This window comes from Syntrophomonas wolfei subsp. methylbutyratica (assembly GCF_001570625.1).
Lineage (GTDB): Bacteria > Bacillota > Syntrophomonadia > Syntrophomonadales > Syntrophomonadaceae > Syntrophomonas > Syntrophomonas methylbutyratica.
Genome location: NZ_BBQT01000002.1, coordinates 115,344 through 230,686, shown reverse-complemented (window position 1 = coordinate 230,686; position 115,343 = coordinate 115,344). Strand labels below are relative to the sequence as shown.

Annotated in this window: 121 protein-coding genes and 1 pseudogene (2 of these 122 cut by a window edge); 36 read left to right on the top strand and 86 right to left on the bottom strand. The window is 46.4% G+C overall.

Translation table 11 applies throughout. The annotated features are described in order from the left end of the window. The 6 genes from gltX to AWB54_RS02775 form a co-directional block, all read right to left on the bottom strand. A protein-coding gene (gene gltX / locus AWB54_RS02800; protein ID WP_082735980.1) for a glutamate--tRNA ligase crosses the window boundary here: on the bottom strand, positions 1-555 show its start. Its footprint begins 918 nt before the window's first position; 555 of the gene's 1,473 nt are visible here — the first part of the coding sequence; its start codon is at positions 553-555; its stop codon lies off the left edge, out of view. 46 nt (positions 556-601) lie between these two features. After that, on the bottom strand, positions 602-1,513 hold the full coding sequence (locus tag AWB54_RS02795) for a DUF1002 domain-containing protein (RefSeq protein WP_061213109.1): 912 nt from the start codon (positions 1,511-1,513) through the stop codon (positions 602-604). A gap of 385 nt (positions 1,514-1,898) precedes the next feature. After that, entirely contained in the window at positions 1,899-2,372 is a 474-nt protein-coding gene (ispF, locus tag AWB54_RS02790) for a 2-C-methyl-D-erythritol 2,4-cyclodiphosphate synthase (protein WP_061213108.1), read from the bottom strand. Positions 2,373-2,376: 4 nt separating this feature from the next. Beyond that, positions 2,377-3,078, bottom strand: coding sequence for a 2-C-methyl-D-erythritol 4-phosphate cytidylyltransferase (gene ispD / locus AWB54_RS02785; protein ID WP_061213107.1), 702 nt, complete (start codon positions 3,076-3,078; stop codon positions 2,377-2,379). Beyond that, positions 3,071-4,171, bottom strand: coding sequence for a PIN/TRAM domain-containing protein (locus AWB54_RS02780; protein ID WP_061213106.1), 1,101 nt, complete (start codon positions 4,169-4,171; stop codon positions 3,071-3,073). The genes ispD and AWB54_RS02780 overlap by 8 nt, the downstream gene beginning before the upstream one ends. 157 nt (positions 4,172-4,328) lie before the next feature. Further along, on the bottom strand, positions 4,329-5,855 hold the full coding sequence (locus AWB54_RS02775) for an oxygen-binding di-iron domain-containing protein (RefSeq protein ID WP_061213105.1): 1,527 nt from the start codon (positions 5,853-5,855) through the stop codon (positions 4,329-4,331). 567 nt (positions 5,856-6,422) lie between these two features. Between AWB54_RS02775 and AWB54_RS02770 the strand changes: the two genes are divergently transcribed. After that, positions 6,423-6,821, top strand: a complete 399-nt coding sequence (locus AWB54_RS02770) for a nucleoside triphosphate pyrophosphohydrolase family protein (protein WP_061213104.1) — start codon at positions 6,423-6,425, stop codon at positions 6,819-6,821. A 348-nt stretch (positions 6,822-7,169) separates the two neighbouring features. Here AWB54_RS02770 and disA read toward each other — a convergent pair whose 3' ends face one another. From disA to AWB54_RS02585, 38 genes and pseudogenes are all read right to left on the bottom strand, one after another. Continuing rightward, on the bottom strand, positions 7,170-8,240 hold the full coding sequence (gene disA / locus AWB54_RS02765; protein WP_082735979.1) for a DNA integrity scanning diadenylate cyclase DisA: 1,071 nt from the start codon (positions 8,238-8,240) through the stop codon (positions 7,170-7,172). Between the two features lie 5 nt (positions 8,241-8,245). Further along, the gene (radA, locus tag AWB54_RS02760; RefSeq protein WP_061213103.1) at positions 8,246-9,601 is read right to left on the bottom strand and encodes a DNA repair protein RadA; all 1,356 of its coding nucleotides are present in this window, start codon (positions 9,599-9,601) and stop codon (positions 8,246-8,248) included. A 235-nt stretch (positions 9,602-9,836) separates the two neighbouring features. After that, positions 9,837-12,323: an ATP-dependent Clp protease ATP-binding subunit gene (locus AWB54_RS02755; RefSeq protein ID WP_061213102.1), complete on the bottom strand. Its 2,487-nt coding sequence runs from the start codon at positions 12,321-12,323 to the stop codon at positions 9,837-9,839. 14 nt (positions 12,324-12,337) lie between these two features. After that, on the bottom strand, positions 12,338-13,417 hold the full coding sequence (locus AWB54_RS02750) for a protein arginine kinase (RefSeq protein ID WP_061213172.1): 1,080 nt from the start codon (positions 13,415-13,417) through the stop codon (positions 12,338-12,340). 13 nt (positions 13,418-13,430) lie between these two features. After that, complete coding sequence (locus AWB54_RS02745; RefSeq protein WP_061213101.1) at positions 13,431-13,940, bottom strand: UvrB/UvrC motif-containing protein; 510 nt, start codon at positions 13,938-13,940, stop codon at positions 13,431-13,433. A gap of 16 nt (positions 13,941-13,956) precedes the next feature. Continuing rightward, complete coding sequence (locus tag AWB54_RS02740) at positions 13,957-14,385, bottom strand: CtsR family transcriptional regulator (protein ID WP_061213100.1); 429 nt, start codon at positions 14,383-14,385, stop codon at positions 13,957-13,959. Between the two features lie 344 nt (positions 14,386-14,729). Beyond that, the gene (locus tag AWB54_RS02735; RefSeq protein WP_061213099.1) at positions 14,730-16,862 is read right to left on the bottom strand and encodes a cell division protein FtsA; all 2,133 of its coding nucleotides are present in this window, start codon (positions 16,860-16,862) and stop codon (positions 14,730-14,732) included. A 254-nt stretch (positions 16,863-17,116) separates the two neighbouring features. Continuing rightward, on the bottom strand, positions 17,117-17,863 hold the full coding sequence (locus AWB54_RS02730) for a WecB/TagA/CpsF family glycosyltransferase (protein WP_061213098.1): 747 nt from the start codon (positions 17,861-17,863) through the stop codon (positions 17,117-17,119). Between the two features lie 108 nt (positions 17,864-17,971). Further along, positions 17,972-18,745, bottom strand: a complete 774-nt coding sequence (flgF, locus tag AWB54_RS02725) for a flagellar basal-body rod protein FlgF (RefSeq protein ID WP_061213097.1) — start codon at positions 18,743-18,745, stop codon at positions 17,972-17,974. Positions 18,746-18,932: 187 nt separating this feature from the next. Further along, complete coding sequence (gene mreB / locus AWB54_RS02720; RefSeq protein WP_061213096.1) at positions 18,933-19,961, bottom strand: rod shape-determining protein; 1,029 nt, start codon at positions 19,959-19,961, stop codon at positions 18,933-18,935. Between the two features lie 219 nt (positions 19,962-20,180). Continuing rightward, the gene (spoIIID, locus tag AWB54_RS02715) at positions 20,181-20,432 is read right to left on the bottom strand and encodes a sporulation transcriptional regulator SpoIIID (protein ID WP_061213095.1); all 252 of its coding nucleotides are present in this window, start codon (positions 20,430-20,432) and stop codon (positions 20,181-20,183) included. Positions 20,433-20,503: 71 nt separating this feature from the next. Continuing rightward, on the bottom strand, positions 20,504-21,361 hold the full coding sequence (gene spoIID / locus AWB54_RS02710) for a stage II sporulation protein D (protein ID WP_235811073.1): 858 nt from the start codon (positions 21,359-21,361) through the stop codon (positions 20,504-20,506). Between the two features lie 253 nt (positions 21,362-21,614). Then, positions 21,615-22,859 (bottom strand): UDP-N-acetylglucosamine 1-carboxyvinyltransferase, encoded by a 1,245-nt coding sequence (murA, locus tag AWB54_RS02705; protein ID WP_061213093.1) that lies wholly within the window; start codon positions 22,857-22,859, stop codon positions 21,615-21,617. 120 nt (positions 22,860-22,979) lie between these two features. Next, positions 22,980-23,720: a YwmB family TATA-box binding protein gene (locus AWB54_RS02700; RefSeq protein WP_041427597.1), complete on the bottom strand. Its 741-nt coding sequence runs from the start codon at positions 23,718-23,720 to the stop codon at positions 22,980-22,982. A gap of 118 nt (positions 23,721-23,838) precedes the next feature. Continuing rightward, complete coding sequence (locus tag AWB54_RS02695) at positions 23,839-24,147, bottom strand: hypothetical protein (protein WP_011641752.1); 309 nt, start codon at positions 24,145-24,147, stop codon at positions 23,839-23,841. A gap of 37 nt (positions 24,148-24,184) precedes the next feature. Then, positions 24,185-24,460 (bottom strand): hypothetical protein, encoded by a 276-nt coding sequence (locus AWB54_RS02690; RefSeq protein WP_011641753.1) that lies wholly within the window; start codon positions 24,458-24,460, stop codon positions 24,185-24,187. Between the two features lie 139 nt (positions 24,461-24,599). Further along, a complete protein-coding gene (locus AWB54_RS02685) occupies positions 24,600-25,013 on the bottom strand; it encodes a F0F1 ATP synthase subunit epsilon (protein ID WP_011641754.1) in 414 nt (137 codons plus the stop codon). Between the two features lie 3 nt (positions 25,014-25,016). Then, entirely contained in the window at positions 25,017-26,447 is a 1,431-nt protein-coding gene (atpD, locus tag AWB54_RS02680) for a F0F1 ATP synthase subunit beta (RefSeq protein ID WP_011641755.1), read from the bottom strand. 3 nt (positions 26,448-26,450) lie between these two features. Further along, positions 26,451-27,347 carry an ATP synthase F1 subunit gamma gene (gene atpG / locus AWB54_RS02675; RefSeq protein ID WP_061213092.1) on the bottom strand — a complete coding sequence of 299 codons (897 nt, stop codon included), beginning with the start codon at positions 27,345-27,347 and terminating at the stop codon, positions 26,451-26,453. Between the two features lie 12 nt (positions 27,348-27,359). Further along, a complete protein-coding gene (atpA, locus tag AWB54_RS02670; protein WP_061213091.1) occupies positions 27,360-28,874 on the bottom strand; it encodes a F0F1 ATP synthase subunit alpha in 1,515 nt (504 codons plus the stop codon). A gap of 22 nt (positions 28,875-28,896) precedes the next feature. Beyond that, positions 28,897-29,445, bottom strand: a complete 549-nt coding sequence (locus AWB54_RS02665; protein WP_061213090.1) for a F0F1 ATP synthase subunit delta — start codon at positions 29,443-29,445, stop codon at positions 28,897-28,899. After that, complete coding sequence (gene atpF / locus AWB54_RS02660; protein ID WP_235811066.1) at positions 29,439-30,059, bottom strand: F0F1 ATP synthase subunit B; 621 nt, start codon at positions 30,057-30,059, stop codon at positions 29,439-29,441. Before atpF ends, AWB54_RS02665 begins: the two co-directional genes overlap by 7 nt. Positions 30,060-30,175: 116 nt before the next feature. Then, positions 30,176-30,394: an ATP synthase F0 subunit C gene (gene atpE / locus AWB54_RS02655; RefSeq protein ID WP_082735978.1), complete on the bottom strand. Its 219-nt coding sequence runs from the start codon at positions 30,392-30,394 to the stop codon at positions 30,176-30,178. Between the two features lie 57 nt (positions 30,395-30,451). Then, a complete protein-coding gene (gene atpB / locus AWB54_RS02650) occupies positions 30,452-31,135 on the bottom strand; it encodes a F0F1 ATP synthase subunit A (RefSeq protein ID WP_061213088.1) in 684 nt (227 codons plus the stop codon). A gap of 166 nt (positions 31,136-31,301) precedes the next feature. Further along, a complete protein-coding gene (locus AWB54_RS02645) occupies positions 31,302-31,565 on the bottom strand; it encodes an AtpZ/AtpI family protein (protein WP_061213087.1) in 264 nt (87 codons plus the stop codon). Positions 31,566-31,902: 337 nt separating this feature from the next. Then, on the bottom strand, positions 31,903-32,214 hold the full coding sequence (locus tag AWB54_RS02640; RefSeq protein WP_011641763.1) for a MazG-like family protein: 312 nt from the start codon (positions 32,212-32,214) through the stop codon (positions 31,903-31,905). A gap of 171 nt (positions 32,215-32,385) precedes the next feature. Further along, a complete protein-coding gene (locus AWB54_RS02635) occupies positions 32,386-32,865 on the bottom strand; it encodes a deoxycytidylate deaminase (RefSeq protein ID WP_061213086.1) in 480 nt (159 codons plus the stop codon). A 66-nt stretch (positions 32,866-32,931) separates the two neighbouring features. Further along, entirely contained in the window at positions 32,932-34,179 is a 1,248-nt protein-coding gene (locus tag AWB54_RS02630; protein WP_061213170.1) for a serine hydroxymethyltransferase, read from the bottom strand. 36 nt (positions 34,180-34,215) lie between these two features. Further along, positions 34,216-34,638, bottom strand: a pseudogene (gene rpiB / locus AWB54_RS16205) (ribose 5-phosphate isomerase B); the annotation flags it as partial. Beyond that, a complete protein-coding gene (locus AWB54_RS02625) occupies positions 34,638-35,114 on the bottom strand; it encodes a low molecular weight protein arginine phosphatase (protein WP_061213085.1) in 477 nt (158 codons plus the stop codon). The pseudogene rpiB and the gene AWB54_RS02625, both read right to left, overlap by 1 nt. Positions 35,115-35,130: 16 nt before the next feature. Further along, positions 35,131-35,718: a manganese efflux pump MntP gene (locus AWB54_RS02620; RefSeq protein WP_061213084.1), complete on the bottom strand. Its 588-nt coding sequence runs from the start codon at positions 35,716-35,718 to the stop codon at positions 35,131-35,133. A gap of 533 nt (positions 35,719-36,251) precedes the next feature. Then, on the bottom strand, positions 36,252-37,262 hold the full coding sequence (locus AWB54_RS02615; protein ID WP_268873630.1) for an L-threonylcarbamoyladenylate synthase: 1,011 nt from the start codon (positions 37,260-37,262) through the stop codon (positions 36,252-36,254). A 5-nt stretch (positions 37,263-37,267) separates the two neighbouring features. Next, a complete protein-coding gene (gene prmC / locus AWB54_RS02610) occupies positions 37,268-38,116 on the bottom strand; it encodes a peptide chain release factor N(5)-glutamine methyltransferase (protein WP_061213082.1) in 849 nt (282 codons plus the stop codon). Next, positions 38,117-39,184: a peptide chain release factor 1 gene (gene prfA / locus AWB54_RS02605; RefSeq protein ID WP_061213081.1), complete on the bottom strand. Its 1,068-nt coding sequence runs from the start codon at positions 39,182-39,184 to the stop codon at positions 38,117-38,119. A 33-nt stretch (positions 39,185-39,217) separates the two neighbouring features. Continuing rightward, entirely contained in the window at positions 39,218-40,126 is a 909-nt protein-coding gene (locus tag AWB54_RS02600) for a DUF1385 domain-containing protein (protein WP_061213080.1), read from the bottom strand. A 188-nt stretch (positions 40,127-40,314) separates the two neighbouring features. Beyond that, positions 40,315-40,518, bottom strand: a complete 204-nt coding sequence (rpmE, locus tag AWB54_RS02595; protein ID WP_011641772.1) for a 50S ribosomal protein L31 — start codon at positions 40,516-40,518, stop codon at positions 40,315-40,317. 127 nt (positions 40,519-40,645) lie between these two features. Beyond that, positions 40,646-41,356 carry a LytR/AlgR family response regulator transcription factor gene (locus AWB54_RS02590; RefSeq protein ID WP_061213079.1) on the bottom strand — a complete coding sequence of 237 codons (711 nt, stop codon included), beginning with the start codon at positions 41,354-41,356 and terminating at the stop codon, positions 40,646-40,648. 7 nt (positions 41,357-41,363) lie between these two features. Then, positions 41,364-42,734, bottom strand: a complete 1,371-nt coding sequence (locus tag AWB54_RS02585; RefSeq protein ID WP_061213078.1) for an ATP-binding protein — start codon at positions 42,732-42,734, stop codon at positions 41,364-41,366. A gap of 328 nt (positions 42,735-43,062) precedes the next feature. Here AWB54_RS02585 and AWB54_RS15590 point away from each other — a divergent pair, with 328 nt between their 5' ends. Genes AWB54_RS15590 through AWB54_RS02570 form a run of 3 tightly spaced genes read left to right on the top strand, consistent with a single transcriptional unit; the run spans position 43,063 to position 44,172 of the window. Then, on the top strand, positions 43,063-43,341 hold the full coding sequence (locus AWB54_RS15590; RefSeq protein WP_061213077.1) for an SPFH domain-containing protein: 279 nt from the start codon (positions 43,063-43,065) through the stop codon (positions 43,339-43,341). Continuing rightward, entirely contained in the window at positions 43,281-43,694 is a 414-nt protein-coding gene (locus tag AWB54_RS15175; protein WP_160328894.1) for an SPFH domain-containing protein, read from the top strand. Before AWB54_RS15590 ends, AWB54_RS15175 begins: the two co-directional genes overlap by 61 nt. Positions 43,695-43,722: 28 nt before the next feature. Further along, positions 43,723-44,172: an MOSC domain-containing protein gene (locus AWB54_RS02570; RefSeq protein ID WP_061213075.1), complete on the top strand. Its 450-nt coding sequence runs from the start codon at positions 43,723-43,725 to the stop codon at positions 44,170-44,172. 40 nt (positions 44,173-44,212) lie between these two features. On the opposite strand, the gene AWB54_RS02565 is transcribed toward AWB54_RS02570, so the two are convergent. The 16 genes from AWB54_RS02565 to argS form a co-directional block, all read right to left on the bottom strand. After that, a complete protein-coding gene (locus AWB54_RS02565; RefSeq protein WP_061213074.1) occupies positions 44,213-45,178 on the bottom strand; it encodes a 3'-5' exoribonuclease YhaM family protein in 966 nt (321 codons plus the stop codon). Between the two features lie 45 nt (positions 45,179-45,223). Further along, positions 45,224-46,537, bottom strand: a complete 1,314-nt coding sequence (locus AWB54_RS02560; protein ID WP_235811065.1) for a radical SAM protein — start codon at positions 46,535-46,537, stop codon at positions 45,224-45,226. A gap of 202 nt (positions 46,538-46,739) precedes the next feature. Then, positions 46,740-47,591, bottom strand: a complete 852-nt coding sequence (locus tag AWB54_RS02555) for a peptidoglycan DD-metalloendopeptidase family protein (RefSeq protein WP_061213072.1) — start codon at positions 47,589-47,591, stop codon at positions 46,740-46,742. 90 nt (positions 47,592-47,681) lie between these two features. Beyond that, positions 47,682-48,959 carry a transcription termination factor Rho gene (gene rho / locus AWB54_RS02550; RefSeq protein WP_061213071.1) on the bottom strand — a complete coding sequence of 426 codons (1,278 nt, stop codon included), beginning with the start codon at positions 48,957-48,959 and terminating at the stop codon, positions 47,682-47,684. Between the two features lie 368 nt (positions 48,960-49,327). Further along, positions 49,328-50,314, bottom strand: coding sequence for a class II fructose-bisphosphatase (gene glpX, locus AWB54_RS02545; protein WP_061213070.1), 987 nt, complete (start codon positions 50,312-50,314; stop codon positions 49,328-49,330). A 109-nt stretch (positions 50,315-50,423) separates the two neighbouring features. Beyond that, positions 50,424-51,065 (bottom strand): fructose-6-phosphate aldolase, encoded by a 642-nt coding sequence (gene fsa / locus AWB54_RS02540; protein WP_061213069.1) that lies wholly within the window; start codon positions 51,063-51,065, stop codon positions 50,424-50,426. Positions 51,066-51,144: 79 nt separating this feature from the next. Continuing rightward, on the bottom strand, positions 51,145-51,999 hold the full coding sequence (locus AWB54_RS02535) for a class II fructose-1,6-bisphosphate aldolase (protein ID WP_061213169.1): 855 nt from the start codon (positions 51,997-51,999) through the stop codon (positions 51,145-51,147). A 28-nt stretch (positions 52,000-52,027) separates the two neighbouring features. Beyond that, on the bottom strand, positions 52,028-52,399 hold the full coding sequence (locus AWB54_RS02530) for a response regulator (RefSeq protein ID WP_061213168.1): 372 nt from the start codon (positions 52,397-52,399) through the stop codon (positions 52,028-52,030). A 205-nt stretch (positions 52,400-52,604) separates the two neighbouring features. Then, complete coding sequence (locus tag AWB54_RS02525) at positions 52,605-53,189, bottom strand: Yip1 family protein (RefSeq protein ID WP_061213068.1); 585 nt, start codon at positions 53,187-53,189, stop codon at positions 52,605-52,607. Positions 53,190-53,226: 37 nt separating this feature from the next. Then, positions 53,227-54,120: a signal peptide peptidase SppA gene (gene sppA, locus AWB54_RS02520; RefSeq protein WP_061213067.1), complete on the bottom strand. Its 894-nt coding sequence runs from the start codon at positions 54,118-54,120 to the stop codon at positions 53,227-53,229. A 1-nt stretch (position 54,121) separates the two neighbouring features. Further along, positions 54,122-55,321, bottom strand: a complete 1,200-nt coding sequence (gene alr / locus AWB54_RS02515) for an alanine racemase (RefSeq protein ID WP_061213066.1) — start codon at positions 55,319-55,321, stop codon at positions 54,122-54,124. Continuing rightward, positions 55,308-56,408, bottom strand: coding sequence for a lipid II:glycine glycyltransferase FemX (locus AWB54_RS02510; RefSeq protein WP_082735973.1), 1,101 nt, complete (start codon positions 56,406-56,408; stop codon positions 55,308-55,310). Before AWB54_RS02510 ends, alr begins: the two co-directional genes overlap by 14 nt. A 61-nt stretch (positions 56,409-56,469) precedes the next feature. Next, positions 56,470-58,107 carry a CTP synthase gene (locus AWB54_RS02505; RefSeq protein WP_061213064.1) on the bottom strand — a complete coding sequence of 546 codons (1,638 nt, stop codon included), beginning with the start codon at positions 58,105-58,107 and terminating at the stop codon, positions 56,470-56,472. 57 nt (positions 58,108-58,164) lie between these two features. Further along, entirely contained in the window at positions 58,165-58,794 is a 630-nt protein-coding gene (locus AWB54_RS02500; protein WP_061213063.1) for an MBL fold metallo-hydrolase, read from the bottom strand. Between the two features lie 29 nt (positions 58,795-58,823). Next, positions 58,824-59,057 (bottom strand): DNA-directed RNA polymerase subunit delta, encoded by a 234-nt coding sequence (rpoE, locus tag AWB54_RS02495; RefSeq protein ID WP_061213062.1) that lies wholly within the window; start codon positions 59,055-59,057, stop codon positions 58,824-58,826. A gap of 13 nt (positions 59,058-59,070) precedes the next feature. Next, the gene (gene argS / locus AWB54_RS02490) at positions 59,071-60,750 is read right to left on the bottom strand and encodes an arginine--tRNA ligase (protein ID WP_061213061.1); all 1,680 of its coding nucleotides are present in this window, start codon (positions 60,748-60,750) and stop codon (positions 59,071-59,073) included. A 103-nt stretch (positions 60,751-60,853) separates the two neighbouring features. Between argS and AWB54_RS02485 the strand changes: the two genes are divergently transcribed. Then, positions 60,854-61,219 carry a hypothetical protein gene (locus AWB54_RS02485; RefSeq protein WP_061213060.1) on the top strand — a complete coding sequence of 122 codons (366 nt, stop codon included), beginning with the start codon at positions 60,854-60,856 and terminating at the stop codon, positions 61,217-61,219. 123 nt (positions 61,220-61,342) lie between these two features. Here the strand turns inward: AWB54_RS02485 and AWB54_RS02480 are convergent, their stop codons facing one another. Further along, a complete protein-coding gene (locus AWB54_RS02480; RefSeq protein ID WP_061213059.1) occupies positions 61,343-62,827 on the bottom strand; it encodes a M1 family metallopeptidase in 1,485 nt (494 codons plus the stop codon). Between the two features lie 59 nt (positions 62,828-62,886). After that, positions 62,887-64,089 carry an HD domain-containing phosphohydrolase gene (locus tag AWB54_RS02475; RefSeq protein ID WP_061213058.1) on the bottom strand — a complete coding sequence of 401 codons (1,203 nt, stop codon included), beginning with the start codon at positions 64,087-64,089 and terminating at the stop codon, positions 62,887-62,889. 429 nt (positions 64,090-64,518) lie between these two features. On the opposite strand from AWB54_RS02475, the gene AWB54_RS02470 reads away from it, so the two are divergent. The 4 genes from AWB54_RS02470 to AWB54_RS02455 all read left to right on the top strand — a co-directional run bounded on the left by AWB54_RS02470 (position 64,519) and on the right by AWB54_RS02455 (position 68,366). Continuing rightward, positions 64,519-64,998 carry a DsrE/DsrF/DrsH-like family protein gene (locus tag AWB54_RS02470; RefSeq protein ID WP_061213057.1) on the top strand — a complete coding sequence of 160 codons (480 nt, stop codon included), beginning with the start codon at positions 64,519-64,521 and terminating at the stop codon, positions 64,996-64,998. Between the two features lie 535 nt (positions 64,999-65,533). Continuing rightward, a complete protein-coding gene (locus AWB54_RS02465) occupies positions 65,534-66,655 on the top strand; it encodes an ABC transporter substrate-binding protein (protein WP_061213056.1) in 1,122 nt (373 codons plus the stop codon). 114 nt (positions 66,656-66,769) lie between these two features. Beyond that, a complete protein-coding gene (locus AWB54_RS02460; RefSeq protein ID WP_061213055.1) occupies positions 66,770-67,606 on the top strand; it encodes an ABC transporter permease in 837 nt (278 codons plus the stop codon). Positions 67,607-67,613: 7 nt separating this feature from the next. Beyond that, on the top strand, positions 67,614-68,366 hold the full coding sequence (locus tag AWB54_RS02455) for an ABC transporter ATP-binding protein (RefSeq protein ID WP_061213054.1): 753 nt from the start codon (positions 67,614-67,616) through the stop codon (positions 68,364-68,366). Positions 68,367-68,400: 34 nt separating this feature from the next. Here AWB54_RS02455 and AWB54_RS02450 read toward each other — a convergent pair whose 3' ends face one another. After that, positions 68,401-68,775: a hypothetical protein gene (locus AWB54_RS02450; protein WP_061213053.1), complete on the bottom strand. Its 375-nt coding sequence runs from the start codon at positions 68,773-68,775 to the stop codon at positions 68,401-68,403. A 570-nt stretch (positions 68,776-69,345) separates the two neighbouring features. Next, positions 69,346-69,597 carry a GIY-YIG nuclease family protein gene (locus AWB54_RS02445; protein ID WP_061213052.1) on the bottom strand — a complete coding sequence of 84 codons (252 nt, stop codon included), beginning with the start codon at positions 69,595-69,597 and terminating at the stop codon, positions 69,346-69,348. Between the two features lie 122 nt (positions 69,598-69,719). Between AWB54_RS02445 and AWB54_RS02440 the strand changes: the two genes are divergently transcribed. The 9 genes from AWB54_RS02440 to AWB54_RS02400 all read left to right on the top strand — a co-directional run bounded on the left by AWB54_RS02440 (position 69,720) and on the right by AWB54_RS02400 (position 77,843). Beyond that, a complete protein-coding gene (locus tag AWB54_RS02440; protein WP_061213051.1) occupies positions 69,720-69,968 on the top strand; it encodes a type II toxin-antitoxin system Phd/YefM family antitoxin in 249 nt (82 codons plus the stop codon). Continuing rightward, positions 69,968-70,228: a Txe/YoeB family addiction module toxin gene (locus AWB54_RS02435; RefSeq protein WP_061213050.1), complete on the top strand. Its 261-nt coding sequence runs from the start codon at positions 69,968-69,970 to the stop codon at positions 70,226-70,228. The genes AWB54_RS02440 and AWB54_RS02435 overlap by 1 nt, the downstream gene beginning before the upstream one ends. An 89-nt stretch (positions 70,229-70,317) precedes the next feature. Continuing rightward, positions 70,318-71,730 (top strand): aminotransferase class V-fold PLP-dependent enzyme, encoded by a 1,413-nt coding sequence (locus tag AWB54_RS02430; protein WP_061213167.1) that lies wholly within the window; start codon positions 70,318-70,320, stop codon positions 71,728-71,730. Positions 71,731-72,049: 319 nt separating this feature from the next. Then, positions 72,050-73,087 carry a methionine ABC transporter ATP-binding protein gene (locus AWB54_RS02425; protein WP_061213049.1) on the top strand — a complete coding sequence of 346 codons (1,038 nt, stop codon included), beginning with the start codon at positions 72,050-72,052 and terminating at the stop codon, positions 73,085-73,087. Then, positions 73,074-73,787 carry a methionine ABC transporter permease gene (locus AWB54_RS02420; RefSeq protein ID WP_174520051.1) on the top strand — a complete coding sequence of 238 codons (714 nt, stop codon included), beginning with the start codon at positions 73,074-73,076 and terminating at the stop codon, positions 73,785-73,787. The genes AWB54_RS02425 and AWB54_RS02420 overlap by 14 nt, the downstream gene beginning before the upstream one ends. A gap of 5 nt (positions 73,788-73,792) precedes the next feature. Next, positions 73,793-74,638 carry a MetQ/NlpA family ABC transporter substrate-binding protein gene (locus tag AWB54_RS02415; protein WP_061213048.1) on the top strand — a complete coding sequence of 282 codons (846 nt, stop codon included), beginning with the start codon at positions 73,793-73,795 and terminating at the stop codon, positions 74,636-74,638. Between the two features lie 8 nt (positions 74,639-74,646). Then, positions 74,647-75,171, top strand: a complete 525-nt coding sequence (locus AWB54_RS02410; RefSeq protein WP_061213047.1) for a peptidylprolyl isomerase — start codon at positions 74,647-74,649, stop codon at positions 75,169-75,171. Positions 75,172-75,304: 133 nt separating this feature from the next. After that, positions 75,305-75,775 (top strand): PaaI family thioesterase, encoded by a 471-nt coding sequence (locus AWB54_RS02405; RefSeq protein WP_082735984.1) that lies wholly within the window; start codon positions 75,305-75,307, stop codon positions 75,773-75,775. A 376-nt stretch (positions 75,776-76,151) separates the two neighbouring features. Next, positions 76,152-77,843: an NADH-dependent [FeFe] hydrogenase, group A6 gene (locus AWB54_RS02400; protein WP_061213045.1), complete on the top strand. Its 1,692-nt coding sequence runs from the start codon at positions 76,152-76,154 to the stop codon at positions 77,841-77,843. Positions 77,844-78,157: 314 nt separating this feature from the next. Here the strand turns inward: AWB54_RS02400 and AWB54_RS02395 are convergent, their stop codons facing one another. After that, positions 78,158-79,036, bottom strand: coding sequence for a hypothetical protein (locus AWB54_RS02395; protein WP_061213044.1), 879 nt, complete (start codon positions 79,034-79,036; stop codon positions 78,158-78,160). A gap of 343 nt (positions 79,037-79,379) precedes the next feature. On the opposite strand from AWB54_RS02395, the gene AWB54_RS02390 reads away from it, so the two are divergent. Beyond that, positions 79,380-80,000: a protein-L-isoaspartate(D-aspartate) O-methyltransferase gene (locus AWB54_RS02390; RefSeq protein WP_082735971.1), complete on the top strand. Its 621-nt coding sequence runs from the start codon at positions 79,380-79,382 to the stop codon at positions 79,998-80,000. Between the two features lie 66 nt (positions 80,001-80,066). Here AWB54_RS02390 and AWB54_RS02385 read toward each other — a convergent pair whose 3' ends face one another. The 7 genes from AWB54_RS02385 to AWB54_RS02355 form a co-directional block, all read right to left on the bottom strand. After that, positions 80,067-81,461, bottom strand: a complete 1,395-nt coding sequence (locus AWB54_RS02385) for a glycosyltransferase family 2 protein (protein ID WP_061213043.1) — start codon at positions 81,459-81,461, stop codon at positions 80,067-80,069. Next, complete coding sequence (locus tag AWB54_RS02380) at positions 81,458-82,540, bottom strand: HEAT repeat domain-containing protein (RefSeq protein ID WP_061213042.1); 1,083 nt, start codon at positions 82,538-82,540, stop codon at positions 81,458-81,460. Before AWB54_RS02380 ends, AWB54_RS02385 begins: the two co-directional genes overlap by 4 nt. 42 nt (positions 82,541-82,582) lie before the next feature. Beyond that, positions 82,583-83,419 carry a response regulator transcription factor gene (locus AWB54_RS02375; protein ID WP_061213041.1) on the bottom strand — a complete coding sequence of 279 codons (837 nt, stop codon included), beginning with the start codon at positions 83,417-83,419 and terminating at the stop codon, positions 82,583-82,585. Positions 83,420-83,471: 52 nt separating this feature from the next. Next, a complete protein-coding gene (locus AWB54_RS02370) occupies positions 83,472-83,867 on the bottom strand; it encodes a hypothetical protein (RefSeq protein ID WP_061213040.1) in 396 nt (131 codons plus the stop codon). Beyond that, positions 83,864-84,721 (bottom strand): MBL fold metallo-hydrolase, encoded by an 858-nt coding sequence (locus AWB54_RS02365; RefSeq protein WP_061213164.1) that lies wholly within the window; start codon positions 84,719-84,721, stop codon positions 83,864-83,866. Before AWB54_RS02365 ends, AWB54_RS02370 begins: the two co-directional genes overlap by 4 nt. A 269-nt stretch (positions 84,722-84,990) precedes the next feature. After that, positions 84,991-86,028: a glycosyltransferase gene (locus AWB54_RS02360; protein ID WP_061213039.1), complete on the bottom strand. Its 1,038-nt coding sequence runs from the start codon at positions 86,026-86,028 to the stop codon at positions 84,991-84,993. Further along, entirely contained in the window at positions 86,025-86,708 is a 684-nt protein-coding gene (locus AWB54_RS02355; protein ID WP_061213038.1) for a PIG-L deacetylase family protein, read from the bottom strand. The genes AWB54_RS02360 and AWB54_RS02355 overlap by 4 nt, the downstream gene beginning before the upstream one ends. A gap of 594 nt (positions 86,709-87,302) precedes the next feature. Between AWB54_RS02355 and AWB54_RS02350 the strand changes: the two genes are divergently transcribed. The 5 genes from AWB54_RS02350 to AWB54_RS02330 are packed head-to-tail and all read left to right on the top strand — an operon-like array spanning position 87,303 to position 91,869. Further along, entirely contained in the window at positions 87,303-88,298 is a 996-nt protein-coding gene (locus tag AWB54_RS02350; RefSeq protein WP_061213037.1) for an HlyD family secretion protein, read from the top strand. Beyond that, a complete protein-coding gene (locus AWB54_RS02345; protein WP_061213036.1) occupies positions 88,295-89,212 on the top strand; it encodes an ABC transporter ATP-binding protein in 918 nt (305 codons plus the stop codon). Before AWB54_RS02350 ends, AWB54_RS02345 begins: the two co-directional genes overlap by 4 nt. Continuing rightward, complete coding sequence (locus AWB54_RS02340; RefSeq protein ID WP_061213035.1) at positions 89,212-90,156, top strand: ABC transporter ATP-binding protein; 945 nt, start codon at positions 89,212-89,214, stop codon at positions 90,154-90,156. The genes AWB54_RS02345 and AWB54_RS02340 overlap by 1 nt, the downstream gene beginning before the upstream one ends. Beyond that, positions 90,131-91,240, top strand: coding sequence for an ABC transporter permease (locus tag AWB54_RS02335; protein ID WP_061213034.1), 1,110 nt, complete (start codon positions 90,131-90,133; stop codon positions 91,238-91,240). Before AWB54_RS02340 ends, AWB54_RS02335 begins: the two co-directional genes overlap by 26 nt. Positions 91,241-91,296: 56 nt before the next feature. Continuing rightward, positions 91,297-91,869 (top strand): TetR/AcrR family transcriptional regulator, encoded by a 573-nt coding sequence (locus AWB54_RS02330; protein ID WP_061213033.1) that lies wholly within the window; start codon positions 91,297-91,299, stop codon positions 91,867-91,869. Positions 91,870-91,995: 126 nt separating this feature from the next. On the opposite strand, the gene AWB54_RS02325 is transcribed toward AWB54_RS02330, so the two are convergent. The 5 genes from AWB54_RS02325 to AWB54_RS02305 all read right to left on the bottom strand — a co-directional run bounded on the left by AWB54_RS02325 (position 91,996) and on the right by AWB54_RS02305 (position 97,443). Then, on the bottom strand, positions 91,996-92,700 hold the full coding sequence (locus AWB54_RS02325; RefSeq protein WP_061213032.1) for a carbonic anhydrase: 705 nt from the start codon (positions 92,698-92,700) through the stop codon (positions 91,996-91,998). A gap of 150 nt (positions 92,701-92,850) precedes the next feature. Further along, positions 92,851-94,194, bottom strand: coding sequence for an acetyl-CoA hydrolase/transferase C-terminal domain-containing protein (locus AWB54_RS02320; protein WP_061213031.1), 1,344 nt, complete (start codon positions 94,192-94,194; stop codon positions 92,851-92,853). 186 nt (positions 94,195-94,380) lie between these two features. Then, positions 94,381-95,838, bottom strand: a complete 1,458-nt coding sequence (gene cls / locus AWB54_RS02315) for a cardiolipin synthase (protein ID WP_061213030.1) — start codon at positions 95,836-95,838, stop codon at positions 94,381-94,383. 534 nt (positions 95,839-96,372) lie between these two features. Further along, on the bottom strand, positions 96,373-97,206 hold the full coding sequence (locus AWB54_RS02310) for an amino acid kinase family protein (RefSeq protein ID WP_061213029.1): 834 nt from the start codon (positions 97,204-97,206) through the stop codon (positions 96,373-96,375). An 18-nt stretch (positions 97,207-97,224) separates the two neighbouring features. Further along, complete coding sequence (locus AWB54_RS02305; protein ID WP_061213028.1) at positions 97,225-97,443, bottom strand: hypothetical protein; 219 nt, start codon at positions 97,441-97,443, stop codon at positions 97,225-97,227. A gap of 198 nt (positions 97,444-97,641) precedes the next feature. Here AWB54_RS02305 and AWB54_RS02300 point away from each other — a divergent pair, with 198 nt between their 5' ends. The 10 genes from AWB54_RS02300 to AWB54_RS02255 all read left to right on the top strand — a co-directional run bounded on the left by AWB54_RS02300 (position 97,642) and on the right by AWB54_RS02255 (position 106,837). Continuing rightward, the gene (locus tag AWB54_RS02300; RefSeq protein ID WP_160328893.1) at positions 97,642-98,199 is read left to right on the top strand and encodes an RNA polymerase sigma factor; all 558 of its coding nucleotides are present in this window, start codon (positions 97,642-97,644) and stop codon (positions 98,197-98,199) included. Further along, positions 98,196-98,675: a hypothetical protein gene (locus tag AWB54_RS02295; protein WP_061213026.1), complete on the top strand. Its 480-nt coding sequence runs from the start codon at positions 98,196-98,198 to the stop codon at positions 98,673-98,675. Before AWB54_RS02300 ends, AWB54_RS02295 begins: the two co-directional genes overlap by 4 nt. Next, the gene (locus tag AWB54_RS02290) at positions 98,675-99,592 is read left to right on the top strand and encodes a hypothetical protein (protein WP_061213025.1); all 918 of its coding nucleotides are present in this window, start codon (positions 98,675-98,677) and stop codon (positions 99,590-99,592) included. The genes AWB54_RS02295 and AWB54_RS02290 overlap by 1 nt, the downstream gene beginning before the upstream one ends. Further along, positions 99,589-100,554 carry a DUF5668 domain-containing protein gene (locus tag AWB54_RS02285; protein ID WP_061213024.1) on the top strand — a complete coding sequence of 322 codons (966 nt, stop codon included), beginning with the start codon at positions 99,589-99,591 and terminating at the stop codon, positions 100,552-100,554. Before AWB54_RS02290 ends, AWB54_RS02285 begins: the two co-directional genes overlap by 4 nt. A gap of 604 nt (positions 100,555-101,158) precedes the next feature. Next, positions 101,159-102,439, top strand: coding sequence for an efflux RND transporter periplasmic adaptor subunit (locus tag AWB54_RS02280; protein ID WP_235811064.1), 1,281 nt, complete (start codon positions 101,159-101,161; stop codon positions 102,437-102,439). Then, positions 102,432-103,166, top strand: coding sequence for an ABC transporter ATP-binding protein (locus tag AWB54_RS02275; protein WP_061213022.1), 735 nt, complete (start codon positions 102,432-102,434; stop codon positions 103,164-103,166). Before AWB54_RS02280 ends, AWB54_RS02275 begins: the two co-directional genes overlap by 8 nt. Further along, the gene (locus AWB54_RS02270; protein WP_061213021.1) at positions 103,163-104,347 is read left to right on the top strand and encodes an ABC transporter permease; all 1,185 of its coding nucleotides are present in this window, start codon (positions 103,163-103,165) and stop codon (positions 104,345-104,347) included. Before AWB54_RS02275 ends, AWB54_RS02270 begins: the two co-directional genes overlap by 4 nt. Positions 104,348-104,636: 289 nt before the next feature. Then, positions 104,637-105,284, top strand: a complete 648-nt coding sequence (locus AWB54_RS02265; protein WP_235811063.1) for a TetR/AcrR family transcriptional regulator — start codon at positions 104,637-104,639, stop codon at positions 105,282-105,284. A 144-nt stretch (positions 105,285-105,428) separates the two neighbouring features. Continuing rightward, positions 105,429-106,004, top strand: coding sequence for a nitroreductase family protein (locus AWB54_RS02260; RefSeq protein ID WP_061213019.1), 576 nt, complete (start codon positions 105,429-105,431; stop codon positions 106,002-106,004). Positions 106,005-106,609: 605 nt separating this feature from the next. Beyond that, positions 106,610-106,837: a hypothetical protein gene (locus AWB54_RS02255; protein WP_061213018.1), complete on the top strand. Its 228-nt coding sequence runs from the start codon at positions 106,610-106,612 to the stop codon at positions 106,835-106,837. Between the two features lie 224 nt (positions 106,838-107,061). Here the strand turns inward: AWB54_RS02255 and AWB54_RS02250 are convergent, their stop codons facing one another. Further along, positions 107,062-108,816: a glutamine--tRNA ligase/YqeY domain fusion protein gene (locus tag AWB54_RS02250; RefSeq protein ID WP_061213017.1), complete on the bottom strand. Its 1,755-nt coding sequence runs from the start codon at positions 108,814-108,816 to the stop codon at positions 107,062-107,064. A 329-nt stretch (positions 108,817-109,145) separates the two neighbouring features. On the opposite strand from AWB54_RS02250, the gene AWB54_RS02245 reads away from it, so the two are divergent. Beyond that, positions 109,146-109,559, top strand: coding sequence for a nucleotidyltransferase family protein (locus AWB54_RS02245; protein WP_061213016.1), 414 nt, complete (start codon positions 109,146-109,148; stop codon positions 109,557-109,559). Between the two features lie 74 nt (positions 109,560-109,633). Here AWB54_RS02245 and AWB54_RS02240 read toward each other — a convergent pair whose 3' ends face one another. The 6 genes from AWB54_RS02240 to AWB54_RS02220 all read right to left on the bottom strand — a co-directional run bounded on the left by AWB54_RS02240 (position 109,634) and on the right by AWB54_RS02220 (position 112,723). After that, positions 109,634-109,930, bottom strand: a complete 297-nt coding sequence (locus AWB54_RS02240) for a peroxiredoxin family protein (protein ID WP_061213015.1) — start codon at positions 109,928-109,930, stop codon at positions 109,634-109,636. Between the two features lie 9 nt (positions 109,931-109,939). Further along, the gene (locus AWB54_RS02235) at positions 109,940-110,197 is read right to left on the bottom strand and encodes a hypothetical protein (RefSeq protein WP_061213014.1); all 258 of its coding nucleotides are present in this window, start codon (positions 110,195-110,197) and stop codon (positions 109,940-109,942) included. Positions 110,198-110,361: 164 nt separating this feature from the next. After that, entirely contained in the window at positions 110,362-111,216 is an 855-nt protein-coding gene (locus AWB54_RS02230; RefSeq protein ID WP_338116463.1) for a 4Fe-4S binding protein, read from the bottom strand. A gap of 275 nt (positions 111,217-111,491) precedes the next feature. Then, positions 111,492-111,626 carry a CD1871A family CXXC motif-containing protein gene (locus AWB54_RS15585; protein ID WP_235811062.1) on the bottom strand — a complete coding sequence of 45 codons (135 nt, stop codon included), beginning with the start codon at positions 111,624-111,626 and terminating at the stop codon, positions 111,492-111,494. A gap of 134 nt (positions 111,627-111,760) precedes the next feature. Then, a complete protein-coding gene (locus AWB54_RS02225; protein WP_061213013.1) occupies positions 111,761-112,075 on the bottom strand; it encodes a YbjQ family protein in 315 nt (104 codons plus the stop codon). 168 nt (positions 112,076-112,243) lie between these two features. Then, on the bottom strand, positions 112,244-112,723 hold the full coding sequence (locus AWB54_RS02220) for a 23S rRNA (pseudouridine(1915)-N(3))-methyltransferase RlmH (RefSeq protein WP_061213012.1): 480 nt from the start codon (positions 112,721-112,723) through the stop codon (positions 112,244-112,246). 343 nt (positions 112,724-113,066) lie between these two features. Between AWB54_RS02220 and AWB54_RS02215 the strand changes: the two genes are divergently transcribed. Continuing rightward, positions 113,067-113,468 (top strand): Ig-like domain-containing protein, encoded by a 402-nt coding sequence (locus tag AWB54_RS02215; RefSeq protein WP_061213011.1) that lies wholly within the window; start codon positions 113,067-113,069, stop codon positions 113,466-113,468. Between the two features lie 98 nt (positions 113,469-113,566). Here AWB54_RS02215 and murA (AWB54_RS02210) read toward each other — a convergent pair whose 3' ends face one another. Continuing rightward, positions 113,567-114,826: a UDP-N-acetylglucosamine 1-carboxyvinyltransferase gene (gene murA, locus AWB54_RS02210; protein WP_061213010.1), complete on the bottom strand. Its 1,260-nt coding sequence runs from the start codon at positions 114,824-114,826 to the stop codon at positions 113,567-113,569. 17 nt (positions 114,827-114,843) lie between these two features. Then, positions 114,844-115,343: the 3' portion of a peptidase MA family metallohydrolase gene (locus AWB54_RS02205; protein ID WP_061213009.1), read on the bottom strand. 340 nt of this gene lie beyond the right edge of the window; the window shows 500 of its 840 coding nt (coding positions 341-840); its start codon lies beyond the right edge, outside the window; its stop codon occupies positions 114,844-114,846.

Below are 115,343 nucleotides of genomic sequence, written 5' to 3'. Positions count from 1 at the left end.
GCTGTCAAAACTTACCCGTCCCCTGACCAGGTCATCAACAATATAAAGCTGGTGTGCCGGTACTTTAAAGCGGATAGCCGGCTTGATTCCCTGTTTTATTTTTTCTTCTCTTTCCGCCATACTCAATTGTCGGCATTTTCCCGAGTATTTTTGCATCTGCCCGCTATCCAGCAAATCCTGCCTCTCGGCTTCCAATTCTTTTTCACTGCAAAAACAATAATATGCCTGCCCCGCTTCCAGGAGCTTCTCGGCATATTCCTGGTATATTGGCAGGCGCTCGGTCTGCCGGTAAGGTTCATTGGGTCCCCCGGTGTCAATTCCCTCTGACCAGCCTAGTCCCAACCACTTTAAAGAATCGATGATTTCACTCTCATATTCCCGGTGCGAGCGTTCCAAATCAGTATCCTCAATACGCAAAACCATTTCCCCATTATAGCGGGAAACGAAAAGGTAATTGAACAAGGCCGAACGTGCACCGCCGATATGCAAGGGCCCCGTAGGACTGGGGGCGAACCTGACTTTTATTTTATTCACTTTATTGCCTCCTTTGCACACCGGTAATTATAGCACCTTCAGGCGAAATCAACCAGCAGAGGGCTTTCTAAGCCAAAGCGTTTTTTAAACCGGTAATCAAATCTCGCAAAGCATCCAGTAACTGGTTTAATAGTCCATTGCTCTCACGGCTATTGCTTTTAACTTCATTCCAACTTCTCTCCAGGCCACTCAACTGCTCATTCAATCTGCTTATGTTCATGTTCAGGGAGTTCAATCTTTGCATTAATCCTACCATACGCTCGATATCAGCGGCAGGTATATTAATATTAAGTTTAGCGCTTACTTCCAGGATTATTTTCTTTATTTCCTCCGGCTCGGAAATATTTCTTTCCACAACCTGTCTTTTAACCTCGTAGATTAGCTTTTCGGCCTTGTTACTGCCTATCTTTCTGGCTAATTTGCTAGTCTCGGCTATCTCCTCATGAGCGGTCTCCTTGGCCTTCTCATCCAGCTTTTCTCCTTGAGCTGTTTCAAAGGCCTTTATTATTCCAGTCAGAGCTGCTGTTCCCGAAACCGCAAAAGGAGCCGCTACAATTACCCGGGCATTTTCTATTCCGGCCGTAGACAGAGCATTGGCATACATGAAAGGAGTAATAGCGGTAATATTGCGGGTTTCCACCTCTATTCCTCTACTTCTGTCCAGGGTTTCGCAATATACTGAAGAAATAGCCCGGCTGCCGATAAGTTCTTCATCTATTAATCCTTGCAAGTAGTCTCTTTCTTCCTTATTGCTGACAGTTATATATTGAGTATCCCTGTCTCTACCCTTTTGCCAGCTATAGAAATAATCCATAAGCTCGCGTTTTTGCTGGTCAGTCAAGTCCTCACCGAAGCTTATCACTATTTTGGCTCTTTCCGCTCTCAGTACCGTATTGCTGCTATCATGGCGGAGCAAAAAAAACCCACTAACAATGACCAGAGCAAAAAACACCAGCATAATAATCCCTTTGCTACGCATATTATTACCTCCTGCTATTTTTTACTATTCTTGCTCCTTCAGGAGGTAAATATTCGCTATAGATTGCTCGGTAAAACTATACTATGGGACCATAGTAGACGAGATTTATTTGGAGGCTTGCTCTACCGCAAAACCCCTTTTATTGAATAAGGATTGCATAAATATACAAGCGAAGGTTGGCGAAAGCATGGACAGCGGGTGTCACTATTAAGGTTGTGACCAGGATGGAAGATTAGCGCGGTACCCCTTGAGCTGCGGGACAAGCCGTAGGTGTTGCCCATACGTAGCGCCCTGTCGGGCACAACTTATGCTCCCTTCGGTCGCTATTAAGAACGCTGGAGCGGTATATTTATACAAGCATAATAATATTAATTACTTTTTGAAATCAGGCTTGCTCTATTAAAACTACGGCATGGGCAGATATTCCTTGCTGGCTACCTTCAAAACCCAGCCCTTCGGTAGTGGTAGCCTTGACGCTCACCTTTTCTGTCTCTATAGCCAGGAAGCGGGCGATATTTTGCCGCATCTGCTTAATATGAGGTGCCAGACGAGGCTCCTGAGCCACTACCGTACTATCAACATTTATCACCCTCCAACCAGTACGCTGTAAAATCCCTGCCACCTCTTTCAGCAGCAACAGGCTATTTATGTCCTGGTATTGACTATCGCTATCGGGAAAATGCTGGCCTATATCCCCCAGAGCAACTGCCCCCAGAAGGGCGTCACAAATAGCATGGAGGAGAACATCGGCATCCGAATGTCCCAATAATCCCTGGGTATGCGGTATTTCTACCCCTCCCAGAACCAGCCTCCTGCCTTCTTGCAGGCGGTGTACGTCATAACCATATCCTACCCTCAAAATATTACTCCTTCCCTAAAGAATCCAAAATAGTCCGGGCTATGGCCAGATCCTCAGGTGTAGTTATTTTCAGGTTACGATAGTCTCCAGGTACCACTTTAACCCGGCCGATATATTTTTCAAAAAGAGAGGCATCATCTGTTGCCCTTACTCTTTGCTCCCGGGCATATTCGTAAGCTTTATGCAGTTCGCAGTACCTGAATATTTGCGGGGTCTGTATAGCAAAGACACTGGATCTATCCAGAGTTTGCCGGACAAAATTGTCCCGGTCCACCTGCTTCAAAGTATCCCGGACCGCAACGCCGGGAATGGCGGCCCCCCAGCGCACAGCCTCTTTCAAGACCTCTTCTATCAGCTCGGAAGTGACAAAAGGCCGCGCACCATCGTGAACGGCCACAAAATCCGTATTACTATTCAACTCTTCCAGTCCTGCCCAGATTGAGTCCTGTCTCTCCAAGCCTCCTGCTACTACCCGGCTAACCTTTTGGTAGCTAAATCTCTTTACTACCTCACGCTCACAATATTCAATCTCGCGTGCCTGAGCTACAATTACGATTTCATCTACCAATTCCATTTTTTCAAAAACATCCAGTGAGTAAGCCAGCAGGGGACGTGACTTCAACAAGATATACTGCTTGTTGATTTTGCCCCCCATTCTACTGCCACTCCCCGCAGCAGCAATAACAACCCGGAGGTTGTTAACCATACAAATTCACCTCTTGAACCTCTTTGAAACTATCTACGACAAATTCCTTTTCTTCCTTCACTTTACGGGTAAAAATCATTCTTCCGGCGGCTGTCTGAAATACGCTGGTCACAACTACCTCTATATCGTTCCCAATTTCATTATGGGCTTGTTCTACCACTACCATAGTACCATCCTCCAGATAGCCAATTCCCTGTCCCACTTCTTTTCCTTCCCTGACAATACAGGTATGCATGGTTTCACCTGGATAGACCATTATCTTTACGGCATTAGTCAATTCATTTATGTTCAATACTTTAATGCCCTGCAATTCAGCCACCTTATTTAAATTATAATCATTGGTGATGATGCTGGCACCAAGCTGTTTACACAAGCGTAGCAGTTTGGCATCGACTTCTTTTTCTTCCATTATGTCATCTTCTATTATATCAATGTTTATACGCGGATGCTTCTGCATTTTTCCTAGGAGTTCCAATCCCCTTCTACCTTTATTGCGTCTTATATTGTCCGAGGAATCAGCGATATGCTGCAATTCTTCAATAACAAAGTTTGGTACCAATAAGGAACCATCCAGGAAATTGCTAAGACATACATCATAAATACGACCATCTATAATCGCACTGGTATCTAATACTTTAAGATTAAAAGCAGATAAAGATTCGTCTCCTGCTTTACCCGACTGGGGCAGAAAAACCAGAAGCTCTTTTCCCCGGCGAATCCCCATCTTAAGGCCCAAAAAGCTACTCAGAATAAAGACAAGCAGGGACAAAAAATTACCAACTCCACCTATCCTGGATAGCGGATAACTGCAGAGTACTCCAATCGTTATTCCAAGAAGTAAGCCTCCGGTCCCTCCCAGGAGTATATCGATTGAAGCAGCATCCATTAGATCCTCTACTCGGGAATATAGCCTGGAAAAGTAGCCAAGCATCTTACTGGATAATAGATAAAACAAGAGAAAAGCCCCTATCCCCAGGCAAATCTGCCAGCTTCTTCCGGGTTGAAAAAACCTCCCGGCAAAATTAGCACAGCCAATTCCAAAGAAGAGGCCCAGAACCAGCAAGGATTTAGAAATACATAGTTTATTAAGCACAATAATCCACCTCCGATATAATTATTCTTCTATCGGAGATGCCTAATTATACCATAATTGTGAGATTTATTTATGTCCTTTCACCTTATGCCCAGTACCGGGTGAATAATAACTCCATAGCGGCAGGATAACCAGCCATAAAATTCCGCCGGGAGAATTATATACGTCCTGGCAGAAGCCCAGCTCCCTTTGCCAGTTCAGGATTAACAGCTGAACCCACAGGAAGGGAATACCTTAAAGCCCCGGAGGGACAGCGGTTTATGGTTCTGATTATGGCTTCCGCCGGTGCCCCGTCTATTCTCACCCAAGGCCTGGCTTCAGGATTGAATACCTGGGGAAGCCGGGTAAAACAGTGGGTATCATGCTGGCAAAGGGCAGGATCCCAATACACAATAATATCCTCATTAGCATATTCCTTAATATAATTCCCCACTACTTCTTCTCTTTTTTCGCTATCGTTGATAAATTGGAACTCCAACAAATCCTGGTTGCCGGCCAGAACCGCCCGTCCAAAATTGCTCCCGAAGGCTACGGCTTGCTCCAGTTCCTCTCGGGATGGTCGGAATCTGATGCGCAGCCCCGGCAGAACATTCATGCGCAGCATCCGCAAGCGTTTTTGCATATTGGGAACCGCTTCCCCGCTCCAACCATAAGCGCCAAAAGCCGCCGCCACCATCGCCTCGTGGATAATAGGGGACATCGAGCTTAACAGGTTCCATACCGGCGGTACGCAGTCCTTGTTAATAGTTGGAGAACCAATCAGAAATCCTCTGGCGTTTTCTAGTTCAAGCAAAATCTCTTCCGTTGAAGCTTCAACCAGGTCAAACTCTTTAAGATTAAAATCTCCACTTTCGTTTAGGCCTTCTATTATACTATCAGCTAGCATTCGGGTATATCCATAAGCACTTGCGTAGGCCATCACAATCTTGGGTTGTGGTTCGGACTCCGCTACCGGGGTTGCCCACCGCCTGTATAAATCTATATAATGGGTGATATTATTGCGTAAAACAGGCCCATGCCCGGGACAGATAATATCGATATCCAGCCCTTTAATCCGTTCCAGTGCTCTCAATACATAGGGCTTAAACGGTCCCATAATAACATCAAAATAATACTTGTATTCCCGGCTGAAGTCTTCCTCAATTAAATCGTCAAAAATCTTGTCACTGGAGTAATGACTGCCAAAGGAATCACAAGTAAATAAGATGCGATCTTCGGGAAGGTAGGAATAAATGCTATCCGGCCAGTGTAATAAAGTGGCACCAATAAAATGCAAGCTTTTATCACCCAGATTTAGCTTGCTGCCCTGTCCCACCATCCTGGCATCAAAATCTTTATTGATTATTTCACGCAGGAATTCAATAGTATTGGAACTGCCAACAACCGTTATGCCAGGTGCTTTTTCTAGAAGCCCGGCTATGGAACCGGAATGATCGGGTTCGGTATGGTTCATGATTAAATAATCGATGTCTTCCAGTTTTACAATCTCTTGCAATTTTTCTATATATTCTTCAAAAAACTCATTCTTAACGGTTTCTACCAGCGCGGTCTTTTCACTTCCCTTTATCAGATAGGCATTATAACTGCTTCCTTTTTCTGTGCGCATTATTATATCAAATACCCTTAAGTTCGGATCCTGAACTCCTACCCAATAAATGTTTTCTCTGATTTTCACGCTCTGCATCTTATTCCCTCCTCGCCAAAATCTCCATTTCATAATAAGTGAAGCCCTGATAATATACAAGCTATCACTTTCTGGTATTCTCCTATATTTACCACTTTACTTTCCCCGTAATTATGATTCCGCTGCAAAAAGTAATAATTATGCATTTGCTTGCATAAATATTCCGCTCGCAGTCTACGCATGGGCAACACCTACGGCTTGTCTCGCGGCTCAAGGGGTACCGCGCTAATCTCCCGTCCATGGGAGGCAGCGCTCTCGCGACCTCCTGTCGCTCGCCCCCTTTCGCCTGTTCGCCTTCGCCGGTGCAACCTTAATAGTGACATCCGAAGGATGGAACATCAGGAGTACCCGCAGGGTGAAGCATCCATGCTTCGCCAACGCTCGCTTTGTATATTTATGCAACCCTTATGCAACAAAAAAGGGGTTTTTGCAGTAGAACCAATTATTAAAGTACTCATAATACAGCAAATTTCGACCGCCCCCATTGCGCCGGGCTTTGTTGACAAGTCAGCAATTTAGGGGCTATAATTTTATCAAATCACAGAATAAAGGGGGGCAAGTCTCTTTATGAAGGACTTGATTTGTGATGAGTTTCAAAATGTTGTAGCTGACCTCTTGATTAGGCATCGCAGCATTTTAGATATCCTCTCCAAGCTTTCAGAATCAACCTGCCGGGTTAACCGGGCGGTCACCAAATCTGTTACTGATTGCGGATGCCTTTCCATCCAAGCTGAGAAACTGCAGATCCCGGATCACATCAATAACTTCGAAGAACTAAGGAATTATCTTGATAATCATTTACACGGACAGCTTTGTAGTAATTGTGAAGAGATTGTCCTCAATGAAATGGGCAAAATGCTTTTCTATACGGCAGCTCTTTGCAACACACTGGACATTAGCCTTTATGATGTCTTCATCAAGGAATATAAAAAGGCTTCTACCCTGGGAATATTCAATATGACATAATCGTAAAAAGCGATACCAAAGGCGGGGGCTCTGCCCCCGCCTTTACTTCCGCCTGCTTTAATAAGGCCTTACCTATGGATACCGCTTAATCCCTTACTAACCCCCCATGACCGCAACCTTAATAGCGACCGCAGGGAGCATCAGTAGTACCCGCAGGGTGCAACCTTAATAGCGACCGCAGGGAGCATCAGTAGTACCCGCAGGGTGCAACCTTAATAGCGACCGCAGGGAGCATCAGTAGTACCCACAGGGTGCAACCTTAATTGTGACATCCGCAGGATGGAACATCACCGGTGTCTGACGACCATTCCGTCTTCTGTCTTCCGTCCTCCGCCTTCCGATATCCAATTAAAGCATGTACTCCAAGAGCAATTGTTCCTGCATACGTTTCAAGCCGTTTTTGATGGAACGGGCTCTAACTTCCCCGATGCCTTCAACGTCATCCAGTTCCTCAATGCTGGCCCGTAAAACATTGCTCAACAATCCAAAGCGCTCAACCAGGTTATCAATTATGGATAAAGGTATCCGGGGCAGCTTATGTAACATTCTATAGCCCCGGGACGAAACCTGCTGTTCCAGGTGACTGCTGCTGGTACCCAGGGATAATATCCGGGCAATGAATACCGAGTCCGAAATATCTTCCTCAAAGGCCCGCCGCATGTTGTTTAATAATTCCTGGGGGCTCTTATCGCTGCTGTTGGAATAATCCTGGATGATAAAAAGAGCCTCCTCCTCAACCGAGGCTATCATTTCATCCAATTGCATTCTCACCAACCGGCCTTCGGTTCCCAGTTCAACTATATGGTTTTCAATTTCTCCGGCTATATCCAGTACCTTGAGGCTCCGCCGGATAACCTTGCAAACTTCGGAAACAGTAACCATATCCTCGAATTCAAGCCCGCCCAGACGTTGTAGTTCGCGGGCATAAACATTCCGATATTTCTCCAGGGTTTGTAAAGCCTGGTTGGCCTTGACCAGTATGGAGGGCAGATCCCGCAGGCGAAATACGATATTACTCTGGTATAAAGTTACTACTTTGCGTCGTTGGGATATGGCTACCACCAGTTGTCCGGTTTGTCGAGCCACCCGCTCGGCAGTGCGGTGTCTAATCCCGGTTTCATCGGAGTGAATCTCCGGATCAGGGGCCAGCTGGGCATTGGCTATTACAATCCTGGAGGCATCACTGTTGGTTATTATGGCTCCATCCATTTTGGCCAACTCGTACAGCCGGGAAGGTGTAAACTCGCAGTCTATGTGAAACCCACCACTGACAAGTTTCATTAATTCGGGTGAATCCCCTACTACGATAAGCCCTCCCGTATCAGCTTGCAGCACATTTTCCACCCCCAGGCGGAATACAGTACCGGGCGCCAGCATCTGTAGATATTTTTTGAAAGTTCCTGCATAAATCTCTTCCACCTGGTTTATCCCTCCAACACTATATCTATAAAATGATCAAGACTCTTGACCTCCAAGACCTCCAAATTGCCGGCATATAATGCCGATCTGCCCGGGGAAGTTGGAACAATCACCCTTTTATAGCCCATTCTATCTATTTCTCTTAAACGTAAATCAAGGAAAGACACCGGCCTTATTTGCCCGCTAAGACTTATTTCACCAATAAAAACTGTATCCATTGCCAGAGGTTTTTCCAGGTAACTAGACAAGACCGCAGCTGCAATTCCTAAATCAACGGAAGGATCTTTTAGAAAAACTCCGCCGGAAACCTTGAGGTAGACATCACATGCCGATAGCTTATATCCTCTCCTCTTCTCTAAAACCGCGGTTATCAATGACAGGCGGTTCTGATCTATGCCTGATACCATCCGGCGCGGGTATCCGGCTCCCAAAGAAGAAACCAAAGCCTGTATCTCAATCAACAATGGTCTGCTTCCTTCCATACTGGCTACTATGGCAGTGCCACTAGAAATATCCTGGCCCGGGCTTAAAAAAACGTAAGATGGATCCGGCACTTCCACCAATCCCTGCCCGCTCATTTCCAGCAAAGCAATTTCATCGGTAGCTCCAAAGCGGTTTTTGGCTGCCCGTAAGAGGCGGAAGGAAAAATTCTTTTCCCCTTCGAAATAGACTACCACATCTACTATATGTTCCAGAACTTTGGGTCCAGCCAGGGAACCATCTTTGGTTACATGCCCCACTAAAAAAACTGCCTTGCCCATCTTTTTGGCAATTTGCATTACCGCGGCAGTACTCTCTCTTAATTGGGATACACTCCCGGGAATGGAAGATAGCTTGGAGGAATAGACCGTCTGTATGGAATCAATAATAATTAAATCCGGGTCCAAGTCATTTATGTATTCATAAAGAAGATCGATATCCTGCTCATTCAGGAGGAAAATCATATCATTATTAATGCCTAGCCGGCTGGCTCTTAAGCGGATTTGTTGCAAAGATTCTTCCCCGGATAAATAAAGTACCCTTTTCCCAGCGGCGGCTATTAGTCCCGCCACCTGCAATAATAATGTTGACTTGCCTATACCGGGGTCTCCCCCTAACAAAATCAACGACCCGGGGACAATGCCGCCCCCCAAAACCCGGTCAAATTCAGATAAGCCACTGCTGAACCTCGGACTATCTTCAGCAGAAAGCTGGTTTAACGGGATGGCGGCAACTCGCTCTGCCGTTCTTCGTAGCGGCTTATTACTTATGCTTTCCTCCAACAAGCTGTTCCAGGCGGAACAGCCCGGACATTTCCCCAACCACTTGGGAGTCTCATAACCACATTCATGGCATACAAACTTGCTGATGATCTTCCCCATAACTTTCTCCTTAGAACAATTATATTATATTGACTCCACTGCAAAAACCCCTTTTGTTGCATAAATATACAAAGCGAGCGTTGGCGAGCGGTATATTTATACAAGCCAATGAATATTAAATGACTTTTTGCAATATATAACGGGGAACTGGAAGCAATCCAGCTCCCCTTGTTTGCCTCCGTCTTCCGTTTTCCGACCTCCGCCCTCCGTCCTCCGTCCTCCGCCCTCCGTCTCCCTACTTTTTACTGGCTTTCTGGGCTATGATATGCCCCTCCTCAGCATCTACCAGTATCCTATCCCCTGGCAGCAGGTTCTTCTTCAATATTTCTTCGGAGATGCTATCTTCAACCAATTTCTGTATGGCCCTTTTCAGGGGTCGGGCTCCAAAAGCCGGATCATATCCTTCTTTTAATATTAATTCCCGGGCTGCGGGGCTTATCTCCATATCATAGCCATTCTCTTTAACTCTTTCTTTCAGGTCCAACAATAATAAATCAACTATTTCCTTTAATTCCTGCTCATTGAGGTTCTGGAAGACGATTATTTCATCAATCCGGTTCATAAACTCCGGCTTAAATGTGTGTTTTAATTGCTCCATAACCCTTTCTTTCATCTGGCTATAATCATGAGCTTCGTCAATAGCCCTGGTAAAACCCACTTTTTTGCTGTTTTTGATGGATTCAGCCCCGACATTGGAGGTCATAATAAGCACGGTATTTCTAAAGTCCACTGTTCGGCCTTGTCCATCCGTCAAGCGGCCATCTTCCATAACCTGCAGGAGTATATTGAATACATCAGGATGGGCCTTCTCTATTTCATCCAGAAGGATAACGGAATAAGGCTTTCTCCTGACTTTTTCGGTTAACTGTCCTCCTTCCTCATAGCCCACATATCCGGGAGGCGAGCCAATCATCCTGGATACGGCATGCTTTTCCATGTATTCGGACATATCCAGCCTGATTATGGCATCCTCACTGCCAAACATGGCTTCCGCCAGGCTGCGCGCCAGTTCTGTCTTCCCTACCCCCGTGGGACCCAAAAAAACGAAGGAGCCGATAGGGCGTTTGGGATTCTTCAAACCGGCCCGGGCTCGTCTTACCGCGCGAGATACGGCTTTGACCGCCTCTTCCTGGCCTATTACTCTCTGATGGAGCACATCTTCCATTTGCACCAAACGTTCACTCTCTTCTGCTGCCAGTTTGTTGACCGGTATACCGGTCCAACTTGAAACTACTGCAGCAATCTCATCTTCGCCTACGCTTCCTGCATTCAAGCTACGCTGGCTTGACCATTCTTTTCTTTCATTCTCTATCTCGTCCCTTAGCTTCTGTTCTTCATCTCTCAGGCGGGCGGCTTTTTCGTATTCCTGGCCATTGATAGCCTCTTCTTTTTCCTTGATCAGGTCTTCCAACTGGCTTTCCTTCTTCTTTAAATCCTCGGGGATAATATAATTAGCCAGCCTGACCCGGGATGACGCCTCATCAATCAGGTCGATAGCCTTGTCGGGCAAGAACCGATCGCTGATATAGCGGGCGGAAAGCTTGGCCGCTGCCTCAATGGCTTCATCTCCTATCTTAACCCCATGGTGAGCCTCATAACGATCCCTTAATCCCTTTAGAATTTCAATACTTTCCTCGATACTGGGCTCTTCCACCAGAATAGGTTGAAATCTTCTTTCCAGGGCAGCATCCTTTTCCACATGTTTACGGTATTCATTCAGGGTAGTAGCTCCTACACACTGAAACTCTCCCCGGGCCAGGGAAGGTTTGAGTATATTGGCCGCATCGATAGCTCCTTCGGCTGCTCCCGCTCCTACTATGGTATGAAGCTCATCAATAAATACAATTACATCACCGGATGACTTTATTTCATTCACTATCCTGGTCAGGCGCTCCTCAAACTCACCCCGGTATTTGGTCCCGGCTACCATAGCGGACAGGTCGAGAGCCACCACCCTCTTGTTGCTTAAAATTTCCGGGATCTGGTTGTCTATAATCCGCTGGGCCAGCCCTTCAACTATTGCGGTTTTACCTACCCCCGGATCACCAATCAATACCGGGTTGTTTTTGGTGCGGCGGGATAAAATCTGTATAACCCTCTCGATTTCATTATTCCGGCCAATAACCGGATCCAGCCTGCCTTCGCTGGCATCCTGAGTCAAATCACGGCTAAAGTTGTCCAGGGTGGGCGTTTTGCTCCGGGCTCTTTTCCTGGCCTGTGGATTGGGCTGGCTTACTGCATCCTGATAGGGATTTTGGTTATGGTAAGTTGAGGAAACATCCCCCCCCAAAAGCAGCATAACCTGCTCCCGGATCTGATCCAGCTTGACTCCCATTGAATGCAAGACCTGGCCGGCCACCCCTTCTTCTTCTCTTAATACCGCCAGTAAGAGATGTTCGGTGCCTACATAGTTGACTCCTTGTAAACGCGCTTCATCAAAAGCCAGGTTAAAGACCTTTTTAGCCCGGGGAGTAACCGGCAAGTCTCCGGCAGGTTTTTCCACAGCTTCACCATTGGCGCCTATTACCCGGTTAATTTCTTCCCGCACTTTTTCCAGGTCAATACCACTGTTAAGCAAAGCCCGGGCACCAACACCCTCACCTTCCCGCAATAATCCTAAAAGGATATGCTCGGTGCCAATGGCCGGATGATTCAACTGGCGGGCTTCTTCCTGGGCGTGAATAACCGCATTTCTGGCTCTCTGGGTAAATCTTCTAAACATAAGTAATCTCCTCCTTAGCTTTCTTCTTCCCCGGTCTGCAGTTTTTCCCGAATTACCTCAGCTCTTTTGGCATCCCGACTGACCGCGTCCATATCGCTGCCGGCTTTTTTTTGCAAATGAGCCGGCCTAATATCCACAACCAGTTCATTTAAGGCATTAGCACTAATCCGGGGAATCATTCCCATATCTATACCCAGCCGCACATCAGAAAGTAAGGTCAGGGCCTCATTTGAACTAATAAGCCGGGCATGGGTAAGAATTCCGTAAGCTCTCCCAATCCTATCCTCCAGCTGATACTTCATCTGCTCCCGTAAACTTTCCCGAAGCATACGCTCTTGTTCTATTACCTGTTGGGAAATGGTAGTGAGGCTGGCGTTAATGTCCTCTTCACTCTGCCCCAGGGTAATCTGGTTGGATAATTGAAAGAAGTTGCCGATTGCTTCGGTTCCTTCTCCATATATCCCTCGTACCGTCAGCCCCAACTGGTTCAGGTTATGAAATATATGTCCACTCTGCCCGCTGATGCTTATGGCGGGAAGGTGCAGCATCAGCGAAGCCCTCATTCCCGTTCCAATATTGGTCGGACAAGAAGTCAGGTAGCCCCGGCGATCATCAAAAGCAAAATCCAGCTCTTTCTCCAGGGCATCATCAATTTCCTGGGACCGGCGATAAGCCTCTTCCAACTGCAGGCCCGGCAAAAAACATTGTATCCGCAGGTGATCCTCCTCATTTATCATTACCGCCAGCGAGCCATCAGGCTTGACCAGCAAGCCCTGGTAAAAGGCAGTTGACTGAGCATGGTTGGGACTGATAAGATGCTTTTCCACCAGTATCTTGCGATCCAAAGCACTGAGATTTTCAAAGGTCACGAGCTCCATCTGCTTTAGTTCCTTAAACTCGCTCTTCTGCCAGGCTTCATTAATAAGCTGCATAAATTTCTGACCTGATTCCTGATTCAATAAATGGGGAAAAGCTATTTCGCTTAAATTTCTGGCCAGGCGCACCCGGCTGCTTATTACAATATCTGAGTGAATTGCTGTTTCCCCATTCATCCAGGCCAGAAAAGTCTCTTCAAATAGTTTCTTTATAGTCATTCCGCCCACTTCCTTATCCCGTTCTCTTTTCCAGATTTTTAATCTGATCACGGATTTCCGCGGCTTCCTCATATTCTTCCCGGGCCACTGCTTCTTGCAAACGCTGTTTCAGACCCTCTATCTGTCTTCTCCACAAAACCTTTTCTCCACCCCGGAGCGGAATTTTTCCTACATGCTGGCGATTGCCATGAATTCTACGCAGGCTGGGCTCCAATTCCTGCTCAAAAGCCATATAGCACTGAGCACAACCCAGCTTTCCCGTTTGTCTTATATCAAAGAACTTTATCCCACAGTTCGGACAACTGCTATTCTGAACCGGGGACCTGGCCTCCTGTATACCATAGTTGCCTCCCAAAAAGCTGCCCAGCAAATTAGCTATGGAAAGCTGGTGATCAGCACCAAAAATAATGGCACCCTTTTGGCTGGCACATTGCTCACAGAGATGGGTCTCTATTTTTTGCCCATTGAACATCTGGGCCAAATGAACGGTGGCTGGCCTGAGCTTGCATTCTTCACAGTACATGACAAAAACCTCCTATTTACTTCTTAAGAAAATCAGCCAGGGCAAATTTAAAAGCATCAAAAAACTGGCTTTTTTGCTCTGGGGCCACTTCTTGCGAACTTTTGCTAATTACATGCTTTAACATTTCCCCTTCCTTCTGGCTTATGATTTCAACTTCCAGAAGCCGGTCTATAAATATAAACAACTCCTGCTTGCTCTCCCGTGCTGCTTCCTTATCCAATTCGCAGCAGCTAATACGAATAAAGCCTTTTCCCCCCCGCCTGCTCTCGCTTAAATAGCCCGCTTCTTCGGTAAAACGAGTAGCTACCACATAAGTAACCTGGGAAGGAACACAGGAGAAGGTCTCAGCTAATTCTGCTCTTTGGATTTCTATCTGCTGGGCCCCACTCCTGGCTATCAATACTTTGATATATTCTTCGATTCTGTCTGCTAAACTTTTTTTCATAGCTATTACCTCTTTGACCTTTTTTGACCTTAATACTATTCTAATCGCTTTGCTGTAGAAGGTAAAGGTTTTTTTGACTATTGTTTACTTTATTATTATCCTTCAATTCCTGCCCTAAAATACAAAAAGAGGCCTTTTCAGCCTCCTGGGTGTCAAGGGGACGGTCCGAAACCAATCTATAACCCCTACACCTTACTTTTTACTTTTCTTACTAACCCCCCATGACCCAAGGACCACAACCACCGATGAAAAGTGAGTTATTAGGGGCTAGAATAGTAAGATGTAGCAGGAAATATATTAAACTCCTCGCCCCTTACTCCTCACTTTTCATACTGGCTTTATTCTTATCCTTCCCATACTATCTCTACCTCACTGCCATTGAAGATGGGGGTAGTGAATCCGGCTTCCTCTCCATCAACCTTCATTTTCAGGGCTCCGGTCATGCTGGTTTCAATTTCAAAAAAGCGAAAAACATCGCTCAATATGGCGGAGCTTTTCTCTTTATCTATTATTAAATGCACTCCATCTTCCAGTTCTTCTTCCATATTTACCACTCTATCTTGCAGCTTGATCAAGGCCCCCTTGCCCTCCAAGCTCAGCATCTGCCCGTTTACTTTAACCTGCAGGCTAAGGTTCTCCAGACCCGAACAGGCATCCTTAATCTGTGGTCTTAAATGACTTAGCGAGAAGCTTACCTGAGATCCAAAGGGAACTTTCTGATTCACTTGCCCGGGTTCCCCGTTAACCAGCACTTTTATCGGAACCCATTGTAGTGATCTTTCCTCATCATTAAGGTAATAATGGTAGGTCCTTTCCTGCAACCAGTGTTCACCCACTCCGGCCAGGGTTAATATATTGGCCAAACGGTTAAGGGGTTTAAATAACACCCGGGCTCGATCAGGTATTTCTTCATCTGCTCTGACTTCTTGGCCATTAATTAAAACCAAGGGCTTGAGATGAAGCGGTTCCCCGTTGACAAAGACTTCTCCCTCACTGAGAGAAAGCAGGTCTTGAATCATAACCCGGGCTTCTTTGCCGTCCTTTCCCGGAATAAATTCTATCCGGGCACCCTCTTCTATGGTACTTTCCAGAAAAGCCGGGCTGTCATTAAGCTTAATCAAGGGAGGGGTTCCCATCTCACCCTTGAATACTTTAACCTCTCCGTTAACTTCAATGGTTTTACCTAAACCAGGTTTACCATAAATATTACCCAGGCTAATACCGGAGCTTAAAAGAGCTGCAGATACATCCAGCTTTCCCAGGTTCCAGACCGGAACCTCTCTCCCATTTACCAAAACTTTTATAAAAGGAACCGGAACCCGGGAAAACGAATAATAAGCTATTCCCAGTGGAGTTATCCCCTGTGGTCCCTGCAAGTGCTCCTTATCCAGCGTAATTACCTCCAGGCTGTTACTGCTCTTAATGCCCACCCGGTTCTGGGGCAGGTGCAAATGTTCGGCCAGCCCGGAGGCCAGGAAAGGGGTGAGGCTTCCTCCTCCAATGCAGATTACCGCATCCGGAGCCTTTTGATTCAATTCCAATATATTACGGCTGATGTTCTCCAATAATTGGTTCATTACCGCCTGCAGTTCCTTAAGAACTTCGCTGCTTGGTACTTTGCTGCAATTACCCAAAACATCCGTTATTTCAATATCTGATTGCTGGGATAGGAGTCTTTTAACCTTTTCCGCGTGGTTAAAATCAAGAAGATAGGCGGCAGCCAGGCTCTCCGTTAGCTTATCCCCCCCCTGGGGAACCATGGCATAGGCATAAATACTGCCATCTTTTACAATGGCAATGTCGGAGGTTCCGGCTCCGATATCTACTAAAGCCAGGTTTAAAAGCCGCATACTGGGGGGTATGGCCAAAGAAAGCGCCGCAATTGGCTCCAGGGTTAAACTGTAGACTTCCAGTCCGGCTTTTTTAAGAGCGGAAAAGAGACTATCCACTACTACCCGGGGCAGAAAGGTGGCAATTACGCTAACCCCATACTCGGAGCCCACCTGACCTACTAAATTCCCTATCTCTTGCTCCTCCAAGCAGTAGGAAATTATACTATAACCTACACAAAAATAGTCTCCCTGGACATTCTGCCTGCCTTCTTCCTGTCCCAACAAATACTGGGCGCGGTGAACCGCTTCGATTTCCAGGGCCTGCACCTCTTCCGGGCTAATTTCGCTCATTACCGGGCGCCGCTTGACTACCTGTCCCAGGGAGGTTTTTAAAGCACGACCCGCCGCTGCCACCGCTGCGGATTCCAGTTTTATTTGCAATTCCGCTTCAATTTGCTCTTTTATGGACTGAATACCCCGGGCTACCTCTTCCACATCGTGGATCTGTCCATCCATCATAGCCCGGGTCTTATGTTCCATAATGGCGCTGCTTAGCACCTCATATGATCCCGACTTCTCCCGCATAACCAATCCCATTATCTTCCTGGTGCCTATATCCAGAGCGAATATTTTTTTACCATCCACCGTAATAATAAGCCTCCTTAGTAAGAAAATGTCGTCAGAAGGGGAATTTTCCTGCTATATTTCACCATTCAAGCACCTACTAACCACTTTTCATCTTTACTTGTGGCCTCTGGCCATGGGGGTTAGTATGAGAGTAAGGGTAAGTATTCCACTATACCCTGCTATTCAAGCATCTAATAACTCGCCCAGCATCGCTACTTCTGTACTCGCGACATGGCAGCTAGTATCGAATCAATCAAGCCAGAACCGGTTTATTAATATCCCCGCCATTTTTGTTTTAAGACCAGCCAGGCAAAACGGGGTAAGGCTAATTGCCGCTTGAAGCGGCTCGGCTCTGCCAGCAAGCGGTATAGCCACTCCAGGTTTAGTTTTATGAAAAGTATTGGGGCCCTTTTTTTTATTCCCGCAACTACATCGAAACTGCCGCCAACACCTATACAAACTGGAGCACCCAAAAGCTTTAGATTGCGCCTGATAAAGTATTCTTGTTTGGGAGCTCCCAGGCCAAGAAAAAGAATATGGGGAGAAAGGGCTTTAATTTTGGCAATAACAGCTTTTTCTTCTTCCTCTTTAAAATATCCATTCTCCGTCCCGACAATGGCCAGGCCAGGGTATTTAGCCAACAACCTGCTGGCTGCTTGTTCAGCTACTCCCGGGGCTGCTCCCAGGAAAAAAATACTCCAGCCTCGGGCGGGCGCTATTGAACAAATACGATCCAGCAGGTCAATTCCCGTCACTCTTTCTTTTAATGTTACGCCCAATTGCCGTGCCGCCCAAACTATACCAATACCATCCGGAGTATTCAAGCTGGCCGAGTTGATAACTTCCCGCAACTGCTGGTCTTTATGTGCCTGGTAGACGATTTCTGCATTAAGGGTAATGATATGGGAGGGAATATTCTCATTAATCCTCTTTTCAATAAAAGCCAGGGCTTGGTCCATATTTACCTTATCTATCTGGCATCCCAGAATATCTATTCTGCTCTTGGTTTTTTCTTTCATTTTTTCTCCATAACTCCGCTGCTTATTTTTTATTTAAAGAAAAATCATGGTTTTCCTTCTTTTTCTGCCTTAAAATAAAAAAACCGCCCAGAGGCGGTTTCTGTATCCTTAGTTTATACTACCCACCTTTTCAATAGCCTGGCCAATAGTCTCATCTTCAGCCTGCACCATTTTTTGCAGAGATTCATAGGCTCTGACCACGCTTATCAAGGTAACCATTTCTTTTACCGCATTTACATTGGACTGCTCTATATATCCTTGTAGTATTTCCGGTCTTTCCACTACCATCGGCTCTTCCGGAGAATTTAAGAGGTTGTGGCCCAAGCGCTCCAGTATCTGCAAATCGTTAAAGTTTACTATCTTCAAGCGGGCTATATTTTCTCCGTCTATACTAATATTCCCCTGTTCGTCAATTAGGAATTCTCCTTCGATAGTAATAGGAGAATCATTACTATCGAGCACCGGGTATCCACTGTTGGTGGTAAGTATTCCCTCAGAATTTATTTTAAACTCTCCACAGCGGGTAAAACGCTGGCCTTCCGGAGTTTGCACTACAAAATAACCCGCTCCGGTAATGGCCAGGTCGCAGGGGCTATCGGTTTTCTTAAGGTTATTATTATCAAAATCGGTATATATACCGCTGATGGAGGCCCCGGTTCCCAATCGACCGATTACTACAGGCGGTTGTACTTTAAGCTGTTTCTGCAGGTCTTCCTTGCACTCTCCCAGCCGGCTTATTAACATGTCCGGAAAAGCCTTGGCCACTGCCGTATTTTTCTTAAAGCCGCTGGTATTTACATTGGCCAGGTTATTGGCAACTACATCCTGCCGGGCCATTTGCAACATCATTCCCGCCCCGGCTGTATAAAGACCCCTAATCAATCTACATCCCCCATTTATAAAAAGGTGAAATATGTCCCCGCTAAACGGTCGTCCTATTAAGAAAACAGGCGGCAGGTTCTAATCTCCCACCTCGTTGCAGCGGTTTTTGGAACTGCTCCGCAGTTTCTTGCCATGCTTAAAATTATCCTTAAAAAGATTATCGGGAATTGGGGGCAAAGACTTTAACCTAAAGCACTCTTCTGCCTCCTCTTCCTTTGGATTGAGCCAGCACGGATATTTCATTTAAAACTCGTCCTGTTCCCATAGCCACGCAAGAAATAGCATCATCGGCTATATGTACCGGCAGTTTAGTTTCCTTGGACAGTAAATTATCCAGGCCATCCAGCAATGAACCCCCGCCAGTCATTACAATACCATTATCGACAATATCGGCAGCCAGTTCCGGAGGGGTAACCTCCAGTACTTTCTTAACGCCATCAATAACAGTAGATATAGGCTCTTGCAAAGCCAGCCAGCAATCCTCGGAGCTGAATTTTACTGTTTTGGGCAAACCGCTTACCAGGTCGCGCCCTCTTACTTCCATAAGCCGATTCCGGTTCCCCTCATTAACAAAAGCTGTTCCCACGCGAATCTTAACTTCCTCAGCTGTCCTGTCACCTATCATAAGATTGTATTCTTTGCGAATATAACGGATTATAGCTTCATCAAACTTGTCCCCTCCTACCCGAAGGGAAGAATTGCATACAATTCCACCCAACGATAGCACTGCTATATCCGATGTTCCTCCCCCGATATCCACCACCATGTTGCCGGTAGCCTCGGATATATCGATGCCGGCTCCAAGTGCTGCAGCTACCGGTTCTTCAATAATAAAAGCCTGCCTGGCACCAGATGATAGGGTAGCCTGTCTTACGGCCCGCTCTTCTACATCAGTGGCTCCTGTAGGTATACATGCAACTACCCGGGGCTTGAATAATATTTTTCTTCCTATAACCCTCCGGATAAAGTAGCTGAGCATCTTTTCTGTAGTATCAAAATCAGCAATAACGCCCTCTTTTAAGGGTCGGATAGCTACTATATGACCCGGAGTCCTGCCCAGCATCTGCCGGGCTTCTTCTCCCACTGCAATTACTTTATTGCTGCTATTGTCGATAGCTACTACCGAGGGTTCATTAAGCACTACTCCCCGGCCTTTTTTAAAAACCAGTACACTGGCTGTTCCCAGGTCAATTCCAATATCTTCGATAAACCACATTTTTTTGCAAAAGCCTCCCCCAAAAAAAATTACACTTGTTCATTATTTTACCTTTAATCGGCGGGGATGGCCATTGCTATTTGTTTTTTTAAGCATCGGAAGAAACTGCGGAGCAGTTTCAACACACCGCTGCAACGAGATGGGGGATTAGAACCTGCCGCCTGTTTTCTTAATAGGACGACCGCTTAGCGGGAACATAATTCACCTCGTTATAAATAATTATTCCATAGAAGCATATTTTTGCCTGGTTGCCTCTCCTCCCCGGATATGCCTCTCGGCCTTATTTTTATCCAGAATGCATCTCACCATTTCAGCCAAATCCCGGTTGATGCGCGGCAGTCTTTCGGACACATCTTTGTGTACAGTGCTTTTGCTGATGCCGAATACTTCTGCTGTCTGTCGTACAGTATTGGAGGTTTGCAGTATGTGATTGGCGATCTTGACCGCACGCTTTCTTATATAGTTCTGCATCTTTTTCCTCCCTTTTTGAATTAATTAAATATATTCAGCAATTCTCAACAGAAGAACAAAAAGGGAGAAGTCTAATAATTCATCCGGTAAAAATCTATATCTTTATAATATTTGCCTAAAATATCATGATAGTTTTTCCCCTGAGCTGCCATACCATTGGCCCCATATTGGCACATGCCCAAACCATGCCCATAACCTTTGCTTATAATTAACAAATTATTTTTATGTTTTTTTAAGCTCCACCAGGTTGAAGGCAATTGAAGAATTCGGCGGAACTCTTCGGCGGATATCAAACGATTATCTAGTTTTAGTTTTTTGCTACGCCCGGCCGGGGTCTTGGTCAATATTTTTATTGCTTCTGTATTTGATACTCCAGTAAGTCTATGCAATTCACCTGAAGAAAAAACTTGTATGCTTTCGTAATATTTGGATTGGCGGCAATAGTTACAATTGGTCGATCGCAGGTAGGGTATATCTTTACCCCAGCTTTCCAGAGCACTCTCGGTTATTCCCCCGCAGGTCGAATGATACAAAGCATCAATGGGTTCGCCTTGGTAAAGCATAATTTCTCCTCTGGTTTCATTACAGGCTTGCATGATTTTTTTCTGCCATTGCTCCTTGTCCCGGGGATGCCGGTCCCCAAATTCCACCCAGGAAATATAGGCCTGACACTCGTAAATATTATCGGAAAGGTCTGCATTTAAGGCATATTTTCGTCCATCAATAAGTTTCCTCAAGGTATAAGTTCTGGCAGCCACTGCCTGGGCCTTTAGGGCTTCCAGTTCAAAAGATGCCGGCATTTCTGCCGCTACTACTCCCTGGATATATTCCTCCAACGTTAGTTTATAAGATCTTTTTTCCTCTGTTCGGTATAAATTAATACTGGGCTCTGTGAATTGCTCATTTGGTTTACAGCCGCGAATCAGCATGCAAGTAACAAACAGCAGGAGTAAAAATCCTGCCATTATTATCAGAATGTTTTTTGCTTTTCTACTCATGCATAATAATATTAAAGAAGATTAAGATTCATTCCAGCTCTCCTTTAATTTGGAACAAAAAAAGGAGCCGCATTTCATTGTGGCTTCTGGCCAGGGGAATTAGCAAGAAAGTGAGGAAGGGGTAAGGGGCTATTGGTCGTCGATCAACGATAGTCAGACATCAGAAGGGGAAGGGGATTACGATTTATGGCTTTCTATATATCCTGGCCCCTAACCCGCTGAGCTTTTCCACTATTTTTTCATAACCCCGATCAATATGTTCACTTTCACTTATTATCGTACTGCCTTCAGCAGTTAAACCTGCTATTAGCAAGGCCGCTCCCGCTCGCAAATCCGTAGCTTTTACACTGGCTCCGCTAATTTCCTGAGTCCCTTTTATTATTGCGGTTCTTCCCTCTGTTTTTATTTTTGCTCCCATCCTTAATAATTCTTGTACATGCATAAAGCGATTCTCAAAAACAGATTCCGTTACTACACTGCTTCCTTCAGCCCGGCTGAGATAGGCCATGAATTGCGCCTGCATATCCGTAGGAAAACCCGGATAAGGCAGCGTTTTTATATATACCGGTTTAATCTTTTTATTTCTTTTTACTCTTACCTGTGCTTGGTCCTCCTCAACTTCGGCCCCACTTTCAATTAATTTGGCAATTATCGCTTTTAAATGTTCCGGAATCACATTTTTGACCAGAACATTACCTGCAGTAGCCGCTGCTGCAACCATATAAGTCCCTGCTTCAATTCGATCTGGTATGGGGGTATAATTAGCGCCGGTCATTTTTTTTACCCCATCCACCTTGATAACATTGCTTCCGGCTCCGCTTATCTTCCCTCCCATACTGTTTATAAAGTTAGCCAAATCTACTACTTCCGGTTCCAGGGCGGCATTTTCAATATAAGTCCGGCCTTCAGCCATGGAAGCAGCCATTAATATATTCTCGGTAGCACCAACGCTGGGGAAGTCAAGGTAAATATGATTTCCTTTGAGTTTTTTAGCTGTTGCTATTACATCCCCGCAGGAAAGATTGATCCTGGCTCCTAGAGCTTGGAAGCCTTTCAAATGCAGGTCGATAGGTCGGTTACCTATGGCGCAACCGCCGGGAAATGATATTCTAACCTTCCCTTTTCTAGCTAAGAGCGGTCCCATTACCAGGAAAGAAGCTCTGATTTGCCGGACCAATTCGTAGGGGGGGTGGTTGTTTTGCGGCATACCAAAAGAGCAAATGCTCTTAGCAGATTCTTCTACTTCAACCCCAAGCGAATTAATTAAAGTTTTAATAATGGAAACATCATTAATCTCCGGGACTTTATTCACTGTAACTTTATCATCACTTAACAAAGAAGCTGCCAAAATCGGTAAAATAGCATTTTTTGAAGAACTTACTTCTACTTCGCCACTTATATTTTCGCTATTCTCTACAGTAATTGCCAATTATATATCACCTCCTTGGTACCCGAAGGGTGCAGGGTGAAGCCTTTTTCAACTTTTAATTTTTGAAGAGGCTCATATAAGTATTGGTATAAACCAACACTGCTTGAGCAATTTACAATTCTAATAATCCTTCAAAATCAATGGAGAACCAATATATATATAAGTTTTTCCCTCCTTAGAGTTACTTCTTGCGGCGACTTGGATATTGTATTTCTTTCTACCCATTAAAACCGAAGGGCTAATATTTTCTATACTCTGGCTGTATCCCGTCATGCTAACTATGTTTTTGCCTGCAAAATTATCTATTTCTTCTGATTTTAAAGTTTTCATTACTGTTCGTAATATCTTCTGTTGTGACTCTGTATTAAGACTCTGGTCAATTCTTCCGGTGTATAAATAATATGAAGTCCAGTTTAAATTACTTGCCCTGCTTAAAATTTGGGGCAGATTTCGCAGGTAATCACTGCTACATTCGCTAGAAACGAGGCTTAACAAAAAGTAAGTCTCGCCGTTTTGATCATCTGATTGGCCGCTTAACTGAAGTCTATAGTCTCCATAAGAGGAGTAAAAATTTATGGAGACAGGGTGCTTACCATTTTTAAAGTTCTTGGAATCAACTGGTACCTTTAGTATTTTTAAAATGTTTTCCATGTCTTGGCGAATCTCTTTTGCTGAAGATGTCTTTTTTATTCTTGCCCAGCAATCCAGACGTGATTCAAGTGAAATTGCACCGATTGATGCAAAAGATAGGTGATAAGGTGAAGGTAGCAGAACTTCCTTTTTTTGCTGGCTGTTAATTTTATGGTTACAAAAAGTGCAAATAAAAATAAACGAAATAATAATGACTATAACCCTCCGCATAATAATTCCCCCAGATCTTTTATTGTTAATTATTGCCGGGGGAAGAATGCTTTATTCCGTTAACTATTAAGCAGTAAAAAATAAAGGACCTGACACTAGTCAGGTCTTGTTGCGGTATTTAATTAGAGCTAATGGGTGATGCTTCACCCTGGTTCTCCGGTTTGCTCCCATCATTATCATTATTCATTTCCGTTTTCTGCTTTTCATCTTCTCTAGCTCTTGCCAATGCTTCCTGTCTCTCTATCTCCGCTTGTCTCTCTATCTCCGCTTGTCTCTCTATCTCGAGCTGTTGCAAATAAGCTTCTTTGCGTTGTTTTGCCGCCAGGGCACTTTTCTCTAATTTTATGGTTTGCCGCCAAATTAAAACAGCAAATACCATAGTTATAACAAAAACAACGCCAATAAGAATAAGAAACATGGTTCTCATCTAACTCCCCCTTTTTGCCGTTATTCCTTAAAACCTATCACCACCAATTGCTATCATCATCCCTCTCAATCTCCTCGTCCTCCCAAATTCGTCGCATACTCTCCCGTTTCTCTTTTTCCTTACGTTTCTGCTCTCTGGCCCTCTCCTCAATTTTGTGGGTGGTCTGCCATAGTAACAAATAAATGAGTCCTTTTAAAAAATAATAGCACAGGGTAATAATAATCAAATACCTGACCATGCTATTCATATTGAACTCATAATTGAATGCAAAAGATGTTACCGGCAGAAAACTACTGGCAATGATCTTTTCCATAGGGATATGAATTTTTAACTCCTCCCAATAAGTATGTATATCTATATTGCTTTATTATATAATCTAATCCCAAAATTTCAAAGCCGGAAGGAAACTTTTTTTCCTTCCGGCTTTGTCTTATGATTGTCATTCCAGGATACTAAAGGGGTTTCTCGCTGGCCCTGATCCGGGCAATAGCTCTCTGCAGAGCCATTTTGGCACGAGCATGATTAATTTCTTCGCTTCTTACTTCAAGTCTTTTTTCTGCCCTTTCCTTAGCGGCCTTGGCTCTCAATACATCAATTTCACTCCCATGTTCTGCAGTCTCTGCCAGAACACGGGTTCCATTATCAATAACTTCCATAAAACCACCGCTAATAGCCATACGCTTGTCTACACCAGTAGAGGTCTGGTAGCGCAATACGCCAATATTTAATGCTGCTACCAAAGGGGCATGGTTTTTCATAATTCCCAGTTCGCCTTCTATACCTGGAGCCACCATAAACTGGATCTCGTCCCGGTATAGTATCCTTTCCGGAGTAACTACTTCCAGCATAAAGGTACTCTCTGCCATAGGCTACGCCTCCAGTCTCTTAGCTTTGGCAACTGCGGTGTCAATATTACCAACCATATAGAAAGAATCCTCACTTAGATTGTCATGTTTACCTGCCAAAACTTGACTAAAGGATTCTACCGTCTCGCTGGTGGGTACATAGATTCCCGGTGAACCAGTAAACTGTTCCGCTACGTGGAAGGGCTGAGATAGGAACCTTTGAATCTTACGGGCTCTGGCTACTATCAGCTTATCCTCATCGCTTAATTCATCCATACCCAGAATGGCGATAATATCCTGCAGTTCCTTATAGCGTTGCAGTATCTTCTGAACTCCGCGAGCGGTATCGTAGTGTTTATCACCGACCACCTGGGGATCCAGTATACGCGAGGTGGAGTCCAGGGGGTCAACCGCCGGATAAATGCCCAGCTCGGATATAGCACGGGAAAGAACCGTAGTCGCATCCAGGTGAGCAAAGGTCGTGGCCGGAGCCGGGTCAGTCAAGTCGTCAGCGGGAACATAAACCGCCTGGGCGGAAGTGATGGACCCCTTCCGGGTGGAGGTTATACGTTCCTGCAAATAACCCATGTCTGTGGCCAGGGTTGGTTGGTAACCAACAGCAGAAGGCATACGTCCCAGCAGAGCCGACACTTCGTTGCCAGCCTGAGCAAAACGGAAGATGTTATCAATAAAAATCAAAACGTCCAAACCGGAGAAGTCACGGAAATATTCCGCTACGGTCATTCCCGTCAGACCAACACGCAGACGAGCTCCAGGAGGCTCGTTCATCTGTCCGAATATCAAGGCGCACTTATCAATAACGCCGGACTCGGTCATTTCACCCCAGAGGTCATTTCCTTCACGGGTACGCTCACCCACGCCGGTAAACACTGAATATCCACCATGCTCGTAGGCGATGTTTCTTATAAGTTCCTGAATAATAACAGTCTTGCCCACGCCAGCTCCACCAAATAGTCCTATCTTACCACCTTTGGCGTAGGGGCAAATCAGGTCGGCAACCTTGATTCCAGTTTCCAGCTGTTGCGTAGCGGGCAACTGCTCAACTAGTGCGGGGGGCTTACGGTGGATTTCCCAGTAGTCAGAGGCATTTACTGGTCCCGCTTCATCAACTGGCTGACCCAAAACATTTAGTATTCTGCCCAGGCATCCTTCGCCAACGGGTATCTTAATGGCTGCACCGGTATTAACGGCTTTCATGCCTCGGCTAATTCCATCAGTAGGCTGCAGGGCAACGCAGCGAACTACGTCATTACCCAGCAACTGCATAGCTTCAAGCATAACATCGATTTCGGCAACGGCTGTAAAGCCGGCGTCCTGCTCGCTTGATCTAATTGTAATTGCGTTCATCAGGTCCGGTAATTCTCCAGGTTTGAAGCGTATATCAACAACCGCGCCGATAACCTGGGTTACCTCTCCATATGTTACATTCGCCATTATCTACTTTCCTCCTTTATTGAGGGCTTCGGCACCACCAACAATGTCGAGGATTTCATCAGTGATGGCCGCCTGTCTTACCTTGTTCATTTCCAGAGTAAGGTTGCTAATTATTTCTTTGGCATTCTCGGTAGCATTACCCATAGCTGTCATTCTTGCTCCCTGCTCGCTGGCTTTACCTTCCAGCATAGCGTTGTATATCTGACTACCAACATACCTGGGTAGCAATGCCAGCAAAATATCCTCGGCACTGGGCTCATAAATGTAGTCCACTTGCCGTGTTTCTTTGATATCACTGCTTTCTTCCTCCTGGGTAGGGGGTTCTATGGGTAAAAGCTTGGTCACAGTTGGTACCTGTCGCAATACATTAATAAATTTGGCATAGACGAGGTACACTTCGTCTACTTCCTCATTCTCATAAGCATTGGTAACATATTGTCCTATTTCACGGGCATCGGCATAACTGATATTATCGCCCAAATTAACAAACTCTGCATCAACACCGCCCCGTTTACGATAAAAATCGCGGGACTTCCTGCCTACAGCAACAATACCGGTTTCAACTTTTCTCTCATCCTCGGCAATGGCATGGTTGGCGGCCCGGATAATATTGGTATTATAACCACCACAGAGGCCGCGATCTGCAGTTACTACTATATAACCAACTTTTCGTACTTCTTCTCTTTTTACCAGCAATGGATGCCGGACATCAAAGGATACCGCCGCTAATCGGGCCAGTGTTCCCTTCAAAGTTTCGTTATAAGGCCGGGATGACTCGGCTGCTTCCTGAGCTCGCCGCAACTTGGCCGCTGCCACCATCTTCATGGCTTTGGTAATCTGCTGGGTATTTTGAACACTTCTTATTCTGCGCTTAAATTCTCTTACACCTGCTCCTGCCATCTAGATCACCACCTAAACCGCAAAAGTAGACTTAAATTCATTAATCGCCTTGATAAGTTTTTGCTCTGTTGCGTCATCTATTTTTCCTGTGTCCTTGATAGCGTTCAATACATCAGCATTGGCACTGCGCATAAATTTGAGGAAATCCACCTCAAATTCACCCACTTTATCTCTGGGAATATCGTCTAAATAACCATTAACTCCAGAATAAATGGATACAACCTGTTCCTGCACCGGCATAGGTTGATATTGTCCTTGCTTCAGTATCTCGGTTACTCTTTCACCACGGGTCAAGCGGGCCAGAGTGGCTTTATCCAGGTCGGAGCCGAACTGGGCAAAAGCCGCCAGTTCACGATACTGAGCCAGGTCCAGCCGCAACTGACCAGCAACTGATTTCATGGCTTTGGTCTGGGCGGATCCACCAACTCGACTGACAGACAATCCAGCATTAACCGCAGGCCGTTGGCCGGCGTTGAACATGTCAGCTTCCAGGTAAATCTGACCATCAGTAATGGATATAACGTTGGTCGGAATATAGGCGGATACGTCACCAGCCTGGGTTTCAATTATAGGCAGAGCCGTTATGGACCCTCCACCGTGGTCAGGGTTCAAACGGCATGCTCTCTCCAACAAGCGGGAGTGCAGGTAGAAAACGTCGCCCGGATATGCTTCGCGGCCAGGCGGGCGGCGGAGCAGCAGGGACATCTCACGGTACGCTACGGCATGCTTGGAAAGGTCATCGTAAATAATAAGAACGTCTTTGCCTTCAGCTTCCATAAATTCTTCCGCCATGGCAACCCCGGCATAGGGAGCCATATAAAGCAGAGGAGCCGGTTCAGACGCGGTAGCAGCAACAATAATAGTGTAATCCATCGCACCCATTTCTTCAAACTTGGCAGCAATGCCGGCTATAGATGCTTGCTTTTGGCCGATGGCTACATAAATACAGATAAGGTCTTTCTTTTCTCTCTGGTTAATTATACTATCAAGAGCAATGGCGGTTTTCCCGATCTGACGGTCACCTATGATAAGTTCACGCTGACCTCTGCCGATGGGAACCATGGAATCAATAGCCTTGAGTCCAGTCTGCATCGGTGTAGTAACCGGTTGACGGGTAACAACACCATGAGCCACTTTTTCCAGCGGGCGGAAAGCGGTGGTGTTAATAGGTCCTTTTCCATCTATAGGTTGTCCCAGAGCATTTACTACCCGGCCCAACATGGCAGGCCCAGCCGGCACTTCCATGATTCTTCCGGTAGCTTTTACAACATCGCCTTCTTTAATATGATTATATTCTCCCAAGAGAACCGCACCAACGTTATCTTCTTCCAGGTTTAGAACCATTCCGAAGGTTCCTCCAGTGAACTCCAGCAATTCACCAGCCATGGCCCCTTGCAGTCCGTATACGCGGGCAATACCGTCACCAACATATATGACTGAACCAACATTGCTGACCTCGACCTCGGATTGGTAGCGCTCTATTTGTTCTTTTAATATAGCGCTAATCTCTTCCGGTCTAATACTCATTTATGTGCTCACCCCTATCGCATTAACTTATCTTTGCTTGTTTAAGTTGTTCTTTTAACATTTCGAGTTTCTTGGCAACGGTGGCATCCACGATCTGGTCACCTATTCGTATTTTCAAGCCACCTATCAGTCCGGGGTCAACCTTCAAACTAAGTTGAACCGTCTTCCCGGTTTTAGCTGAGATATTCTGTTCCAGATTCTTCATGTCCGCTTCTGAAACTGGAACAGCTGCAGTCAGCTCAGCCTTGGTAATATTCCTCAGTTCATCAGCCATGTCCCGGTATTCCTCGCTGATTAACCCGATATAAGTCTCCCGGCGTTTATCGATAACCATATTTAAGAAGTTCAAAGTTAGCTGGGAAACCTGTCCTCCAAAGATCTTATTGGCCACTTCCTTTTTGGCTTTGGCCGGTATTAAAAGATGGGCAAAGTATTCTGGTAAATTTTCGGTGGATTCAATGATACTAACTAACTTTTCCAGCTCCTGCTGAAGTTCATCTACTTTTCCCGTTTCCCGAGCAATGCTAAAAAATGCTTCAGCATAGCGCCTGGCGACGCTCTTGTTTAACATAATAGATCGCCCGCCTCGTTAACAAATTGTTTAACCAGGTTTTTGTGATCATCATCATTAATAGCCCGGCTCAATACCTTTTCCGCAGCCAATATAGCCAGGGAAACGGCCGCATCTTTGAGTTCCAGCTTGGCCTGCTCGGTGGCAGCCTGAATCTCAGCCGCTGCTTTGTTTTTGATTAATGTGGACTCTTCTTTGGCCTTGGCTATGATTTCGTTTTTGGACTCTTCTGCCGCTTTGGTCGCACGAGCAACAATTTCTTGAGCCTCTTTACGGGATTCTGCCAGGTTGCTGGCGGTTTCTTTTCTCATTTGTTCTACTTCTAGTTTGACTTCTTCTGCATGCTTCAAAGAGCCTTCAATGGCATTTGTCCGCTGTTCCAGCATATTATTGATAGGACCATAAGCGAACTTGTACATAAGAGCCAGCAGAACCAGGAAGTTAACTGCCGACCAACCGATTGCATAAAGGTTCCCGAATGCAGGCGTCTTGCCGTCCGGTTGCGGGACAGGCACATTACCTCCGCCTGATGCCATGCAGAAGGTGGCAAATCCCAATATCATAACCATGGTCACGAGGAGGACCGATAAATAGAATCTCCTGTTCCTTCTCACGGATGTGCTACCTCCAATCTCAAGAGCAAAATAGTTTTTGGGGCGATAAGGTTCTAAGTTCTATAAAGTTCTTAAACGCCTTTACCGCCCCTAAATCGAGATTTTTACTTCATTAATTAGGCTTTGCCTACCAGCATGAAAGCAATGAGTAGACCATAAATAGTCAGGGTTTCAATAACAGCCAGTGTTATGAAGAGAAGGGTTCTTACGTCTCCTCCAACTTCAGGCTGTCTGGCAATAGCTTCAAAAGCTTTACCTCCAGCAATGCCCATTCCTATACCACCACCGATACCGGCGATTGATACAGCTAGACCAGCACCTAATGCTACGCCCATCTTTTTCCCTCCTTTCATTGCTCAGATGGTTTATTCATTGAGCTATATTTTAATTTTTTAATGACCCTCTCCAGCAGCAGCCGCTATATAGCTAGCCGATAGTATTGTAAACACTATGGCCTGGATAGCACCCAAGAGCAAACTCAGGCCCATTATCGCAGATGGCACAATAAATGGTGCCATAAACAACAGATATGCAATAACCATTTCTTCACCAAATATGTTACCGAATAGACGAACGGTGAGGGACAACGGGTGCGCCACCTCTTCGACCAGGTTCAAGGGCAACATCGCCCAGCTCGGGCTTACAAAATGGTGCAGATAATGTCCTCCGTGCTCGGAGAATCCGGCGATATGAACCGAAAAGAATGTAATTAAAGCTAAGGTCATGGTAACGTTCCAGTTACTGGTGGGAGGCTGAAAGCCTTCAATGCGGGCTGCTCCAGGAATGAGTCCGCTGTAGTTGCTTAGTAAGATAAACAGGAAGAACGACGTAAGTAACGGAGCCCATTTCTTGGCAACGCTTTCTTTATCCATTAACTGAGTAAAGAAGTCATAAGTCCACAATACAATGGCTTCAAAAGCATTTTGTAAACCTCTCGGAACCATCTGCATGTTTTTTGTTGCGGTCATAGCTATAATACCGATGAAAGCTATTATAACCCATTCTGTAACAATTAGATGGTCAACTGGAATGGGACCAAGATGAAACAAGGTACTATCCCACATACCAAATATCATTTCTCTTTCCCCCCTTCCTTACATGTACTTATCGCAGTTTTGCCAGCCCCTTATCCCCGGACTGAGCGCAAAACTTTAGACTCGCGAAACTACTGGATTAAATCTTAACTATTAGATTTTAGAAATAGAGGCTTACCAAGAATCGAGCCTGATTTAAATATATTGTTTACTCATTTTCTCGTTTGGAGGTTTTTTCTTTGATATCTTGGATGCTTTTCTTTATAGGAAAACTCTTTTCCCACATGGCCTTAATGCCTGTAGCCACTCCCAACATAAAACCAGCCACAGTCAACCATGGCTCAGTGTCGAATTTCCCATCCAGCCACTTGCCGGCAAAGTATCCCAGGGCTACTGCTGCTGCAACTGTAGTGGCCAGGTTTATCGCATCACTAAGTCCTTTGACCCAGTTTTTGCTGCCTTTTTCCGCCATTAACTCACACCTTTTGTCCTTATGCTGCAGTATCCCCTATTCCCTATTCGTCATAAATAGGCAAAATCCTTTTTTCACAAAATAAAATTTTTGGGCTAAAATCAAATGCTATTTCTCTTCAAAATGACGAATTTATTTGGTTCGGAATAAGGGCGACCGTTTATATTCTACAGTTTTTTATGGATAAGTATTTTTAATTCGTTATAGGATAGAAAAATCCTTTTATTGCTTTGGTTAATTTCGATTTTTTAGAACCGCTTTGGAAGTAATAGTATATTACATCGATATTTTAGCGAGCTTGTCTTCCAGTTCCATTATAATCTTTTTACAAAGCTTTTCACCGGGATAAATATCCTTTGCGTTCCAGCTTCCCCCAATGATCCTTTAAGAGATCTTCAATGTTAAGATCAAATTGTTCTTCCATCACAAACATCATGGTAACTGCTGTCTGAGCCACATCCAAGAGTTCCCGCGCAATCTGTTTTACCACTAGATCTCCGTTAACTTCTACTTTTTCACCGCTCATTCCCCGGTATTTACCTATTACCTGTGCTAGTTCGCCGGCCTCTTCCATAAGTTTCAAGGCGGTTGATTCCAGAGTGGGGTTAAGTTGATTAAGCCTGGGTAAGGACAGGGTCTTTGTCTCCATAAGATATTACCACCATTATTCTTAAAGTATCGGAAGAAACTGCGGAGCAGTTTCAACACACCGCTGCAACGAGGTGGGGATTAGAACCCGCTACCTATTTTGTTAATAAGAATTCGACCGCTTAAAGAAGCAGGGGATATATTTCACCTCGTTATAATTGATTAAAGCTAATTATCCGCTATGGTTAGCTTCCTCGCCTTGCCGGGGTATGAATACCAGCTCTATGCCTGCTTCCCTTAAAAATTTTATGGCCAAATCATCATCAAAATTACCCCGGTGCACAATTCTTATTATACCAGCATTTATTATCATCCGGGCACAAATAATACAGGGCTGATTGGTGCAATAGAGTACAGCTTCCGAGGTGCTTACTCCATAATAAGCCGCATTAATTAATGCGTTTTGTTCAGCGTGCACCCCCCGGCATAGTTCATAGCGATGTCCCGAGGGAATACCTTGTTCCTCACGCAAACAGCCTGTATCCAGGCAATGCTCCAGTCCACGCGGAGCTCCGTTGTAGCCAGTGGAAATAATGCGCTCATTCTTTACCAGCACTGCCCCTACCTGCCTTCTCAGGCAAGTGGAGCGTGTTGCTACCAAATCAGCCAATTGCAAAAAATATTCGTCCCAATTTGGCCTCTCACCTAACATTTTTTACCTCAACCTCTACTTGTTCCCTGGACGGGGTAATCTACCAAAATTTTATTAAGATTTCTCCTAGGCATACAGCGGATACTTATCACAAAGGGCTTTTACTATCCCCCGGGCTTCTTCCTTTACTTCCTCGCTATCATGCTTGTCCAGTACCAGAGTTATAGCACGGGCCAATTCCCTCATATCGTCTCCATTTAGCCCCCGGCTGGTAACCGCTGGCGTTCCTACCCGGATGCCACTGGTAACAGTGGGCTTCTCCGGATCAAAGGGAATGGCATTCTTGTTTACGGTAATATTTATGGATTCCAAAATAGCTTCGGCGTCGCGGCCGGTAAGTCCTTTAGGGCGAACATCCACTAACATGAGGTGATTGTCCGTTCCTCCCGATACCACACGTAAACCCTGCTCCATCAAAGCCTTTGCCAATATAGCGGCATTGTTGACAATACCCTGCTGATAGGCTTTAAATTCCGGTGTAAGAGCCTCTTTAAAGCAAACGGCCTTGGCTGCTATTACATGCATCAAAGGCCCTCCCTGTATACCGGGGAAAACCGCTTTGTCTATTTTGTTGGCCCACTCTTGCCGGCATAAAATAAATCCTCCCCGGGGTCCACGTAAAGTCTTGTGAGTAGTAGAGGATACAAAATCGGCATAGGGAACCGGGCTGGGATGAAGGCCTGCAGCCACCAGGCCAGCAATATGGGCCATATCCACAAAAAGAAGAGCCCCGGCTTCATCAGCAATATCCCGGAACTTTTTAAAATCCAAAATCCGAGGGTAAGCACTGGCTCCGGCCACAATCATTTGGGGACGCGCTTTTAGTGCTATTTCTCGTATCTCTTCATAATCAATTCTCTCTGTATCCCTGCTGACCCCATAGTCCACAATATTGAAATACTTCCCGGATATATTTACTTTACTGCCGTGAGTAAGATGTCCCCCGTGATTTAGATTCATACCCATTATGGTTTGTCCCGGCTGCAAGGCCGCGAAATATACCGCTGTATTAGCCTGGGCCCCAGAATGGGGTTGCACATTGGCATGTTCGGCTCCGAAAATCTTTTTTACCCTGTCCCGGGCCAGCTCTTCTGCTATGTCTACATATTCACAACCACCATAATACCTGGCCCCGGGTAAACCTTCGGCATATTTATTGGTCATCACCGAACCCTGAGCCGCCATAACAGCACGGGATACAAAGTTTTCCGAAGCAATTAACTCCAATTTGTTGTTTTGCCTGGCCTCTTCCTTTTCTATGGCTTCCGCCACTTCTGGATCTACCGGCTTGACATAATTCTGAATATAATCCATGCGACTTGACTCCTCCCTCAGGCATTTTTTTTCTAATCTGCTTATCTTTTCTACCCGGCGCAGGTGCCTACCTGCTTGAAATTCAGCTTTTATAAAACTTTTTACGATTTCTATGGCCAGGCCCCCTCCAGTTACCCGGGCACCCAGTGTCAATATATTGGCATCATTATGTTCCCGAGCCAGGCGGGCACTGTATATATTATGACATACCGCTGCTCTTATTCCCGGAATTTTATTGGCCGCTATGGCCACCCCAATCCCCGTTCCGCAAATCAAGAATCCCCGGGTCTTTTCCTGCAAGACCAGCCGGGCCACCTCTTCAGCTATGTCGGGATAATCCATCGATTCTTTACTAAAGGTTCCACAATCCATTATTTTATATTCTTCTTCCCTCAGGGCCTCGATAATCTCGTTCTTGAGTTCCAAGCCGGCATGATCACAGCCAATAATAAGCTTCATCATATTCCCCCTGCATTTTTTCGCTGGAGTATTACCTTTAAGACCTGCGGTAAAATAGTCTTTAGCTGCTGTAAAGTATCCAAATAAGCTTCCCGTCCCCTTCCAATAGGATCCATAATATCAATTTCTCCCATCCCCGCAAACTCAGCCAGAGAAAAGATAGATTCCCTTTTATGGGGGAAGGTCTCCTGTAAATAGTTGCGCTGGCTTATGGTCATAGAAAGAATCAAGTGAGCATCTTCCAATAATTCATCAGTGAGGGGAAGCGATAAATGCTGGGAAATATCTATTTCTTCCTGACGCAAAACTTCCAGCGCTTCAGGAGAAGCCGGACAATCCGGATAGGCAAAAATACCGGCTGAAAGCACTTCAAAGTCATACTGCAATTGCTTTTCCTTTAGAATTTTGGAGAAAAGAGCTTGTGCCATTGGGCTCCTGCAGGTATTACCGGTGCAGGCAAAGAGAATTCTTTTCATGCTTGCTTTCCTTCTCTCAAACCACAAACTTTACTGCCAGGGCCAGTAAAACTACTCCGCCCAGAATTTGGGCATAGCTTCCGGTTAAGCGACCCAGTACTCTTCCCCCGGCAAATCCAACCCAGCTCATAGTAGCTGCAATTAATCCCATCATTAACACCGTAATAAGAATGGGCATTTTTAAAGTACCCAAAGTAAAGCCAACTGTCAAGGCGTCAATGCTTACAGAAATTCCCAAAAGCAAGATGCCGGTCCAGCTATCGAGGGTGTTTTGCCTGTCACCGGCCAAAGCCTTTTTAGCCTCGGCAAACTTATATCTCTGGGGTTGAATCTCGGCGTAACCTTTGCGCAGCATTTGCCAACCCAAGTAGACCAGAACCAGGGCTCCCAGCCGGGTAGCCCACACTCCCAAAAACCTTCCTGCCACCATCCCCAGGCTTAAACCCAAAAGGGGCATTAAGACATGAAGAATACCCACTGTTAAAACAAATCTCATTTCATAGTTTCTTGAAACTCCGCGCAATCCCATTCCCATAGCCAAGGAGAGAGCATCCATCCCCAGAACAATTGCCACTACTATAATCGTAACCAATATTTCAATCATATTTTATAGCACTTAAGAATACTTTACCCCGGCTAATATACAGTGCTTACACCTTCTTTCAAAAATATCATAAACTGCGGCTCCAATGCAAAAACCCCTTTTGTTGCATAAGGGTTGTATAAATATACAAAGCGAGCGTAGGCGATGCATTGATACAACACTTAGGCTTTGGCGAGCAGGCCAAAGGGGGCGAGCGGTATATTTTATACAAGCCAATGAATACTAATAACTTTTTGACTCTACTGCAAAAACCCCTTTTTGTTGCATAGGGTTGCATAAATATGCAAAGCGAGCGTTGGCGAAGCATGGATGCTACACCCGGCGAAGACGAGCAGGCGAAAGGGGGCGAGCGACAGGATGTCGCGAGAGCGCCACCTCCCATGGACGGGAGATTGGCGCGGTACCCCTTGAGCCGCGAGACGAGCCGTTGGTGTTGCCCATGCGTAGACTGCGAGCGAAATATTTATGCAAGCAAATGCATAATTGCTACTTTTTGCAGCGGAATCCTTTTTGCATTAGAATCAAACTAATTATTAGAGAGAATTCCCAGCTGCCTGGTATATACGGTCAAGCATGACCCCGGCTATCCCGCCCGGCTTCTTGGGAAGGGGAGTGAAAAGCAACAATTCTATTTCTCTCTCCTCGGCTTCCCGCAAGAGAGAATAAAGCCGGTTAGTAGCAGTATTTAAGTCCAGGTCATATGATTGATACTGGGGATATCTATCTTTTAGTTTTTCCCAACGGGCATCATTTTTGTCGATATAAGGGTGAACTAGAACCAACTTTTTCTCCAATTGCTCTATACTGCTCAAGTAGTCGTCAATCTCTTCCCAGCTTGGGCCGAGCAGCAATTTAGATTTTATCTGATAATGAGGAAAGTTTTCCTGCTCCGGGTTATTAACCGTAATAGACATCCCCATGGCTTCTTCCAATTCCTCAACAGTGATACCTCCCTGGCGCAGTATCCGGCATCCTGGATTACTGAGATCTATAATAGTGGATTCCAGTCCCAAGCCAGTTGGCCCCGCATCCAAAATTGCCGCTATCTTTCCATCCAAATCAGCTTTCACATGCTCTGCCGTTACCGGACTGGGCCGGCCGGATAGATTGGCACTGGGGGCGGCCAAAGGACCTGCCTGGTCAATCAAAGCCAAAGCCACGGGGTGAGCCGGCATACGCAAACCCACGGTAGTTTTTCCACCCCGGACTATAGCCGGTACCGTTTCCCGGGCCGGCAGAATAATAGATAAAGGGCCGGGCCAAAAACGCTCCATGAGCATTTTGGCGGCAGGAGGAATCTCTTTGGCCACACTTTCCGCCTGTTCCATACAACTCAGGTGAAGGAGCAGAGGATTGTTTTCCGCTCTCCCCTTGGCCGCAAATATTTTTTCCACTGCCTGGCTTTGAAAGGCCGCCGCCCCCAGACCATAGACCGTTTCGGTCGGAAAAGCCACCAGTTCCTGAGCCTTAATTAAACTGGCTGCCTGCATAATTATTTCCTTTTCCGGACAGGCAGGATTTACTTGCCAATACTGGGTTTCCAGCCTTATTACCCCCTTCTGGATTTTATCAGGCGGTCCCTGCCTGCCAGATCCTTAATTATTTCTGTTTCTCCCCAACCTTGCATCATTTCCCGGGCCCTGCTCCCCTGCTCATGGCCAATCTCCAGCAAAAGATAAGCTCCGGAAACCAGCAAGGTATAGGCCTGGGGCAACAAACGCCGGTAAAGCTCCAGGCCATCACCTGGAGCCAGCAAAGCCGGTGAGGGCTCGTAATCTTTTACCCCTGAATCCAGCATCAAAAATTCTTCCTTGCTTATATATGGTAAATTAGCAACGATTATATCATAAGGTTCTTCTTTTAAAAAAGGAGAAAGCAAATCACCCTGGTAAAAAGTTATGGCAACACTATGCCGTAATGCATTCTCGCGGGCTTTTTCCAGAGCTTCAGCCGATATATCTGTAGCATAAACTTGGGCTGTGGGGAGATAAAAAGCCAGGCTTACCGCAATGGCTCCGGAACCGGTCCCTACATCGCAGATACGCAACCCTTCTTTTGCCCGGGCTATTTCCAGGGCTTCTTCCACCAGCAACTCCGTTTCCGGGCGGGGGATCAGTACCGCCTGGTTAAGCTTGAATTCAAGGGACATAAACTCCTTATATCCTACAATATAGGCTAATGGTTCGCCCTTTATTCGTCTTTTAATCAGTTCACGAAATTGCTGCCTTTCTTCCTGGTTAACCGGCTGGTCATAATGAGTATATAAATAAACCCGGTTCTGCAACAAAACATGGGCCAGCAAAACTTCCGCCTCCAGGCGGGGTTCTGCCAGGCCCCGATCCGCAAAAAACCGGGTGGTCCAGTCTATTAATTCTTTTATTAACCACTGTTGCTGCACTCAATCCACCTGTTTCAAACGCTCAGCCTGGTAATGAGCTATAAGAGCATTTATTATTTCCTCCAGACGCCCCTCCAGTACCGACTCCAAGCGGTGCAAAGTCAAATTAATGCGATGATCGCTAACCCGGCCCTGGGGAAAATTATAGGTGCGTATGCGTTCACTGCGATCGCCGCTGCCTACCTGGCTCTTGCGGTTACCTGCCATCTCCGCATTTTTCTCCTCCTCCAGAAGTTCTTTCAACCTCGCCCGCAAAACCCGCAGGGCTTTAGCCTTATTCTTATGCTGGGATTTCTCATCCTGACAGGTTACCACTTCACCCGTGGGAATATGCGTTATCCTGACGGCTGATTGGGTGGTATTAACCGATTGTCCCCCGGGACCACTGGAACAATAAACATCTATGCGTAAATCATTAGGGTCAATGGCTAGTTCGACTTCTTCGGCCTCGGGCAAAACAGCCACTGTTGCTGCTGAAGTATGAATCCTCCCCCCGGATTCCGTCACTGGTATCCGCTGCACCCGGTGAACTCCGGATTCAAATTTCAACTTGCTGTAGGCTCCCCGCCCATCAACTACAAAAACTATTTCCTTAATGCCTCCGATATCGGTGTAATGAGTGTCCATTATCTCTATTTTCCAGCCTTGCTCTTCAGCATAACGGCTGTACATGCGAAAAAGATCACCGGCAAAAAGGGCGGCTTCCTCCCCGCCGGTACCGGCTCTAATTTCCATGATTACGCTTTTTTCATCATTGGGATCCTGTGGCAGCAAGAGTATTCTCAATTCCTGTTCGAGGGAAGCTTTTTTCTCCTGCAGTTCAGGAATTTCATCCGTCAGCATCTGGCGAAATTCCTCATCCTCTTCCTCAGCCAGCATCTCTTTGGAATCCTCCAGTTGCCGGGATAGTGATTTATACTCGCGGTACATAATTACAATATCACTGAGATCAGAGTGGGCTTTGGCCAACTTTTGAAACCTGGCCTGGTCGGAAAGAACCTCAGGCTGGCTCAAGAGATGGGTTAGTTCATCATATTTTTCTTCCAGACTATCCAATTTTTCCAGCAAGTTTTTTCCTCCTCGATTCTTTCACTTCTGATGTTACTGTAAAGCCAGTTCCGGTTCCAGATCTGGCTTCAACGCAGCTTTCTCTTCAGACAGAACCGCCTTGAGGGCTGCTATAGCGACTTCCAGCATGCCATCATCCGGCTCCCGGGTGGTTAAGCTCTGTAAAAGCAAGCCGGGGGCAATCAAAATCCTGGCCCAACGGCGCTTATAGTGCTTGCCGGTGAACTTGAGAAACTCATATCCCAAGCCCGCAACTACCGGAAGAACTGCCAACCTCGACCATATCCGGTAGAAAAGGCTTCCTTCCCCCAGCAATGCAAAAACAAGAATAGAAATTACCATTACAATAAGCAAGAAACTGGTTCCGCAACGGGGATGCACGGTGGTATATTTCCGTACATTTTTTACGCTCAGTTCTTCCCCGGCTTCATAGGCGGAAATGGACTTGTGCTCGGCCCCATGATACATAAAGACCCGGGCTATATCCTCCATTTTGGATATAGCATAAACATATAGCAGAAAAAAAGCGATTCTGATTATGCCTTCGATAACGTTCTGCAGCAGTATTCCCCCGACATATTGCTGGGTGTAATGCACTATTGCCGTGGGCAGAATCACAAATAGTAAAACGGCCAGAGCAAAAGCAATCAGACCGCTGACCAGCATCTCTCCTGAACTGAGTTCTTCTTCATCTTCTCCCAGGGACATATTGGCGGACTTGTTCAGCATCCTGATTCCCACCGCCATAGAATCTATAAGTACATAAGTCCCCCGGATGAAGGGCCATTTTAAAAAGGGGTACCGGCGGGGAAGCTGGCTGTTGGCTTCTTGATCCAGCTCAATGCTGCCGTCTTCTTTTCTAACGGCTATGGAAGTAAGTTCCGGGCCTCGCATCATAACCCCTTCTATAACGGCCATGCCCCCATATTGAAACTTGCTCATTTTAACCTCCATCTCGCCACAAAAGCGGCGAGATAAATAGTAATAAAAAAGTATTTTTCACGCTATCGCCTTGTCCCGGTAATTAGTAAGGCGTAAAGTGTGAGGTGGCTGATATATTATGACCCATTCACCTTACACCCAACGCCTTAGAAATAAAGAGCAGAGACCAGCGTCCCTGCCAATATGCACTAACTCAAACCGTATTTTTTCTTAAACCTGTCAACTCTCCCGGTGGTGTCAACCAACCGACCCTTGGCTCCGGTATAAAAAGGATGACACTTGGAGCATATTTCCACCCGTATGTTTTCACTGGTAGAGCCTACTTCAAATTCATTGCCACATGCGCACCTGGCTTTGGCCTGATGGTACTTGGGATGTATTTTTGCTTTCATTAGATTCACCTCTCTTCAACCTGGTTAGCTGCAGTTAAAAGCTATATAGGTCAATGAACTGCAAAAAAAATTATATCAAGAATATGATTAAAAGACAAGGAGATATAGAAACGAAGTGAAAAATTATCTATAATCCCATTTGTCTCTTGTATTCCGGATATTTATAACGGCTCATCAAGGCTTTCTGGTCATAACCATAAAACTCGATTTCATAAGAGCGGTCAAATATTCCCCGGGTCTGTTTTATCTGCTTCAGGTTAACAATAAAGGATTTGTGTACCCTGAGGAAATTGCGGTCAAGCATCATCTCGAATTCAGCCAGGGATAAATAGCTTTCAAAAATACCTTCTTTGGTATGAATAAAAGATAGGTTGTTCTGAATCTCAATAAAAATAATATCACCTGGCTTTATGTGATATATTTCGTTTTTGTGCTTTACTACCAGGATATCGTAATCCAATCTATCGTTTTGCTTGGTTTTTTCGGCTATCTCCTCTATTAATTCCCTGAATCTGGCCACCTTTATGGGTTTTAAAATATAACTATAGGGATGCACCTCAAAGGAATCAATGGCATATTTGGAATAGGCAGTTATAAAAACCATATAAGCTTCTTTATTAAAGCTATAGATATTCCGTGCCACCTGCAAGCCATTTAAATCGCTCTTATCCAGCTCAATATCCAACAAAATAAGTTCGGGCCGGTTTTCTTGGGCCAGAGCAATAGCTTCTTCGCCGCTGGCAGTTTCCATAATCTCTCTTACCACCGGAATCTCTTTCAGTAGTTGTCGAATAAAATCCCGGTTGTATTCTTCATCTTCGAGAAGTAAAACCTTCAAGGAATCATCAACCCCCGGTCATCCAGCGCTCCAAGCTGCTATAGCTTTTACCGGCAGCTTTATTGCTGCCTTTATCAGCTAATCTTACGATTATACTGGTTTGTCCCTTGCTCGTAACTTCGATCGTCCCCTGGTAGCGCTCCAGCAGCCTGCTGACCAGGTAGAGTCCGTAACCCCGGGCCGGAGAATCCTTATTGGTATAGCCCGGTTCAAATATCCTTTGTTTCTCAGCGGCGGAAATCCTGGTCCCGTTATTTTGAATATAAATTACATAATGCGGGAATTCATATTTGAATTCTATCGCTACCCGGGGTTTGCCTTTGTCCTCCAGGGCTGCTTCCATTGCATTATCCAGGAGGTTGCCCAATATGCTGCATAAATCCCAGGGGGGGATGGGTATCCCCGCCGGGTCACATTTCACTGCTACTGCCAACTCTATACCCTGGGATTCGGCAAAACTGCGTTTGCTGTTTAGCAATCCGGTAAGCACCGGGTGAGTCGTATAAAGGACTTCTTCCATATGCCAGTATTCTTCGGCGATTCCTTCAATGTATTCTTTGATTTCCTGATAGCGCTTTAAATAAACCAGGGACTGTATAGCCTGAATATGCCGGCTGTATTCGTGCTTTTGGGTCTGTAGGACCTTTAATAGCAGCTCCACCTGTTGCAGATGACTCTTTAATAGTTGGACCCTTTGACTGTTACGGCTGTTTTCCTCCAATTGTTTTATGGCTGCTATGCTCAATAAAGCTACCAGCAATATGGCCATGTTCGCCCAGGGAACGATAACAGCAATATTGAAGCGTTGTTGATTAACCAGCAGAGCAGCACCGATCAAGACCAGCAAAAAGCTCTGCAATAGTATGACCGCAATAATAAATACCCCATGATTAACCGGTTTTTGGACTTCCCCGGCTCTTTTCAAATCAAAAAGGACAAAGCTGCGGTAACGGATAAAGGCATATAAAAGCAAGCCAATAAGGAATTCGGGCAGGAATGCGGCTATATTAAACCAGGGTTGTTCCGCCAGGTCCATCACAGTCCTGGAAGTAAACTGTAATAATAGCGGCAAATAGGCATTTTCAATTACACCTAATATCATAACTCCCAGTAAAACTGCAACCAAACTTCGCCAAAAATCAATCCGCTGCAAAACTACTACCAGGATAGTCAATAAGATAACCAGTATTATCGTATGAATTCCAAACATCAAAGGCAGCTTTCTCAAAAAGTAAGTAACCACCGACACTATAAGCGTAGCCAGCAAACACTGGCGGGTATTCACCTGCAAATTGAACAAGCCAAAGCCAATTTTTATTATCAAGATGGTTTGTGGTACGGCGATAAGAACAATAGCATACCAGGGTACAGAATACATATCTCGCCTCCCCTGTAATAAAAAGTCATATGACCCCCACGTCCGCTACCTTTTTAAGCATCGGAAGAAACTGCGGAGCAGTTTCAGCACACCGCTGCAACGAGGCGGGCGATTAGAATCCGCCGCCTGTTTTGTTAATAGGAACCGACCGCTTAGCAGGGGACATATTTCATCTCGTTATTAGACTTCTATTCTTTCCAGCTACTCTCCTCTCTTAAAAACGGGCATTCGCCAATAAAAAACGGGCATTCGCCAATTTTAGCAGGAAATGTTAAATAAAACGTGAAATTTTGTTATTTGGGCAATACCATGAAAGGATAGCTTTCTTTTGTATATTTTGCTGGAAATAAATCTCTCTAAAAAACATTTAAAATGGGGACTCTCCTTCCTTTTCTTGCTGTTATTCTTGCTTTTACTGCGCCCACTGGTAGCTGTACCGGTCGGCTATGTAGGCATCATTCTCGAACATGGAAAGGTACAGAAAACAGTTATGGAAGAAGGCCTTCATTTGCGGGTTCCCGGATACCAGGAGATAGTCTATCTGGATTGCCGGGTTCATTCTTTGGAAATGCAAGCTTTGGCAGCAGCCGGGATCTGCAAACAGTGAACGCTGCCATCTCACTGTACTACCATGTCGACCCTTCCCACGCAGGGGAACTTTATCAGAAGGAAGGCATATCCTTCGAGGATAACTTGATAGCTCCTATCATACAGGAATCCTTACAAGCAGTAAGCGCTTGCTACTCCAGTCGGGAATTACTTGCCCACTATCCGCAGGTGGTTGCTCAAAGCTCTAAAATTATTACCCGCAGACTGGCGGAATCCCATATCATTGTAGATAGATTCAATATCACGAGCCTGGTTTTCACTTCTCCAGCAATTCTTAGCCAGCTTCTAACTAACAGTGATTGCAGTCAAAATATTGGAGAATTTGCTCCACTTGATGTAATATTCTTGTAGAGCATATTAAACAGGAGGCAATATAGTAATGAATGGAGAAGTTTTAGCAGTAAATATTTCGGAAAAACGAGGAGAAAAAAAGCATGATATCGGTGAAGCCTATCTCCAGGCAGATTTGGGAATTGAAGTAGACGCCCATAAGGGAAGCTGGCATCGCCAGGTCAGCCTCTTATCTCTCTCCAGCTTTGAAAAAATGCGGGCACTGGGTGCTGATGTATATTATGGCGATTTTGCAGAAAATATATCCATAGGTGGATTAGATGTGGTTGCCCTACCTATAGGTACCCGTATTAGATTGGGCGAAGCCCTGTTGGAAGTTACTCAAATCGGTAAAGAGTGTCATAATAACGCTTGTGCTATAAAAAAACAGGTCGGCTCCTGTATCATGCCGGTGGAAGGTATATTTTGCCGCGTCCTGGAATCAGGATATGTAAGAACCGGAGACCAGGTTAAAGTCGACGATGAATCCGTGGTATAGCGTAGAGAATTTCTGCGAAGCCAGGTATAATCCCCTTATCCTAATAACGGTAGGTAAAGAAATGCTGCCCATAGAAGCTGTCATATTTACTAAAATACTTATCATCACTGTCATCTTCTTCAATTTTATTCTGGAATACATAGATTCTGGCATCCAGGTTATCCATGGCATAGAGAATATAAGCTTCCGTAAATAAGGGAAGCACCGGGGAGCCAAATTCCAGGCTGCCATGATGGCTGACCAGCAGGTGCTTGAGCATCCATTCCAGTTCCGCCGGAAACTCTATGCCTTCATTTTTCATATCTTTAATTTTGTCAGCCACCAGTTCACTGCCCAGGACTATATGTCCCAGTAACCTGCCCTCCGCGGTATAGTTGGGGGCAACATCCATCTCGAATTCTGAAAGCTTCCCAATATCGTGCAATAATGCTCCGGTGAGCAAAAGATCTCTATTAATATCCAGGTAAGATTCGGCCACTTTGTTACATAAACCAGCCACTGACAGAGAATGCTCCAGCAGACCGCCATAATAATTGTGATGAATCTTTTTGGCTGCCGGGGCCTGGAAAAATCTCTTGCGAATCTCCGGATTGAATACCCGCTGTAATAATTCCTTTAAGTAGGGATCTGTGATGGATTGCAGAGTTTGTTCAAACTCCCCTATCAACTCTTCCAGGCTAACTTCCGGCTTCCTCAAATATGGCCCGGCTTCCTCCTCCAGTATCTTTATTCTCTTTGCGGTTACCTGTTGCCGCTGGTTGTATGTTCCTATATCCCCTAATAAGCCAATTACCACCCCGGGCTCTAACTGGCCATTGACCGTGCAACTATCCCATACAATGGAGTATATTTCGCCGGTGGAATCACCTATTCTCAGGTCAATTATCTCTCGTCCATCTCTGGTCTTTCTAAGGTTTTTACCTAGTATTAGATATTTACCCCAGAACTGGGTGCCTGGGGATAGATTTTTTAATTCCCTAACCGTATATGGTCCTTTCTTTTCCAATCCTTCTTTCCTCCCTCTTACCCCCTGACTCTTACTCCTAATCCCCTACTTACGATGAACCGTATGAGTATATGAGCCTATTCTTACTCCGGGAAGTTCCCTTTCCAGTAGTTTTATAAAATTGCTTATGCCTAAAACCGGACTCTTTCCTGGAAAGATCCGCATTAGGAATTCGGGATCTATATTTAAGTTGCGTAATTGAATCATGTCCACCTGGTTCTTGCGAACAAATTCCACCAAGGCTTCGACTTCTTCCATACGATCAGTAAATCCAGGAAAGGTTAATAGATTTAAAGATATCTTTACCCCATGTTCCCGGGCATAGGCGATGGAGTATTCTACATCAGCCAGGCTGTAGTCCTGCGGGCAATGATAAGCTATGTAGTTTTCTTCTATAGCTGAAAAAATAGTAACCCGCATAGAATCCATTCCGGCATCAGTCATCAACTTAACCCCTTCACAATAACCGGCATTGGTATTCATGTTGATGGTTCCCTGTGAACAAAGATTTCGTATCCGGTGGATGGCCTGGGATAACCTTTTCCCATTTAAGGCCGGCTCACCTTCACATCCCTGTCCGAAACTAATGATAGCATCCCGTGCCTTCAAAAGATGCTCACTGGCCACTTCAACAATCTCTTGCACCGTAGGGACAAAGTCCAGACGGTTTTGCGGCGATGCGGTGCCACAATGGTCTTCGGATATACAAGCGATGCAGGCGGCATTACAGGCTTTCATACTTGGAATACCACCCTCCCAGCGTTGGTAGAAAATATTCTGGGCGGTAAAACAGCCATATTCCAGGGAACAGCGGGCTAATTGACGCAATATCAGGTTCCCGGGATATTTTCTCAGCATGTAGTTTATCTTTACCGGTAGTCTTTCCGTATTATAATAATGTGGATGCCATTTGCGGTGTTCATCACTTTGTACGGCCGCGACATAGATTTTTCCTTCTTTAAGCGCTACTGCAGCATAACCCAGGAGGGGGAGAAGGGCTTCCCCGGAACTACCCACACAAGCCGGCAGGAGGGTACGGGTGAAACCCTGGGGGAGAAGGGCTGCAACAGCGTAAGCCCGCTGTCCGGAGGCCAGCGGGTCATATTCAAAATACGCCAGCCGCTCTTTCATGTCCAATCCTACCGGGATGTTCCCCGGTATTCTTACCAATGACGACCCCCGGGGTAAAGGCATCATTTCACTGGCCTCAGGCAACAGCCATTCATTACCGCTGCGTCCCAGCATGAGTACGTTGGGATGATCCAAAACCTCTCCCTTTTCATTGGCATAAAGACTAAGATACATCTTAACCCCCATAAAGAAAAATACCGGACGATAAAATCCACTCGTTAACTCCACTGCAAAAACCCCTATTTTATATAAGGGTTGTATAAATATACAAGCGAGCGGTGGAGAAGCATGGATGCAGCACCCTGCGGGTACTCCTGATGTTCCATCCTTCGGATGTCACTATTAAGGTTGACGACATTATTTTATATTACCAGCGTACCTCAAATCAAGGAATAAAAAAAGCCCCCTACGAAGGGAGCTTTAAGTACAATTATCTGAGTAATTGCAGGGGATTAATGGTTTCATCGCCTGCCCTTATTTCAAAGTGCAGGTGTGGCCCGGTTGTCCTACCGCTGGTACCAACAGTGCCTATTATTTTACCCCGCTTTACTTCTTGCCCCTTTTTTACATAAATCTTTTCCAGGTGGGCATAAACCGTCTTTTTGCCGTCTCCATGCTCCAGGATAATAGTTTGTCCATATATAGGCTGGCAACCGGCCTGCTCAACATTGCCATTGGCGGCCGCCCGGATAGGATCACCCACCTTCCCGGCTATGTCCAGGCCATGATGAAACCCGGATTTACGCCATCCATAAGCTGAGGTAATGGTACCCATAATAGGCCAGCTAAATAAGCCGCTTCCCCGGGTAAGCCCGCGTGAAGGAGTGTTGGTCGAAGCAATTGGTCTAGCTCTTGCCGGAAGACTAAGCCGCTCACCTACCTGTAGTTTATCAGCTTGTTTATCTCTATTGAGTCGCTGCAATTCGTCCAGCCTAATCCCATAGTTGCTGGCAATCTGCCAGAGGGTTTCACCTCTTTTTACAATATGCACGCAGGCATTAGTACCAGGTATTTGTAAGAGCTTTCCCACTGTTAAAATACTCTTCTCATCCAGGCGGTTAATCATCATGAGGGTTTCCATATTGACCCCATAATAGCGGGCGATAGCCCACAGAGTATCGCCTTTTTGAATTCGGTAGGTAATTTCCTGGCTAACCCCGTTGGGAGCCTGGTTTTTTAAACAGGGAGTAAATCTCCCCTCACAAATACTGGCCCAAGACATATTTACAGTGGACATGAGCATACAAGCACTCAAGAGCAGTGAAACCCAAATCCTTTTCACTGGTATTTTCACCTCATTTCCAAAAGAAAAAATAAGGGCCTGTTGACCCTTATTCTTAACCTTATTAAAGAGGATTATTCATTTTTTAGATTAATAGGCGCTTCTTGCATGCTCTTTGCGTCCAAATACCAGCGGAGCAGCGCGCAAGAGGTCCTTATTGGATTTGGTTTTTTTCATAGTATCAATCATTAGCTGCATACTCTCTATCTGATTATAATCGCTAAAAGCGTTGCGTAGATTCCAGGTTAGTTCCATTTCCTCATTATTCAGCAACAGTTCTTCTTTCCTGGTTCCAGAACGTTTAAGATCGATGGCGGGAAATATTCTGCGCTCGGACAATTTTCGATCCAATACCAATTCCATATTGCCCCGACCTTTAAACTCTTCGAAAATGACTTCATCCATGCGAGATCCGGTTTCAATCAAAGCGGTAGCGATAATGGTCAGGCTTCCACCTTCCTCAATATTGCGCGCAGCACCAAAAAAGCGTTTAGGTTTGTCCAAGGATGCCGGATCTATCCCCCCGGATAGTGTTCTTCCGCTCGGTGGCACCACCAGGTTATGAGCCCGGGCCATACGCGTAACACTATCCATCAGAATAACTACATCTTTTTTATGTTCTACCAGCCTTTTGGCCCTCTCTAATACCATATCGGTGACTTTAACATGGTTTTCCGGGGGTTCGTCAAAGGTTGAGGCTACCACTTCAGCCTTGGTGGAACGCTGCATGTCGGTTACTTCTTCCGGTCTTTCATCCACCAGCAGGATAATAAGCTCAATATCCGGATAATTCGCACTTATCCCCTGAGCAATCTTTTGTAAAAGAATGGTCTTTCCCGCCTTGGGTGGTGCTACTATCAGGCCTCTTTGGCCTTTGCCGATGGGGGCCACCAGGTCAATTATACGGGTGGGCAGCTCGTGAGGTACGGTCTCCAGGGTCAGTTTCTCCGTAGGATACAGGGGGGTTAGGGCATCAAAATGTATCCTCTTAACTGACTCTTCCGGAGGAAAGCCATTAACATCTTCCACTTTTAAAAGAGCAAAAAATCTTTCGTTATCCTTGGGCGATCTTACCTGTCCCCCGACCCGATCCCCCGTTTTTAATTCAAACTTTCTGATTTGAGACGGAGATACATAGATGTCCTCCTGGCTGGGCAGGTAAGCGAATGGCCTTAAAAATCCATATCCATCGGGCATTATTTCCAGTACTCCCTGGGCCTGAAGTAATTGGTCAGCATGGGTCAGGGCTTTGGTTATTTCGAAAACCAGTTCCTTTTTGCGGAGCTTGGAATAGCCTGCCAGGTTTAAATCCCTGGCAACCTGGTATAGCTCCAGCATGGTTTTGTTCTCCAGCTCTGAGATATTCAATTTTTCCCTCCTTATCTAATAATCCTTTTCATAATGATAAAATTCTGGGCAAACCGGCAACCGAAGTAAAGATACTCCTGTATGCTGCGATGTAATTGAAGATTATTAAACTTTAACAAGCACTAAACTATACTTCCTTGAATGCTCTTTTTTTGAAGGCTAGCATGTGGGAATAGAACTGCCAGTGAACTTCCTAAAGTGAAATCCTATATTTATTATACCAGTATTAATGCTATTTAATCATTACTTTCCTGAGAAAACTAGTATTTTTCCTACTGGAAATTTCATTTAACAGAAAAGACTTTGAGAATTGCTAATGTGCCCACCGGGCATCACTTAGATTACAGAGCAATATCTTAGATTAAGTCCTAGTCCATCTTTAACTGTATACGCTGATCTTTAAATAAAGGTTTCTTATCCAGGTGATGATTGGCTTCTATATGCCTGATTGTGCCGGATAGACTTCTCATTACCAGCGTCTGGGTAACCGCCCGCCGTTTAAAATAACGTACCCCTTTTAATAGAAATGAATCAGTAATGCCCGTGGCGGCGAATATTACATCCTCTGACTGAACCATTTCATCTATGGTAAAAATCTTATTAATATCGTTTATGCCCATCTTATGACAGCGGGCAATTTCATCCTCATCCTCCGGATAGAGGCGGGCTTGAAAATCGCCCCCCAAACACTTCAAGGCTGCCGCGGTAATGACCCCTTCGGGAGCACCCCCAATACCCAATACTATATCTACCCCGGATTCGGGATAAGCCGCCGCCACGGCTGGAGATACATCCCCGTCAGTAATCAACTTGATACGCGCCCCTACCCGCCTTACTTCTTCAATTATGTGCTGGTGCCGCTCACGCTCTAAAACCACTACGGTGACTTCACTTATCAGTTTGTTCAAACTCCGGGCCACTTCCCAGAGGTTTTCTTTTATGGATGCATCCAAATGTACCCGGCCTTTGCATTCCGGACCCACAGCAATTTTATCCATATACATGTCCGGTGCATGAAGAAGGGTTCCCCGGGGTCCAATAGCCAGTACGGCAATAGCCCCGGTAAGACCCTTGGCCACGATATTGGTACCTTCAAGGGGGTCTACCGCAATATCTACCAGGGGAGGAACACCTATACCTACTCTTTCCCCGATATAGAGCATGGGGGCTTCATCCATTTCTCCTTCCCCGATAACCACTACGCCGTCAACCGACACCGTATCAAACATGACTCTCATAGCAGTTACAGCTGCGTCATCTGCTGCCTCTTTATCTCCTTTACCGACCCATCGTGCAGCGGCCAGAGCTGCAGCCTCTGTAACCCGGGCAAACTCCAGAGCCAATTCCCTCTCCAAGAAAAACCCTCCCTGTTTTATTTCCCCTTTGGCAATGCACCCAAAAAACTAAAGGAATAATAGTTCTGTTCAGCTGAACTATATTTTAAAGCCCCAAAACAATCCTCTCTTAAAAAGCCTTTTTCCAATCACTCATAAATTTTTCTATACCAGCATCAGTAAGTGGATGCTTTACCATCTGTTTGATTACCTGGTAGGGTACGGTGGCTATATTGGAACCAATTTTGGCGGATGCCACAACATGCATGGGATGCCGGATGCTGGCCGCAATCACCTCGGTTTCCACCATATACTGGTCAAAAATCTGCACAATATCATCCAATAATGTAAGCCCATCGTTTCCGGTATCATCGACCCGGCCAATAAAAGGACTAACATAGCTAGCTCCGGCTCTGGCTGCCAATAGAGCCTGGTTGGCTGAAAATACCAGGGTGGCATTGGTAGCAATACCTTTTTGCTTTAGGGCATGGATTGCTTTCAGTCCCTCTTCGCAAAGGGGTATTTTAATCACAACATTGGGATGAATTGACGCCAATTCCTCTCCCTCTTGTACCATCGCCTGATAATCAAGCGCTATTACTTCCGCACTTATCGGTCCGTCCACCAGCATGGATATCTCCCGGATCAATCCTTTGTAGTCCTTTTTTTCTTTAGCTACCAGACTGGGATTGGTGGTTACTCCCGCCAGAAAACCCATGCTGTTTATCTCTTTTATCTCTTCAATGTTAGCAGAATCAATAAAAATCCGCAAAAACATCCTCCTTTCTGATTTACTTGGGCCAATACTTGCCGTCACCGCATTACTTGTATATTTACGCAACCAGAACCTTCTATGCCTGGCCTGAGCTGCCGAAAACTCTAATTTTTTCTCGGATAATCTCCACTGCCGCCTCGCGGGCCGGTCCCAGAATTTTTCGGGGATCAATTTCTGCCGGGTTCTCCGCCATAACTTTTCGCATGGTCCAGACTAAAGCTTCTCTGATGTTGGTATCGATATTCACCTTGCATACTCCAAGTTTAATGGCCTTTCTAAGCGATTCGTCCGGCACCCCGGAAGAGCCGTGGAGGACTATGGGTATTTTTACCAGAGACTTGATTTGGGCCAAACGATCAAAATCAAGCCGGGGCTCTCCTTTATACTGCCCATGGGCTGTGCCTATAGCGATAGCCAGGCTTTCCACCCCGGTCTGTTCCACAAAATATCTGGCTTCTTCGGGATCGGTATACATGGCTTCCTTCTCACTCACATGAATATCGTCCTCAGTTCCCCCTATCTTTCCCAGCTCCGCCTCCACTGATACCTCTATAGGTCTGGCTATATCCAGTACTTTTTTGGTCATAGCTATATTTTCTTCCAGGGGAAGTTTGGAACCATCATACATCACCGAGGAAAAACCACTGCGAATGCATTTTACCACCTGCTCAAAATCAGTACCGTGGTCTAGATGTAAGGCCACCGGCACCGAACTGTATTCTGCAGCAATCTTTACCATTCCGCTTATGAACTCCAGCCCGGCATAGTTTATAGCCCCCTGGCTGGCCTGCATAATAACCGGAGATCTCTCCAGTTCTGCCGCTCTAATAATGGCCTGTACGATTTCCATGTTATTGGCATTAAAAGCCCCAACCGCATAGCCTCCTTTGTCTGCTTGGAATAATAATTTGCTTACTGATACTAATGCCACCGATATCACCTCTTTCAAATCTTCCTGTTTATGATACCTCTTCCGCAACTATTCGGTTAACTTCATCTCTCAAGTAAAGAATATCAAAAGGCTTGGTTATACACTTTCTGACCCCTGACTCGAGAGCCCTTTTTACTACTTCCATCTCCCCATAGGCCGTCATCATTATTATTGCCAGTCCCTGGTGCTTCTCCAGTATTTTTTGGGAAGCTTCCAGTCCATTCATATTGGGCATTTTCATATCTATCAGGAGGATAGATGGTTGAAACTGACCCACTTTTTCAATAGCTTCCTTTCCGTCCGCCGCAGCATAAACCTCCCAGCCTTCTCTTTTAAAGAGCTCTTCCAACAGGCGCCTTACTCCTTTTTGGTCATCCACTATCATTATTTTTCGCTTCATTATTTCACCCCACATCTACCATCTATTTCTTCACTTGTATAAAATATCCTCCTTATTTGGGGTAAATTTTTTTAGCATCGGAAGAAACTGCGGAGCAGTTTCAACACAGCGCTGCAGCGAGGTGAGGGATTAGAACCTGCCGCCGCCTGTATTTTGTTAATAGGAACCCGGTCACTTAAAAAAGCGGGGGACATATTTCACCTCGTTATAACTCCGCAAAGGGGAAGCTGGAGATAAAGGATGCCGTTATTATCGCCAAAAACAAGATAACTAACAACAATGGAAATATATATAAAAGAATTGCTTTACCCGTATCCAGTTCCAATGATTCCCGCAGAGCCATTACCTGTAATATCATCACCCAGACTATGCTGATCAAAGGAAAAAGCACTACCCCGGCTGGCAGCTTTATTAGGATAGCAGCATACTGCAAAGGCGGTCCCAGTATGCCGGGAACTGAAGCAAACCCTAAACAAACCAGCAATCCACTGGCATTTGCGCGCCCGAAGAAAACTTCGCTCAAAAGAGAAAAAAAACCGGCTGTTAAGAAAAGAAGCAGAATGGAAAATATTATCCCCATAAGGCCAAATAACCAAAGTAGATTAACCGGCAATGAAAAGGGGAGTTCTTCAATATTGGCCATGGATATAGCCTGATTTACCAGCGTATTAAACAGCAGCACCGATACAAATACCAGCATAGCCCGGGATAAAGGTTTTTCCCGGCTCAGGTATTGCAGGGTCGAAACTGGTTGAAATAGGATACCGTAAACCATTTCTGTTAAAGTCATACGCGCCCCCCCTAAAGGCCCTGAATAAATAAAAACCCTAATACTTCAACTCCGCAAATCCTCCCTGCTGGAAGATGTTGGGATTAAGCATGCCCAGTTTAAAGCGATCCCACCAGCTAAAGGCATTAATTACTTCCAACTTGCTTTCGCCCTTGATTCCCGCCATTTTCTCCGCTTGTTGTACTGCATCATAATAATTGCCCAGGCTATCCACCAGCCCCAGTTCCAAAGCCTGCTTGCCGGTGAATATCCTCCCGTCAGCAATTTCCAACAATTTATCCGCTGCAATTTTTTCCTGGCGGCCTTTTTGCACCTGCTCCAAAAACTGTTGGTAAGAATCGTCCACCAAGGCCTGAAGGATTTTTTCCTCTTCCGCGCTCAGCTCTCTCGCGGAAGAGCCCATATCTTTATGTTCACCACTCTTGATAGTCTGGTTTCGAATACCCAGTTTTCCATAAAGCCCTTCCAGGTTGCTGAGCTGCATAATAACACCGATACTTCCGGTCATGCTGGCACCGTTGGCTACTATATGATCGGTGCTGCAGGCTATCCAGTAGCCCCCGGAAGCACAAACATCTCCCATGGAAGTAACTATCGGCTTGCCCTTCTCCCGCAAGCGATCCAGTTCCATGGCTATTTCCTGTGAAGCCCCGGCACTGCCACCGGGACTATCGATCCTCACAACTACGGCTTTAATATCCTCGCGCTTGCCCGCCTTTCTAATGGCCTCCATAATATCGCCGGCGGTAGAACTGCTGTCTTCCAGCCAGCTGGAAACCCCGCCGATGGGACCATTAATCTGAACAACAGCAATGGTAGCTGTCCCCTCCCGCGTTGAACCATGATCCAAGCGGTTTACAGCTCGAATGGACAGGCCGGCCATTAGCAAAAGGAATGCCAGCAAAAGAAAAACCACCAGTTTTTTATGCATTTCAGTCCCCCTCAACTATATAGGAAGTACCGTCTTGATCCCCTATTTTTACCGCTTCTCCGGCTTTAGTATAAATTCTCACCAGATCCCGGGCTACCAGGGTTTTTCTTACCGGGACTTCGACCTCATCTCCGATATGCAGTTCCAAGTCAGTCGGTATTTCAATCATAGCCATCTGCATAAAAACCTTTCCCCTTACGGGATATAAACTATCCCGGATTTTCACCTGCAACTTAAAACGACCCAGATCATAATAAAAGAAAATGTTTTTAAGCAGAATTTTCAATAAATCAATGAAGCCCTCGGCTTTGTTGCCGACATTTAGCCCCAGTCCATCCATATAACCCACAGGAATCACCGCTATCTGCGCATCCTCTTTCAAGCGGTAGCTGCGGGAATAACCCAGATAGTCTCCGGCTTTCAGGGTTTTTAAGGAAATAATCTTGCATTTAAAGCGAAAAGGGTCGATTAATTCCATTGGCCGGGGCAAATCTCCAGCCGGGTACTGCCCTGAAATAAGGGTGCCGATACGGACGGCATCCAAATGCATATGGGGATATTTTAAAAAAATAGCGCTATTGGCACAGTGCCGCAGCGGAATCTTATAACCAGCCTGAGCCAGTTTATTTACTATTTCCATAAAACGGCGGAACTGCTCTTCCGTGTAAGCGGGGTTCCCTGATGCCGCATCAGCCATATGGGTGTATATTCCTTCAATATATATGCAGTTATTCTCCTTTAATGACTGGCATGCTGCGCTGATTTCTTCCATATTAATGAAACCAAATCGTCCCAACCCGCTATCCACCTTCAGGTGCACTCTCAAGGCTTGGTTAAGGCGCAGGCTGACCTGATTAAGCAACTGGCAGTCAAATAAAGAGCTGATGGAGAGGGTAATATGGTTTTTAATCGCTTCCTTAACCTGTTCTTCATCCACCACCGGGCTAAAAACCAGGATACTGGAGCGTATTCCGGCCTTTCTCAATTCCAAGGCTTCAGATAAAAAGCTGACCGCAAAAAAGTCGACCCCATTCTGATACAGGTAACGAGCCATATTAACTGCCCCATGACCATAAGCATTGGCCTTTAGCACCGCCAGCAGGCGCACACTGCTATCCAGAAGAGATTTAACCCCCTCCAGGTTTTGCTTGACTGCATCAATATCAATCTCCAACCACTTATCATACTTAAATTGCTTCACCAGACATCTCCTGTCCTTTCCCGGGCCGTAACAACGCCCGGCTCAGCTTGAGGTAAACAGGCAAGACCTTGGTCCAGAGCCAGTAGAAAAGCGGAGAATAAACCTTGTCCCATTCTCCAACAAATTCAAGCAAATCGCCATTGAACCCTTTTTTAAAGCGATATAATCCATAAAGAGGGTTATCTTCATCCAGATCTCCGGAAACGCCTCGGAAATCATAGATGGAACAACCTTGCTGGCGCGCCCACTGTATCATCTCCCATTGGATCAGATAGTTAGGCATAACATTGCGATGCAGGTTGCTGGAAGCCCCATAAAGATACCAGACCTTCCCAGCGCTAATCAAAGCCAGGGTAGCTGCCACCAGCATTCCCTGGTATTCAGCCAAAAATATACCGGCCAGCTTTTTTTCCACCATGTATTCCCATATCCACTCGAAATATTCATAACCCCGAATCAAAAACTTATCCCTCTGAGCCGTTTCCTGAAGCAATTCATAAAATAGCCGCAGGTCTTCTTTGCTCTCGGCTTTTCTTACCTTGACCCCTTTTTTCCCAGCCAGTCTGATATTATATCTCCATTTGCTATGCATGTTTTCCAATAGTTTTAGCTCGGTAGGGGTGATGTCCAGGCGAAAAACAAAATTAGGTTGAACCCCTTCAAAATTCAAACCGGTTTCGTTCTTTTTAAACCCGGCTCTTTGCAATATTTCCTGGAAATGCTGGTTGTTGCAGGAGACATCGGGATCGATTTTTAGAAAAATAGCTCCTTCATCTCTGGCCACCCGGGCGGCTCCGTTGAAAAGGGCTGTTATTTGCTCTTCGTCTTCCGGATCTGCCACCGGACCCCGGGGTGAATAGAAAATGCATTTTTTCAGCCCGGGTAGAGGCAGTCTTCTTTTCAAAATTAACAAAGACGCTTTAATTTCACCATCTTGTTCCAATACCAGGGGCAAGGATTCCCAGCCGGTTCCTTTTTTAACCTGGCCCCATTCCCATAATTGCAGAAAATGCCCTTGGGGGTGGGAATCCACAAATTGCTTATAGCGGTCTTTTTCTTTTATATCGATAATTCTGGTAGTAAACATAAGATCTCCCTTAAGAAAAGTCATCGGTCTTCAGGAGACGGAACGGCAGTTTAACTATTGTTCAACTAGTTTTATCCTTCCCGGCCAGCAGTATCCGCTTCTCCTTATAATCCAATGCGCCCCTGATCAGGCCCATAAACAACGGGTGGGGACGGTTGGGGCGGGATTTGAATTCAGGATGAAACTGGCAGGCCACAAACCAGGGGTGCTCTTTTAGCTCGATTATTTCTACCAGCCGTCCATCAGGTGAGATTCCGCTTATCACCAACCCTTTACTTTCCATTTCTTGACGGAATCCGTTGTTTATCTCATAGCGATGGCGATGACGCTCACTGGTCTCAGAAACTCCGTATACCTCATAAGCAAGGGTTCCTTCCACCAGGTGGCAGGGATAACCCCCCAGGCGCATACTGGCACCTTTATGGTCGACATTCTCCTGACCGGGCATCAAGTGTACTACCGGGTAAGGACTGTCAGGGTCAAATTCAGAGCTATTGGCTCCTTTCATCTGGCATACATTGCGAGCAAACTCAATTACCGCACACTGCATACCCAGGCATATACCCAAAAATGGCACCTGGTTTTCCCGGGCATATGCAGCAGTAGCTATCTTCCCTTCTATGCCTCTTTCGCCAAAACCCCCGGGGATCAAAATTCCATCAACATTTTGCAGGAGCTCTTCCGCTCCTTCTTTTTCCACTTTTTCGGCATATATCCATTTAATCTTGATTTCACAATTATATTGGAATCCCGCATGTTTCAGGGATTCCACAATGCTCAGATAGGCGTCGGGGAGTTCAACATACTTGCCTACCAGTCCAATGCATATCTCCTTGTCCAGGTGATGGACCCGACTCGCCAATTCTTGCCATTCTTTCAGATCGGCTTGTTTACATTCCAATCCCAGGCGCCTTATTATCTCCAAATCCAGTTTCTCCCGAGCCAACATTAAGGGAACCTCATAAATAGATTCGGCATCCGGCAGCTGAACCACGGCTTCACGATCCACATCACAGAACAAGGCCAGTTTAGCCTTCAAATCCTCAGAAAGTTCCTTTTGCGTTCGGCAAACCAAAATATCCGGCTGTATGCCTATGCTCCTGAGTTCCTTTACACTGTGCTGGGTGGGTTTGGTCTTCAATTCGCCGGCGGTCTCTATATAGGGAATAAGAGTAACATGTATGTACAGTACTCTATCCTTGCCCAGATCGAATTTCAATTGGCGAATGGCCTCGAGAAACGGGAGGGATTCAATATCTCCCACAGTGCCTCCAATTTCGCTTATTACTATATCCGGGCTGTTTTCTTTCTCAATCATGGTAACCCGGTCTTTTATCTCATTGGTTATATGAGGAATAACCTGTACCGTCTGCCCCAGATAATCTCCTTTTCTTTCTTTGTCCAGAACTGTCTGATATATTCTACCGGTAGTGCAATTGGCATAGTGGCTCAGGTTTTCATCTATGAATCGCTCATAGTGACCTACATCCAGGTCAGTTTCCGCACCATCTTCGGTGACATAAACCTCGCCGTGCTGGTAAGGACTCATGGTACCTGGATCAACATTGATATACGGATCGAATTTCTGTAATGCCACCTTCAGACCCCGGCCTTTTAAGAGCCGGCCCAAAGATGCGGCGGTAATACCCTTCCCCAGAGAAGAAACTACCCCGCCGGTAATAAATATATACTTGGCCACTCCAGAGCCCCTCCCTTTTCTGCTTTGCCCATTATCATACTCTTAGTTAAACTGCTGCTACAAGTAATCCAATACTAGCACCAGGGGTTCCTCCGGCAGCTCTTCCCGGGTAATCTCCAGGAAGGGCCGTTTTACCACCCGCTCCAATCGACCGGTAAAAGCCTCCAATGGTGCCAGGCTTATTTTAACATGCGGAGTTTGGTAATGCATCGGTATGGTAATCCTGGGATTTAGTTGCTGCATGGTTTCTAAAGCCTGCCGGGCATCAATGGTATATGTTCCTCCCACTGGAAGCAATAAAATATCCACCCGTCCTATGGCCTCGATTTCCCGGGGAGAAAGAATATGGCCCAAATCCCCCAGGTGAAGCAGTTCCATACCTTCTGCCGATATCTTGTATATGGTGTTTTTACCCCGGTCCCGGCCCTGGGTCTGGTCATGGAAGGAGGAAAAACCCGTAATAGTTATACCTCCCAGGCGAAATACCCCTTCTCCCCGGATAACTTGAGGCTTTCCGGCGAGAATCTCCACCGCGTTATGATCCCAGTGTTCATGACTTACGGTAGCAATGTCCACCGTCTCCGTAAAAACAGCATAGCCGGCCCTTTCGTCAAAAGGGTCGGTTATTATCCGTTCTTTCCCGGTTTCGATTAGAAAAGAGGCATGTCCCAACCACCTTATTTTCATAAAAGTATCCCTCCTTTTCTGAAAGCAGCTCAAGCATCCTGGCGTACCCGGTTGGTATCAAAATACCAAAAGCCCTGTCCCTGGTATACCAGGCGATTGTCCATATTTATCCGGGTATAAATTGAGGTCAAGCTGGTCGGGTCATTTTTTTTCCCCATCATCCTGGCTACTTCTTTAATCAGCTCCGCATAAAACATAGCTTCTTGCTTTTTGACCAGTATTTCCACCGCCCAGTCAGCTTCGCTTTTTTTTCTTGGTATCATCTTGGCACACCTCCTACATTTGTTCGGGAGCAGTAACCCCCAGCACATTCAACGCATTATGTATAGTAATACGGATTATTTCCATCAACAAAAGCCGGGCATCCTGCAAGGCCCGGTTATCATTCAAGACCCGGTGATGATTATAGAAGCTGTGGAATAATGCGGCTAAATCCAATACATAGCGGGCTATCCGCTGGGGGGCCAGGGTCCTGGCGGCTATAGAGATTTCTTCGGGGAAATCCGCTATTTTCCTCAAAATTGCCAATTCTTCCTCTTCCTTTAAGCAGGAAATATCAATTTCATCTATCCCCGCCATGGTAATACCCTCGGCCCGGGCTTGCCTGAATATGCTGCAAATTCGGGCATGAGCATATTGTACATAATATACCGGGTTTTCCTGGCTCTTCTGCCGGGCCAATTCCAGGTCAAAATCCAAATGGCTGTCCGGGCTGCGCATTACAAAAAAGAAGCGGGCGGCATCCTTGCCCACATCCTCAATCAACTCATCCAGGGAAACGGTGGTTCCGGTTCGTTTGGACATCCGTACTATATTACCGGCCCGGTATAATCTGACCAGTTGCATCAAGAGTATGTCCAGCCTGGCCGGGTCGTAGCCCAGAGCTTCTATAGCCCCTTTCATGCGAGCGATGTGTCCGTGGTGGTCAGCCCCCCAAACATTTATAACCCAGTCAAAACCCCGTTCAAACTTGTTCTGGTGATAGGCGATATCGGCCATAAAATAAGTAGGCATTCCATTGGCCCGTAAAACCACTTCATCCTTCTCATCGCCAAAAGCGGTGGACTTAAACCACCAGGCTCCTTCGCTTTCATAAATATAACCCTTTTCCCGCAATTCATTAAAAACCGCCATTATCTTACCGTTTTCATGCAGGCTTTTTTCACTGAACCATACATCATAGCTGATGCCAAAGCTGGCCAGGGTTTTCTTGATATAATCTATCTTCTCCTCCAGGGCAAAATCAACTATTATCTGCCGCCTTTCCTCCCGGGGCAAATCATATAAACCCTCGCCGTAACGAGCAATAATATTCCTGACCGTATCGATAAGATCCCGCCCGGCGTAGCCGTTTTCCGGAAATTGCACATCATGTCCCGTTAATTGCAGATAGCGGGCCTCCATGGAATCGGTGAATATTTCTATCTGGTTGCCGGCATCATTAATATAGAATTCCCGCTCCACCTCATAACCGGCCCGTTCCAGGATATTGGCCAGGGTATCTCCGATAGCGCCTCCCCGAGCATTTCCCATATGTAGATTCCCAGTAGGATTAGCACTGACAAATTCCACTTGCACTTTTTTGGCTTTTTTTTCATTGAATCCGTATTTATCCTTGCTGTTGTATACAGTTAAAGGGATATCATGAAGCCAGCTCCGATCCAGGAAAAAGTTGATAAAGCCGGCTCCGGCAATTTCAATTTTCTCTACCGGACGCCCGTTCGTTTCCATCAGCTCCAGCAACACTTCAGCAATAACGCGAGGAGCCTGTCTGGCCTGGCGCGCCATTAAAAGAGCGACATTGCAGGCAAAATCACCATGTTCCTTTTCCCGGGGAACTTCAATAAGAAATTCCGGAATCTGCTCAAATTTTATTAAATCCCTGGATTTAGCCTTTTCCAATGCTTCTATCACCATGCTGTGCAAAGAAGCCAGCACTCTTTGTATGGGATTCATTTTTGTCCTCCTCATCTTGATTTTTCCACCTATATTCTCTATCAGGACGCCAAAAATACTAAGAGAAACTTAAATTAAAATACTCCAGAAAGGAGGTAAGATTATGCAGCTTGAACCAGGCGAAAAGTCCATTCTGGCCTATTTCCCAACGGAAAACCAAGCCGAAGCAGCCCGGGAGATTCTGATACAAAGAGGTTATAACGAAATCCAGATTGACCGGGTATCCAGCGCCCCCAATTCTAAAGCATATGGCAATAATAATATGACTTCTCTGGCTACTATGATTATGGGTAACGGGGCTTACGATCGTGTTCCTTCGCCACTCATGGCGGCTGACCCTTCAGTAAGCGGCATGGCAGGGAGTCATGACCTTCCCGGCCAAAGCGCCTTTCTCCTTACTATGGTAACCAATGAAGAAAGAGTCCCGGACGCTTTACAAGTACTCAAGCAACATGATGCCCAGGTCTAATAAACAGGCAGTTCTATCCAGCTTGCCTGGTGAAACTCTGAGCTTTTTCTTCTCCTCGCTTTGGCGGAAGTGGGGAGAAGACTTCAAACTCAGATATAGTTTAACCGGGATACCTTTCCGACTCTAGTCAGATACTGGTTTATCCAGAGACCATTTGTGGAAATAATCACTCATATCCCGGCGGGCCTCTTTTTTAATAACCAGCAGCAAATCCTCGGTACTGGCCACTTTAAAGCGAAAATCAGCCAGGTATCTGCGTAAAACCTTGTTAACCGTATCTTCTCCCATTTCTTTCTCTAAAGCAAACCAGAAAGCCTCTCCTCCAGAGTAGGCCATCCGGTAGTATTCCTGCCGGGAAACGATTTCCCGCATTTCCTGCGCCAGATTAATCCCGTTCTGGAATTCATTGCCGCAGGGTGGTTCAATCCCCTGATATTCTTTCAGGTACTTATAGGCGCTCCAGTTGGCCAATCCTTCGTCCAACCAGGGCTCTTTTAGCTGATCATTGCCTACCATCCCATACCACCATTGGTGAGCTATCTCGTGAGCCAAAATAAACTCACCATGATCTTTATAAGTTCTGGGTTGCAAAAATTCTTCACTCAAAAAGATTAACCCGGAATATTCCATGCCATGAAAACCGCGCATAGGAACGAAAACAATTTTGAAATCCAGATAGGGATAGGAACCCCAGCTACAGGCATAATAGTTCAGAATCTGGGCCGATTGTTTAAGAATCTGCCCCGCTAGTTCACTTTCTTTGGCCGGAGAATAACAAATGATTTGGGGCCGATTTTGCCCATAAATTGACTCTTTGTAATCATACAGTACCGCCAGGCAAAAGTCACGGACATTCTGGGCTTCGATAAAATGGACTTCTCGGCCATTGTCTTCTGCTATTGTTTCCCGCTTGCTTCCTGTTGATACCATCAAGAAACCTTCCGGCAGGCTCAAGCTAACCTGATAATCGGCACAATGGAAGCAAAAGGGGTCTCCAAAAGCGGAGTTGTAGGAATTATGCCAGCCGTCCCTGCCCAAGACATTCAATGTGGGATAAAAATTACCCAACATATAGATTCCGCCCTTATTGCCATAACGATAAGCTAATTTAGGTATCTGGGCCTGCCATTGCATCTCAATCTTTATGTCCTCCCCGGGAACAATATCCCGGGGCAATACCACCTGTAGTGATACCCCGTCCGGGAAGTATTCCACCTTTTGCCCATTAACCTTGAATTCCTGGAAATCGAGGTACCCTTCATTGAATCCGGCATAATAAGCCTCAGATGGAGCAGGGCTGTGCCGGGAATCCTTGAAGGCGTTGGGATAGACGGTAAACCACAGTTCGCTCAGGGCCTGGCCGGAAGTGTTCCGGGTTAGTAAAACCGTATTTCCATACATGGTTCGCCTACCGGTATCCAGATAAAGTCCCATCTTATAAAGTGTTTGACCGGGAGCTGGAAAAACCAGCTCATTCTCATTATTCGCGGTACCGGTTGCCAGCGTCTCAATCAAAGCCTGCGATCCCATCCGGATATAAATAAGATAAGCAGCTAGAAAAACTGCTATTACGATTATAAAGAATAATTTTCTTTTCCGTAACGGCAAAATGCTCTCCACCTAATCCATTATTAATTTTACATTTGGCTTGGGAAAAAGGAAATCCCTTAAGTTATTTCATCGAGTTCCCGCTCCACTTCCTCCAAAACTATTACCACCAGGGGGTCTAAGAGCATACCCATAGTCTTTTTCATTTCATTTACGGCAGCTTCCGGTTCCAGTCTTTCTTCTTCGGAAGCAAGCCGGGTTAAAGCATCATAGAGATCAGCCACGGCAATTATTCTGGCCGCCAGGGGTATATCCGTACGGCTCAAGCCTTCAGGGTAGCCGCTGCCGTCATAGCGCTCATGATGATAAAGGATCCCCTGGCGCATCTTGGCAAATATACCCTCGCCAGGCAAAATTTGAGCCCCCAGCAGCGGGTGCTCTTCCACCGGTGGCAGATAACTCTCTTCCTCCATTTCCTCCAACTCCCCCGCTTTCCCTGGAATCCCTTCCCGCAAGAAAAAAACTTTACCGGCATCATGCAAGAGGGCAGCATATTCAAGAATGCGCAACTCTTCTTCATCCAAACCCAGTTTGCTACCCAGAAGTACCGCCACTCGGGCTACCCGCCGGGAGTGCCCGGCAAAACCAGGAAAGCGCGAATCAAGGGTATTTACCAGAGAAAATAGCATCTCTTTATAAATAACTTCCGTTTTTTGATAATTATTGGCTTTGTCCAGGGATAGCACTGCCTGCTGGCAGATTACTTCCAGGGCTTCACTATCCTGGGGGACAAAATACCCGCGCTTACTTTCATTAAGCAGGAATAGCATCCCGGCTGCTTCGTCGGCGACCGTCAAAGGCCAGCCTAATAATGAGTTTATATTGCTGGGCCAGGGGTGGGAAAAGATCTCCCCCCCATTTCTATTTAGAACCAGAACTTCCCTATTGTTCCTGACCCACTCTCGGGCCGTTTCCAGTCCGGGCCAGACCGTGAATTCCTCATCACCAAGCACCCATTCCCCCTGCCACCAGACCAGGGCCGCTTCAGATTTCACCAATCGTTGGGCCCACAAACCCAGCAGCCGGCTGATTTCCGGAGCCTTGCTCTCCTTCCCTATCTCTTTGGCCGCCTTGAGCAAAATAGTTTTACCCGCCAGGCTTTCCAATCTCATTTGGCTAAGAGCAAAATAATAGGTGACAGCAATTCCAACAGATAAAAGCAAGAAAGCCATAATCAGGCCGGGTATTAGCTCAAAAACAGCCAGCGATGAAAAGAAGGCCGTTAGAACCAGCCCGATTAAAACCATCTTTTTGGAGTTCATTGGCTTACCTCTCTTTCTTGAGCAATAGCTTCCTTAGTTTTTCTCTATACACATATCTTTTTCCTACCTTAAAAAATATTTGTGCTTTAAGCACGGAAGAAACTGCTTAAGCAGTTTCAACACACCGCTGCAACAAAGCGGGGGAACCTCAATAATAAATCCCGGATGATAAAGTGAATCCGAATATACTCGAGCGGTGAGATGCCTATATTAACCCTCACTGCCCACTTTTCCTATTGACCGCCCATGCCCGGGGGCCACAACCACCATGAAAAGTGGTTAGCAGTCTCTTGAACAGTAAGGTATAGTAGGAAACCCTCCCCAAGAAGCAGCATGAGGTTCCTGCTAAGCTACTATATCATCCTTCCTTAATAATTCGAAGCGGGTTGGCCCAAAATAATGCTAAATAAAGCTTGGAGGAAATAATGTATGGAAAATAAGAAAATGAACCTGCTTCTGTTCAGCGGAGACTACGATAAGGCTCTGGCTTCCTTGATTATTGCCAATGCCGCCCGGGAAATGGAGATAGAGGTAACTATCTTTTGTGCCTTCTGGGGTTTGTTGCTCTTACGCGACCCGGGGAAAATATCCCAGGAAGATAAAAGCCTCTATGAGCAAGCCTTCTCCTCTCTGACTCCCCGGGAAGCAGAAGAACTTCCTCTCTCCAAAATGAACCTGGGCGGGATAGGAAAAAAGATGCTGCTGGAAATGATGCAGGAAGAAAAGGCCCCCAAACTAAGCGATCTCCTGTCCGGTGCCCGCAAAAAAGAAGTAAAGTTCTATGCCTGCCAGTTATCAGTAGAAATTATGGGTTTTAAAAAGGAGGAGCTTTTCCCGGAAGTGCAAATAATGGAGGTCAAAGAATACTTGAAAAACGCTCTTGAGTCCGACCTGCAGCTATTTATCTGAGGTTTAAAGGCTCTACAGAGGACGAAACGCATGATGCGGGGGAAAAGGGATTTAGCTTTATCTTGGCAGGCGATGTGCTTAGAGCAGACATACAATATTCAGAAAACAAAAGTGACTCTACTGCAAAAAACCCTTTTGTTGCATAAGGGTTGCATAAATATACAAAGATGCCTAAACCATTATTTACTACCTTGTGGTATACTGTTCTGGAAAAAACAAATTCCTATCTATCAAATTCCTATCTGTAGTGCAAATCTTCCCTTAAATTATATTTAGGTTATATATAGGACTATCTTTCTTTATCCAGGTAATCTTTACTGGATTTTTTCTCTCTAAATTTACATCCTCACTTTAGTCTGCTCTCAAGAAAACTTTTTATAACTATATGTAATACTATCGCAAACCATAGGTTAATATTCTGCTTGACTTTTATTATTCGTGTCAATTATATTTACTCTAAGAATACATTATGATGGTTTTTGCGCAAAAATATTCTAATGCTGCTGTTTTTTTACGTGAGAGGAGATGTAGAGTTGTGAGAAAATTTTTTGTGGTGGTTCTGATGTTAACTACGCTGTTCTGCCTGGGGGGATGTGGGAGCAAAACCCCTGACAAAACCGCGACGACCGAAATACCTACCTTGTCTGTTGCCTACGGACACGATCTGCATACCTGTTTACTTAATGTTGCCATGAAGGATGTTGAGGCCTTTGCTAATAAAGCCGTGCGTATTAATCCTGTAAGTGAGACCCAGTTTGAATTACTTAAGAACGACAAAGCAATTGCCAAATTCAATATTATTACCGGAAAAAGCGGTGCTGAATGCGCTACCATGATGGGACAGGGACATCTGGATATAACTTTATCGTCCAATACTGCCATGCAATCGGCTTATGATGTTGGTACTGACATCAAGATTCTTTCTCCCCTTCAAAGTGGTGGGATTTCTATGGTAATGGGTCCAGATGTCGGTTTTTACGGATTTGATGCAATCAAGAAATATATTGCAGATTCCCCGACCCCAGTTAAGATTGGCTATCACTCCGCCATTAGCGGTCCCAGAATCCTTATCGAATCTATTTTAAAGGATGCTGGTTACAAGCTTACCGAAGATCCAGGCGATATGAGTGCTGATGTTTTGATGGTTGACCTCAAAGGTTCCCAAAATCTACTCCCATCTATCAGAAGTGGCGCAGTTGACGCTTGGGTAGGGCCTTCCCCTAATCCGGAAAATGCAGTTGCTCAGGGAATGGGAAACATCGTTATGAAACTGGAGGATTTCCCTCCACAAGGACAATGGACTAATTTCCCCTGCTGCGTGCTGGCAGCAAGAACTGATGTAGTAAATACGCACCCTGAAGTTATTGAAGGACTGGTCAGCGTAGTTGCTGATTGCATAGAGTATGCCAACGCCAACCGGGAAAAGTTTGCTGAAATTAATTCGGCTATAATCGGTGTTGAAAAAGATGTCATCCTGGCCAACAACATTATTTACACCTCTGAGCCCTCCCAGGAATGGCTCGACGGCATTGAAATATATTTTAACGCGATAAAATCTATGGGTAAGTTTACCGACCGTCTCAAGAATGCTGATTATGAGACAGTGAAAAACGAACTCTTTGAATTTTCTTTTGTAGAAAAAGCTAACGCCCGCTAAAAAACATAAGCAAAATGGGCAGGTACACTATTTGATGTGAGTCTTCAGAGCAAATAGTGGAACCTGCCTGTTTGTGCGTAGCCTGGCGAGAAAACAGAAGAAGAGGATTACCATATGCAAAAAACGTTTAATAAACTTATTCTTTCCCTTATTCTACCCGCTCTGCTTCTGATAGTCTGGCAGCTTTCCGCCTGGCAGGCACAAAATGCAACAGTTTTGCCAACCATCGGCAGGGTATTGGAAAATTTTATACATGCTACCGACAACTTTATCGGCCTTGGCTCCATACCACGCAATATTGGAGTTAGTTTGATACGGGTTCTTAGCGGTTACACTGTAGGTGTGCTTATTGCGGTACCGCTGGGCGTATTAATGGGCTACAGCAAAACTATCCAGCAAATATTTGAAACTTTTGTCAATATCTTCAGACCTATTCCGCCCCTGGCCTGGCAGCCACTGGCTCTTGCTATCTTTGGCATGGCGAGTATAGCTACCCTATTTAATATGCCTTTTGGTCAGCAGTATGTGTTCTGGGGTAATTTTAAAATTGCTATGGTCTTCCTTATTGGTATGGGCAGCTTTTTCCCTGTGGTTGCCAACGTTATGTTTGGAGTCCAAAGTGTCCGCCAAACACTTATCGATTCTGCCCGGGTTTTGGGCGCCAGTGAAAAGGATATCTTCTTTAAAATCCTCATACCAGCTGCCGCTCCCAGCATTATCAATGGATTGAGAGTAGGTCTGGCTATTGGTTGGGCTTGTTTGGTCGGAGCGGAAATGCTTCCCGGCAGTGTGGCCGGCGTAGGCTATCTTATCACCCATGCCTATGAGCTGGCAAGAACTGATTTGGTCATTACCGGTATGATTTGTATCGGTGGGGTGGGCGCTCTTCTGGATAGTATCTTTAGAATAATTGCTAACAAATATTTCTCCTGGGAAAGTAAAACAAGGTAGGGAACTTATGAAGGAAACGATATTAGTCGAACATTTGGAAAAAGTATTTTATAGTCAAAACGATATGGAGATAATTGCATTAACCGATATGAACCTTAGGGTACCGGAAAATGAGTTCCTCTGCATCCTGGGTCCTTCCGGCTGTGGAAAATCAACTCTTTTGCGTATTATCGCCGGTTTGGAAAAGGCTAGCTCCGGCAGAGTATTCTATAATGGGCGGGAACACACCAAACCTTGCCGTGAAATAGGCATGGTTTTTCAGAGTTATTCGTTGATGCCCTGGCTCAACGTTTTGGATAATATTGCACTGGGATTAGAATTTGCAGGCGTATCCAAACCAGAGCGGATGGCTATTGCCAGGGAATACCTGGACATGATTGGTATGAGTAATTTCGGCAAGGCCTTTCCCTATGAATTGTCGGGGGGTATGCAACAGCGGGTAGCCATTGCTCGTGCACTTGCCAATAATCCTGATGTGTTGCTTATGGATGAACCTTTCGGTGCACTTGATGCCTATACCCGTATAATAATGCAAAAGGAACTGCTGCGTATTTGGGAACAACGTAAAAAGACCATCATCTTTGTTACCCATAGTGTTGATGAAGCGGTTTATCTGGCAGATCGTATTATCTTAATGAGCGGTAACCCAGGTAGGATTAAAAAAGAAATCGCAATTACTATACCCCGCGTTCGGGAGCGCAGTAATCCCCGTTACGGGGAACTGACCTCAGAACTGCTAGCCTTACTGGAAGGAGCTTAAAGGTGCCAGGATATTGGCATCCGCACAGGCCTGTTTATATTTCATGAGATAGTTCCTCAATAAGTTCGTCAATATCCACTTCATCAGTTGTAGAAACCGAATGAGGCATAAAACCCCATTCCTCCGGGGTTACTCCTACTACTGCCAGGATTTGCTGCAAAACCGGATAAGACAGCAATCCGTTTTCATAATTAGCCTCCAAACAGCGCAAATAACGGGTAGGAACCCAGACCTGTCCCCAGGGTTCTAACAAAGCCGTTGATGGGGCCTGGGCTCTGCGGAATAAACAGTGTAGATTTTCCCCGGTTTCCGCCCAATATTTATACAGGTAATTTACCTGTTCCCGGTCTATCCGGTTTAAATCCGCCAATCGTCTGACCATTGCCCGATAACTTACCACCCGCGACATCTCTGGTAATTCCTTTCGGGTCAACCACTTCGACATGATCCGATATTACCGGGGTGGATGAAGCGAAGGAACCTTCATTTAAATGGCTCCGCACATCCCCTCTCCCTAATATACAATTCAACTCCAATCAGTAATATCCTGCCAAAAAATCTATTATACGGTGCTATTTAGGGTGAATATAAATATATAGCTCGCATATGCTTATCTATTGGATAATAAAGAAAGCATCATCTTACTTTGTTTTTACATCATAAAAAAGACCCGGCTCTAACCAGGTCTTTCACGCTGAACCTGTCCCAAAAGTCATTAAGCCAATAAATTGCCCCCTATATATTGTGTGTCCAGACTCTACAACCTCAAAATATTGTAGCTCTTACCAAATCAGGAAGTTATTTAGGCAGTCTCCTAGGATTATTTATATACCATCGACAAAGTTGATTTTAAGCCAGTTTTTGGGTTATGCAGAATAATTGCATTGTCTTCCAAGTGATAACTTGATTGCGGATAGGTAGTGTGTAAAAGTATTTCCTACCATGAAACTGATGCGGTCTGATCCCCGTGATATCATATTTACTTTATCAGAGCAAGCTTGGCAGCACGAGTCATCTTTTTAATCTGCCTTTCCCGCTTTAATGCGTCTGATTTGCTGGCTGCAAATTCAGAGTAAACCAGGGTTACCGGTCTGCGCCCGCGCGTATACCTGGCCCCTTCCCCCTGGTTGTGCTTTTCCAGGCGAGCCGGCAGGTTATTGGTTGAGCCGGTATATAAAGTACCATCGGAACAACTGAGAATATATATGTAATAGCCTTCCTTCCCACTCAAGAAACCTTCCTCCCCTACGATTGAAATTATAATGTATTATGGCTTGGTGGCAAGCGTTGTTCTGAATATTGGGTTGACGTACGTAATAGCGTATGATATTTTGAGTATGTGGAGGTGTTTTTATGGATAGTATAAACGTAACCTCAGCCCGACAGAACCTGTATAAACTCATAAACGAGATAAGCCAGTCTCACCGTCCGGTACTGATTACCGGCAAAAATGCTAATGCTGTATTATTGTCTGCAGAGGACTGGAGCGCGATTCAGGAAACTCTCTATCTTACTTCAATTCCCGGTATGATAGAAAGCATAAGGGAAGGTATAAATACACCAAACGATGAGTGTATTCCTGCTGATAAGGTAGATTGGTAATGTACCGGGTAATATTAACCAGACAGGCGCTAATAGATCAGGTAAAATTAAAAGCTGTGGGGTTATCTGGAAAATCCAAGGAACTGGTGGATATTATAGCAAATAACCCCTATCAAACCCCCCCGCCTTACGAAAAGCTAGTTGGTAACCTGGCAGGTTTATACTCACGCCGCATCAATTTCCAACACCGTCTTGTTTATGAGGTCAATGAAACGTTAAAGGTCGTTAAAATACTTAGAATGTGGGCCCACTATGATTAACAAATCAAAAAACGAAAGGCGGGATACAAACATTACCCCGTGTCAAAAGCATACTATTGTTCATAGTATATATTAAACGGATACAGGGTGTGTTTACTATTAATAAAAAAGTCTTTAATCCCAAAAGCTTTCGCCGTGATATTCTGGGGGTGGAGAAAAAAGTTCCCACCCTGGGCGGCAAATATCTCCCTTATATCAATTTTGACAATGCCGCCAGTACCCCGGCCCTCCAACCGGTAGTAGAGGAAATGCAGGATTTCCTTCAGTGGTATTCGGGGGTTCACCGGGGAACCGGTTATAAATCCCTGCTATCTTCACAGTTCTACGGTGATTCCCATGAAACTATTGCAAATTTCGTTGGGGCCGACTTGGACTCGCAATGCGTAATAATGGTGAAAAACACCACCGAAGCCATCAACAAGTTATCCTATCGCTTGAGTTTCGCCCCAGGAGATGTGGTCATCTCCAGCATGATGGAACACCATTCTAACGACCTTCCCTGGCGTAACAAGGCCCGGCTCAAGTACGCCCGGGTAGACCAGCAAGGATTATTGGATCTTGACGATCTGGAAAAACTGCTGCAATTATACTATCCCCGGGTCAGGCTGGTGACTGTATGTGGAGCTTCCAATGTCACCGGCCACATAAATCCCATACACCGGATAGCGGAAATAGCTCACGCGTACCGGGCTGAAATCCTGGTGGATGGAGCCCAGCTTTTAGCCCACCACCCGGTGAATATGATAAAAGAGGGCGACCCGCGCCATATTGATTACCTGGCTTTTTCCGGCCATAAAATCTATGCCCCTTTTGGCAGCGGGGTATTGATTGGCCCACGGAAAACCTTTTTACAGGGGGAACCGGAATATTCCGGAGGAGGAACCGTTGACCTGGTAAGCCGGAACCAGGTCTGGTGGACAGGTCTTCCTGAGCGCGAAGAAGCAGGCTCTCCCAATGTTATTGGTGCCTTCACCCTGGCTCGCAGCCTGCAATACCTGCAAAAAATAGGCATAGAAAAATTAGCTCTTTACGAAGAAGAACTCCTGCTCTATGCCCGGGAACGGCTGCAAAAGCTGCCGGGAATCAAAATATACGGCTCCTTTCCCCGGCTGGCAGTTATCAGCTTCAACATTAAGGGATTGGAACATGCGTTGCTGGGTTCCATTCTCTGTTTTGAGGCCGGAGTAGGGGTCAGAACCGGCTGTTTTTGTGCACAGGGCTATGTCAGGAATCTCCTGGGAATAGACGCAGAAAGTATTAGCGGTATTTATGAGGGTAAAGAACCGGCGCTTCTGCCGGGAATGCTGCGAATAAGCCTGGCTGCCTATAATAACCGGGAAGAAATCGACCGGCTGCTCCAATGGCTGGAAAGAATTATCGCTCACAAAACGAACTTCAAGAAAAACTACCTTTTTTCCCCCTCTGCCGGGGCCTATGTTCCCCGGCAATGGCCCCGGCAAGCGAAAACCCGGTGGCCATTTATACTGCCGGGCTGGTCATAGCATAAAAATTTCCCTCTCGGCAAACCCTGTACAAATTATGGTTTTTTGTATCAAAGACAAGTCATTAAGTTTTTGAAGTCTCTGCTGGCATTTTAGTTTTATTGACCCTCATAATAACTGCATGCTAATATATTATTGAAGTAGAGCATTTTTCTATTCCCTTCTTCGAACGCTAGAGGGACGAGCCTGGTAAAATGGCCATAAGGCAATACGGGGGCTAGCATCCTTTTGACCGGATTTTAGCTGAAGAGAGGGGATTTATCCTCCTGCCGCTATGCTGCGGACAAGGGGGTTTTAATATGTCCGGGAGGCAGAGGTATTGATTGAGATCAGCAATCTGACCAAGATATATGGTAGCGGCCCCCAAGAGGTGATGGCACTCAAAGAAGTTAGTCTCTCCATAAGAAAGGGAGAAATCTTCGGGATAATCGGCTTGAGCGGGGCCGGCAAAAGTACCCTTATCCGCTGCATCAACATGCTGGAAAGACCTACTCAAGGCACTATTATGGTAGATGGGCAAGATGTAGGTTCTCTGAACTCCTTGGAATTACGCCAGCTTCGCCAGAAGATAGGCATGATTTTTCAGCATTTCAATCTGCTTTCTTCCCGTACGGTGTTTGAAAATGTGATGTTTCCCCTGGAGATTGCCGCTGTGCCTAAAAATGAGGCGGCTCAAAAGGTTAATGCCTTGCTGGAACTGGTGGGTTTGACAGATAAAGCTCAGGTCTACCCGGAGCAGCTTAGTGGTGGTCAGAAACAGCGAGTGGGCATCGCCCGGGCCCTGGCCAATGATCCCAAAGTCTTGCTTTCCGATGAAGCTACCTCCGCCCTCGATCCCCAGACTACCCGCTCCATCCTGGGATTGCTGAAAGATATTAACCGCCAGCTGGGCTTGACTATTGTTCTGATTACCCATGATATGAATGTAATCAAGGACGCCTGTGACCGGGTTGCGGTAATCGATGACAGCACCATAGTTGAAGTAGGTGATGTATTAAATATATTTTCCAATCCTGGAACACCGACCTCGCGCAGCTTTATCAATTCCATAGTCAACCGCGAGATTCCGGCGGAAATCCTGCAGCGCCAGTTCATAGACCATGGCTTAAACAGCAGTCGTTTGATTCGAGTCTCCTTTATCGGAGCCTCGGCGGGTGAGCCTATTATTTCCTCCATGGTGCAAAAATACGCGGTAGCTGCCAATATATTATACGGCAACATCGACCAGTTAAAAGACATCCCTTTTGGCAACCTGACCCTGGAATTAATAGGTCCGGTGGAGACTATCAATGAGGCCCTGGATTTCCTGCGGAAATGCGGCCTGGAAATAGAGGTTTTAAACCATGCTGGCAATTAGTGGTATTAATCTAGCTGCTTTCTTCGCTACTTACCTGGGAGACTATGACTGGGTTCCAGCCGCCGTACTCTTTGCCAGCTGGGAAACCCTGTATATGGTTTTCTTATCCACCGCCGTCAGCTACCTGGTAGGGATGCCCTTGGCCATTATCCTGGTGACCAGCGAAAAAGGACATATTCTGGAGAACCTGCAGCTGAACCAGGTATTGGGTTCTATTGTTAATGCTGTTCGTTCCTTGCCCTTTATTATCTTGCTCATCCTGGCCATTCCCTTCACCCGTTGGGTGGTGGGTACTTCCATCGGTACCGTAGCCTCCATTGTGCCCCTTTCCCTGGCGGCCATTCCTTTTGTAGCACGGCTGGTGGAAACTTCCCTGAAAGAAATTGACTGGGGCTTGATAGAAGCCGCTCTATCCATGGGAGCCAGCAACTGGCAGATAATCACTAAAGTTCTGCTGCCGGAAGCTATGCCCTCAGTGGTTCTGGGGGTGGCTATCACTGCTATAAACCTGGTTGGTTATTCCGCCATGGCAGGTGTATTGGGAGGAGGTGGATTGGGTACCCTGGCCTACTACCACGGTTACATGCGTTACCAGACCGGAATAATGTGGATAACCGTAATCGTCTTGATCGTAATCGTACAGGGAATACAAATGCTAGGCGATAAAGCCGCCGGTAGAATAATTAACAAGAGGAGGTAAAAATAATGAGAAAGACCTTATCAATTGTACTTATTGCCTGCCTGATACTGGCCCTGGGCCTGGCAGCAGGCTGCGGCCAGCAGGCCGAGCAAGCCGATCCGGATAAACAAGCTGGTAAAGCACCGGAAAAACAAGCCACCGAAAAATTGGTTGTAGGAGCTATTGGTGAACCCCACACCGCCATGCTGAAAATGGTTAAACCCAAGCTGGCCGAACAAGGGGTGGAGATGGAAATAAAGGATTTTACCGACTACCCTCAACTAAACCCGGCCCTGAACGATAAGCAGATTGATGCTAACTTCTTCCAGCACATTCCCTATCTGGAGGACTTCAATGCCAAAACTAATTCCAAGCTGGTATGGACGGTAAAGATACATACCGAGCCCATGCGTATCTACTCGCAAAAGATCGGCAAATTGGACAAACTGGCTGACGGGGCTGTTGTGGGTATCCCCAATGACCCGACCAACAGCGGCCGGGCCCTGGCTGTGCTGCAGAGTGCCGGCTTGATTAAATTAAAAGAAGGTGCTGGTGTCACCGCTACCGAAAGGGATATTGTGGAAAATCCCAAAAATTTGGAAATAAAAATGGCCGATGCCGCCACCCTGCCCCGGGTACTGCAGGATGCAGCCATCTGCTGCATCAATACTAACTATGCCATTGATGCCGGGCTGGATCCCATGAAAGCTGTTTTTGTGGAGCCGGGCGATTCCCCCTTTGCCAATGTAGTGGTAGTTAGACCTGAAGATAAGGATAAGGATAGTATCGTAAAGCTGGGTAAAGCCCTGCAATCCCCGGAAATCGCTGATTTTCTCAAGACCAATTACCCAGCCGTAGTCTTGGCATTTTAGGTGATGCTATGAGCAAGAATCCACTGGTAAGTATCCAGATGGAAAACGGGGGACTGATAAAGGCTGAACTTTTTCCCACTATAGCTCCCAATACAGTCAACAATTTTATCTCACTGATAAAAAAGGGGTTTTATAATGGTCTGGTCTTTCACCGGGTTATTCCCGGTTTCATGATTCAGGGCGGATGTCCCCTGGGCAGCGGAACAGGGGGCCCAGGTTACAGTATTAAAGGAGAGTTCAAAAGTAATGCCTTTCCCAACCATCTCTCCCACGAAAGAGGCGTTCTTTCTATGGCCAGGACCGCTGATCCCAATTCCGCTGGTTCCCAGTTTTTCATCATGGTGACCCCCGCCCCTCATCTGGATGGCGATTACGCCGCTTTCGGCCAGGTAATTGAAGGCCTGGAAGTAGTGGATCAGATAGTAAACGCAGCTCGGGATTTCCGCGATAAACCCCGGGAAGCTCAAAGAATGCTCAGCGTTAGTGTGGATACATTTGGTCAGGAATATCCTGAAGCAGAAAATTTCTCTTAAAGTTCGGGACATTTCAGGGGGATGCAGCAGCTTTGCCATTGTGTCCCCCTGCCCTTTGTTTGCTACTTTAAATCGCATCCTAAAAATGGCTAAATTAAAAATGGAAACGCTGAACCGGAAAGGAGTATCCGTCATGCAAAAACAACCTAACTCAAGAAACTGCTTTCTCTGTGGCCGACAAAATGAAGTGGGTCTTAAAGTGGATTTTTATAATGACTCGGAAAAGCAACAGGTGCGAGCCAATGTAACTATTCCCGAACACTTCAACAGCTACCCCGGATTTGTACACGGAGGAATTATTGCTGCTCTGCTGGACGAGACTTCGGGCCGGGCCACCCTGCTGAACGGCGATTTTGACAATCTTATGGTAACCGCCCGCCTGGAGGTTAAGTATATACAACCCACCCCCACCGGGCAGCCGCTGGAAGTGATCGGCTGGCTGATCCGGGGCAGCCGTCGTTATGCCCGGGTAGCCGGCGAAATAAGGTTGGCCGATGGAACTGTTACCGCCCGTTGTGAAGCCACAGTCATTCGTCCTTCCGGTGAATTTCAGCAGATGTGGCAGGATGCGGAAGGTGAATACTGGAAGGTCTATGACGATTAAAAATAATTCCCGGCTGTGCTAATAATATATGCTTCCTCTGCAAAAACCTCTTTCAACACACCGCTGCGCGGGGGATTAGAACCCGCATGCTTGTAAACTCCTATCCAGGCCACTATATATTAATGGTTTCTTCGGAAAAAGTTAATTGTGCAAAACTCTTAGATATTAAAACTTTATTTTTACCATTTTGCTTAAAATTATTTTCTTAAGCATTTTTCGTTAATATGCTTAATATCTGCATATATCGCCGGAAAATATTGTATTAGTCGTTTTTTTACTCCCTATCCCTTCCACTTGACACTATTTTTCACAATTAATAAACTAAGGACAGAACGCATAAAGCGGTAAATATAAAAGGGAGAGAGGAGAATTTGGTATGGTCACTATCAAGGTAAACGGCTTTGCGACTTCGGTTCCCGAAGGATCAACCGTAATGCAGGCGGCAGCGGCAGCTGGTTTCATGATTCCATCCCTGTGCAGCCATCCCGACCTTCAGGTAAAAGATAACTGCAAGGTCTGCGTGGTTGACATAAACGGGGAAATCAAAACCGCCTGTTCCGAAGTGGTTGCCCCGGGTATGGAGGTTAAAACCAACACCCCCAGGGTAATCGCCGAAAAGAGAAACAACCTGAAAAAGATTCTCAAGGTACATCCCCAGGACTGTTTGAACTGTGCCCGCAACCAGAACTGCGAGCTGCAAACTCTGGCCGAAACCCTAATCATCCGTTCATTCGAACATAAACCCCTGAAAGTTCCGCAAGACAGGTCTACTCCAGCCATTGTTCGCGATCCTTCCAAGTGCACACTATGCCTGCGCTGTGTGGAAATGTGCAATGATGTACAGACAGTGGGTGCACTGGAAGTCAAAGACGGGGTGCCCCAGACCGTTGACGGCAAGGCCCTGATTGAAACCAAATGTGTAATGTGTGGCCAATGTGCCCTGGTCTGCCCGGTGGGAGCCATAATCGAAAATGAAGAAATCGAAGAATTTTTGGCTGCTGTAGCGGACCCGGGAAAGATCGTTATCACCCAAATTGCCCCGGCGGTGCGGGTAGCGGTGGCAGAAGAATTGGGGATTACTACCGGTGCTCTGGACATGCTTAATTTTGTAGCCGGTTTGCGGCAATTGGGCTTCGATTATGTATTCCACACTAATTTCACTGCCGACCTCACCATACTGGAAGAAGGCAACGAACTGTTAAAACGGCTGAAAGAAGGCGGCACCCTGCCCATGCTTACCTCCTGCAGCCCCGGCTGGATCAACTTTATTGAAACCTTCTATCCCGACCAGCTGGATCACCTGTCTACCTGCAAATCCCCGCAGCAGATGTTCGGAGCTCTGGCCAAGACTTATTGGGCCGAGAAAATGGGTATAGACCCGGCCAAAATCTATTCCGTATCCATAATGCCCTGTACCGCCAAGAAATTTGAGTCCCAGCGCCCGGAGATGAATGCCAGTGGTTTCCGTGATGTAGACCTGGTGCTCACCACCCGGGAAGTGGGCAAGCTGTTTAGAATGGGCGGCGCCTACTGGGATAAGCTCGAACCCTCCAATTTTGACTCTTTACTGGGCGCCTATACTGGTGCAGGGGTTATTTTTGGAGCTTCCGGCGGTGTTATGGAGGCAGCCCTGCGTACCGTATATGAAGTAGTAACCGGACAAACCCTGGAAGATGTCAATTTCACCGGTGTTCGTGGATTTGAGAGTATGAAGGAAGCTGAAGTGGATTTGAGTGGAACCAGAGTAAAGGTGGCCGTAGCCAACTCCCTGGGTGCCGCTCGCAAGATCATGGACGAAATCAAGGCCGGCACTTCGCCCTATCATTTTATTGAAGTAATGTGCTGCCCCGGCGGCTGTATCGGTGGCGGAGGCCAGCCTATCCCCTCTACCATTGCCAAGAAGAAAGAAAGAATTGAAGCAATTTATGTTGAAGATGCAGGTCTTCCGCTACGTAAATCCCATGATAATCCTGAAGTCAAGAAACTATACGAAGATTTCCTCAAGGAGCCCCTGGGACACAAATCCCACGAACTGCTCCACACCCATTATCATCCCTCCGGGAAATAATACTTTTGAAAAACACTTAAAAAGCACTTCCGCCTAAGGAAGTGCTTTTTTTATTACTTGACATGGGGACGGGGTTATTGACAACTTCGTCCTTCTGCGTCTAATCCTTATTTTCTAACCAACCCCCCCATGACCCAGGGGCCACAACCACCGATGAAAAGTGAGTTAGTATGAGCTTGAACGGTAAGATGTAGCAGGAAAAAATTAACCCCTCACCCCTCACCCCTCACCCCTCACTTTTCTTACTAACCCTCCATGATCCAGGGGTCACAGCCACCGATGAAAGTTGAGTTAGTATGAGCCTTCAGGTAAACCTACGAAAAAGCTTTTAGATTTTGAGGGCTGCGCAAAGAGCGGCGCAGAAAACCGTAATCAATTAACCAGGCTCCATCCTTTTGCAAGACCTTGACCTCCACTTTTCTGGAATATTCCCGGCTTGAACCCTTTAAAGCCAGCCGTATGTCAACCTGGTATAGCTTTTCTTTTTTCTTTTCTATTTTATCAATTTGACTATACTTTATTTCCGCAGCAGCCAGGGAAAGCTCATCCTCTTTACCGTCACTCATCACTTTGCCCGCTATTTTGCTTTCCCCTTGATCCATTGCCACCACAAATACCCGGATAATATCCTCCGGTTCCAACAATTTTAGCTCTCTATCCAATACTCCGGCAGCTTTCCATATCATTATTTTATGACCCCAATCGGATTTGCGGCTGCCATGGGTTGTGCTGTCCCGAAAATGAACACAAAAATGCCCTGGGAAATTGTTGTTGGGTATGGCACCACTACCATGTGGCATCCCGTTCATTGAAGCTGCAATCATTTTGCCATTATCCAGTTGGAGTACAGCGGCTCTTCGCTTCCAACTCCACTCCCCGCCATATATCTTTTTCATTATTGAACTGTCGTCAGCTGTCAATGGTTGAACATCAGCATGATAGCTGCCTCCCCTTCTCTGTATGCGGAACTTCATTTGTGTATCCAGATCCACCAGCGTTGCTTTGGCGTATTTGGGAAATAGCTTGTTCACTTCCTCCCAGGATAGATATTCTCCCTGAAGCACTTTCTGTTCAACACGCTCAGGCTTTATTTTTTCTTTTATGGATTCAGATTTGAAAATGAAAGGCAGGAATAGGCAGGAAAATAGAATCATAAAAAATGCCAGCCGGTGCTTGGCCAGATTAACTACCAAGAGCCTCTACCTCCTTTTTGCAAAATATATGAAAAAAATATAGCTAATATGTAGTAAAGAAGCACGGACCTCAAATTATGATATCACAATTAACCATATTTTTTTATTAATGCTAGAATGGAGATAGGGATAAGCTATATTAGAAAAGAATCAGCGTTAATCATAAAAATCAGCGTCCCTCTGCGTCAAAAACCATATTCTTTTACTAACCCCCCATGGCCCGGGGGCCACAACCACCGATGAAAAGTGAGTTAGTAGGGGCTTGAATAGTAAGATGTAGCAGGAAATAACTTAAACCCCTTACACCTTACCCCTCACTACTTACGAAAGGAATGCTTGTTAAATGAAGCCCGAAGCAGATAGCTCCAACGAAATAATCCGGTTTTTCCGTCGTTTGGATCGCAGCCATTTCATTGACAACGATTACAAGAACATGGCTGATTGTGACCAGGCTTTGCCCATCGGATTTGGGCAAACTATTTCCCAACCCAGCCTGGTGCTGGAAATGACCCTGGCCCTGGAGCTAAATAAAAAATGCCGGGTACTGGAAATAGGCACTGGTTCCGGCTATCAAAGCGTTTTTCTGGCTGAATTCGCCGCTGAGGTCTTCAGTATAGAGCTAGTACCGGAGCTATCGGAAAAAGCACAAAGCAGGCTTAAAGAACTGGGATACAACAATATTAATTTCAAGATAGGTGATGGTAGTCAAGGTTGGCCGGAATTGGCCCCTTATGACCGCATCATCGCGGCTGCAGGCGCTGCCTCCATACCCCCACCCCTGTTGGAGCAGTTAAAAGTTGGAGGCATAATGCTTTTACCGCTAGGCCCCCCAGGCATGCAGGAGTTAATACTGGTCAAAAAGGGAGAGGACGGCAAGCTAAGCCAGGAATCCCGGGGAGAAGTGCGCTTTGTTGAATTCAAAGGAGATTACGGTTGGGGAATGCGGGGTAAAGCGAGCGATTAGCCGGTTATCCCATACCGGCTTTTGAGTGCAGGGTCGCTATTAAGGTTTGCTGAGCAATCATGCAAATTACTTCTGCCAATCCGCCTTGCGTACCATCTCTCCCCATTGTAATTTGCCGCCTTTAATCCATTTCACCAGACCTTCCAAGCGCCACAGGCTGATTAATTGGCGATAACCGAAGTTTTCCAATATTCCGGCCAGGAACAAGGCCAGAATGTGGCGGGGCTCTGAATATATACGATAAGAGATAATTTCCAATAAAAGGGCCATAACCGAAATCAATACACCAAAACCCAGTGCCAGGGTAAAGAAGATTACAAAGACCAGCGGTGAAACCAGCCCGGTCAAGAAACCAAAAAGGACAAAGAGATAGCCTACCACTTCCACTACCGGCCCGAACCACTCAAAAATAATCATAAAGGGAAAAGCCAGCCATCCCACCGTTCCACTACGCGGATGAAACAATAGTTGAATATTCTTGCTTAAAGCTTCCGCCAGGCCTTTCTGCCAGCGGCTACGCTGCCTGCGCAGGCTGGATAGATCCTCTGGAGCCTCGGTCCAACAAATCGGGTCGGGAACGAAGGTGATGCGGTAGGGCTGCCCCTTTAACCTCAACATTCGGTGGAGCCGTACCACCAGTTCCATGTCCTCTCCAACCGTATCAGTACTGTAACCCCCGGCTTCTATTACCTGTTCTCTGCGAAAAAGCCCGAAAGCACCAGATATTATCAGTATAGCGTTTAGCGGGGACCAGCCCAAACGTCCAAATAGAAAAGCCCTTAAGTATTCGATAATCTGAAAACGGACCAGCATCTTGCCTGGCAGGCCTGCTTTCGTTAGGAACCCCCCCTGTACCGTACTGCCATTTACTATACGAATAGTCCCCCCTACAGCCACAGTCAAAGGATTCTCCAGAAAGGGTTGTACCACCCGTTTCAAGCTGTCACGCTGCAGGATGGAGTCAGCATCCACCGAACAAAACAAGGGATAGCGACAGGTATTAATAGCGGAGTTCAAGGCATCGGACTTCCCTCCGTTTTCTTTATCGATTACCCGCAGATTGGGATAATAGCTTGATCTATAGAAGCCGCGTATGGTTTTCACCGGCAAGCGCTGTTGGTAGGCCTCGGGAACTTTAACCAGGCCAAAGCTTTCTTGCAGAATCGATAAGGTACGGTCACGAGAACCATCATTAATTACGATAACCTCGAACTCTGAATAGGATAGCTGCAAGAGGGAGCGAACGGTTGATTCCACTGTGGATTCCTCGTTGTAGGCAGGTACTAAAATACTTATGGGCAATTCATAATCGGAAAATGACTCCAGAAAATCGCTCAAACGATGGGAACGCATATAACGCGTGATGGTGACAATGGAAATGAGATTTAAGAGCAGGTAACTCAAACTCAAACCCAGCATATAAAGAAGAAATATCCATTGTAAGATTATAAGAACTTTCATCTATTCTTCTCCCTAATTTGCTTTTCCGCCATTACCTGGGTTAATGCATCTCGGGCATAACGATCTTCCTGTTGGTTTTTAATCTCTTCCAACTGTTCCCAACTGATAAATTGGAGTTCCGCCAAGGCCTGGGCTGAGCGATAACGTACCCACCAGTTGGGGTCAGATAGTAAAGCTATTATTTCCGGTAGATCCTCCCGACGGGCCAGCCGGGCCATGGTATTTACCGCCTGAACCCGCACCGCCCATTCAGGATGATGAAGAAAGTTCTTTATTACAGCTATATCACTATCTTCAGCCAGGTTCCTCATGGCTACCAGACAAGCGGTCAAAACTTCTGCTTCGCTGTGCTCAGACAACAGTAGCCGCAGAGCCTCAAGCGCCTCATTTTGATAGGCAAAAGGCAGGTATCGCAAAAAACGGGCCAGTTCTTCGGGAGAAGCTCTCAATAACGCGGATATCATGGGGGCAGTAATAACCTCAGCTCCCATATCACTGAGAATCGCGGCTACTCTACTTTGCGGCCACTCGTGACGCCGGATGAAGAGAGGAATCAGGATGGGGCTGGCAGCTTTCGGATCTATACGGGCCAGGGCTCGTGCCGCAACCTGACCGGATAGTCCAACTTCTGTTAATGCCATTTTCTCTAAAGCTGGCCAGGACTCTCTGGCACCTATATTGCCCAGGGTAAGGGCCGCAATGGTTCGCTCCGATTCATCTTTGCTGCTTAACATGCGTTCCGCCAGAATTTCAATGCCCAGCTTCTGCCCCAGTATAATCAGATTTTCTTTAGATTCACCACGCAGGGATTCTTGAAAACGATTCCATAAAATTAGAACATCGGGGTAATCCTTCTTGGCCAAAGCAGGCAGCTGTAGGGCAAAACAATCAATACTGGCCGCTGCCAGTACCGGTTCCCAAATACACAGCAACTGCTTCTTATGATCTTCCTGGGTCGCCTGGTGCAGCCGCACCCTCAACATTAGCAGTAGTAAAAGCAGGGAGGTAGTAATAATTCCTATGGCAAGCAGTACAACCAGGTTAATAATTGGCTCTGGATTGGCAATGAGCTTGTTCATAGCATTTTCCCCTTCACTTACTACAGTTGCTCCCGTTGTAGTTCAATCATCCTTAATCTCATACCCGGTCAACCGGCGTACCCGCGCGGATAGTTCCCTGGTATTAAAGGGTTTTAGCATATAATCATTGGCTCCGGCCTCCAGGAGAGCTACAATTTCTTTTTCACTGGAGCTGGAGGTAAGCATAATAATCGGAGTAGATTTCCAGCTGGATTTAGCCCGGATTTGTCGAACTAATTGGCGGCCATCTATAAATGGCAACATTATATCCAATATGCAAATATCCGGAGGCTCCATTTCAGCTATGAGCTGGCTGGCGTTACGCCCATCGCCCGACTCAGTAACCTCAAAACCTTCCCTTTCCAGGATAATCTTCAGCAAGGAGCGGATGATGCTATCATCATCAGTAATAAAGGCTCGACGTGAATGGGGCGGGGGGGAAGTTTCATCTGGCTTGCCAATAACCTTGCTTTCTTCTCTTCCGGCAGAATATTCATCCTCTGCTCGTATAAAATCTTCTGTGATTTCCCGAAGTAGCGCTTCATAGTCAATTGCTTCATTTTTCCCTTCTGATGGGGAGCAAAGACCACTGGCCATCTCCCAAAAACAACGGATATCTTTTAAGCAATGCTCCCGGCTGCGGCGAAGATAGATTTCTATCAACGGCAAGAGTTCCAGCAGCATATCCTTGTGCTCAACAGCAGCCTGCAGTTGACCTTGCAAATACTCATGTTCTACCCGGAGATTTTGCTCTTCTTCCTGCAATTTCTCCAGGACCTCTTCCTGCTCCTCTATAATCTTTTTCGTTTCTTCTTGCCTTTCGGCCAATAGTTGCTCTCTGGCTTCCGGCTCTGAGCTCCAGCGGCGTTTGAAAACCAAAATTTCATCTCCTATCCCGTGAATATATCATGGAACGGTTCTTCTGAAAGTTCTACTTCTTCTCCCCTGGAGCAGGCGTTTCGGGGCAAACTACTCCTACTTGCTGGTAGATTTGATCCAACAAGCGGAGTGAATCCCGCAACTGTTCCTGACTTTCTCCAGCTCGCTCACTTTTTGCTCTTGCTATTTCCCTCCCCTTTTTACGGGCTTCCTCCCATATCATTACCTGCTCAAGTACCTGCTGGCTAATTTTGCCGTCCAGGCTTTGCACCAGAATTAATTCCCGTATCATAGCAAAAATCTCGCTCTGCAAGTTTCGGTTCTTTTTCTGTTGTTCAGCAACGCGCTGATTCAGGTTCTCCAATTTCTCCGTTTCCTGCCGGCCCAACTCCAAGAGCAGAGCTTCCGTTTCCTTCGAACTTTCCACATTTAGGCCTTTTGTGCTCAATTGGCTTTCCCCCTTCCGTCCTGCTTCGCCAGTAAATCTGCCCATTGAAAAAGGGGAGCGTTAACGGCAAATGCCCTGGTCATGGTACAGCTAATCCCGTGGTGGGGAAAAGTGGGATATATACCGATTTCTCGACCTACTTCACAACCCGAATCTTGCATAATTTTGCTTACGGTTTGCTGAGCCAGCATAGGATGGTTATTTTGCTGGCTGATATGGGCCAGCAAAACCTGCATGGGATTATGGCGGGGCACGCTACTTAGCAGGCGGGCAGTATCAAAATTCGAGAGGTGGCCTTCCCTGCCCTCTATACGCTTTTTAAGATAGGGGGGATAAGGCCCGTTTTTAAGCATTTGGGGATCATGGTTGGATTCCAGAACGGCAATATCTGTAAAAGACAGGGCCTGTTCCACTTCCCGGCTTACCATTCCCAGGTCAGTTGCAATTACCGCTTTTCGTTTCCCATAATAAAAACAAAATCCTACCGGATCAATGGCATCGTGGGAAATAGCGAAGGGTTCTATCAATACCCTTCCCAGGGAAAAAGTCCCTTCCATCTCTTTAATACATTCCCCGGGAAATTTTTTACGGCAGTCAATCCTGCTCCAGGTAGCCGGTCGAGTAAAAACAGGAAGTTGGTACTTGCGGATAAATACATCCAGTCCTTTAATATGGTCGGTATGTTCATGGGTAAGCAATACTGCGTCCAATTCCCCCGCTCTCGTGCCTATTGCCTGGAGTCCGTGCTCAATCCGGCGGCAACTGATGCCGGCGTCTACCAGAATTTTGCTTTCTCCAAACTGGAATAGAACGGCATTTCCTGTACTCCCACTGGCCAGGACATGTACTTTCATAGTAAAACTCTCCTCGTATGTATATCTGTATATTATGGGGATGGTTCTTCTGGTATATATTATAATATATCTGCGTGAATCAGCATCTATAATAACCTCCTGTAATGCTCCTATTTTCATCGGTGGTTGTGGCCCCCGGCCTGCACCCTGCGGGTACTACTGATGCTCCCTACGGTCACTATTAAGCTTGCGGCCATGGGGGGGGTTAGTACAAAACAGTTTTTGGCACTGAAGGATAAAGTTGTCAATAACCCCGTCCCCGTGTCAACTTAAGGCTTAAGGACTTGACGATATAATTTTTCATAGCTCTGTATTTCCCTGGCCAGCGAGAATTTTTCTTTTACCAGTTTTCCGGCCTCCCGACCCATTCTTTGGCGACTTTCCGCCGAGAACAGCATCTTCCGGGCTGCCGATGCCAGTTCCTCCTGGTTCCTTACATAATATCCTTGCCGTCCTTCCTCAATAATGTCCAGATTCCCCGGTACGGCAGTCAATATGGCCGGCTTGTTCCGGCTCATGCCCTCCAGCAATCCCTGGGGTTGTCCTTCCGCCCGGGAGGTGTTGAGTATTACATCGGCCAGCGACAAATAGCTTCCCATCTCACTATGTGAGACTTCTCCCAGATAAAATACCCAATTTAGCTCTTTTACCCGCTGCTTGATCTTTTGGCCATAGTCCTGATCAATCACTGGCCCAATAATCAGCAAACGGAGCTCAGGAAAATCCTTATATACCCTTTGCAGCCCATCAATAGCCAGTTCGATATCTTTTACCGGACGGAGACCACTGGGAAGGGCAAAAACGATATTATTTGCTGCCAGTCCGATCATTTCCCGCTTTAAGGGAGGCCTTTCTTCCAGCCATATTCCCTGGGGTATGGTGGAAAGCTTCGAACAGAACTCCGGGTAAGCATCCCCAATTAATTTTTGGAAATGATCATGAAAAACTATAATTTTCTCTACTGCGGTAAAAGCAGTCAAAACCAGTTCTCTTCCCGAGTTCTTGAGGTCATAATGCAAATCGCTGCCGGTTGTGGTTAGAATAAGCGGCAAGTTTTGAAGCTCAGGAAACTCCGCCAGCACCCCGCCAAAATAGCGGGCATTAAAACCGTGCACCAGCGAATACTTGCCGTTAATTAGATATTGGCGTAAGCTATCCCGCCATCCCTTTTCCTCCAAAGACAAAAGATCCACGATGAACCCCCGCTGTCTCAAAGCTGTTTGGAGGCGCAGGGTGGTAACGGTATTACCCCGCTGCATGTGGTGGAAAGGTGTTAGCATCAGAGCTAGCGGAGATTTCCTGTTCATAACACGCCCCTTTTAATGGAGATACTGGATTTGAGCAATTCAAAGCACTCGCAATAATCCCCTTCTCCCGTCATTATTCCCCGGTAGCGGTTCAAGCCCGTAATAGCCTCATCATAGCGGATTTCCTCTAATTGAGAACGGTGCAGTCTCAGCGCATCGAGTTTTACTTCCATAAATTCACTTATATCTTCAACATAATCCAGATCTTGCAGAGGCGTCCAGACCTCATAACCGAAAATGTTTCCCACCGACCAAGGCTGGCCTTCACATTCTTGAAACCAGGGCCCGGCTGCCCTATGACAGGCTTCCACCACCAGTTCGTGGGTAACCCGGTGATCCCTGACCTGATCTTTACTATGTGGTATGTATACCGCTATGGGCCTCTTTTCCCGGATCAGGGTAATAATTTTTACCAGATTATCGCGTTTAAACTCCAAATACCCATCGGGATTGCGGAAAAAAAAGAGCTCGCTGACCCCAAGCAAGGCCGCGGCTTTCCGCGCTTCTTCCTCTCGGATTTGCACCATTCTCCTCTTTATATGCTTCAAGCTTCCCGCATCCCCGGAAGTAAGATAAACTATGGAAACCTTATTCCCCTGCTGCAGGTGCCGGGCAATACTGCCGCCACAGCCAATTATATCGTCATCCGGATGGGGAGCAAACACAATAATATTTTCCATAGCAACTCCTCCAAACCTCCTTTCGTAAATTTTACGATAACAAAAGATAATAATACTATATGCATAAAAAGCCCCGTATCCCCATAAAACCAAGGATTAAGAGGCTTCTTAATTCTGTATTGCAGTTCCTTTTCATATTGGGATTTAGTATTATCCACACTAAATTACTCGCGACTATCCACCTTTATCACACTATAAGTTTGCTAGCAGTGATTCTTCAATTCGATTATACCATTCGAATAACTTTTCTAGCAATTGTTCTGGCTTATTCACCCTGGCCATCGCTTTCGTCCTTCACCTCACCCCTCACTTATAACGAGGTGAAATATATCCCCCGCATCCATAATAGTGAGCGAAGCGAACATCAGTGGTGCCCGCAGGGTGCTAAGCGGTCGCCTATTAACAAAACAGGTGGCGGGTTCCAATCCCCCACCTCGTTGCAGCGGTGTGTTGAAACTGCTCCGCAGTTTCTTCCGATGCTTTTAAAAAAACTGCTTGCTATTTGCCGCCAGCCGTTTATAATGATACCAGGTAAACTATTTGAGTTTTATTGGTTTACCTGCCCAAGCATTTCGCCCTACCGGAGGTGTGTTAATGAAACGCAAAAATATTATAGTCTTGCTCCTGCTCCTATCTATTCTGGGTCTCTGCTTTTTTCTCTTATACCAGAATTACTGGGGCGAAAACAAACCCGGGCTTCAGGCTACGGGAACCATTGAGGCCACCAGCATCGAAGTGAAAGCCCGGGTCAGCGGCACTATAAAGAGCTTTAAAGCCCAGGCGGGGGACCCGGTCAAGGCTGGACAATTGGTAGCAGAACTGAGTCGCCATGATCTGCTGGCGCAGAAAGAAAGGGATGCCCTGGGGGTATTGGCGGCACAGGCACGGCTGGATGACCTGGTATCCGGAGCCCGCTCCCAGGAAATAAAGGAAGCCCTGGCCCGGGTAAATATGGCCAGAAGTACCTATGAACAGGCGGAGCGAGAATTAGAGCGTATGCAAGAGCTTTTTGCCGAGGGAGCTATTGCCGAGGAAAAACTGGAGCAGAGCCGTTTGAACAGCGAGCTTAAGAAAAACGAGCTGACTGCGGCTGAAGCCAGGTTAAGCCTTGTGCAATCGGGCAACCGCCCGGGGGCCATATCAGCCGCCGCTGCGGAACTGGAGCGCAGCAAAGCGGTATTGAAGAGCAGCGAAGCCTTGCTGGAGGACCTCAAATTGCTGTCTCCTTTGGAGGGAACCTTGATCAGCAAGAATTTTGAAGAGGGTGAGTTTGTCACCATGGGAGCTACCCTGGCCACTCTGGCTGATTTGCGTCACCTATGGATAAAAGTTTATATTCCCACCGATGAACTGCCCCGGGTTAAACTGGGGCAAAAGGTAAGTATCAGCGTAAGTGGTTGCGAGCAGGTTTTTTCCGGAGTGGTTAAGGAAATATCCTCCCGGGGGGAATTCACCCCCAAAAGCATTCAGACCAAAAAGGAGCGCGCCAATGTAGTCTTCCCGGTGAAAATTAATATAACGAGCAACCCAAACGGCATTCTCAAAGCCGGTATGCCGGCTGATGTGATTTGGCAGGAGATGAAGCCATGATTCTATGCACTCAGCTAACTAAAAGCTTCGGCCCTATCCCGGCGGTCAGGGAGGTAAACCTGCAGGTGGAGAAACAGTCTATCACCGGATTGCTGGGACCGGATGGGGCCGGCAAGACCACTCTCTTGCGTATGATCTGCGGCCTGATCACTCCTGATTCGGGCGCAGTCCAGCTTATGGGTCTTCCCCCGGAGAAAATTGAACGCCAGGACCTGGGCTACATGCCGCAGAGGTTCAGCCTTTACGGGGACTTGAACGTAATGGAGAACATAGATTTTTTCGCTTCTCTCTATGGGCTGCATAAGAGCTTGATCAGAGAACGGGCAGAAGAGATTTTGGAGCGCACCGGCCTGGCTGGTTTTGAACAGCGCCTGGGAGAACAGCTTTCCGGGGGCATGAAGCAAAAACTGGCCTTGAGCTGTGCCTTGATTACCCGGCCGCAAATCCTGGTTCTGGATGAACCGACTTACGGGGTAGACCCCCAATCCCGGCAGGAATTCTGGCAGATACTCTATGATCTGAATCGTGAAGGGATGACGATACTGCTCTCCACTCCTTATATGGATGAAGCTGAACTCTGCCATCAAGTAGCTTTTATCAATGAAGGCCGCCTGGAAGTAGTGGCGCCACCGGCAGAAATTAAGCTGAGTTTCCCTTTTCGCATTTTAGAACTAAGAGTCCCCCTCAGGGATCCTCATTTTTTTGATTCTCTTCCCGGAATACTGGATGCCTCTTTCTATGGTTATAAGTACCGCCTGGTAGTTGAAGAAGTGGAGCATTCCCGCCACCGGCTGGAAGAATTGCTGGCTTCCCAGGGTCTGGAGCCGGGGTCCATTATGGAGGTTGCCCCTTCCATGGAAGAGCTTTTTGTTTTCCTGGCTGAAGCTAAAGGCTTAGCGGGAGGTGAAGTCTGATGCCGGATCTGCCGGTTGAAACCCGGGATTTGAGCCGGAAATTCGGAGATTTTACCGCAGTTGACCGGATAAACCTGCAAATCCGCAGTGGTGAAGTTTGCGGCTTTCTGGGCCCCAACGGCGCCGGGAAATCCACCAGCATACGCTTGCTCTGCGGAATCCTGGAACCCAGTTCCGGAAGTGGCCGGGTTTTAGGTTATGACTTGAAAACAGAAAGTGAAAAAATAAAAACCCGCATCGGCTATATGTCCCAAAAGTTTAGCCTCTATGATGATTTGACGGCATGGGAGAATCTCGACTTTTTCGCCGGACTTTACCGCATTCCCTACCGGGAGCGCCGCCAAAAAGTGAATGAGATGATAGCCCTGGCCGGTTTACAAGAGCGGGAAAAACAGCTGGTGGCCACCTTGAGCCCCGGATTCCGACAGCGCCTGGCCCTGGGTTCCGCTATCATATCGGATCCCGACCTGCTCTTTCTGGATGAGCCTACCAGCGGGGTCAGTCCGTCCAGCCGCCGGGCCTTTTTTAACCTTATCCAGGAGCTGGCCGCCAACGGAACTACGGTAATTGTCAGCACCCATTTTATGGATGAGGCCGAGCGTTGTGACCGGATAGCCTTTTTTAACCAGGGCCGCTTGCTGGCTTTGGATAGCCCTGATCGATTAAAGAGCAGTGTTATAGCGGGCGTATTGCTGGAAATTGAGCTTCCCGACCCTCTGCAGCAAATCGCCTTTATCCAGAGCCTTCCTTATGTGAAGGAATGCTCGGTTTACGGCTTGCGCTTGCATGTGCTGGTAGAGAGCCTCGAGGCAGCAGCTCTCCTGGAGGAAGCCACCGGTACCCGGCCCCTGCCTATAAGCCCTTCTTTGGATGATGTTTTTGTCGCCCTGGCCCGAAAAAAAGAGCGGGAGGAAAATGATGAGCCGGATTTTTGCCGTAATTAAAAAAGAATTTATCCAGATGAAAAGAGACCGGATGACCCTAGCCCTGATATTCATGATTCCTTTGATCCAGTTGCTCCTTTTTGGCTATGCTATCCAAACCGATGTCAAGCACATATCGACAGTGGTCTTTGACCAGTCTCTTTCCCCGGAAAGCCGGGAGCTTTTAAACGCTTTTTCCGCCTCCGGCTACTTTGACATCAACGAAGTCGCCCTGAGTTATGACGCTGTTACTCAAAGCATCGACAGCGGCCAGGCCCGGGCCGGAATAATTTTTCCTCCCGACTTTGCCCGGCAGCTCCAGCGGGGAGAAAGTGCCCCGGTACAGGTGATAGTGGATGCCAGCGATAATATGGTGGCCAACCAGGCTATAGCCATAGCCAATTCCATCGGCTTAATCAAGTCGCAGCAGCTGCTGTTCCAGAAAATGAACCTGGATGCCCCCCCTTATGATATTCGCGTACGCCCCTGGTATAACCCGGACGGGATTACCGCTTATTATATGGTACCGGCCATACTGGGTATAATCGTAACCATGACCATGGTTATTATCACAGCTGTAGCCATAGTCCGCGAGCGGGAAAGAGGTACTCTGGAACAGCTGATAGTAACTCCCCTGCGCCCCTATGAGCTAATGCTGGGCAAGATAATCCCCTATATTGCCCTGGGTTATATTCAGATTACGGTGGCTTTGCTGGTAGGGGCGCTCTTCTTCCAGGTTCCTATCCGTGGCAGCCTTTTAGAGCTTTATCTTCTCACCCTGTTTTTTATCACTGCTTCCCTGGGCCTGGGCCTCATGATTTCCAATATGGCTAAAAATCAGATGCAGGCCTTTCAGATGTCTTTCTTTGTTATGCTGCCCAGCATACTCTTATCCGGCTTTATGTTCCCCCGTGAGGCCATGCCCCGGATAATCTACTATATCAGCGACATAATCCCTTTGACCTATTACCTGGACATAATCAGAGGGATAGTCCTCAAAGGTATCGGTTTTCAGTACCTGGTGGGTCAAGTTGCCGCATTGCTGGTGTTCAGCCTGTTGTTTCTGGGGATAAGCACCCTGAAGTTTAAAAAGAAGATAGCTTGAGCAATCGGATACAAGAGTAATCGAAATTTATGCCTGGCAGGAAGGAGCGAGACTATATGGATATGGAGGAAAGGATATGTAATGCCTGTCTTGGGCTGGCCCGGATGCGGGGTTTGCATGGATTTACCGTAGATGAACTGGCGAGCCAGGCGGGAATAAGCAAAAGGACTATCTACCGTTACTTTCGCAGCAAGGATGAAATAATTGAGGCCGCTGTAAACCGCTTCCTGGTTGAAGTGGCGGCTGCCGCCGACCATATCCTGGCGGTGGAAAGCGACCCCATAAATATTATTAATTATATTTTAAACTATCTCTTTAAGCACGGTCATTTTATAATCAGTCCCCGCGGGCTAAATGACCTGCGGCAATATTATCCCCATCTCTGGCAAAAAATCGACCGCTTTCGCCTGGAACGAGTGCAGATGGTTATTAGCGCCATAAGCCAAAAGGAGGGTACCGAGTTCCTGCCGGATTGCGACCTGCGCATACTGGTTACCGCAATAAGTGCATCCATTCAAGCGGTTTTAAACCCGGACTTCCTGCTGGAAAACGGACTCAGCTTCGAAAAAGCCGCTAAAGATTTAAGCCGACTCTTTTTATCAAGCATATCACGGGGACGGTCCTTTTGATATATTTTACACCTCTGTCAAGAAAAGAGCAGGCGGTTTGAAGTGGCCGCACTGCTCCTCCTTAATTTGAAAAGTAAGGAGTAAGGACTCCTCATCCTTGGTTGTGGCCTCTGGTCACATGCGGAGTTAATACGAAGTCAGACGCCGGGCGCGGTCAGCCAGCAAACCCAAATGGGAATAGCTCTTTAATATGCTGCTATTGCGCTCACCGTTGATATTGCTGGTATAAAGCATTCCATAACCATTGCCATAGATATTATGCAGATCCATCATTACTCCCAGCAGCAAAAGTTCATTTTTTTCCACCAGATCGGCCACGGCATAATTAGCTAAAAGATAATCTATCTGCATATCCACATTAACTTCGGCCAGCTTGCTGAACTTCAGCCCCGGCTCATCGTCAAAACTGAGTCCGCTTTTACGCCGGGCCTCTTCCAGTGAATTCTTGACTATGGACAATTCATTCCGAATGCCCATAGGCTCATCAACGAAATTTGATTCCGCCGCCTTTATAGCTCCACAATCGCTATGCCCGGCCACAATCATCAACGGGGTATGCAGGTGCAAAAGACCATAAAGAACGGAACCTTCATTGGTTTTAACCTGGTTGCCGATGTTTTCCACGGAAAAAATGCGGTTAAAAATCTCCCCGAAAATATTTACCGGCATACGGGAATCCGCACAGTTTAAAAGGGTTATCAGCGGATGCTGCCCATAGTTGCCCTTTTTAAAATCCTCCAGGGGAAACCCCTTTTCAAAAGCCAGGATACCTTGCTCCAGGCTCTTAAACAAAGCTGCCTTGTCCACTTCAATTGTTGCATGATGACTCAAAACCTACACCTCCATTGAATAATTTGTTTTACGAACTAACCCCTCATAGCCTGGGGCTACAGCCACCGATAAAAAGTGCTCTTCCGTCTTCCGTTATTCTATCCCTATTATAAGTCTTAAGCGAAAGCAATGGGCATTTTTCTTTTTAACCTATAACCTGTTCGTTCTACGCCAGATACCCTGAACCTCAGCATCCTTAATCAGTTGGTCCCTGAAATCCGGGTGAGCAATATTGATTAAGCCTTCAGCTCTTTGCCAGACTGTTTTACCCTTCAATTCGCATTTACCATATTCACTTACAATAAAATGGGCTACCGTTCGGGGATCGGTTACGATGGCTCCCGGGGTAAGGGTTGGAACTATGGTTGATTTTATTTCACCGTTTCCTTCGCTTTTGGTTGATGGCAAACAGATAAAGGATTTGCCGCCTCTGGATTCATAAGCAGCCAGAACAAAATCCAATTGCCCCCCGGTTCCGCTAATTATTCTGGTACCTGTCGACTCCGAGCAAACCTGCCCGTACAGGTCAACCTCTATCGCATTATTTATGGAAATCAAATTATCATTCCGGGAAGCAATCGCTATATTATTGGTATAATTAACCGGATACGAAGCACAAAGAGGATTATCATTAATAAAATCATATAGTCTCTGGCTGCCTACAGCAAAGGTATATACCAATTTCTCCGGGTCAATCTGTTTTTTGCTGCCGCTTAGCCTTCCCGCCTCATACATATCCACAAAAGCATCTACCAGCATCTCGCTGTGGCATCCCAGATCCTTAAGCTCAGATTCAGCAATCATTTTTCCTACAGCATTGGGCATACCTCCGATACCCAATTGCAAACAACAGCCATCTCTCATTTCTTCCAGTATATGCCCGGCAGCCTTTCTGTCCACCTCGGTTGGCGGTGATTCAGCCAGTTGCGGCAAAGGAGGGTTCTTTCCTTCAACTATGTAATCCACCTTGGAGATATGGATCGACTCTTCATATCCCCCCAAGCAACGGGGTTGATTTTCGTTTACTTCCAGGATAAGTATTTTTGCCGTATCACATAAAGCCTTGCAATGTGAAGTTTGGGGTCCGAAATTGAAAAAACCGTGATTATCCATAGGAGCAACCTGCATCATAGCAACATCAATAGTTTTTATATGTTCCCTGACAAAGCGCGGAAGCTCAGAATATCTCATGGGAGCATAATATACCGGTCTTCCTCCCGCTGCCACGCGACGATCCTGAGCCGATAAATGCCAGGTATTCCAGATAAAAGTTTCTCCCCGAGGGTCAACCCGGAAAATTTCCGGCAAATAAAAGCTGCACTGGCTCCATATCTTGATATCCTCTAACTCGTCTTTTCTTTTTACCAGGGCCTGGTCCAAAGCAATAACCTGGCCGCAAAGCGGGCCATAATCTATCCAATCCCCGGATTTTATCACTTTAACTGCTTCATCGGCTGAAACCAGCTTCCTTCGGTATTCATCTCCATAGTTCAATAACTCCACCCCTCCTGATAATGAAATTTAATACTGACGCCAACGCCAAAAATCTTAAATCTTGTTATTTATCTTCTTACTAACCCCCATGCCCGCAACAACCCCTCGCCCCTCATACCTTGCCCCTCGTTCCTCACTTTTCTTAGCTATAGAATAATAGATAAGCCTTAAATATGCTACACCCATTTAAAGCAATGGGGAGAGCAGGCGGGAAACAGCCTCCTTCATCCGCGCGTACACTGGCCGGGCCCGGTATATTTGCATAGTAATCTCCTGAGAATTCTGGATATCCCGGAAGAAGGCCGCTTGCAGGTTGCGGCTTACCCTTTCGTCATAAATAAAAGCATTAACTTCAAAATTAAGGTGAAAGCTGCGTATATCCATGTTTGATGTTCCCACCGTGCTGGCATAGCCATCAATCATCATGACCTTGCTATGCAGGAATCTTTCCTCGGAGTAAGCATAACACCTGACCCCTGCTTCCAGCAGTTCCCCAACATAAGAAAGATTAGCCCAGTGTACAATAAGGTGATCTGCCTTGCCCGGTATCATCAAACGCACATCCAGCCCGGATAATGCAGCAATTTTCAAGGCAGCGAGAATACTCTCATCCGGGATAAAATAGGGGGTCTGAATGTAGATATTCTGCCGGGCGCTACCAATCATTTTCAGGAAGCCATCTTTAATGGAACTCCATTTGGAATCAGGTCCACTGGATACGATCTGCACTCCGGTATTGCCCTGGGGGGCACGCTGGGGAAAAAAGTCTTCCCGCATCTGAAAGTCATGGTTGCAAGCATAACGCCAATCCAGGAGGAAGCGTAAGTGTAGGCCATCCAGAGCGGTTCCACGAATGCGCAGGTGGGTATCCCGCCAGTAGCCAAACTCTTTTGACAGACCCAGGTATTCATCACCTATATTAAAACCACCGGTATAGCCTTCTTCGCCGTCAATAATACATATTTTCCTGTGGTTGCGGTAGTTCATCCGTAGATTTACAAAAGGAAAGAATGGCGGTAAAAAGCTGGCAACCTCTCCCCCTGCTTGCAGAAGCGGCTGGAAAAAGCGGCGGGGCAGGCGAATACAGCCCATTCCATCATACAGCAGCCTCACTTCTACTCCTTCCGCAGCTTTGCGGCTGAGAATATCTCGAAGGCTCCGACCGGTAGCATCATTTTGAATAATATAGTATTCCAGGTGTATATATTTTTTCGCCCGTTGAATGCTTGCGCTCATAGCCTGAAAAAGTTCCTGACCATCGTTGAATATATCCACCTTATTATTCTGGCTGAAGAGGGATTGGCTGCTATTCAGGTGCAGGTGAATAATGTCCCGGTATTCGCTGCTGCGAGGGTTTAAGAAAAGCATCTGATTGTTATGCAAATATTTATCCTGTTGCTCTAATTTAGGAAAGAAGCTCTCTTCCTCTTCTTTTTTAAGATAGAACAACTTCTTCTTACGCAAGTCCTGGCCCAGGAAGAGATAAAGTACTAATCCCAGAACCGGCATTAAAAACAAAACCAGGAGCCAGGTCAGGGTAACAGTAGGATTACGCCGCTCATAAAATATTATCCCTATGGCAATGAGTATATTTAAAATATATAGATAATCCAATAACTGCCAGAGCAAATCAGCGTTAAGCATAAATCCTCCACCTTATAATAAGGCAAAATATGTCCCCCGCATCCATAATAGTGAGCGAAGCGAACATCAGTGGTGCCCGCAGGGTGCATCCATAATAGTGAGCGAAGCGAACATCAGTGGTGCCCGCAGGGTGCATCCATAATAGTGAGCGAAGCGAACATCAGTGGTGCCCGCAGGGTGCTTCTTTAAGCGGTCGGGTTCCTATTAACAAAAAAACAGGCGGCGGGTTCTAATCACCCGCCTCGTTGCAGCGGTGTGTTGAAATAACTTTCATGGGTGGTTTTTCCTGCCACCCTAATTTAGGAGCTTTGTTTTTATTTAATGTTGCAGATAGGGGAATTGTACCATAGGATTATACTGATGTTCGGTAAAAGCCCGCTATCCTTCTTGCCGGCTTTTGCCAGTTATTAAACCGGAGCCTTCTATATTGAGTATTTCCACAAAAAAGTGGCCCTTCCTTCTGTCTGGGAATAATTAGAAAGAAAAAGCCCTGTCAGGACAGAGCTCTTAATTGCTTTTCACAAGAAAATTTTCTTAGATGTCTTTATAAATAATTGTACCGATATGCTCACCGTTTAAGGCCCGACTAAGATTGCCCTCTTTTAAACCATTGATTATCTGAATCTCTTTAACGCTTTGGGAGCGAACGAGCATCTCCAGTACCGCTCTTTCTACAACCAAATCCTCCAGATCTTTATTCAGTAATTCCTGGGCTCCTATACGAGGGATAAATTCGGCCTTCTTATTTACCTTGGGGTTGTCGCTAAACAGTCCCTCTTCATCCTTAATAAAAATGCACTGTCTGGCCCCAATGACCTCAGCTAAAAGATAGGCCCCCACATCGGTACGGTTGGGGGGGATACGCCCTTCCCGGGGCAGATGCTCCCAGTAGCCATAGGGAGGCATCCCGTGAATTACTGGAATACAGCCTTGCATGAAAAAGGCTGCCAGCTTGGGGATGTCGTCATGACCTACTTTAATCCCCCCATAGGGGCTTAAAAGGGTGGAAATCATCAAGGAGTTTTGCTCGGATACGCTCTGCCCCAGCTTGGAGATTATCCCCGTAGGCATACCCAGTTCCATAGCAATGGCATAAACATGTCGCGAGCGGGTACCTCCGCCGGTAGAAATAATCATCTTGTGCTTACGGGCATTTTCAACTATTTCCTTGATCAGCGGCAAAACCGCCCGGGCCCCCCGGTCAGTTATGCTCTGTCCTCCCATTTTTACCACATTGACATTGGGCAAAGCCCGAAATTGTTCCCCGTACTCCAGGCTCTTCAAAAAGCCCTTGCCCACCAGGGATTCGCCCATGAGCTTGCTTTTAACATGCAGCCTTTTACTGTCTCTTTCTCTAATTAGAGGCATATTCTCTTTGCCCCCTCTTTAATCTTCTTCATCATCCAGCTCTTCATCTTTCCCGGCCTGAAGATAGACTACTTCACCGTCTATTTCCCGGGCAATCTGCTCAACCTCTATTTTCCGGATATGATTGGAGTAAATCTTAAGGTCTGTCCCCGCCACACCTACCACATTAAAACGAGATTTCTTTTCGCCCTGTTCCACCTTTCTGCGTTCACGAACAAAGATTTTGGCTTTTCCCATCTTTTTCTCCCCTTTTTTTAATTCTTTTATCTATAGTATATATATTATAGATTCATTGTACGCTAACTCCCATATATGAACAATGCCCATTATCTTCCGCGAACCCCTTATGGTAGTTCACCCTTCCATTGAAAATATTTTTTTTTAACTGCAGGGTTTTTTCTTTTTTTATCGTTATTATTAATGGATGGGAAGGGGGTGGTCAAGGTTTGCCCAGATGACCTGCGAATAGAAAGTTTACTGGCCCGGAATCCGCAAGCATTCGAAGAATTGATTAATCAATATAAAGCCTATGTTTTTGCCATCATCCTCCGAATTGTAAGTGATCCGGAGGAGGCCCAGGATATTGCCCAGGAGGTATTTTTGCAGCTTTACCGTTCTCTTCCCGAGCACCAACCTGACCATCTCAAAGCCTGGATAGGGCGAGTTACCACTAATAAGGCCATCGATTGGAAACGCCAGCGAACCCGACAGCTGGCAGTGGTAGAAAGTGATGTGGAAAAGCGAGCAGCACCCGCTGAAATGGAAATGAGTCCCGTGCAAATCCTGCTCCAAGAGGAAAGGGAATCAGCTGTAAAGGAGCTTTGCCGGGGCCTGCCTCCCCCCTACAGCCGGGTAGTATCCAAATACTATTTTGAGAACAAGTCCTACCAAGAGATTGCCCGGGAAGAAGGCATAAGTTTGAAAACCGTAGAGTCCCGCCTCTACCGGGCGCGAAGGCTCTTGCGTGAACGATGGGAGGAGGGAGCGGAATGAAGCATTTCAGCCCGGAGGAATGGCGAACTTATGGAAAAGGATCAGCCAAAGAAAAAGATGTTTTAATGGAAAAACATTTGCTGGATTGTGATGCTTGTTTGCAGTTGTTCCTGGATAGCATAGACGATCAGGCAGTAGAAGAAGCCAGGGCTCTTATCCCCCCTGACTTTACCGCACGAAGCTGTGACTTGCTCAGAGCAAATACCCGGAAGGAAGAGCGCCGCCCGGTTCGCTCCCAAAGGAAGAGGCTGTTAGCCTGCTACGCAGTTGCCGCGGCCATTACTATCATGCTTAGCGGTAGCGGAGTATTTCAAACATGGAGCGATACGAGCAGAATGAATTTACATTATAATCCTACAGCACAAACTGTCGGTAAGTATGAAGATATCCTTTTTAACTGGCCGGCCCGCTTGCAGGAAATAAGCAACGGATGGCTCAACAATATGGAAATAGAAAAACATAAGGAGGTTAAATAGTGAAGAAAAAAAGCAAGTTCCTGGTATTTATACTATCGCCGCTTCCTGGCCTCAGCCATCTTTATTTGGGCTGGAGCAGACGGGCCCTGGTCTTTTTCAGCGTTTTCCTGGGGCTTGGTGTGGGAGCTTTGACAATGGAGAACATTAGCTATCGCAGCAGCAGTATGATTGGTCCTCTCATCTTTTTTGTTATAGCCTTGCTCTGGTTTGTAGCCCTGGCTGAAGCCCTGCACCTGGCCGGACGAAATGTTGAACCCGGCCCTGACAGCGATGAAGCCCGGATATTTAATAGCGAAGAGAAGGGTTTACTTTTTATCAGCGACCGTAAGCTGATAGCTTTGGCCTTTTCAGCTATCCCGGGAGCCGGGCATATGTACCTGGGATTAATAAAACAGGGAGCGCAATTGATGGCCGGATTTTTCTTTATACTGCTCCTGTCCAGCTGGTTGAATCTAAACATTTTAGGCTTTGTTATACCGGTTATTTGGTTTTACAGCGTTTTCGATATCTATCACCTGCTGGAAGACGAGGAAAAAGTACAGCTGGAATCCTCTACCCTTTTCGACTGGTTTTCCAACCATCCGGGCTGGCTGGGCTGGGGGTTGATTGCCCTGGGCTTGCTGGTTATTGTACAGCGCATTGCCAGCCCTGCTTTAGCGCAGTTATTAAGTGAAAGTCTGCGCAGTTACATCGAAACTAGCTTTATCGCCTTGATATTGATTGCCGGGGGAATCAAGCTATTGCTGGGCAGCAAAGCGGAAGAGCCCGGCGAGGGAGCAAATGCTATGCCCGCCATACGAATTGAGGCAAAAAAAGCAGACGAAAGTGCTTTCCCAGATAAAACTAATGAAGAGATAGTAATCGAAAATACTTCCAACGTTGAGCTTAATGAAGAAACAAAGGAGGAATTGTCATGAGACAATGGCGGGTAGGAACCTTTTCCATGGGTTTGCTCTTATTCTGCACCGGTATCGGCCTCCTTTACGCCCAATTCCAGCCGACTCCGGTAGTAAGCAGCATCTTGAAATGGTGGCCGGTAATTTTCATTATATTAGGTGTTGAGGTATTGTTGCAGAGCTATCTTAATAAGGGTGAAGAAAGCAGAATCAAATATGATATCTTCAGCATTTTTATAATCTTTTTCATCGTCATGGGCGGTATGGGGCTGCAGGTAGCCAGTAAAGCAGGATTGAGCAACTACATCCAGGAGAATATCAATGCAAAACGTTACATTTTACCGGCTAACCATGAAATCGCCTTGGATAAAGATATTCAGAAAGTAGTTGTTGAAGCTGGTTTCGGCCCGCATTTAAAAGTCAGAACCGGTACGGGAGATTCCATACAATGCCATGCCGAAGCCGAGATAAGAGCCCAATCTGAAGCCCAGGCCCGGCAGCTGCTGCAAGAAAAAACTCCGCTTAATACTCGAAGAAATGGCCATACCCTGTACCTGAACCTGGGTTTCTCCCCGGCCAACAACTGTTATTGTGCAGCTTATTCCTTGATCCTGCCGGAAGGACTGGCGGTGGAAGTGGAGCATGGTGATACCCCCGTGCAAATAACTGCGGGACATATCAGCAATGATTGGCTTATCCGGGGAGATGGGGATTTAAACATTACTCTGGCCCCGCAATCCAATCTAATGCTCTACGCTCTTGTACCCCCCAATCAACAGCTGAAAGGCAACATAAGCTGGACTTCCCCGGAGGGAAAGCCTCTTAAAGTTGATCTTCAAAAAGAAAAGGATTGGCAAGAAGAGTCCCGACCAGGTGAAGAAGCTATTCAAGCTCAAGCCCAACTGGGGGAGGGACGCTACAAGATGACGATTATCCATCAAAGGCATGAAGAGAATGAAATAAGCGTTAACCAGCTTCCCTGAACCAAAATCCATGAAAGTGCGGAAATATTAGAAATATCCTGTAAGTTTGCATAAAATTTATCGTATTAGTAGAATATACTATTCTTTACCAGGAACAAGTGACTGGGGGCAGAATTTTGTGACAAATAATCATCCACTGTAACAATATGACTCCACTGCAAAAAACCCTTTTTGTTGCATAAGGGTTGCATGAATATACAAAGCGCGGGTGAAGGTGAAAGCGGGCGGGCAAAGACCGCCCCTACAATGCCTTGCGGTCGCTAGTTGTTGCGCCTGATTCGGAACGACACGGGGGTCGTTCCCTACACACCCTGCGGTCGCTAGTTGTTGCGCCTGATTCGGAACGACACGGGGGTCGTTCCCTACACTCCCTTCGGTCGCTATTAAGGTTGCTAAGCGGTATATTTATGCGCACTAATGCGTATTTATTACTTTTTGCAGTGACATCAATATTTCATTATTTGGATAATTAAGCTGCCAATTGTCAAAGTAAAAGAGCCCTTTGTGGACCCGTTGATCCTTTGAAAAACCATTTAATTTGGGCGCCAGGCAACCAAGAATGGGCTAAAGAATCGGAACAATAGCATAGATGGAGGTTAAGCTTGTGAAGTTGGAGTTAGAGGGAACGGATTCTAAATGGAAAACAAAAATCAAGAATATCTCGACCCGAAAGAAATGGATTATAGGCATAACGCTGGTATTGTTGATTGCCCTGGGGATATTTTTGGCTACCAGGGGAGAACAACCCTTGCTAGTAGAGATGTCCACCGTACAATTAGAGGATATCGAAAGGACGGTGGTCAGCAATGGCCGTTTGGAGGCTGTTAGGCGGCAGGACTTCTTTACCCCGGTCGACAGCACCTTGATGGAGCTCAAGGTCAAAGCCGGAGACCGGGTTAAAAAGAGCGATGTTTTAGGGCGTTTAGACAGCCTGGAACTGGCCCGCAAGTACAAGAACTCCCTGGCTCTCCTGGCCGCCAGAGAGGCTGAACTGGCTAAAGCCGAGGCAATAAACGATAACCTAAACTTAAAAGAGGCTGAAGCCCAATACCAGAAAGCAAAAAATCACCTGGAACGCATAGAACAATTATATAAAGCGGGTGCCGTAAATATTGAAGAGCAGGAGTCGGCCCGGGCGGAAGAAGCTAAAGCCCAGGCCCTGTACAATGAAGCCAGAATCAAGCTGGAGCAGAAGGCTGCCAGCCGGGAGAAGGCCTCTTTAAAAGCGCAGGTGGAACTGGCGCAGCAGGAAGTGGAGCAAGCTAAAGAACGGCTGGATCTGGCCACTTTCGTGGCTGCTTTTGATGGAGTGGTTATCGCCGTTAACGCCAAGGAGGGCAACCGGGTACTGGAAGGCACTCCGGTGATGGAACTGGGCAGCGAAGACCTGCTCGAAGTTACGGCAACAGTAAATGAAATCGATGCTGGCAGCCTGGAAATAGGACAGGAGGTCAGGATAAGCTGCCTGGCTTTACCCGGGCGGGAATTTCACGGCAAGGTATCCCGGGTGGGAGCAGCGGCCATTATCCAGAAAAACAACAGCGGTGAAGCGGTTAATGTACCTGTTACCATCCAGTTGCATGGTAAAACTGAGGGACTCAAGATCGGCTATACTGTTGACCTTACCATTAGCTTGCGCCAAGAAAAACAGGTTATATCTATACCGGTCGAAGCCATTATGGAGCGTGATGGCAAGAAAAGCGTTTATCTGGTGGAAAATGAAGTGGCCCGGGAGCGCAAGATTAAAAGCAAAATGGGTAATGAGCTGAAAGATATTGTAATATCCGGGCTCAAGGCGGGAGATAAGGTAATAATTAATCCCCCTTCCAGTATAAAAGCGGGGCAGAAGGTTACGGCCAAACCGGCAGGAGCAATAAATGATTAAGATAAATAATCTCAGCAAAACCTATTCCACCGGCGCCTTTACCGTACCGGCATTAAAGGGAATCACCCTGGATATTGCCCCCGGCGAATTCGTGGCCATCACCGGAGCTTCGGGTTCGGGTAAATCCACCATGATGAATCTCCTGGGCTTGCTGGACCGTCCCAGCGAGGGGAGTTACCTGCTGGACGGCATGGATGTATCCAACCTGAATGATGATGACTATGCCCGCTTAAGAAATCGCAAAATCGGTTTTGTTTTTCAAGCTTTTAATCTCCTGCCGCGTTTGACTGCCTTGAAAAATGTAGAGTTATCCATGCTTTATGCAGGCACAAAGCACGAAGAGCGCCGGAAGAGAGCGGTGGAAGTCTTGACCCTACTGGGCCTGGAAGACCGGCTGCATCATTTTCCCAATGAATTGTCCGGGGGGCAGAACCAGCGGGTGGCCATCGCCCGGGCTCTGATCAACAACCCGGCCATAATCCTGGCTGACGAGCCTACCGGAGCCCTGGATAGCCAGACCGGCCTGGAGATAATGAGCATATTTCAAGAATTAAACCGCCAGGGAACCACCATAGTTCTGGTTACTCACGAATTAAACATTGCCCGGCACTCCCGGCGCATACTTCGTATGGCTGACGGCTTGATAATAAACGATGAGGAAATAGCCCGGCCCCTTGATGCCCATAACGAAATCCAGGCACTCCGGGAAAAGGGGGGCAGGGCATGAATATCGGGGAACTGATTCTGGTCGCCATTGAGAGTATAAAAAGCAATAAACTAAGATCCTTTCTTACCACCCTGGGAATTGTTATCGGCATTGCCGCGGTAATTGCCGTGGTGGGCATCGGGCAGGGCGGCCGGGCCATGTTGATGCAGGAAATGGAGAAATTCGGCACCAATATGTTCGGCATCTGGGTAAATTACCGGGATGGTGAAAGCTTCCGCCTGGACGACCTGCAGATTAATGATATAACAGTTATCAAGGAAAATGTCCCCCAGGTGAAATACCTGGCTCCGGCAAGCTATGGCCAGATGCAGTTAAGGGGCAGCAAGGGCCATAAATCCGTACAGGTGATAGGCACCACTGCCGACTATGCCCAGGTTAGAAACCTGGAAACCGTCTGGGGCAGGTTCATCCGTGATGATGATGCGGCAGTAGGCAGAAGGGTTATTGTGCTTGATGAAAGAACCGCCTTAAAGCTTTTTGGGCCTGGCAACCCGGTGGGTAAAAAGGTAATGCTCATGAGCAATTCGGCAGTAGTAGTGGGGGTAATAAAAAGCGACAGTTCCATGCTGGGCTTTAATTCCCAGCAAATAGCCTATCTGCCCTGGTCATTTTTAAGCCGGCTTAACGGCTGGGAAGTAATCCATGAATTGCAGGGCAGCGCCAGCAGCAAAGAAGAGGTCGAAGCAGCCATGAACCTGAGCAAGAAGATCCTGGAAAGAAGGCATCATGCCCCCAATCATTACTATGCCTACAGTCTGGAACAGGAGATGGAGTCGGCTAACAAAGTAACGGGGATTATGACCCTTATTATCGGCTGTATAGCAGGCATATCCTTGCTGGTGGGGGGAATCGGGGTAATGAACATAATGCTGGTATCAGTAACCGAGCGCACCCGCGAAATAGGCATTAGAATGGCCCTGGGCGCCCGCCGCAAGGACATCCTGGTGCAATTTATCATTGAATCAATTGTCCTCTGCCTCCTGGGGGGGTTCATTGGCATAATTCTGGGATATGGCGGGGCTTTGCTGGTAGCCCGGCTGGCCAAGTGGCCGCCGCTGGTTTCCGGATGGACGGTATTGCTGGCCGTGGGGTTTTCCGTAGCGGTCGGCCTGTTCTTCGGCATTTACCCGGCCAATAAAGCCTCCAAAATGGACCCCATCGAAGCCCTGAGGAGAGATTAATTCGAAAAGCTCAATCTATCATAAAAACCATAAACAGTGGTTTGTTATCTGCCAGATATTAAGCTCAGCTCCACCCTCTCCAGGGTTTTGCTGAGCTCTTTATTTTTTTGTCGAAGAAGCGTCTCCTGGCTAACTGTGCCCGCCTCTATGCTTTTTTTGCGCTTTGGCTCAGGAGCCGCGTAGGGATATCCTCCCACATTCTGCCCAAGCTACAGCTTATCCTGTTTAAGCCAACTGCATTTCCGCACTTTTTCTCTTGACTACTAAAGAGAATGGAGTTATACTTTTGGTGAACGTACGTACACTCACTAAAGGAGGGGTGGAAGTGCCACTACCTGAATTCAAGCAAGACAAAGAAAAACGCCAAATATTCCTGGAATGCGCAATGCATCTGTTTGTCGAGAAGGGTTATTATAATACGGCCATTCGCGACATTATTGCCAGATCGGGTTTCGGAACAGGCACATTTTATAACTACTTCATTGACAAGGAAGATGTCTTAAAGGCGCTTTTAGAAGAGTTTGCCGAACGAATTATTAAACAATTCTCTGAATACTGGACAAAAGAACAAGACCTTTATAAAAGATTTGTTGAGACCAAGCGAATTACCATGGAATTATTTGCCGAAAACGAAGCCCTGTCGGAAATATATAGCAGAGTTGCAGGAGCAAGTGACCCTATTGATCAATGTATAAAGCAATTTGAAGATAAATTAATTGAATTCTATTCAAATAATATCGAGTTTGGTATACAGAAAGGTGTTTTTAATAAAGTTTGGATTTCCCCCCTGGCTCATTCTATCCTGGCTACGGAGAAATTCCTTTTGTATAAGTGGGTCGTTCTAAAGACCATATCAAAACAAGAGATGATTGAAATGGTCGTATCTTTCCATGAAACACTGGCTAAAGGATTATTAAAAAAGCCAGAAGAATTCTGAACAAGACGGTAAAAGGGTTGTTTGTTTTCTTGAGTGAACGTACGTACATTCAGAGCCATAGCTGGGATGTAGGCTGGCATATGGGTTAGTTGGTTTATGTTACATCTGCAGCTGCGGTATCAAACTATTTCGGGGAGGATGATTATGGAAACAAAAGATGCCATTATCGGTAGAAGAAGTGTGCGAAGGTATACAGACCAATCCTTAAACGACTCGGATGTTCAGGACATAATTACAGCCGGCTTATATGCTCCCTCGGCCATAGATCTTCAACCATGGTACTTTGTCGTGATTAAGAGTACGGAAAAACTTGAAGAATTCCGTACTTTCATGAGCGATGTATATGATGAATTTGAACCTGTGCTAAATGAACGTTTTGCCAATCACCCTGCGACTATCGCCGAAACAAAGGTATTTCTAAACAGCCTGGGGGGCGCACAGTGTTGCATTCTCGCCTTTATGTTAAAACAAGATTATCCTGACAAGAAAAGTGTCATTGAGGGCGTAAGCGCCGCAGTCCAGAATATGCTCTTAGCGGCTTATGACATGGGCATCGGTTCCTGCTGGATGACTGCGCCCATGCGCGCGGGAATGGATGAAGAATTACGCCGCAAATATGCAGCTGAACATGGTGAGTTTATTGCAGCTGTAACTTTCGGCTATCCTGCCTACACACCAAAAGCTCCCCAAAGAAAGGAAGGCAGGTATGTAATAATCTGAATTATGGTTCTACTGCAAAAACCCCTTTTTGTTGCATAAGGGTTGCATAAATATACAAAGCGAGCGTTGGCGAAGCATGGATGCAACACCCGGCGAAGGCGAACAGGCGAAAGGGGGCGAGCGACAGGAGGTCGCGAGAGCGCTTCACCCTTCGGGTACGCCTGGTGTTCCGCCCTGGAGGGTGTCACTATTAAGGTTGCCTCCCATGGACGGGAGATTAGCACGGTACCCCTTGAGCCGCGAGATAAGCCGTAGGTGTTGCCCATGCGTAGCGCCCTGTCGGGCACAACTGATGCTCCCTTCGGTCGCTATTAAGGACGCTGGAGCGGAATATTTACGCAAGCGAATGCATAATTATTACTTTTTGCAGCGGAATCAATATCTGCAAGAAGTTAAGATACTTTATATCTACGGATTGCTGTCAACGTCAAGTGTTCTATATTGACATAATTCTGCCCTTGTTATATTGCTTGTACCTTGAGGCTGATCTTATTCGGAAAGGGACTAGAAGGGGGTGAAAATTAAATTTTATATAATCCGGACGTTTTGATAATAGGCAAAATTATTGAGTCGCTTGGACTGAAAGGAATGAAAGGAAGGTTGCTATGAGCAAAACAGATAACCACAAAGTAATAATTCCGGTATTACAGAAGCTTGAAGTCGATGATAATTGGAGCGTAGAAATTCCGTTTGATTTACGGGATAAGTTCTCACCCAACCAGACCAAGTGGGTAGATGTCTATTTTAGTTTCGCCAATGAAGATGACCTATTTGACGCACTCATAGATGCTTTAATCCACGAGGGCACGTTGATCGTTCCCAACCCTGAATAATACAATATATTGAATACCAGGGAACTGCTCCGATGGATGCCGCTGCAAGCGGTAATATACTATGTCCCTTATCCTGCCAGCTTAATTAAGGCTCAATCTATCATAAAAACCATAAACAGTGGTTTGTTATCTGAGATATTAAGCTCAGCTCCACCCTATCCAGGGTTTTGCTGAGCTCTTTATTTTTTGTCGAAGAAGCGTCCCCTGACTTACTGTACCCGCCTCTACATCTTTTTTTGCGCTTTGGCCCAGGAGTCGCGCAGGGAGACAATGCGGTTTATAAACAATCGCCCCTCCTTGGAATCAACGGGATCAATATAGAAATAACCCTGGCGCAGGAACTGGAAGCGGCTTCCCGGAGCCGCCTCCCTGATACTGGGCTCCAGCATACAGGAGGATAATCGCAGCAGCGAATCAGGGTTCAATTGCTCCTTATAATCCCCTTCCATTTCGTCCGGATTTTCGTGCAAAAAGAGCTGCTCGTAAAGCCGGACTTCAGCCGCTACGGCATGAGCAGCAGACACCCAGTGGGAAGTCCCTTTGACCTTGCGACCGCTGTTGGGGCCGCCGCTGCGGGAATCCGGGTCATAACTGCAGTGCAGCTCGATTATTTCCCCAGTTCTTTCGTCCTTTATCACTTCTTCACACTTAATAATGTAGGCGCTTTTCAGCCGGATCTCCCCGCCTGGCCGCAGGCGGAAGAATTTCTTCGGCGGGTCTTCCATAAAGTCTTCCTGCTCGATATATATTTCCCGGGAAAAGGGTATTTGCCGGCTGCCCATGGCCGGATTCTCCTGGTTATTCTCTGTTTCCAGCCATTCTACCTGTTCCGCGGGATAGTTGTCTATTATCACCCGCAAAGGCCGGAGCACAGCCATTATCCGGGGTGCCCGGATATTTAAATCCTCCCGGATGCAATGTTCCAGAAGAGCAATATCCACCATGCTGTTCCTTTTGGCCACACCGATGCGCTCGCAGAAGTCGCGTATGGATTCCGCCGTGTAGCCCCGCCGCCGCAGCCCGGAAATAGTCGGCATGCGCGGGTCGTCCCAACCCTCAATATAACCCTCTTCCACCAGTTCCCGGAGCTTGCGCTTGCTCATAACCGTGTAGCTCAAGTTAAGACGGGCAAATTCAATCTGCTGCGGACGTCCCTCGACTTTCCGCGGGTATGCTTCCAAGGGCAGCGCATCCAAGACCCAGTCATATAGAGGCCGGTGGTCGGCAAATTCCAGCGTACAGACCGAATGGGTTATATTTTCAAAAGCATCGGAGAGGGGATGGGCATAATCATACATGGGATAGATGCACCAATTGTCCCCGCTGCGATGATGGGTGGCGCGCAAAATTCGGTAGAGTACCGGGTCGCGCATATTCAAGTTGGGCGAAGCCATGTCTATACGGGCGCGAAGCACGCGGGAACCATCAGCGAATTCCCCCGACCGCATACGGGCAAAAAGCTCCAGGTTTTCTTCCACCGAACGATTGCGGTAAGGGCTTTCTTTGCCCGCTTCCGTCAGCGTACCCCGGTAGTCTCTGATTTCCTGGGCACTCAAATCACAGACATAAGCCTTGCCGGCTTTTATCAGGCCGATTGCATACTGGTAAAGGTCTTCAAAGTAATCGGAAGCATAGAAAAGGCGGTCCTCCCAATCAAACCCCAGCCAGCGGACATCTTCTTGAATTGATTCCACATATTCCAGCTCTTCCTTGCTGGGGTTGGTATCATCAAAGCGCAGGTTGGTAATGCCCCCATTGGCCGCCGCCAGGCCGAAATTCAGGCAAATGGACTTGGCATGTCCGATATGGAGGTAGCCGTTGGGCTCGGGAGGAAAGCGCGTATGTACCCGGCCCCCGTTCTTGCCTGCCTTCAAGTCTTCGCTGATGATATTTTGGATAAAATTAACCGGCCGGGCGGCAATATTTTCCGCCGCCGGAGTCTTCTCCTTATTTTCCTTGATATTGCTTTTATCTTCCATCTGCACCATCCTCCCTCAAAAAGGCTTCCTGCTCTACCATATCCGGAACAGCTTGCCCTATATTTCTCATTAACTTAAAGCATTGGAAGAAACTGCGGAGCAGTTTCTTCACAGCGCTCTTAACAATTATATCCCCTGCTCACCTGCCAATCAACTTTTCAACCATTCTTCCAGCCTGGCCCAACCCTTTTTGCTGTCCCAGCCTACCAAGGACTGCTCGATTTGCCCCTTTTCGTTATATTCTTTGCCAACGATACTTGCCGGCCTACTATAATTGCATGCTATAATGTAAAATATATACAGAGATTTTGGAAGGAGGCACAACAGCTATGTCAACCGGATTAAGCGAGGATATATTAATCCAAGCGGTTAGACTTTTGCCGGAAGAAGTCTACCCGGATATTTATAATTATTTAAATACCCTGGCTGAGCAGCTAGAACTTCAAATGCCAACTATTGAAGATATAAAGACCCAATTTAGACCGGTTTTAGAAAAATACAATATATCGAAAGCCTATTTATTTGGCTCTTATGCCAGAGGTGACCATACTATCAAAAGCGATATTGATATACAAATATTACCACTTGAGAGCCAGGCCTATCTTAGCTTTGATGAAGAATTCAAACTTACCAAAGAATTAAATAATATTTCTAAAATTAAAGTATCTGTCGTTCAAGATGACTTGAAAGAAAGGGTTCAAAAACGGGTTATGGAAGAAAGGGTACTAATTTATGAAAGATAGGGAAAAAGAATACCTATCGCTATAACCCCTTTGGGTCATCTCAATAAACCCTAAAACACCCCAGGGCTGGTATTTTACTTATTCAACCATTCTTCCAGCTTGGCTGGACCCTTTTTACTGTCCCAGCCTACCAAGGACTGCTCGATTTGCCCCTCTTCGTTAAGCAAAAAGCTGGTAGGCAGGAACTGGACCCGGTAGATTCTGCCCGCTTCACCCCCTGGGTCCATTAACACGCTAACTGTCTCCAGCGGGTTCTCCTCCAGAAAAGCCTGCATATCCTCGGCTGCATCAGAACTAACCAAGACCATCTGGAAGTTGTCTTTTTGGCTCCACTCCTTGATTAATGGCTGCAACTGCAGCACTTCGTCCACACAGCCGGGTCATCCCAAAGAGAAGAACAGTAGCAGGACCTTTTGCCCCCGGAAATCAAGCGGGAAATCCGTCTCTTCCCCGCTCTCCAATTGAGACAAGGTAAAAACCGGAGCCTCCTCCTGGCTCTTACCCTCTTTATCCTTAGGCAGTTCCTCCTGCTGCTCACCGGTCGGCCCCGGGCTTGAGTTCCCGCACCCGCCAAGAGATAGCAGCGAGAAACAAAATATGAAGATAAGCGTCAAGAGGGTAAAAACTTTTCTTCTCATGTTAATAAGCTTCCTTTCATAAACGAACAGACACCAAAAATAAAGCATTTTCTTTTTATCTGTATTTCTGGGGGATTAATAGCGGTACCAGTTTACCATCGGCTTATCTTTTTCGCCTTCTGATAAAAATAAGTGTTGAGGAATAGGATAAGCGTCCGGTCAGCTTATCTCTCCGGCCACTCCATTCTTGCCAGCAACGCTTCATCCCTGCGACCAAAACTTATAGCCCGGCCCGGGCAGTTGTCTCTGCAGCGCAGGCAACGGATGCATTCCGGGCTGTTCGGGTCTTCCCGCACATTTATCTCTACCGGGCAGACCTGGCTGCAGCAACCGCAATCAATACAGTCTTCGGGGTTAATTTCCAGGCGCCACCAGCTAACCCGGTTAAACAAAGCATAATAAGCCCCCAGCGGGCAAAGGCTGCGGCAAAAGGGGCGAAAATATATAATAGACAGAAACAAAATCAAAAATAAAACCGCCGCTTTCCAGGCGAAAAGACTCCCCAGGAGAGCCCGCAATTCCAGCCGCCCCAAACCCAGAGGAAGCCCAGCCTCCAATGTTCCAGCCGGACAGAGAAACTTGCAGAAATAAGGACTCCCCAGCCCGGCTTGATTGACCCACAGAACCGGAAGCACTATGGTTAATAGTAATACCAGGTATTTTAATTTCTTTGCCAAGGCTGGCAAATGCAGTTTGCGCCGGGAAATCCGGGCCAGGAGCTCCTGAACCAGGCCAAAAGGACAAAGCCAGCCACAGGCCAGGCGCCCGCTGGCTGCACCAACCACGGTCAATAAACCCGCTACATAAAAGGAGAACTGCTGCTTGTACCCCCCCAGGAGGGATTGCATGGAACCCACCGGGCAGGAGCCCAGGGCACCGGGACAGGAATAGCAATTTAATACCGGTACGCAGACTCTTTTGCCCACTCCCTGATATATGCTCAAGCTGGCAAATCCCTTGAAATAAGCATTGGAGATAATAGCGGAGAGCCATTGCACCAGACGGCGGGTATCCATCATCAGCATCGCTCCTTCCCATCCCCGCTAAACAAACCCCGCTCATACCCGCTTGCATTCTTACGCTAGGTTTGTAGCATTCACCAATATGTTGATAAGAAAAGTGAGGAGTTAGGAAGTAAGGGGTTAAGGTTTTTTTACTACATCATACTATTTCAAATACCTAAAAACTCACTTTTCATCAGTTGTACCCCTCGGTCATGGGGGGTTGATAATCAATGCTTGTGTCCTCTGGGTATGGAGGGTTTAACAACTAATTGCCTGGCAGCAGGCTAATATTATAGGCCGATGCACTCCAAGCAGATGCGGGCCCCTTTAAGGAAAACCTGTCCCGCTTCACCGCGCCAGAGCCCGTAAATCAGGGCCACAAGACCGGCGAAGATTAGTGATTGGGTCACTTTTCTGTGGCTCAAGCTCATTCCCCCATACTGAGAATTCCCTATTGTCAATATTTCTTATCCTATGCTCTATGCTCTTCAACTGGCAGTACTTTTCATGAGTATTCCTTTTCCTAGAACCCATGGCATTGCCCCCATGGGCATTTAGGTTAAGCCGTCTTCACCGCGGTTCCACTGGCGGCTACCATCAACATCCCATCGCGAATAACCTCGTAATCAATGTCAATTCCAACCACCGCATTGGCTCCCAGACGGCGCGCCTGTTCCTGCATCTCCCCTATAGCAATGCGGCGCGCATCGCCCAGCTTACTCTCATAGGCCCCGGAACGTCCTCCCACAATATCGGTGATACTGGCAAAGATGTCCCGAACTACATTGGCTCCCATGATAGCTTCTCCGGTTACCAGGCCCAGGTATTCAATTATTCTTTGGCCTTCAATGCTCGGAGTTGTGGTCATAATCATCACTCTCTGCCTCCTTCCTGAATTACTCCCATATTAACATAAATACCTTCGACAAAAGGACCGCATATTATACTGAAGGCAAATATTTTACTTTCATAATATTTTTGTGACTTTTTTGCATTGAACCAAAAATAAACTGTTATTACATTGGAGTTCCTTCCCCTTGTGCTAGCGATGATACGGTTCACCCTTTAAAATCTTGAAGCCCCGGTAGATTTGCTCTGCGAGGATTAGCACCGCCATCTGGTGGGGAAAGGTCAGGCGGGAAAGAGAGACGCTCTCCTGGGCCTGTTGCTTTATTTCGTTGGCCAGGCCGTGGGCAGCACCAAGCAGGAAAGTGACCCGGCTTTTCCCGGAAGCATTCCATTTCTCCAGTTGCCGGGCTATTTCTTCCGAACTGCGAACTTGCCCTTCCAGGTCCAGCACCACCAGGATTTCATCTTTATCGAGCCATCTCTTGATTTTTTCCGCCTCTTTTTGCAGGATGGCTTGAATCTCTTTTTCTCTGGCCCGGGGGCTTATCTTTTCTTCCAAGCCATCGATAAACTCCATGCTGGTGTAAGGCCCCAGGCGTTTCATATATTCTCTAACTCCTTCCATATAAAAGGATTCACGAATCTTTCCCACGGAAATAATGCGGTATTTCAAATAGATTTCCTCCTCAAAGCTTGCTTTCAACTGTTTTTTGGGTTAATAAATCTATTCAACTCTATTTTTCACTCTAAATTGCCACTCCTGGTCTTCACTATATCATCTAATGGTTGTATAAAGTAAGACTTGCTTCAGGTGGAGTTTTAACTCCATCTGAAGCTTAGCCGCACTTATCCAGGGACTTAGTCGCTCTTACTCCTGCCTATAGAGGCGGGAGTCTTAGAGCGAGTTAGTCATCGGATAAACATATATTTCCTGTGCTCTTTACTGAACACTTTCTGGTCATTTCCCATAGTATAAACCAGCATTGGTAATATGTTCACCAAAAGGGGGAATATTAATGGCTGTACCTGGACAAAAACCATTAAACTTTGTTTCTTCAGTGCCGGCCAATGGGGCGCGTAATGTTTCTACCCGCCTCAAAGAAATTAAACTGGTTTTTGATAAGAATGTAGTGAACGACCTGGTTTGGAATAATAATCGCAAACAGATAAGAATGTTTAAAGGAAGTGAAAGAATTGCCATCAGGGTAAGGAGGATTCCCGATACCGTGGATTTTAGCAAGCGCCGGAATATCTATGTCAGACCGGTTAACGCTCTGGCACCCAACAGCAAATACACTATAGTAATACTGGCTGATCTTGCCTCCAAGGCTGGAGAAAAACTGGGCAAATCTGTGGTAATTTCCTTTACCACCGGGAAAAAAGCGGCGGTTACACCAACAGTGGTAGTGCAGGAATAAGCTTTTGGCAAAACATAAGGGAGGAATGAAATGTTGAAGCATTTCTTTCCTCCCTTCTTGGCAGCGTGACAACGTGAAATGGTACTTTGATTCACCTTCTATTTCGTTTTTACCCGAGCTCCCAGTTGGCTGAGCTTTTTTTCAATGTTCTCATAACCGCGAAAAATATGAATGGCATCTTCAATAGTGGTTTCTCCCCGAGCAGCCAGTGCTCCCAATATAAGGCCAGCTCCAGCCCGCAGGTCGGTAGCTTTGACCCGAGCCCCAAAAAGGGTCTTTACCCCTCTTACCACGGCGGTATGTCCCTCAACTTGAATGCTTGCTCCCATGCGTTTTAATTCATCCACAATTTGAAAGCGATTCTCGAAAACATTTTCCACTATGACGCTGGAGCCCTCCGCCAGAGACAGCAAAGCCATCATCTGGGACTGCATGTCGGTAGGGAATCCAGGATAGGGTAAGGTTTTAATATCTACCGGCAGAACCTGCTTGCCTGCTCTTACCCGTACGCCCTGATCGGTTTCTTCTACAATAGCTCCGGTTTCCTGCAACTTGGCCACTATAGGATGAAGATGGGTAGGGATTACATTTTCCACTTGCACATCTCCCCCGGAAATAGCTGCCCCCACCATATAAGTCCCGGCTTCAATCCGGTCGGGAATAATAGCATAACGACAAGCCTTGAGTTCCGGTACTCCTTCAATTTTTATCAGATCAGTTCCGGCTCCCCTAATCCGGGCCCCCATGGAATTGAGAAAGTTTGCCAAATCCACGATTTCCGGCTCTTTGGCCGCATTCTCGATCACGCTCTGCCCTGGCGTTCGGGAGGCCATCATCATTATGTTTTCGCTGGCCCCTACGCTGGGGAAATCCAGGTAAACTCGAGCTCCTGATGGCGTTTTGCTGCGGGCATAAATAAAACCGTGTTCTATATCCACTTCTGCTCCCAGGGCTTGAATCCCTTTTATATGCAAATCCATAGGGCGCGAACCGATATCGCAGCCTCCCGGCAAGGAGATAACTGCTTCCCTTTCCCGACCCAGTAGTGCACCCAACAGCAAGTTGGAAGCTCTTAATTTTTTCGACAATTCGTAAGAGGTTTTTACCTTCATGCTGCCCGCTGGCGGCGGGCAGATGGATAAACTTCCATCTTCATTCCAACGAGCATTAACCCCAAGCTCGTTGAGAATCTGCACCATCACTTCAACATCCCTTATCCGAGGCATGTTATCCAGTATGGTTTCTCCATCGGCCAGGGTACTGGCTACCAGTAATACCAGCCCGGCATTTTTAGCTCCACTTACCCGTACCCGGCCATTCAAGGGATGCCCTCCCTCGATAATTAAACGGTCTTTCAAGAACTACACCTCTCGCCTTATTTCTTTTGCAAGTACTGGTAAAACCCTTGCTCAAATTCCTGGCAACTTATTCCCAGGCATATTTCCAGAGCAGTGTTCAGCCTGCTTCCTTTTCCTTGCTCCTCCAATACCGTAAACAACTTTTCTTCCCCATATATATCAACTATATACTGTACTGCCTGTAAAGATTCCCAATAAGCAATCTGTTGATCAAGTTCATCAAATTTTTGCTCCAGGGTCATAAATTCATAATACTCCAATTCTCTCCCCCGGGCAAAAGGATCGGCAAACTCAAAGCCTGTAATCTTCTTCTCTAAATACTGGGCAATTCCTTCTGTCCACCAGCGATTGTAGTTCCCCCTGGTGATTTCGTCAACCATCAGGTGGGTAAACTCATGTACCATAGGTCCTTCCTGTTTGAACTGCTTTTCCAGATCATCGCTTTTTATCCACTCACCCGGCGACAGGATACGGATGGAACCTGCCCAGTATACTCCCATGGCACTCTCATTCCGGT

Bases quoted from the DNA above. Each gene is read 5' to 3' on its own strand.
- AWB54_RS02435 (WP_061213050.1), top strand. From the start codon at position 69,968: ATGTACCGGGTAATATTAACCAGACAGGCGCTAATAGATCAGGTAAAA.
- AWB54_RS02770 (WP_061213104.1), top strand. From the start codon at position 6,423: ATGAAGGACTTGATTTGTGATGAGTTTCAAAATGTTGTAGCTGACCTC.
- spoIID (WP_235811073.1), bottom strand. From the start codon at position 21,361: ATGCTGATTCGCGGCTGTAAACCAAATGAGCAATTCACAGAGCCCAGT.
- AWB54_RS02700 (WP_041427597.1), bottom strand. From the start codon at position 23,720: ATGCGGAGGGTTATAGTCATTATTATTTCGTTTATTTTTATTTGCACT.
- AWB54_RS02305 (WP_061213028.1), bottom strand. From the start codon at position 97,443: ATGGGAAAAGCCAAAATCTTTGTTCGTGAACGCAGAAAGGTGGAACAG.
- AWB54_RS02570 (WP_061213075.1), top strand. From the start codon at position 43,723: ATGAATGGAGAAGTTTTAGCAGTAAATATTTCGGAAAAACGAGGAGAA.
- AWB54_RS02270 (WP_061213021.1), top strand. From the start codon at position 103,163: ATGAATATCGGGGAACTGATTCTGGTCGCCATTGAGAGTATAAAAAGC.
- AWB54_RS02470 (WP_061213057.1), top strand. From the start codon at position 64,519: ATGGAAAATAAGAAAATGAACCTGCTTCTGTTCAGCGGAGACTACGAT.
- AWB54_RS02740 (WP_061213100.1), bottom strand. From the start codon at position 14,385: ATGAAAAAAAGTTTAGCAGACAGAATCGAAGAATATATCAAAGTATTG.
- AWB54_RS02385 (WP_061213043.1), bottom strand. From the start codon at position 81,461: ATGAAAGTTCTTATAATCTTACAATGGATATTTCTTCTTTATATGCTG.
- AWB54_RS02230 (WP_338116463.1), bottom strand. From the start codon at position 111,216: ATGATGGATACCCGCCGTCTGGTGCAATGGCTCTCCGCTATTATCTCC.
- AWB54_RS02730 (WP_061213098.1), bottom strand. From the start codon at position 17,863: ATGAAAGAAAAAACCAAGAGCAGAATAGATATTCTGGGATGCCAGATA.
- AWB54_RS02285 (WP_061213024.1), top strand. From the start codon at position 99,589: ATGAGACAATGGCGGGTAGGAACCTTTTCCATGGGTTTGCTCTTATTC.
- AWB54_RS02455 (WP_061213054.1), top strand. From the start codon at position 67,614: ATGAAGGAAACGATATTAGTCGAACATTTGGAAAAAGTATTTTATAGT.
- AWB54_RS02415 (WP_061213048.1), top strand. From the start codon at position 73,793: ATGAGAAAGACCTTATCAATTGTACTTATTGCCTGCCTGATACTGGCC.
- AWB54_RS02255 (WP_061213018.1), top strand. From the start codon at position 106,610: ATGAGCAAAACAGATAACCACAAAGTAATAATTCCGGTATTACAGAAG.
- AWB54_RS02640 (WP_011641763.1), bottom strand. From the start codon at position 32,214: ATGGAGACAAAGACCCTGTCCTTACCCAGGCTTAATCAACTTAACCCC.
- AWB54_RS02440 (WP_061213051.1), top strand. From the start codon at position 69,720: ATGGATAGTATAAACGTAACCTCAGCCCGACAGAACCTGTATAAACTC.
- radA (WP_061213103.1), bottom strand. From the start codon at position 9,601: ATGGGGAAGATCATCAGCAAGTTTGTATGCCATGAATGTGGTTATGAG.
- AWB54_RS02460 (WP_061213055.1), top strand. From the start codon at position 66,770: ATGCAAAAAACGTTTAATAAACTTATTCTTTCCCTTATTCTACCCGCT.
- AWB54_RS02630 (WP_061213170.1), bottom strand. From the start codon at position 34,179: ATGGATTATATTCAGAATTATGTCAAGCCGGTAGATCCAGAAGTGGCG.
- AWB54_RS02365 (WP_061213164.1), bottom strand. From the start codon at position 84,721: ATGAAAGTACATGTCCTGGCCAGTGGGAGTACAGGAAATGCCGTTCTA.
- AWB54_RS02380 (WP_061213042.1), bottom strand. From the start codon at position 82,540: ATGAACAAGCTCATTGCCAATCCAGAGCCAATTATTAACCTGGTTGTA.
- spoIIID (WP_061213095.1), bottom strand. From the start codon at position 20,432: ATGCAGAACTATATAAGAAAGCGTGCGGTCAAGATCGCCAATCACATA.
- sppA (WP_061213067.1), bottom strand. From the start codon at position 54,120: ATGCATAAAAAACTGGTGGTTTTTCTTTTGCTGGCATTCCTTTTGCTA.
- AWB54_RS02635 (WP_061213086.1), bottom strand. From the start codon at position 32,865: ATGTTAGGTGAGAGGCCAAATTGGGACGAATATTTTTTGCAATTGGCT.
- AWB54_RS02225 (WP_061213013.1), bottom strand. From the start codon at position 112,075: ATGATTATGACCACAACTCCGAGCATTGAAGGCCAAAGAATAATTGAA.
- AWB54_RS02475 (WP_061213058.1), bottom strand. From the start codon at position 64,089: ATGAACTCCAAAAAGATGGTTTTAATCGGGCTGGTTCTAACGGCCTTC.
- AWB54_RS02645 (WP_061213087.1), bottom strand. From the start codon at position 31,565: ATGGCGGAAAAAGGCAGCAAAAACTGGGTCAAAGGACTTAGTGATGCG.
- AWB54_RS02485 (WP_061213060.1), top strand. From the start codon at position 60,854: ATGCAGCTTGAACCAGGCGAAAAGTCCATTCTGGCCTATTTCCCAACG.
- AWB54_RS02405 (WP_082735984.1), top strand. From the start codon at position 75,305: ATGCAAAAACAACCTAACTCAAGAAACTGCTTTCTCTGTGGCCGACAA.
- AWB54_RS02695 (WP_011641752.1), bottom strand. From the start codon at position 24,147: ATGAGAACCATGTTTCTTATTCTTATTGGCGTTGTTTTTGTTATAACT.
- AWB54_RS02665 (WP_061213090.1), bottom strand. From the start codon at position 29,445: ATGTTAAACAAGAGCGTCGCCAGGCGCTATGCTGAAGCATTTTTTAGC.
- AWB54_RS02250 (WP_061213017.1), bottom strand. From the start codon at position 108,816: ATGGAAGATAAAAGCAATATCAAGGAAAATAAGGAGAAGACTCCGGCG.
- AWB54_RS02750 (WP_061213172.1), bottom strand. From the start codon at position 13,417: ATGACTATAAAGAAACTATTTGAAGAGACTTTTCTGGCCTGGATGAAT.
- AWB54_RS02420 (WP_174520051.1), top strand. From the start codon at position 73,074: ATGCTGGCAATTAGTGGTATTAATCTAGCTGCTTTCTTCGCTACTTAC.
- argS (WP_061213061.1), bottom strand. From the start codon at position 60,750: ATGAATCCCATACAAAGAGTGCTGGCTTCTTTGCACAGCATGGTGATA.
- AWB54_RS02600 (WP_061213080.1), bottom strand. From the start codon at position 40,126: ATGAGCAAGTTTCAATATGGGGGCATGGCCGTTATAGAAGGGGTTATG.
- AWB54_RS02330 (WP_061213033.1), top strand. From the start codon at position 91,297: ATGGATATGGAGGAAAGGATATGTAATGCCTGTCTTGGGCTGGCCCGG.
- AWB54_RS02345 (WP_061213036.1), top strand. From the start codon at position 88,295: ATGATTCTATGCACTCAGCTAACTAAAAGCTTCGGCCCTATCCCGGCG.
- AWB54_RS02245 (WP_061213016.1), top strand. From the start codon at position 109,146: ATGTCAACCGGATTAAGCGAGGATATATTAATCCAAGCGGTTAGACTT.
- AWB54_RS02745 (WP_061213101.1), bottom strand. From the start codon at position 13,940: ATGTACTGTGAAGAATGCAAGCTCAGGCCAGCCACCGTTCATTTGGCC.
- AWB54_RS02625 (WP_061213085.1), bottom strand. From the start codon at position 35,114: ATGAAAAGAATTCTCTTTGCCTGCACCGGTAATACCTGCAGGAGCCCA.
- AWB54_RS02530 (WP_061213168.1), bottom strand. From the start codon at position 52,399: ATGAAGCGAAAAATAATGATAGTGGATGACCAAAAAGGAGTAAGGCGC.
- AWB54_RS02685 (WP_011641754.1), bottom strand. From the start codon at position 25,013: ATGGCAGAGAGTACCTTTATGCTGGAAGTAGTTACTCCGGAAAGGATA.
- AWB54_RS02525 (WP_061213068.1), bottom strand. From the start codon at position 53,189: ATGACTTTAACAGAAATGGTTTACGGTATCCTATTTCAACCAGTTTCG.
- AWB54_RS02400 (WP_061213045.1), top strand. From the start codon at position 76,152: ATGGTCACTATCAAGGTAAACGGCTTTGCGACTTCGGTTCCCGAAGGA.
- AWB54_RS02260 (WP_061213019.1), top strand. From the start codon at position 105,429: ATGGAAACAAAAGATGCCATTATCGGTAGAAGAAGTGTGCGAAGGTAT.
- AWB54_RS02450 (WP_061213053.1), bottom strand. From the start codon at position 68,775: ATGTCGCGGGTGGTAAGTTATCGGGCAATGGTCAGACGATTGGCGGAT.
- AWB54_RS02350 (WP_061213037.1), top strand. From the start codon at position 87,303: ATGAAACGCAAAAATATTATAGTCTTGCTCCTGCTCCTATCTATTCTG.
- AWB54_RS02755 (WP_061213102.1), bottom strand. From the start codon at position 12,323: ATGTTTAGAAGATTTACCCAGAGAGCCAGAAATGCGGTTATTCACGCC.
- atpE (WP_082735978.1), bottom strand. From the start codon at position 30,394: ATGGGCGTAGCATTAGGTGCTGGTCTAGCTGTATCAATCGCCGGTATC.
- AWB54_RS02390 (WP_082735971.1), top strand. From the start codon at position 79,380: ATGAAGCCCGAAGCAGATAGCTCCAACGAAATAATCCGGTTTTTCCGT.
- rpmE (WP_011641772.1), bottom strand. From the start codon at position 40,518: ATGAAAGCAAAAATACATCCCAAGTACCATCAGGCCAAAGCCAGGTGC.
- AWB54_RS02795 (WP_061213109.1), bottom strand. From the start codon at position 1,513: ATGCGTAGCAAAGGGATTATTATGCTGGTGTTTTTTGCTCTGGTCATT.
- rpoE (WP_061213062.1), bottom strand. From the start codon at position 59,057: ATGATACCAAGAAAAAAAAGCGAAGCTGACTGGGCGGTGGAAATACTG.
- atpG (WP_061213092.1), bottom strand. From the start codon at position 27,347: ATGGCAGGAGCAGGTGTAAGAGAATTTAAGCGCAGAATAAGAAGTGTT.
- AWB54_RS02510 (WP_082735973.1), bottom strand. From the start codon at position 56,408: ATGTTTACTACCAGAATTATCGATATAAAAGAAAAAGACCGCTATAAG.
- mreB (WP_061213096.1), bottom strand. From the start codon at position 19,961: ATGTGGTTTATCGAAGATATTGGAATTGACCTGGGAACAGCCAGTGTA.
- atpA (WP_061213091.1), bottom strand. From the start codon at position 28,874: ATGAGTATTAGACCGGAAGAGATTAGCGCTATATTAAAAGAACAAATA.
- AWB54_RS02235 (WP_061213014.1), bottom strand. From the start codon at position 110,197: ATGAGAAGAAAAGTTTTTACCCTCTTGACGCTTATCTTCATATTTTGT.
- AWB54_RS02360 (WP_061213039.1), bottom strand. From the start codon at position 86,028: ATGAACAGGAAATCTCCGCTAGCTCTGATGCTAACACCTTTCCACCAC.
- AWB54_RS02275 (WP_061213022.1), top strand. From the start codon at position 102,432: ATGATTAAGATAAATAATCTCAGCAAAACCTATTCCACCGGCGCCTTT.
- AWB54_RS02620 (WP_061213084.1), bottom strand. From the start codon at position 35,718: ATGATTGAAATATTGGTTACGATTATAGTAGTGGCAATTGTTCTGGGG.
- AWB54_RS02340 (WP_061213035.1), top strand. From the start codon at position 89,212: ATGCCGGATCTGCCGGTTGAAACCCGGGATTTGAGCCGGAAATTCGGA.
- AWB54_RS02585 (WP_061213078.1), bottom strand. From the start codon at position 42,734: ATGTATTCTGTACCCTGGTATGCTATTGTTCTTATCGCCGTACCACAA.
- AWB54_RS02410 (WP_061213047.1), top strand. From the start codon at position 74,647: ATGAGCAAGAATCCACTGGTAAGTATCCAGATGGAAAACGGGGGACTG.
- AWB54_RS02335 (WP_061213034.1), top strand. From the start codon at position 90,131: ATGAGCCGGATTTTTGCCGTAATTAAAAAAGAATTTATCCAGATGAAA.
- cls (WP_061213030.1), bottom strand. From the start codon at position 95,838: ATGCTTAACGCTGATTTGCTCTGGCAGTTATTGGATTATCTATATATT.
- AWB54_RS02355 (WP_061213038.1), bottom strand. From the start codon at position 86,708: ATGGAAAATATTATTGTGTTTGCTCCCCATCCGGATGACGATATAATT.
- AWB54_RS02690 (WP_011641753.1), bottom strand. From the start codon at position 24,460: ATGGAAAAGATCATTGCCAGTAGTTTTCTGCCGGTAACATCTTTTGCA.
- AWB54_RS02215 (WP_061213011.1), top strand. From the start codon at position 113,067: ATGGCTGTACCTGGACAAAAACCATTAAACTTTGTTTCTTCAGTGCCG.
- atpD (WP_011641755.1), bottom strand. From the start codon at position 26,447: ATGGCGAATGTAACATATGGAGAGGTAACCCAGGTTATCGGCGCGGTT.
- AWB54_RS02295 (WP_061213026.1), top strand. From the start codon at position 98,196: ATGAAGCATTTCAGCCCGGAGGAATGGCGAACTTATGGAAAAGGATCA.
- AWB54_RS02775 (WP_061213105.1), bottom strand. From the start codon at position 5,855: ATGCAGAGCGTGAAAATCAGAGAAAACATTTATTGGGTAGGAGTTCAG.
- ispD (WP_061213107.1), bottom strand. From the start codon at position 3,078: ATGGTTAACAACCTCCGGGTTGTTATTGCTGCTGCGGGGAGTGGCAGT.
- atpB (WP_061213088.1), bottom strand. From the start codon at position 31,135: ATGATATTTGGTATGTGGGATAGTACCTTGTTTCATCTTGGTCCCATT.
- AWB54_RS02500 (WP_061213063.1), bottom strand. From the start codon at position 58,794: ATGAAAATAAGGTGGTTGGGACATGCCTCTTTTCTAATCGAAACCGGG.
- AWB54_RS02310 (WP_061213029.1), bottom strand. From the start codon at position 97,206: ATGCCTCTAATTAGAGAAAGAGACAGTAAAAGGCTGCATGTTAAAAGC.